Annotated in this window: 94 protein-coding genes (2 of these 94 cut by a window edge); 70 read left to right on the top strand and 24 right to left on the bottom strand. The window is 31.7% G+C overall.

Annotation, left to right across the window (positions count from 1 at the left end; all coding sequences use genetic code 11):
* Together Z053_RS0104385 and Z053_RS29810 are read left to right on the top strand one after the other, a co-directional pair.
* On the top strand, positions 1 to 1,319 hold the 3' portion of the coding sequence (locus Z053_RS0104385) for a DUF692 domain-containing protein (protein ID WP_025663823.1). The gene continues 136 nt to the left of window position 1, outside the view; only the last 1,319 of its 1,455 coding nucleotides appear in the window; the start codon falls outside the window, past its left edge; it ends in the stop codon at positions 1,317 to 1,319.
* Between the two features lie 220 nt (positions 1,320 to 1,539).
* The gene (locus Z053_RS29810) at positions 1,540 to 4,773 is read left to right on the top strand and encodes a M14 family zinc carboxypeptidase (protein ID WP_025663824.1); all 3,234 of its coding nucleotides are present in this window, start codon (positions 1,540 to 1,542) and stop codon (positions 4,771 to 4,773) included.
* A 72-nt stretch (positions 4,774 to 4,845) separates the two neighbouring features.
* Here the strand turns inward: Z053_RS29810 and Z053_RS0104395 are convergent, their stop codons facing one another.
* Positions 4,846 to 6,396 carry a hypothetical protein gene (locus tag Z053_RS0104395; RefSeq protein ID WP_025663825.1) on the bottom strand — a complete coding sequence of 517 codons (1,551 nt, stop codon included), beginning with the start codon at positions 6,394 to 6,396 and terminating at the stop codon, positions 4,846 to 4,848.
* A 12-nt stretch (positions 6,397 to 6,408) separates the two neighbouring features.
* Positions 6,409 to 7,269: an ABC transporter ATP-binding protein gene (locus tag Z053_RS0104400; RefSeq protein WP_025663826.1), complete on the bottom strand. Its 861-nt coding sequence runs from the start codon at positions 7,267 to 7,269 to the stop codon at positions 6,409 to 6,411.
* A gap of 351 nt (positions 7,270 to 7,620) precedes the next feature.
* On the opposite strand from Z053_RS0104400, the gene Z053_RS0104405 reads away from it, so the two are divergent.
* Positions 7,621 to 8,598, top strand: coding sequence for a sensor histidine kinase (locus Z053_RS0104405; protein ID WP_025663827.1), 978 nt, complete (start codon positions 7,621 to 7,623; stop codon positions 8,596 to 8,598).
* Positions 8,599 to 9,312, top strand: a complete 714-nt coding sequence (locus Z053_RS0104410; protein ID WP_025663828.1) for a LytR/AlgR family response regulator transcription factor — start codon at positions 8,599 to 8,601, stop codon at positions 9,310 to 9,312.
* Between the two features lie 5 nt (positions 9,313 to 9,317).
* Here Z053_RS0104410 and Z053_RS0104415 read toward each other — a convergent pair whose 3' ends face one another.
* Both Z053_RS0104415 and Z053_RS0104420 read right to left on the bottom strand, forming a co-directional pair.
* Complete coding sequence (locus tag Z053_RS0104415; protein WP_152538254.1) at positions 9,318 to 10,376, bottom strand: Ig-like domain-containing protein; 1,059 nt, start codon at positions 10,374 to 10,376, stop codon at positions 9,318 to 9,320.
* Positions 10,377 to 10,411: 35 nt separating this feature from the next.
* Positions 10,412 to 11,524, bottom strand: coding sequence for a hypothetical protein (locus Z053_RS0104420; protein ID WP_025663830.1), 1,113 nt, complete (start codon positions 11,522 to 11,524; stop codon positions 10,412 to 10,414).
* 183 nt (positions 11,525 to 11,707) lie between these two features.
* On the opposite strand from Z053_RS0104420, the gene Z053_RS0104425 reads away from it, so the two are divergent.
* Together Z053_RS0104425 and Z053_RS29815 are read left to right on the top strand one after the other, a co-directional pair.
* Positions 11,708 to 12,496, top strand: coding sequence for a helix-turn-helix domain-containing protein (locus tag Z053_RS0104425; RefSeq protein WP_025663831.1), 789 nt, complete (start codon positions 11,708 to 11,710; stop codon positions 12,494 to 12,496).
* Positions 12,497 to 12,601: 105 nt separating this feature from the next.
* The gene (locus Z053_RS29815; RefSeq protein WP_025663832.1) at positions 12,602 to 13,933 is read left to right on the top strand and encodes a S41 family peptidase; all 1,332 of its coding nucleotides are present in this window, start codon (positions 12,602 to 12,604) and stop codon (positions 13,931 to 13,933) included.
* A 183-nt stretch (positions 13,934 to 14,116) separates the two neighbouring features.
* On the opposite strand, the gene Z053_RS0104435 is transcribed toward Z053_RS29815, so the two are convergent.
* Positions 14,117 to 14,338: a hypothetical protein gene (locus Z053_RS0104435; RefSeq protein WP_025663833.1), complete on the bottom strand. Its 222-nt coding sequence runs from the start codon at positions 14,336 to 14,338 to the stop codon at positions 14,117 to 14,119.
* Positions 14,339 to 14,441: 103 nt separating this feature from the next.
* Here Z053_RS0104435 and Z053_RS0104440 point away from each other — a divergent pair, with 103 nt between their 5' ends.
* From Z053_RS0104440 to Z053_RS0104450, 3 genes are all read left to right on the top strand, one after another.
* Entirely contained in the window at positions 14,442 to 14,792 is a 351-nt protein-coding gene (locus Z053_RS0104440; protein ID WP_025663834.1) for a hypothetical protein, read from the top strand.
* A gap of 185 nt (positions 14,793 to 14,977) precedes the next feature.
* Positions 14,978 to 15,538 (top strand): TVP38/TMEM64 family protein, encoded by a 561-nt coding sequence (locus Z053_RS0104445; RefSeq protein ID WP_025663835.1) that lies wholly within the window; start codon positions 14,978 to 14,980, stop codon positions 15,536 to 15,538.
* Complete coding sequence (locus Z053_RS0104450) at positions 15,496 to 16,101, top strand: class I SAM-dependent methyltransferase (protein ID WP_025663836.1); 606 nt, start codon at positions 15,496 to 15,498, stop codon at positions 16,099 to 16,101. Before Z053_RS0104445 ends, Z053_RS0104450 begins: the two co-directional genes overlap by 43 nt.
* Before the next feature lie 66 nt (positions 16,102 to 16,167).
* Here the strand turns inward: Z053_RS0104450 and Z053_RS0104455 are convergent, their stop codons facing one another.
* Together Z053_RS0104455 and Z053_RS0104460 are read right to left on the bottom strand one after the other, a co-directional pair.
* A complete protein-coding gene (locus Z053_RS0104455; RefSeq protein ID WP_025663837.1) occupies positions 16,168 to 16,881 on the bottom strand; it encodes a LytR/AlgR family response regulator transcription factor in 714 nt (237 codons plus the stop codon).
* On the bottom strand, positions 16,878 to 18,005 hold the full coding sequence (locus Z053_RS0104460; protein WP_025663838.1) for a sensor histidine kinase: 1,128 nt from the start codon (positions 18,003 to 18,005) through the stop codon (positions 16,878 to 16,880). Before Z053_RS0104460 ends, Z053_RS0104455 begins: the two co-directional genes overlap by 4 nt.
* 211 nt (positions 18,006 to 18,216) lie before the next feature.
* On the opposite strand from Z053_RS0104460, the gene Z053_RS0104465 reads away from it, so the two are divergent.
* From Z053_RS0104465 to Z053_RS27880, 4 genes are all read left to right on the top strand, one after another.
* Entirely contained in the window at positions 18,217 to 19,104 is an 888-nt protein-coding gene (locus Z053_RS0104465; RefSeq protein ID WP_025663839.1) for an ABC transporter ATP-binding protein, read from the top strand.
* Positions 19,105 to 19,107: 3 nt separating this feature from the next.
* Positions 19,108 to 22,683, top strand: a complete 3,576-nt coding sequence (locus Z053_RS0104470; protein WP_025663840.1) for a M1 family aminopeptidase — start codon at positions 19,108 to 19,110, stop codon at positions 22,681 to 22,683.
* Positions 22,684 to 22,766: 83 nt separating this feature from the next.
* A complete protein-coding gene (locus Z053_RS0104475) occupies positions 22,767 to 23,336 on the top strand; it encodes a hypothetical protein (RefSeq protein WP_025663841.1) in 570 nt (189 codons plus the stop codon).
* Between the two features lie 26 nt (positions 23,337 to 23,362).
* Positions 23,363 to 23,773 carry an Lrp/AsnC family transcriptional regulator gene (locus tag Z053_RS27880; RefSeq protein ID WP_035094981.1) on the top strand — a complete coding sequence of 137 codons (411 nt, stop codon included), beginning with the start codon at positions 23,363 to 23,365 and terminating at the stop codon, positions 23,771 to 23,773.
* Here Z053_RS27880 and Z053_RS27885 read toward each other — a convergent pair.
* Together Z053_RS27885 and Z053_RS0104485 are read right to left on the bottom strand one after the other, a co-directional pair.
* A complete protein-coding gene (locus Z053_RS27885) occupies positions 23,770 to 24,096 on the bottom strand; it encodes a hypothetical protein (protein WP_035094984.1) in 327 nt (108 codons plus the stop codon). The two genes, Z053_RS27880 and Z053_RS27885, sit on opposite strands and share 4 nt — an antisense overlap.
* 114 nt (positions 24,097 to 24,210) lie before the next feature.
* Positions 24,211 to 25,482, bottom strand: coding sequence for a hypothetical protein (locus Z053_RS0104485; RefSeq protein WP_025663842.1), 1,272 nt, complete (start codon positions 25,480 to 25,482; stop codon positions 24,211 to 24,213).
* Positions 25,483 to 25,603: 121 nt separating this feature from the next.
* Here Z053_RS0104485 and Z053_RS0104490 point away from each other — a divergent pair, with 121 nt between their 5' ends.
* Complete coding sequence (locus Z053_RS0104490) at positions 25,604 to 26,710, top strand: LamG domain-containing protein (protein ID WP_025663843.1); 1,107 nt, start codon at positions 25,604 to 25,606, stop codon at positions 26,708 to 26,710.
* Between the two features lie 71 nt (positions 26,711 to 26,781).
* Here the strand turns inward: Z053_RS0104490 and Z053_RS0104495 are convergent, their stop codons facing one another.
* The 4 genes from Z053_RS0104495 to Z053_RS0104510 are packed head-to-tail and all read right to left on the bottom strand — an operon-like array spanning position 26,782 to position 32,926.
* Positions 26,782 to 27,471, bottom strand: a complete 690-nt coding sequence (locus Z053_RS0104495; RefSeq protein WP_025663844.1) for a LytR/AlgR family response regulator transcription factor — start codon at positions 27,469 to 27,471, stop codon at positions 26,782 to 26,784.
* The gene (locus Z053_RS27890; RefSeq protein WP_025663845.1) at positions 27,468 to 28,457 is read right to left on the bottom strand and encodes a sensor histidine kinase; all 990 of its coding nucleotides are present in this window, start codon (positions 28,455 to 28,457) and stop codon (positions 27,468 to 27,470) included. The genes Z053_RS0104495 and Z053_RS27890 overlap by 4 nt, the downstream gene beginning before the upstream one ends.
* Positions 28,458 to 28,469: 12 nt before the next feature.
* Complete coding sequence (locus Z053_RS0104505) at positions 28,470 to 32,039, bottom strand: ABC transporter permease/M1 family aminopeptidase (RefSeq protein ID WP_025663846.1); 3,570 nt, start codon at positions 32,037 to 32,039, stop codon at positions 28,470 to 28,472.
* Positions 32,040 to 32,041: 2 nt separating this feature from the next.
* The gene (locus tag Z053_RS0104510; RefSeq protein WP_025663847.1) at positions 32,042 to 32,926 is read right to left on the bottom strand and encodes an ABC transporter ATP-binding protein; all 885 of its coding nucleotides are present in this window, start codon (positions 32,924 to 32,926) and stop codon (positions 32,042 to 32,044) included.
* A gap of 302 nt (positions 32,927 to 33,228) precedes the next feature.
* Here Z053_RS0104510 and Z053_RS0104515 point away from each other — a divergent pair, with 302 nt between their 5' ends.
* From Z053_RS0104515 to Z053_RS0104585, 15 genes are all read left to right on the top strand, one after another.
* On the top strand, positions 33,229 to 33,729 hold the full coding sequence (locus Z053_RS0104515) for an RNA polymerase sigma factor (protein WP_025663848.1): 501 nt from the start codon (positions 33,229 to 33,231) through the stop codon (positions 33,727 to 33,729).
* 53 nt (positions 33,730 to 33,782) lie between these two features.
* Positions 33,783 to 34,763, top strand: a complete 981-nt coding sequence (locus Z053_RS0104520) for a FecR family protein (protein WP_025663849.1) — start codon at positions 33,783 to 33,785, stop codon at positions 34,761 to 34,763.
* 86 nt (positions 34,764 to 34,849) lie between these two features.
* On the top strand, positions 34,850 to 37,561 hold the full coding sequence (locus Z053_RS0104525; RefSeq protein WP_051475986.1) for a TonB-dependent receptor: 2,712 nt from the start codon (positions 34,850 to 34,852) through the stop codon (positions 37,559 to 37,561).
* 4 nt (positions 37,562 to 37,565) lie between these two features.
* Positions 37,566 to 38,399: a DUF4249 family protein gene (locus Z053_RS0104530; RefSeq protein ID WP_025663851.1), complete on the top strand. Its 834-nt coding sequence runs from the start codon at positions 37,566 to 37,568 to the stop codon at positions 38,397 to 38,399.
* Between the two features lie 223 nt (positions 38,400 to 38,622).
* Positions 38,623 to 40,923 (top strand): TonB-dependent receptor domain-containing protein, encoded by a 2,301-nt coding sequence (locus Z053_RS0104535; protein ID WP_025663852.1) that lies wholly within the window; start codon positions 38,623 to 38,625, stop codon positions 40,921 to 40,923.
* Positions 40,924 to 40,944: 21 nt separating this feature from the next.
* Positions 40,945 to 41,949, top strand: coding sequence for a sensor histidine kinase (locus Z053_RS0104540; protein WP_025663853.1), 1,005 nt, complete (start codon positions 40,945 to 40,947; stop codon positions 41,947 to 41,949).
* Complete coding sequence (locus Z053_RS0104545) at positions 41,946 to 42,623, top strand: LytR/AlgR family response regulator transcription factor (protein WP_025663854.1); 678 nt, start codon at positions 41,946 to 41,948, stop codon at positions 42,621 to 42,623. Before Z053_RS0104540 ends, Z053_RS0104545 begins: the two co-directional genes overlap by 4 nt.
* Before the next feature lie 185 nt (positions 42,624 to 42,808).
* Positions 42,809 to 43,225: an HYC_CC_PP family protein gene (locus Z053_RS0104550; protein WP_025663855.1), complete on the top strand. Its 417-nt coding sequence runs from the start codon at positions 42,809 to 42,811 to the stop codon at positions 43,223 to 43,225.
* Between the two features lie 107 nt (positions 43,226 to 43,332).
* On the top strand, positions 43,333 to 47,067 hold the full coding sequence (locus Z053_RS0104555; protein WP_025663856.1) for an efflux RND transporter permease subunit: 3,735 nt from the start codon (positions 43,333 to 43,335) through the stop codon (positions 47,065 to 47,067).
* A complete protein-coding gene (locus tag Z053_RS0104560) occupies positions 47,064 to 48,281 on the top strand; it encodes a TolC family protein (protein ID WP_025663857.1) in 1,218 nt (405 codons plus the stop codon). Before Z053_RS0104555 ends, Z053_RS0104560 begins: the two co-directional genes overlap by 4 nt.
* A 29-nt stretch (positions 48,282 to 48,310) precedes the next feature.
* On the top strand, positions 48,311 to 48,874 hold the full coding sequence (locus Z053_RS27895) for a DUF3347 domain-containing protein (protein ID WP_025663858.1): 564 nt from the start codon (positions 48,311 to 48,313) through the stop codon (positions 48,872 to 48,874).
* A gap of 46 nt (positions 48,875 to 48,920) precedes the next feature.
* Entirely contained in the window at positions 48,921 to 49,481 is a 561-nt protein-coding gene (locus tag Z053_RS0104570) for a helix-turn-helix domain-containing protein (protein ID WP_025663859.1), read from the top strand.
* A 77-nt stretch (positions 49,482 to 49,558) separates the two neighbouring features.
* Entirely contained in the window at positions 49,559 to 52,060 is a 2,502-nt protein-coding gene (locus tag Z053_RS0104575; RefSeq protein WP_025663860.1) for a heavy metal translocating P-type ATPase, read from the top strand.
* A gap of 2 nt (positions 52,061 to 52,062) precedes the next feature.
* Positions 52,063 to 52,776 (top strand): PepSY domain-containing protein, encoded by a 714-nt coding sequence (locus Z053_RS0104580; RefSeq protein WP_025663861.1) that lies wholly within the window; start codon positions 52,063 to 52,065, stop codon positions 52,774 to 52,776.
* Positions 52,769 to 54,490 carry an efflux RND transporter periplasmic adaptor subunit gene (locus Z053_RS0104585; RefSeq protein WP_025663862.1) on the top strand — a complete coding sequence of 574 codons (1,722 nt, stop codon included), beginning with the start codon at positions 52,769 to 52,771 and terminating at the stop codon, positions 54,488 to 54,490. The genes Z053_RS0104580 and Z053_RS0104585 overlap by 8 nt, the downstream gene beginning before the upstream one ends.
* Positions 54,491 to 54,527: 37 nt before the next feature.
* On the opposite strand, the gene Z053_RS0104590 is transcribed toward Z053_RS0104585, so the two are convergent.
* Positions 54,528 to 55,253 carry a LytR/AlgR family response regulator transcription factor gene (locus Z053_RS0104590; RefSeq protein ID WP_025663863.1) on the bottom strand — a complete coding sequence of 242 codons (726 nt, stop codon included), beginning with the start codon at positions 55,251 to 55,253 and terminating at the stop codon, positions 54,528 to 54,530.
* The gene (locus Z053_RS29820; protein ID WP_025663864.1) at positions 55,250 to 56,290 is read right to left on the bottom strand and encodes a sensor histidine kinase; all 1,041 of its coding nucleotides are present in this window, start codon (positions 56,288 to 56,290) and stop codon (positions 55,250 to 55,252) included. Before Z053_RS29820 ends, Z053_RS0104590 begins: the two co-directional genes overlap by 4 nt.
* Before the next feature lie 223 nt (positions 56,291 to 56,513).
* On the opposite strand from Z053_RS29820, the gene Z053_RS0104600 reads away from it, so the two are divergent.
* The 6 genes from Z053_RS0104600 to Z053_RS0104625 all read left to right on the top strand — a co-directional run bounded on the left by Z053_RS0104600 (position 56,514) and on the right by Z053_RS0104625 (position 65,930).
* Complete coding sequence (locus tag Z053_RS0104600) at positions 56,514 to 57,395, top strand: ABC transporter ATP-binding protein (protein ID WP_025663865.1); 882 nt, start codon at positions 56,514 to 56,516, stop codon at positions 57,393 to 57,395.
* Between the two features lie 32 nt (positions 57,396 to 57,427).
* Positions 57,428 to 61,021: a M1 family aminopeptidase gene (locus tag Z053_RS0104605; protein WP_025663866.1), complete on the top strand. Its 3,594-nt coding sequence runs from the start codon at positions 57,428 to 57,430 to the stop codon at positions 61,019 to 61,021.
* 252 nt (positions 61,022 to 61,273) lie between these two features.
* On the top strand, positions 61,274 to 62,614 hold the full coding sequence (locus Z053_RS0104610; RefSeq protein ID WP_025663867.1) for a DEAD/DEAH box helicase: 1,341 nt from the start codon (positions 61,274 to 61,276) through the stop codon (positions 62,612 to 62,614).
* Positions 62,615 to 62,619: 5 nt separating this feature from the next.
* Positions 62,620 to 63,930, top strand: a complete 1,311-nt coding sequence (locus Z053_RS0104615; RefSeq protein WP_025663868.1) for a DEAD/DEAH box helicase — start codon at positions 62,620 to 62,622, stop codon at positions 63,928 to 63,930.
* An 85-nt stretch (positions 63,931 to 64,015) separates the two neighbouring features.
* A complete protein-coding gene (locus Z053_RS0104620; RefSeq protein WP_025663869.1) occupies positions 64,016 to 64,207 on the top strand; it encodes a cold-shock protein in 192 nt (63 codons plus the stop codon).
* Positions 64,208 to 64,376: 169 nt separating this feature from the next.
* Positions 64,377 to 65,930: a DEAD/DEAH box helicase gene (locus Z053_RS0104625; RefSeq protein ID WP_025663870.1), complete on the top strand. Its 1,554-nt coding sequence runs from the start codon at positions 64,377 to 64,379 to the stop codon at positions 65,928 to 65,930.
* A gap of 3 nt (positions 65,931 to 65,933) precedes the next feature.
* Here Z053_RS0104625 and rlmF read toward each other — a convergent pair whose 3' ends face one another.
* Positions 65,934 to 66,788 carry a 23S rRNA (adenine(1618)-N(6))-methyltransferase RlmF gene (rlmF, locus tag Z053_RS0104630; RefSeq protein WP_025663871.1) on the bottom strand — a complete coding sequence of 285 codons (855 nt, stop codon included), beginning with the start codon at positions 66,786 to 66,788 and terminating at the stop codon, positions 65,934 to 65,936.
* Between the two features lie 11 nt (positions 66,789 to 66,799).
* Positions 66,800 to 67,369, bottom strand: coding sequence for a Crp/Fnr family transcriptional regulator (locus Z053_RS0104635; protein WP_025663872.1), 570 nt, complete (start codon positions 67,367 to 67,369; stop codon positions 66,800 to 66,802).
* A 92-nt stretch (positions 67,370 to 67,461) separates the two neighbouring features.
* Between Z053_RS0104635 and Z053_RS0104640 the strand changes: the two genes are divergently transcribed.
* Positions 67,462 to 68,049 carry an HD domain-containing protein gene (locus Z053_RS0104640; RefSeq protein ID WP_025663873.1) on the top strand — a complete coding sequence of 196 codons (588 nt, stop codon included), beginning with the start codon at positions 67,462 to 67,464 and terminating at the stop codon, positions 68,047 to 68,049.
* Positions 68,042 to 69,208 (top strand): MFS transporter, encoded by a 1,167-nt coding sequence (locus tag Z053_RS0104645; RefSeq protein ID WP_025663874.1) that lies wholly within the window; start codon positions 68,042 to 68,044, stop codon positions 69,206 to 69,208. Before Z053_RS0104640 ends, Z053_RS0104645 begins: the two co-directional genes overlap by 8 nt.
* Before the next feature lie 5 nt (positions 69,209 to 69,213).
* Here Z053_RS0104645 and Z053_RS0104650 read toward each other — a convergent pair whose 3' ends face one another.
* Together Z053_RS0104650 and Z053_RS0104655 are read right to left on the bottom strand one after the other, a co-directional pair.
* Entirely contained in the window at positions 69,214 to 69,912 is a 699-nt protein-coding gene (locus Z053_RS0104650) for a LytR/AlgR family response regulator transcription factor (protein ID WP_025663875.1), read from the bottom strand.
* 4 nt (positions 69,913 to 69,916) lie between these two features.
* Complete coding sequence (locus Z053_RS0104655; protein ID WP_025663876.1) at positions 69,917 to 71,596, bottom strand: histidine kinase; 1,680 nt, start codon at positions 71,594 to 71,596, stop codon at positions 69,917 to 69,919.
* Between the two features lie 240 nt (positions 71,597 to 71,836).
* On the opposite strand from Z053_RS0104655, the gene Z053_RS0104660 reads away from it, so the two are divergent.
* The 5 genes from Z053_RS0104660 to Z053_RS0104680 all read left to right on the top strand — a co-directional run bounded on the left by Z053_RS0104660 (position 71,837) and on the right by Z053_RS0104680 (position 78,100).
* The gene (locus Z053_RS0104660; protein ID WP_035094995.1) at positions 71,837 to 74,236 is read left to right on the top strand and encodes a TonB-dependent receptor domain-containing protein; all 2,400 of its coding nucleotides are present in this window, start codon (positions 71,837 to 71,839) and stop codon (positions 74,234 to 74,236) included.
* Between the two features lie 49 nt (positions 74,237 to 74,285).
* Positions 74,286 to 75,224: a PD40 domain-containing protein gene (locus tag Z053_RS0104665; RefSeq protein WP_035094998.1), complete on the top strand. Its 939-nt coding sequence runs from the start codon at positions 74,286 to 74,288 to the stop codon at positions 75,222 to 75,224.
* 435 nt (positions 75,225 to 75,659) lie between these two features.
* Positions 75,660 to 76,571 carry a helix-turn-helix domain-containing protein gene (locus tag Z053_RS0104670; RefSeq protein ID WP_025663879.1) on the top strand — a complete coding sequence of 304 codons (912 nt, stop codon included), beginning with the start codon at positions 75,660 to 75,662 and terminating at the stop codon, positions 76,569 to 76,571.
* Between the two features lie 133 nt (positions 76,572 to 76,704).
* Complete coding sequence (locus Z053_RS0104675; protein WP_025663880.1) at positions 76,705 to 77,559, top strand: DUF2911 domain-containing protein; 855 nt, start codon at positions 76,705 to 76,707, stop codon at positions 77,557 to 77,559.
* A 160-nt stretch (positions 77,560 to 77,719) separates the two neighbouring features.
* Positions 77,720 to 78,100, top strand: a complete 381-nt coding sequence (locus tag Z053_RS0104680) for a hypothetical protein (RefSeq protein ID WP_152538255.1) — start codon at positions 77,720 to 77,722, stop codon at positions 78,098 to 78,100.
* Positions 78,101 to 78,144: 44 nt separating this feature from the next.
* Here Z053_RS0104680 and Z053_RS0104685 read toward each other — a convergent pair whose 3' ends face one another.
* Together Z053_RS0104685 and Z053_RS27905 are read right to left on the bottom strand one after the other, a co-directional pair.
* Positions 78,145 to 78,846, bottom strand: coding sequence for a LytR/AlgR family response regulator transcription factor (locus tag Z053_RS0104685; RefSeq protein WP_025663882.1), 702 nt, complete (start codon positions 78,844 to 78,846; stop codon positions 78,145 to 78,147).
* Positions 78,843 to 79,922 (bottom strand): sensor histidine kinase, encoded by a 1,080-nt coding sequence (locus Z053_RS27905; protein WP_025663883.1) that lies wholly within the window; start codon positions 79,920 to 79,922, stop codon positions 78,843 to 78,845. The genes Z053_RS0104685 and Z053_RS27905 overlap by 4 nt, the downstream gene beginning before the upstream one ends.
* A gap of 335 nt (positions 79,923 to 80,257) precedes the next feature.
* Between Z053_RS27905 and Z053_RS29825 the strand changes: the two genes are divergently transcribed.
* The 3 genes from Z053_RS29825 (at position 80,258) to Z053_RS0104705 (ending at position 86,806) form a co-directional block, all read left to right on the top strand.
* Positions 80,258 to 82,165 carry an ankyrin repeat domain-containing protein gene (locus Z053_RS29825; RefSeq protein WP_025663884.1) on the top strand — a complete coding sequence of 636 codons (1,908 nt, stop codon included), beginning with the start codon at positions 80,258 to 80,260 and terminating at the stop codon, positions 82,163 to 82,165.
* A gap of 63 nt (positions 82,166 to 82,228) precedes the next feature.
* Positions 82,229 to 83,128 (top strand): ABC transporter ATP-binding protein, encoded by a 900-nt coding sequence (locus Z053_RS0104700; protein ID WP_025663885.1) that lies wholly within the window; start codon positions 82,229 to 82,231, stop codon positions 83,126 to 83,128.
* A gap of 45 nt (positions 83,129 to 83,173) precedes the next feature.
* Positions 83,174 to 86,806: an ABC transporter permease/M1 family aminopeptidase gene (locus tag Z053_RS0104705; protein ID WP_025663886.1), complete on the top strand. Its 3,633-nt coding sequence runs from the start codon at positions 83,174 to 83,176 to the stop codon at positions 86,804 to 86,806.
* Positions 86,807 to 86,900: 94 nt separating this feature from the next.
* Here the strand turns inward: Z053_RS0104705 and Z053_RS29830 are convergent, their stop codons facing one another.
* Positions 86,901 to 87,983 carry a M57 family metalloprotease gene (locus tag Z053_RS29830; RefSeq protein ID WP_025663887.1) on the bottom strand — a complete coding sequence of 361 codons (1,083 nt, stop codon included), beginning with the start codon at positions 87,981 to 87,983 and terminating at the stop codon, positions 86,901 to 86,903.
* A 253-nt stretch (positions 87,984 to 88,236) separates the two neighbouring features.
* Between Z053_RS29830 and Z053_RS31320 the strand changes: the two genes are divergently transcribed.
* The 12 genes from Z053_RS31320 (at position 88,237) to Z053_RS0104770 (ending at position 100,567) form a co-directional block, all read left to right on the top strand.
* On the top strand, positions 88,237 to 89,790 hold the full coding sequence (locus Z053_RS31320) for a patatin-like phospholipase family protein (protein WP_025663888.1): 1,554 nt from the start codon (positions 88,237 to 88,239) through the stop codon (positions 89,788 to 89,790).
* Positions 89,790 to 90,329 (top strand): hypothetical protein, encoded by a 540-nt coding sequence (locus tag Z053_RS0104720; protein WP_025663889.1) that lies wholly within the window; start codon positions 89,790 to 89,792, stop codon positions 90,327 to 90,329. The genes Z053_RS31320 and Z053_RS0104720 overlap by 1 nt, the downstream gene beginning before the upstream one ends.
* A 134-nt stretch (positions 90,330 to 90,463) precedes the next feature.
* Positions 90,464 to 90,814 (top strand): hypothetical protein, encoded by a 351-nt coding sequence (locus tag Z053_RS0104725; protein ID WP_025663890.1) that lies wholly within the window; start codon positions 90,464 to 90,466, stop codon positions 90,812 to 90,814.
* 4 nt (positions 90,815 to 90,818) lie between these two features.
* Positions 90,819 to 91,955: a hypothetical protein gene (locus Z053_RS0104730; RefSeq protein WP_025663891.1), complete on the top strand. Its 1,137-nt coding sequence runs from the start codon at positions 90,819 to 90,821 to the stop codon at positions 91,953 to 91,955.
* 66 nt (positions 91,956 to 92,021) lie between these two features.
* Positions 92,022 to 92,387, top strand: coding sequence for a hypothetical protein (locus Z053_RS0104735; protein ID WP_025663892.1), 366 nt, complete (start codon positions 92,022 to 92,024; stop codon positions 92,385 to 92,387).
* Positions 92,388 to 92,632: 245 nt separating this feature from the next.
* Complete coding sequence (locus tag Z053_RS0104740) at positions 92,633 to 94,759, top strand: S9 family peptidase (protein ID WP_051475992.1); 2,127 nt, start codon at positions 92,633 to 92,635, stop codon at positions 94,757 to 94,759.
* Between the two features lie 266 nt (positions 94,760 to 95,025).
* Entirely contained in the window at positions 95,026 to 95,400 is a 375-nt protein-coding gene (locus Z053_RS0104745; protein ID WP_025663894.1) for a hypothetical protein, read from the top strand.
* Between the two features lie 82 nt (positions 95,401 to 95,482).
* Entirely contained in the window at positions 95,483 to 96,190 is a 708-nt protein-coding gene (locus Z053_RS0104750) for a DUF2490 domain-containing protein (protein WP_035095004.1), read from the top strand.
* Between the two features lie 11 nt (positions 96,191 to 96,201).
* The gene (locus Z053_RS0104755; protein ID WP_025663896.1) at positions 96,202 to 97,032 is read left to right on the top strand and encodes a carbonic anhydrase; all 831 of its coding nucleotides are present in this window, start codon (positions 96,202 to 96,204) and stop codon (positions 97,030 to 97,032) included.
* A 324-nt stretch (positions 97,033 to 97,356) separates the two neighbouring features.
* A complete protein-coding gene (locus tag Z053_RS0104760) occupies positions 97,357 to 99,120 on the top strand; it encodes an alginate export family protein (protein ID WP_025663897.1) in 1,764 nt (587 codons plus the stop codon).
* Between the two features lie 50 nt (positions 99,121 to 99,170).
* Complete coding sequence (locus tag Z053_RS0104765; protein WP_025663898.1) at positions 99,171 to 100,196, top strand: SDR family NAD(P)-dependent oxidoreductase; 1,026 nt, start codon at positions 99,171 to 99,173, stop codon at positions 100,194 to 100,196.
* A 71-nt stretch (positions 100,197 to 100,267) separates the two neighbouring features.
* The gene (locus tag Z053_RS0104770) at positions 100,268 to 100,567 is read left to right on the top strand and encodes a hypothetical protein (protein WP_025663899.1); all 300 of its coding nucleotides are present in this window, start codon (positions 100,268 to 100,270) and stop codon (positions 100,565 to 100,567) included.
* Positions 100,568 to 100,574: 7 nt separating this feature from the next.
* Here the strand turns inward: Z053_RS0104770 and Z053_RS0104775 are convergent, their stop codons facing one another.
* On the bottom strand, positions 100,575 to 101,270 hold the full coding sequence (locus Z053_RS0104775; protein ID WP_035095011.1) for a LytR/AlgR family response regulator transcription factor: 696 nt from the start codon (positions 101,268 to 101,270) through the stop codon (positions 100,575 to 100,577).
* The gene (locus Z053_RS0104780) at positions 101,270 to 102,334 is read right to left on the bottom strand and encodes a sensor histidine kinase (RefSeq protein WP_025663901.1); all 1,065 of its coding nucleotides are present in this window, start codon (positions 102,332 to 102,334) and stop codon (positions 101,270 to 101,272) included. Before Z053_RS0104780 ends, Z053_RS0104775 begins: the two co-directional genes overlap by 1 nt.
* 200 nt (positions 102,335 to 102,534) lie before the next feature.
* Between Z053_RS0104780 and Z053_RS0104785 the strand changes: the two genes are divergently transcribed.
* The 13 genes from Z053_RS0104785 to Z053_RS0104845 all read left to right on the top strand — a co-directional run.
* A complete protein-coding gene (locus Z053_RS0104785; RefSeq protein ID WP_081748214.1) occupies positions 102,535 to 103,041 on the top strand; it encodes a nuclear transport factor 2 family protein in 507 nt (168 codons plus the stop codon).
* 17 nt (positions 103,042 to 103,058) lie between these two features.
* Complete coding sequence (locus Z053_RS0104790) at positions 103,059 to 105,221, top strand: DUF5916 domain-containing protein (RefSeq protein WP_025663903.1); 2,163 nt, start codon at positions 103,059 to 103,061, stop codon at positions 105,219 to 105,221.
* 136 nt (positions 105,222 to 105,357) lie between these two features.
* Complete coding sequence (locus tag Z053_RS0104795) at positions 105,358 to 106,464, top strand: serine hydrolase domain-containing protein (RefSeq protein WP_025663904.1); 1,107 nt, start codon at positions 105,358 to 105,360, stop codon at positions 106,462 to 106,464.
* Between the two features lie 9 nt (positions 106,465 to 106,473).
* Positions 106,474 to 106,803 (top strand): hypothetical protein, encoded by a 330-nt coding sequence (locus tag Z053_RS0104800; RefSeq protein WP_025663905.1) that lies wholly within the window; start codon positions 106,474 to 106,476, stop codon positions 106,801 to 106,803.
* Positions 106,793 to 107,365 (top strand): RNA polymerase sigma factor, encoded by a 573-nt coding sequence (locus Z053_RS0104805; RefSeq protein WP_025663906.1) that lies wholly within the window; start codon positions 106,793 to 106,795, stop codon positions 107,363 to 107,365. Before Z053_RS0104800 ends, Z053_RS0104805 begins: the two co-directional genes overlap by 11 nt.
* Entirely contained in the window at positions 107,362 to 107,715 is a 354-nt protein-coding gene (locus Z053_RS0104810) for a hypothetical protein (protein ID WP_025663907.1), read from the top strand. Before Z053_RS0104805 ends, Z053_RS0104810 begins: the two co-directional genes overlap by 4 nt.
* 220 nt (positions 107,716 to 107,935) lie before the next feature.
* Positions 107,936 to 108,829, top strand: coding sequence for a phospholipase A (locus tag Z053_RS0104815; protein WP_025663908.1), 894 nt, complete (start codon positions 107,936 to 107,938; stop codon positions 108,827 to 108,829).
* Positions 108,830 to 109,036: 207 nt separating this feature from the next.
* Positions 109,037 to 110,353: a cation:proton antiporter domain-containing protein gene (locus Z053_RS0104820; protein WP_025663909.1), complete on the top strand. Its 1,317-nt coding sequence runs from the start codon at positions 109,037 to 109,039 to the stop codon at positions 110,351 to 110,353.
* Positions 110,353 to 111,069 carry a helix-turn-helix transcriptional regulator gene (locus tag Z053_RS0104825; RefSeq protein WP_025663910.1) on the top strand — a complete coding sequence of 239 codons (717 nt, stop codon included), beginning with the start codon at positions 110,353 to 110,355 and terminating at the stop codon, positions 111,067 to 111,069. Before Z053_RS0104820 ends, Z053_RS0104825 begins: the two co-directional genes overlap by 1 nt.
* Positions 111,070 to 111,194: 125 nt before the next feature.
* A complete protein-coding gene (locus Z053_RS27920) occupies positions 111,195 to 111,509 on the top strand; it encodes a hypothetical protein (RefSeq protein WP_051475987.1) in 315 nt (104 codons plus the stop codon).
* A gap of 119 nt (positions 111,510 to 111,628) precedes the next feature.
* Positions 111,629 to 112,429 carry a DNA alkylation repair protein gene (locus Z053_RS0104835; protein WP_035095012.1) on the top strand — a complete coding sequence of 267 codons (801 nt, stop codon included), beginning with the start codon at positions 111,629 to 111,631 and terminating at the stop codon, positions 112,427 to 112,429.
* 275 nt (positions 112,430 to 112,704) lie between these two features.
* The gene (locus Z053_RS0104840; protein WP_025663913.1) at positions 112,705 to 114,114 is read left to right on the top strand and encodes a glycogen synthase; all 1,410 of its coding nucleotides are present in this window, start codon (positions 112,705 to 112,707) and stop codon (positions 114,112 to 114,114) included.
* A gap of 1 nt (position 114,115) precedes the next feature.
* Positions 114,116 to 115,343 carry the 5' portion of a glucose-1-phosphate adenylyltransferase gene (locus Z053_RS0104845; protein WP_025663914.1) on the top strand. Its footprint extends 44 nt past the window's final position, so 1,228 of the gene's 1,272 nt are visible here — the first part of the coding sequence; the start codon lies at positions 114,116 to 114,118; its stop codon lies off the right edge, out of view.

Raw genomic sequence — 115,343 nt, forward strand, 5'->3', positions numbered from 1 at the left:
TGTGCATCAGAGATGAAAATGACAATTTGAAGGTGCCAACAGAAGTTTTTGAAGAAATACATAAACTACCACATCATAAATTAGTACATAGTATAGGAGCGCCTGTAGGAGGAAGCTTACTGCCCAAAAATGATCAGTTAGCATTAATAAAATATGCTACAACTCTTTTTGAGAGTCCCTGGGTAACAGAGCATCTTAGTTTTAATGCCACTACCGAATTTAATACTGGTTTTTTTCTTCCACCTTGTCAAACAAAAAAAGGACTGAAATTAGCCATACGAAACATAAAGTATCTTCAAGATAAAATAGGAAAACCAATAGCAATTGAAACCGGGGTAAATTATCTAAAACCCAATAGTTATGAAATGAATGATGGAAGTTTTGTTGCAGAATTATGTAGAGAAACAGGATGTGGAATACTACTGGATATTCATAATATTTTTGCTAACCAATTAAATGGTCGTCAAAGTATTACAGACTTCTTAAAAGAAATACCACTAGAACATGTAGTAGAAATGCATATTGCAGGAGGAACCGAATTAAATAATTTATGGATGGATTCTCATTCTGGACCTATAGATAAAAGGTTACTTGCTATAACAAAAGAAATTTTACCAGACCTTACTAATTTAAAGGCTGTTACTTATGAAATATTTGATTCTTATATTCCTGTAGTTGGTGATGCCCTTATTATTTCTGAAATGGAAAAAGTAAGAGAGCTTTGGGAAAACAGAAAGGAGCTGTATCATATTTCTGAAGAAGAAAAATTGCCTAAGACGGTGTGTAATATTCAAAAACTTAGCCAGGAATTTGATCCTATCGCATGGGAAAATATGCTAGGTAATCATGTTATTGGTCGAGTAGATGAACATGATGTGCTAAAGAATGAAGATAGAATTAAAATATATCAAAAGCTAATAAAAGAATTTAGAGCTTCTATGGTAGCTCGAATTTTTAAGCTTACAACACGATATATGATGTTAGTGTTAGGGATGGAAGTATTTGCTGCTATTCTTAATGATTTTTGGAAACATTATCCTCCCGAACAACTAAGTCATAAAGAAGCTAAGAATTTTGCTGCTTATCTAATACATAAAGACTATAAGCTTCCTTGGTTAGATCGATTACTTAATTATGAAGTTGCTGTACTAGATACTCTAATGGATGAAACTCTTAGAGTAGTTACATTCGATGCCGATCCTACACCTATGTTTAATGCTCTTTCCCAAGGAAAGCTACCAGAAAAAATAGGAGATTTGGGAGATTACGAAGTCGAAATTACTCCCGAGACCTCTACAACGAACTGGATGGTGATGTAGTGAAAACAGAGGGGGTATATGGTGTATTTGTAGTAATTATTTTGTGTTGTTTTTTTATATTGTTTTCTACAAGAAAGAACTAATAGGGACTTTCTCCAATAACAAAGAAAAAAACGTTTCTACTTAATTCTCACGAATTTAGTACCTTTAGGTTTGATATTTATTACACGATATCATTAAAACCTAAATATTAACTCAATTTAAATTACTCTTAAAACCAATGAAAAAAAACATCATGTTAATGCTGTTGGTGTATTGCACCATGAGCATTTCTCTTTTTGCGCAAAAAAGTAATAAAGAGCTCGCCAATGAATATCTGAACCTAAAGGGTGAAGTAATTTTTAGCTTCACAATCAACAACAAAACAGAATTAAGTACTATTACCAAAGAATTAGCTATTGTTCATTTTGATGAAAATACCAATAGCGTTAAAGTAATGGCAAATAAAAGCCAGTTTTCTTCTTTCTTACAAAAGAATGTTCCTTTTACAGTCACTTCAGAAGATAATATCATAGGATATAGGACCATGACTTCTGATCTAGCGATAAAAGCTGCTACATTTCCACTTACTGCATACCCAACATATGCTGATTATGTAACAATGATGAATGATTTTGCCACTAATAATCCATCTTTATGTAAAGTAGAAAATATAGGAGCCACGGGAGAAGGCGATAAATCAATATTATTTGTGAAATTATCAGATAATGTAAACCAAAACGAGCAAGAACCTCGAGTAATGTATACTTCTTCTATGCATGGTGATGAGATCGCCGGATATCCTATGATGCTTAATCTTATTGATTATTTACTTGGAGCTTATAACAATACAAGTCATCCAAAACATGCCGAGATCAAAAACCTTTTAGATAATAATGAGGTATGGATTAATCCATTGGCAAATCCTGATGGTACATATCGCAATAGTGCAAATAACACATCTGTAGCTAATGCTACCCGAGGAAATGCCAATAATGTAGATTTAAATAGAAATTATCCTGATCCAGATGATGGGGCGCATCCAGATGGTAATAGTTATCAGACAGAAACCGTTGCTTTTATGAATTTTGCAGATACTAAACATTTTGTATTGTCTGCTAATTTTCATGGCGGAATAGAATTAATCAACTACCCGTGGGATACATACGCAGGAGCACATCCCGATGAGGATTACTTTATTTATGTATCTAAAGAATACAGAGATCACTGTCAGGCTAATAGCCCTTCGGGATATTTTACCGGACAAAATAACGGTATTACAAACGGGTATGCCTGGTATGAAGTACAAGGAGGTAGACAGGATTACCAAATATATAATCAGAAAGGAAGGGAGGTAACTGTTGAACTGTCAAACAATAAAACTCCTGCTGCTAGCCAATTAGTAAATTATTGGAACTATAATAGAGAAGCTCTTCTGGCATTTTTGAAACAAATAAATTATGGTATTCGCGGAGTAGTAACCGATGCAGCAACCAACCAGCCAATACAAGCCAAAGTAACCGTTGTAGGTCGTGAGAGTTATGATTCCTGGACACCCACAGAATTACCAGAAGGAGATTATTACAGACCAATAAAAGCAGGAACTTATGATCTTTTATACGAAGCAGAATGTTATGAATCACTTACTTTAACCGGGGTAACAGTAGCAGATTATGCTGCTGTGGTTAAAAATGTTCAATTAACGCCTATTGCTGGAGTAGCACCAACAGGATTAGCAGCATCAAATATACAACCTACAACAGCAACATTGAACTGGAATGCTAATTCTGGAGCTACATATGATGTAAGGTATCGTGCAACAGGGGGGTCGAATTGGACCACTTTGTCTTCCAATACAAATACAATTAACATAACCGGGTTAATTGCTTCAACTCAATATGAAGCTCAGGTAAGAAGTAATTGCGCAGGAGGAGCAAGTTCTCCTTATAGTACTTTAATAAACTTTACAACTACAGATACTCAGGCTTGTACAGGGATAAATAGTTTCCCATATACAGAAAGTTTTGAAACTGGTTTGGGCCTTTGGACTAATGCTACCGGAGATGATATTAATTGGACACGAGATTCTGGAGGAACTTCCTCATCGTCAACAGGACCTTCGTCGGCTCAAGATGGTACGTTTTATCTATATACCGAAGCATCTACAAATGTTACACCACCAGGAAGTCCAAATAAAACAGCACTTCTTAATAGTCCTTGTATTGATTTGGCAACTCTTTCTGGTATTTCTTTAGAATTTGGATATCATATGTACGGATCTAATATGGGAACTATGGAAGTCTTAGTGAGTACAGATGATGGAGCTAATTATACATCATTATGGACAAAGAGCGGGGATCTGGGCAATAGTTGGAACCAAGCTACAATCGATCTTACTGCTTACGCCGGATCGGTCATAAAACTACAATTTAAGGGCACTACAGGAACAAGTTTTAGAAGTGATATGGCAATAGATAATATTAGCATAAAATCTTCTGCTCCTGATACAGAAGCTCCTTCTGTACCAACTGGACTCTCAACATCGTCGGTTACTTCGACTACTATTGGGTTATCCTGGAATGCTTCGACAGATAATATAGGAGTATCGGGATATGAAGTATACCAAGGCGCTACTTTGATTACAACCGCGACAAGCACCAGTTATACTGTTACTGGATTGACTCCTAATACTAGCTATACTTTTTCTGTAAAGGCCAAAGATGCAGCAGGAAATATTTCTTCATCTAGTAATACAGCTAGTGCAACCACATCAGATGTTTCAATTACATACTGTGCTTCTAAAGGGAATAATGTAAGTTATGAGTATATCGATTATGTAGAATTAGGAGGTATTACAAATGCGACAGCTGCAAATGCGGGGTATGGAGATTTTACCAATTTAGTTGCAAATATTGGAACAGGAACAAATACAATTGTAGTAAGTGCTGGCTTTGCAAATACGGCATACAGAGAATATTGGAGTATATGGATTGATTATAATCAAAATGGGACTTTTGATGCTGCTGAGCAGATTGTATCAAATTTATCTAATAGTAGCGCTAATCAATCTTTTAATTTTGATGTTCCTACCACAGCTGTGGCAGGTAATACAAGAATGCGTGTGTCTATGAAATACAGTACAGCATCTGGACCATGTGATACCTTTACTTACGGAGAAGTAGAAGACTATACCGTAAATATTAGTACTACTTTACTTTCTAAAGGAAATGAACCTTCTTTGATAAATAATTTGGTATTGTATCCGAATCCAATAAAAGATGGAGTGTTATTTTTAAAAAATATAAATCAAAAAAATGTATCCTTTAGAATTGTCAATTATATGGGGCAAACGGTAATGCAAGATCAATTATCTGAAGAGAAAATCAATGTAACACGTTTACCTAATGGGATGTACTTTTTAGAGGTTAATACGGGTAACAAAACGATTACCAAAAAGTTTATTATAACTAAGTAATTTTATCTACATAATAAAAGCTTCTGGAAGTAAATTTTCCGGAAGCTTTTTTGATTGTAATATTGATTGTATTTATATTCTTTTCAACTCAATATTTCTAATACTATAGCTAATGGTTAGGGATATTACTACCAGAATAGCAATGCCAGCGAGATAGCTGTATTGGTGATGTAAGCCGCCAAAATAGTCTGTAAATGGTATTGCATTAATATTGGCATAGGTGATCATAAAGAATAAAATTTCAAACAATTTCTTTCCTTTGGTCAAAATCCCAGTTAGAACAGCGAGCGAAACAATAAAAACCCCACCTAATATAATAGAAGTAATATGCATAACATCAAGCTGTATCATATACCTTAATAGTAGTGGTAAAGCAAGTAAAAGAGCCAATAGAATCCCAGATAGTACTTGAGACAACAAGAGCCTTTTAAGAGGTTGATATGAAGCAAAAGTAAAGAAGTGTGTACTAAATATTCGCTCTTTGGTTACCAATGAAGACCATCTGCTTACTTGTAAGAACCAGAGTATGGGCAATATCATTTGATGAGCAATAGATAGAGGAGCAAAACATAATGCTAACATACCTGCAATATTTAATATCCATAACCATTTATGCCCACTTCGTACAAGTAATACAAATTCAGTTTTTATAAGAGGCAATATTTTAAATGAGAGAGAAACTTTTGGAAGCTTGGAAATATCAATATCATTATCAATTTTGGTTTGTAAGAGTGCTTTCTTATTTTTTGATTGAAAACGTTCTTTAACTTTAAACCTATGAAAAAACAGAGAGGCAAGGCCAAGTAAAAGAATTCCGAAAATGATCCACCCTATACGACTTAAAATATAACCTATGGGAAAATCTACTCCATCAAAAAGAAAATGATTAGCTTCAGATACATTCCCTAATACGAATCCAATGTTTAATCCACCTAAATCTTCATGAGTTGCAGTGTTTCTTACTGTTTCTTCCATTTGAGATGTGATTATCTTAGTGCCAAATGCATCCAAATAAAAATTCCTTGATGTATCGGTAGGATCATAAAGGGCCATTATCGAAAAAAGAAAGAAAAAGAGAACATTCTGAAGTATAGATTTTTGAATCAAAAAAACTTCAAATAGTACTGCCAGTACAGAAATAAAAAACAACGATGGAATGACAATGAGACTGTATGGAGTGATAAATTGAAGTATTTCAAAAGAAAATCCGTCATTGTATAAAAAGAATAATATAATGCTCATTATAAATATAATAAACGCTATAGTACATAAGACTAAAAAATTACTAATTGTTTTAGATAGTAGGTATCCAAAATTAGAAACTCTTGTAGTAGCTATGATCTGGCCTACTTTGCTATTGATATCATTTTTGATTGTTCCGTTAACCAGGTAAAAACCAATTAAAGAAAGAAAGATACTGGTCATAAGTGCTGTTACATAACCTATCCAGGAGGAGTTATAAAAACCTAGGTAATCTCCGATTCGAATAGTAGAATAACTAGCACCCGGAGCTGGGATAAATGAATATGCTACAGCAAGACTAATGCATAGTGTAATCAAAAAAGCGTAGCTACGAGTACGTTGTAAATAATCTGATTTTATTATCGTTATAAAATTTTTCATAAGTCGATTGTATTATTTTTTAGTAGTATACAGATAAGCATCCTCTAAGGTTGCTTCACATGGTGTTGCTGATTCTATTAAGGTGTCAGAGATGTATCGTACGATAACGGCCTCTTTTTTACGAATAGTATTTAATATAATATGATGATTTTTGAAGTTAGATACTTCCTCTTTGTTCATTGTTATTTCAAATACTCTATTTTTTACGGTGTCGATTATAGTTTTTTGATTTCCCTGGCATAATAGCTGACCTTCTTTCATTATAGCAACCTGATCGGCTATGGTATCAATATCAGAAACAATGTGCGAGGATAAAATAACAATACAATCATTGGCTAATTCTGAAATTAGATTGCGAAAACGTACACGTTCTTCTGGATCCAAACCAACGGTTGGTTCATCAAATAATAATATTTTTGGATGATTAAGTAATGCCTGGGCAATCCCGATACGTTGTTTCATTCCGCCAGAATAATTACCTATAGGTTTTTTGGCTACTTCGGTTAAGTTTAATCCTTCTAGAAGAAATGCGATTCTTTGTTTTAATTGTGTTCCTCCAATACCTTTTAGTGCGGCCATGTATTCTAAGAATTCATAAGCATTCAAGTTGGGATATACACCAAAATCTTGAGGTAGATATCCTAATTGTTTTCGCATATAATTTGGATCTTTTACAACATTGTTCTTGTTTAATAAAATACTTCCATTTGATGGTTTACTAATCGTTGCGATCATTTTTAATAGTGTAGATTTTCCTGCACCATTAGGACCAAGTAATCCCAAAATACCATTCTCGATATTTAAGGTATATTCTTTTAGACCATATTTATTGCTGTTGTATTTTTTGGATACGTTTTGTATATCTAGTTTCATTTTATTATCGTTTTAGTGGTTTTGATATATTTTTTATGATTCACCTTTTTAGATTGCAACAAAAGTTTTTATCATGCTAATAATAAATAGTACAATAAGAAGGCATAAGTTTACGATTGATTCCATGTTGATTGATTTTTGAATTAACACTTCAAAAGTGAGGGTAAGTCAATACATTAAAAAGAAAGAATGATCAATGTGCAGGATTTAATGATCAATAGTACAAAAGGTGTGTTTGTTCCCTTCATCAGCATATTGAAGATGTTTACAATCAAAAGAACTCCTTTGATCATTAATATCTGTGTTTTAGAAGCATTTTCTAGTATTTTTGAGAACATTTAAAGAAAAAATATGTCCAAATTAGATCAATGGATCGATAACCGTTTTGTGCAGAATCTTGTAGTATGGCTTTTTACTACATTAATTCTTGCAATGTCAATTCAGTCAGAAAACAGACTTCTTACTGCTGTATGGGTTACATTATATCTTATTGTCCCTGTGTATATAAACAACCTAAAAATACTACCACTATTTAACAGGAAAAATAAACTTTTGGGAATTGGACTTTTTTGTCTAAATGCTTTTTTGTTTAGTAGTATTGCTGTCTTTTTTATGAGTAAACAGTTTCAGAAATTCGAATGGTCGATGTTGTACAATCTTTTTTCTGTAATGGTTTTGGCCTTATTGTTTAGCTCTGCGATAAAGATTGCAAAAGATAGTTTTACTCGTAGGCAAGAAATAAAAGATGCAGAACTAAAACTATTAAAAGCACAGTTAAATCCACACTTTCTGTTTAATACATTAAATAACTTATACGGTTTATCTGTTGTGAATTCTGATAAATTACCAGATTTAATGTTAAAACTTTCAGACTTACTACGATATAGCTTATATGATACCAAAGAACAATTAGTGCCTTTGCAAAAGGAAATTCAATATTTACAAAATTATGTGTCTTTAGAACGCATACGCTTAGAAGATAAAACAGAGATAGTGTTAAGTACTTCTGGCGAAATGAGTACTTTAAATATTGCTCCAATGCTTCTGATTGTGTTTGTAGAAAATGCTTTTAAACATTTGGGAGTATCTAAAAAAGGAGAGAGTAGAGTAGTGATTACTATTCAGATAATCGAAAACGAATTATGGTTTAGTTGTGTAAACACAGCTGATTATAAAAGTCATAATGAATCTGATCTTGAAAAAGGGAAAAGTGGTATTGGTTTGCAAAATGCAAAAAAACGATTGACGCTGATACATCCAGACAGACATACCTTAAATATTAATAAAAAAGAAGAAGAGTTCGAAGTTCAATTAACCTTAAAACTATAAATGGAGATTTTAAAATGCATTATTGCCGATGATGAGCCTATTGCTCGTCAGATATTAGAAAATTATATTGAGCAAATCCCTAATTTAGAAGTATTAGCATCTTGCAAAGATGCTTTTGAGGTTATGAAAATTCTTCAAAATCAATCTGCCGATATTCTTTTTTTAGATATTAATATGCCAAAACTATCAGGTTTAAGTTTGTTAAAAACAATGCAGAAACGACCAGATGTGATTATTACAACTGCGTATCCGGAGTACGCTATTGAAGGATTTGAATTGTCGGTAACTGATTATTTATTAAAACCTTTTTCATTAGAACGTTTTATCCAGGCGGTTACAAAAATTCAGAAAAAAAATATAACAGATACTGTAGGAATACACCTTTCAGAAAAAGAAGAGATAATAACTTCGGTTTTTGTAAAAAGCGATAAGAAATTAATTAAGGTACTTTTTAAAGATATTCAATACATAGAAGCTTATGGTAACTATATTAAGATCTTTACAGATACTATGATTTTAACCCCCAATACGTTATCAGATTTTTTTGATAAACTTCCTAAAGAAGACTTTATAAGAATTCATAAATCGTATGTTATTAATTTTAATGAATTAAAACTAATAGAAGGGAACCAGTTAATACTTAATAATACTACTACTTTACCTATTGGTAAATCCTATCGAAAATTGGTTTTAGACAAAATAGATGGGATGTAGAATAATTATTTAATACTAAACTTTATTTTATGCGTTTTAGGTAAATGGTGAGATATCGTATCGGTAATTTCACTGTCGAATAACCTGTCTAAATTGTTTCCTGCCAAATCTTCAATATGATTGTCGAATAAAACATTGTAACTTCCTTTTTTCCAAGGGTATAATGGTGTAAAAGACAAGGTCGATTCATGATTAATAAGTTGCCAATTTCCATCAATTTTTTCCCCTTTTACATTTACAACGATAACACTGTTTTGCGTACTACCATAATCTAAAGACTCATGACATGAAATTAATACATGTGATTTAGAATTTACTTTTGGGGACTGTATTTTCCATAAGTTTACATCGAGTTTTACACGATCGTCATTAGTAATTTGAAATGAGTGTGTAAAATTGTCCTGCATGGATATTCCATTTTTGTCCTTCAACTTTTTTAAAACTACGAGTTTATATGCATTTTCATTTTTAAAAACCGGACCTAATTGCCTATTGGGGATTAAATCTCGTTTTTGACGCCCAGGTTCTATCCAAACAGTTAGCAGTTTTCCATGGTCACTAATGAGCGCATTCTCTAACGATAAAGCAGCTCTTGGTAACGTATCTCCTGTAGCATTTACAAATCGAATGTAGTCATAAATATGAGTTTCATTAATAGGATGAGAGAAATGAATATACCATTTTAAAAGGTTTGAAGGAAGAGTTTTTGCTGAAGGGTAAATCGACGTTACAGAAAGATATTTGTATTCTTCAGGAATATCAAGCGAAAAATATTCTACTGTATCACCATATACTAATGTATATTTTTGATTCCACCCAAAGGGTATTAACGGAGTAAAACGTAACGATGTTTTTTCCTCGATCAGTTTGCCTAACACGGGATTTACATTAGAAAGCTCGTCTTTAGAAATCTCACCTCTATAGATATATAAATTTCCCGATGTTTTTACATCTTTTTTTACAGTAATATATTCTTTATTAAAAGTAAATTCTGGAGATGTTTGAGAATAGATCTCCAGAACAGTAAAGAATATTATTAAAACGAAAAGTATAGGATTTTTCACTTTACTAACAAGTAATATAAATCTTATCGGGGCTATTATTTCTCGAGCCACCAGCTATTTCCTTTTTTTAGAGTGAGATTTCCACTAGATTCTCTTTGAACGATAAGAAAACCAGTGCCTCCAAATTTGTCTAACTGTTGTACATTAACATAAGGCAGGTTTACATAACTTACTCCTTCTGCAGCCCCTTTTTTAACGACCGGAGTAGTAAGAGAACCATTGTAGGACTCAAGGTCAGTAAATTCCATTTTCATAAGAGGTCTGTTATTATTGGCTATAAGTAAGTATCGTTGTCCACCATTTTTGATTTCTACCATATCTACAGGACTGTTACCACTTCCTAATTCTGCAACGGTTCTACCTTTATTATGTTCTCCGGGTTTAATGTTATTCATAGGAAAAATAACAAGAGGAGTACAGGTATAGCCAGCGATGATATGGGAGCTACCTTTTATTTTGGTGGGGATAAATGCTTTTATAGGAGCATGAGTTTCATATTGACCATGAGCGGCATGATAAATCTCTAAAGAACCATAATCTTGTTTATCTGTAAAAGGAAAATCAACCGATCTAAAAGTAGAAGCAAATTCTTTATTACTTAAACCAGAAAGCAATACTTTACCAGAAGTATATTTGATATCTGCAACTGCCCACTTACGAAGTTTTCGACCTCGTTTATCCTTCGCTTCTTTATTTACAGGATCGATTAATGAAGTTTTGGTATGAGATATATTATCTAGAGAAACTTTTTTTAATGTATTATGCTCTACACGAAACAATATCACATTACCCGAACTATGATGAACAGAGAGGTAAATATTATTATTTTCTGGATTAACCACCATATCTGTGATTTGTATTTGATCGATAGCAGAGCCCAGCATATCGGCAATTAACTTATCAAGAAAATCAATCTTCACAGCGCTATTATCAACTTTTGGATGAGTACTTAGGTCTATTGCAACAATTTGTGCAGATTTACTATCACCAATAAACAAAATACCTTCTGGTCCAAAGGTCATCGAATTGATAGAAGTAATACCGGGATCACCAGTTTTAAAATCTGCTTTTAAAGAAGAATTAGCTAGAATAGGATTTTCTAAAAAAGAAAGGATCAATAAAAGAACGAACGTTATTAATGTTTTCATAATGATTGATTTATAGAATGATCAAAGTTCCTAAATGTAGGAAAAAAGTACTATGCCTACAGTTAAAGAAATGCCAATATGAATTGTAATTTTTTAAACTATTTTAATGGCATTATTTTTGTTTTTATATAATTCATGAATTTGATCTTTTGGAAAGAAAGATTCTTTTTTTAGTGGTACATTATGATTGCATTAAAAACTAAAGAATTTTTAGGAACAACAACAGAACATTTTTCTTTTGGAAATTATGATATTTCTATGGTGAAATACCATAAACCGGTTTCAGAAGATTGGCATTCTCATGAAAAATATCACCTTTCTTTGGTTTTGCAAGGCGGTAACTTAGAATCTCGAAAGGGAAAGGATATTCAAATTTTTCCGGGAAGTATTGTGTTGTATGATAAGCTAGAGGTACATCGTAATAGGCATACGGCATTTCCGTCTGAGAATTTAAATATAGAAATCGATGATTCTTTTTTTATGAAAAATGAATTGCCAACTTCAGATTTTAGGACTTCGATTCTTAAAAATACTGCAGTTCAGTTTCAACTATTAAAAATATATAAGGAATTAAAGATCGATGATGCATCTTCTTCAGATTCGATTCATTCGTCATTACTTACGTTATTTTCGGGATATAATAAGATGACCGATTATAAACCTATATGGGTCGATACTATTCGAGAGTTGTTATGCGATAGATGGGATGAATTTATTACCCTAAAGGAGTTATCAGAAAAAGTACAGATACATCCGGTTACAATTTCTAGGTATTTTTCAAAATATTTTAATTGTACATTGGGAGAGTATATGCGTAGGATTAAAATAGAAAAAGCAATTTTGTTTTTAAAACATACAAACAAACCTCTTACCGAAATTACATTCCTCTGTGGCTTTTCTGACCAAAGCCACTTTTCTAAAACTTTTAAACTTTGTACAGGGTTCAAACCCAATGAATTTAGGCGAATATAGAGAAATGTGCTCTAGAGGTTAATTTCATCCTATTTTTCATGGATTTTTCTTTATTAATTTACACTAGGTAAAAATCACTTGCCAATAATTAATAATTCAACTTTCATGAAACAAACAGTATTACAGAAAAGTAAAATAGTAATCGCATTTCTTTTCATTACAACATCTTTTTTTGCTCAATCTAATAATGAAATCATCAAAGAAGCGCAAAAATTATTAGAAAAAAACTATATCTTCTTAGATAAAGCAAAAGAAACCAATGCTCATTTGGATGCATTGATGGAAAAAGGTTTTTTTGATAATCAATCTCCCAAAGATTTTGCCAAAACACTCACCCGGGAATTACGAAAAATTACAAAAGACAAGCATCTACGGTTTTTATCTCCCAGGCCGCCAGAACAATCAAAAAAAGATACAAAAGCTTCTTTCATACAGAACTTATCTAGATATAGACCTCCTATGCTAAGGGGATTTAAACTTATGAAATCTAATATCGGTTATATCGACCTTGCTTTTTTTGGTGGTTCTGAGGAACATTTGGCAAAAATAGATCAGGTAATGAATGATATGCTTGTTGCAGATGCTATAATTATAGATATGAGAAGAAATGGTGGCGGAAGCCCAACTACGGTAAATTATTTATCGAGTTACTTCTTTAATGAGAAGTTATTGTTAAACACTATTTATTCTCGCGCCAATGATCATACCGAAGAATTATGGGTGGCAGATGTGAAAGGGATAAAAAGACCTAAAGTACCTGTTTATATACTTACCAGTGATTATACATTTTCTGGTGCCGAAGATTTTTCATACACTATGCAAAGTAGAGGTAGAGCCACTGTAATAGGAGAAGTTACGGGAGGGGGAGCACACCCAACCAGAGGTTTCTCTCTACCAAATGGGTTTAGGATTGCAATCCCTTTTGCAAGAACAATAAATCCGGTTACTAAGACCAATTGGGAAGGTGTTGGGGTGCAACCTGATATAAAAATATCTGCAAGTAAAGCTTTAGAAAAAGCAAAAAAACTAGCATCAGTACAAGCTGTAATATATAAAGATTCATTTTTTGAACCCTTAGAAAAAACTCTTACAGTTATAGAGAAAAATAAGACAACAAGCCAAGAGTCTAAAAATGATATTTACAAACAACTTGTTTTATTAACCCAAACCGGTATGATAAATGAAAGTGAAATTAATGCAATGGGGTATTATTATTTACAAAACAATAATCCACAAACAGCTTTAATTATTTTTGAATCTAATACTCAGTTATTTCCAGATTCGGCAAATGCCTGGGATAGTCTTGCTGAAAGTTATTTGGGACTAGAAAACAAAGAAAAAGCAATTGAATATTATGAGAAAGCAATTGAAATGGATCCAAAAGGAGGAGTAGGAGAAAATGCAAGAGGAATGCTAAAAAGAATTAAGTCGCAATAGGTATATGAAATAATAGATATGTGATTTTAAAGTGAACTCTAAAATCACTAACAAAATGCCAAATAAGCTCTATTTTTTTAGAGCTTATTTGGCATTTTTTATATCTAAACCAGACGTTGCATTCAATACTTAATTAAATTTTAAGTATGGATTTACCAATATAGAAGAGGAGAAAAAATGAAATTAGTTCTCTTTATAGTCAATAATATCTTTTATTTCTACTCCCATATAATCGGCAATTTTCTTTAGCCGCTCAAAATCTTTTACCAGATCTTTTCGCTTAACCACATAATCTCCTGCCTGTGGACTAACTCCTAAAGCTTTAGATATACCGTATACCGTTTTGGCTCCTTTACTTTTTTTAAGGAGCCTTTTTAATTTCTTATTAATCATAATTACAAACATACATATAACATTTGATTAATCAAATAAATTTTTATTAAAAAAACATTTGATTATTAAAAATATGTTTGTATATTCGTAGCATACAAATTCAAATCATCGAACTATGAAACTTTTATTTGCAACAGTACTATTTTGCGTATCTATAGGAAATGCAACTCCTTCTAAAACAGAGCCTACTACTGATAAAAAAGAAAAAACAGAGCGTAAGAAAGAAGTTGATGAGAAGACATCAAAAAATAAAAATGTCCATTCTCTGAAAAAATGGAAAATGACGATTGAATATGTTAATGGTAATACAATATCGAAGACGATTGTGGTGAGTAAAAACTCACGCCTAAGTGCATTACAAACTGCTTTTGAAGAAGCAGATAAGCACCTAAAGAATATAAAAAATGTAAAAGATTATAGTATCTCTCCTGTAACGAGTTCTTATGTGCTCTTAGCAGGTGATTAAGAATTAATCAGTAACCCCTGAACTTACCTATTTTGATAAAAAAAGAAGCCACATTTTGTGGCTTCTTTTTTTTATGAACTCTACAGTATACCTGTATTTGCAACACGAAATAAGATTTTTTTATACATAAGCGATTTAATGTGTAACTATTTTTGAACATATTCGTCATATTTTAAACGACCAAAATGTCATCAAAACTTCAACACATAATAAAGTATACCTGGATAGGTCTCGTTGCCTTGTGTTTGTTGATATATTTTATTTATCCGACCCTGTTTACAAAAGAAAAAATTGCTTCTTTTGTAGGGCAGTTTCATAGATACGCTTGGATGGCTTATTTCCTAATACATGTGATAAGAGGTTTCATTTTGTTACCCAGTACACCTTTAATTTTTGCAGGTGTGTTATTGTTTCCTAATAATTTAGTTTGGGTACTCATTATTTCTTTAATAGGAATTCTTGCATCATCATTATTAATCTACTTTTTTTCGAATACATTAGGTTTTTCTAAGATATTTGAAAAAAATAATACCAAGTTTAATGTTATAGAGAATAAGTTATTGGGCAAAAATGGGTATTTATATATTATCCTTTGGTCTTTTATACCGGTAGTACCTACAGATTTAATTTGTTATCTATCTGGTGCAATTAAAATTAAAATCCCTGTATTTATAGCTTCTATTTTATTGGGAGAATTAGTTTTATGTTCAATTTATATCTTTGGAAGCGCATTCATCATCAATTAAAAATCAATCATAATCAAAAAATCATGTCAAACCTTTTCACAATTACTGCTTTAAAAAACCTAAAACAAACAGGGAGTTTATTTCGAAGTTCTAAAACATTAGCAAATAAACTTATTGAACCTTTGGATAGGAATAAAGATTTGGTAGTGATTGAGTTAGGTGCTGGAGATGGAATTATAACAAAACAAATTTTAAATAGAATAGGATTGAATTCTTATTTACATTCCTTTGAAATAAACCTTTCGTTTGTACCTATATTAAAGACTATAAATGATGAGCGCTTAACTATACATAATACATGTGTATCTAATTTAGCTACTATTTTTTCTGAAAACAAAGTGGATTTTGTAGTGTCTTGTTTGCCTTTAGCAAATATTGAACACACATTTAAAAAACAATTAATTGAAGATGTAAAATTTATACTTAAAGATAGCGGAAGCCTAATTCAGTATCAATATTCTAAAAAAGATTTAGAGTTCTTAAAAAATAATTTTACAGACACAAGCACAACACTTTGTATTAAAAATATTCCGCCAGCGTTTATTTATAATTGCAAAAACTAAATACCATTAGTTTTTTAGTGTAATACATATTATACTCTAATCATATTTCAAAAAAACAATACATTTCTATCCATTAGAACTATAGAGTTTATATATACTACTCTTATAGGTTTGACCTACAGGTATTTTGTGTGTATCGATCAAGATTCTATTTCCTTCGATAGTTTTTATTTTATCGATAGCAACAATAAAAGATTTATGAACTCTTATAAAATTGTCTTTTAACAAAAGCTCTTCTAAAGATGATATTTTTTCATGGCTCACAATCATATCATCATCATTAAGGTAGAGTTTGGTATAATTTCCATATGCTTCAATAAACAAAATTGTTTCTGTAGCTATTTGGTGGTATTTTTTATCGCCCTTAATAAAGAAACGACTTTGTTTTGCAATAGGGGATGGTGCCGTAGTGGTTGTATTATTTTTTACAACAGTATTAATCGTTTTATTAATAGCTTTTACAAACCGTTCAAAAGAAAAAGGCTTTAATAAATAATCTGTGATATCTAGTTCATATCCTTCGATAGCAAACTCTTTATATGCTGTTGTAACAATAATTTTAGGGGGATTAGATAGTGTTTTTAAGAACTCAAAACCCGATAATTTTGGCATATTAACATCCAAAAACATAAGATCTACTTGTTCTTTATTAAGCATTTGCATAGCCTCGAAAGCATCATAACAATTACCTGCTTTTTCTAAATGCGGTAAATTATTGCAATACCCCTCGATAATACGATGTGCAATAGGTTCGTCGTCTATAATAATATATCGTATCATTGTGTGTCTATCTCTAACGTTGTTTTGTAAATGGTTTTATTTTTTTTGATAAGTAGTTTATGTTTTTGAGGATAAATAAGTTTTAATCTGTCTTTTAAATTATCCAATCCAATCCCATGTTGACCGGTTTCTTTTGGTTCTTCATAATTATTTTCGATACAAAATTTAATGGTATCGTTTTCTGTTGTTAAATTAATATGAATATAAGCATCTTTTGTTAATCGTTCTACGCCATGCTTAAACGCATTTTCTAGCAAAATGATAAATAACAAAGGTGCAACCTTATCATCTTTATCATAAGTATAATCAAATGTTATAACCACTTTTTTTTGATACCGTATTTTATGTAATTCTATATAGTTCTCTAAATATTTGATTTCATCTTTTAATAATACAACATCTTGTTTACCTTCATAAATAGTATATCGCATCATATCGGATAGTTTTAGAACTACTTCTGGAGCACTATCAGATTTTTCGACTGTTAAGCCATATAAATTATTTAATGTATTAAAAAAGAAATGTGGATTTACCTGGCTTTTTAATAAAGCCAACTCGGCTTTCCCTTTTTCTGCTTTTAATGTCTTTAGCCATTTCCATTGTTCAAATAACCAAAGCATGATTAGAATGGGTATTGGTAATGTAAGAATAATGAATGCAATATCTTTTTCATCATTTAAATAAGTGTCTAAGTTTTTAGAAAACAAGCGAACATAAAAGAAATAGGATATTGCGATGGTATAGATTACTAGAATGAGCAGCTTATACTTTTTAAAAAATGAAGAAAATAACACATAAAAAACACCTAACCAGAACAATGTAATTAGAAATATAACAATAGGGTTATCTGGGATTTTCCAATAACTATCTACCGTAATGGCTACTATGAGTAAAAGTATTAGTCCAAGTATTTTATATACTACAATTTTATTTTTTTTGAAATACCTGAATTTATAAATAGGAAGTGAGGCAACAAGCCACCAAAATGTAAAAATAACAATAACTTCTATATGATTATCTTCTGGAATTTTGATGAACTCTATATGCTCTAAATACAGTATTGTAAAGAAGACCACAAAAAAACCAATTACAAAAGCTTTATATTTTTTTAGAAATGTAATCATATCTACAAAAATACAGATGTTATAGTGTCTTGACAATAAATTTGATGAACGATACTTTTTTTTGCATATACACCTTTCTTTTTTATATCAATCCTACTTTGTATCTATTATAGATGTTTGTATCGATTTTTTTAGTGTAGTGGTCATAAAAGTTGGTTAGTGATCTCATTTCCGAATAGGTTCGTATTAGAAATCATTAATTAATCAAACCATGAACAGATTACATATTCAAAATTTATCTAAAACGTATCCTAATGGAGTAAGAGCTCTGGATAATGTTTCTCTTACCATTACCAATGGTATGTTTGGCCTATTAGGGCCCAATGGAGCAGGAAAATCATCTTTAATGAGAACAATTGCTTCATTACAGGAACCTACATCGGGTAAAATAACCTTTAATGACAAAGATATTGTTAACCACCCTCAGGAAATTAGAAATCATTTAGGGTATTTACCTCAAGAGTTTGGAGTGTATCCTAAGATTAGTGCTCAAAATCTACTTCATCATATTGCTATTTTAAAAGGAATATCTAATAAAAACGAATGTAAAGATCAGGTAGAAGCGCTATTACAACAAACAAACTTATATCAACATCGTAAAAAAGCTGTACATACATTTTCTGGTGGTATGCGGCAACGTTTTGGAGTAGCTCAAGCGTTATTGGGTAATCCACAACTTATTATTGTAGACGAGCCTACTGCAGGATTAGACCCTGAGGAACGTAACCGATTTTTGAATTTATTAAGCGAGATAGGAGAGAATGTGATTGTTATTCTATCGACTCATATTGTAGAAGATGTTCGCGATTTATGTGCAAATATGGCTATTATGGGAGAAGGAAAAATTATAAAACAAGGCAATCCCATAGAGCTTACCAAAGCCTTGGCTGGAAATGTCTGGACAAAAACCATTACAAAGGAAGAACTTCAATTTTATAAAGAGCAGTTTAATATAATCTCCACACGACTAGTTTCGGGGAAAACACAGATTCAGGTTTTTGCCGAGACCATTCCCGAAAACGGATTTGAAACTATGCAACCAGATCTGGAAAGCGTGTACTTCTCTACATTATTTAATAATCAACCTATAAACAGCTAAGCTATGATATCTTCTTTATTACGTTTTGAAGCCAGCTACCAACTCAAACAAAAGGCATTTATTGGTTTCATCATTATTTTCCTTCTTTTTGGATTTATGTTGGGAAGTCAGGGTTCTTCTTTGGCTAAAGTAAATTTTAATTCTGGATACCAGATTAGTTATAACATTGCCGTATTATCACTTGGGTGTATGTTTGCAATTATGTTTTTTGCCATTAGTGGAATGCTAAGAGATAAGCAATATCGAATGGAAACTATAATCTATAGCACACCAATAAAGAAATCTCATTTTTTTCTTAGTCGATTTCTTGGAGTATTTGTATTTAGTTTGCTTGTTTTTTCGATGACTTTAGTCGGTTTTGCTTTGGGAACATTTATGCCTAACTTAGATCCAGAACGACTGGGATCTTTTCAGGTGACTCATTATTTGTCGACATGGTTGCTCATAGTTATACCTAATGTTTTTATTTGTACCGCATTTGTTTTTTCGGTTAGCGCATTTAGCAAAAATAATATCGCTACATATATTAGTGCAATTCTAATATATGCACTATACTGGATTTGCTCTATCTTTTTTAACTCCCCCTTGTTGGTCAATGCAACACCTGCTTCTCCAGAAAATTTGATTATAGCTGCATTAGCAGATCCGTTTGGACTTTCTGCCTTTTTTGAGCAAACTCAATACTGGACTCCTTTTGAAAAAAATACACGATTACTTTCTTTTTCTGGTAATTTTCTATGGAACAGAGTGCTCTGGATTTCAATATCACTACTAGTTTTAAAAATAACGTACACCTATTTTTCATTTAAGAAATTAAAACAAAAAAGTAAAAGAGTAGCAATTATAGAAGAAAAAGAAATAGTAAAAAAAGCATATTACCCCATTACTACTATAACAACTACGGTAAGAACACATATAGCAAGTTTTAAATCTTTATTAAGAATCGAACTTACCAATGTATTTAAGAGTTTACCCTTTATAGCTATTATACTAATTTGGATTGTTATTGTTGTTACCGAAATTTATACAAGAGTTAATCAAGGTGGGGCATATAATGATAGTTTATATCCAACAACAGATTTACTCATTTGGTTAATTAAAGATCCGTTACCATTTTTGGGGTTATTTCTAATTGTATTTTATAGTGGCGAATTAGTTTGGCGCGAACGTAGCTTGCAATTTGACGGTATAATTGATGCTACCCCAGCTTCGAATATGGTATTTTTTTTATCAAAAGCCATAACACTTATTCTATTGCCAATTATATTGATCACAATAAGTATTCTTATCGCTATTGGGATTCAAATTACAAAAGGCTATTATATTTTTGAAATTTGGCAATACCTCTCTATGTTTTATTACCTGGGGATGAGTTTTCTCTTTTACATTTTATTAGCCTTATTTATTCAAAGTTTATCTCCCAGTAAATATGCAGGTATAGCAATTACAGGATTGATTATTATCTTTTTTGGAAGCTCTATGGCTTCATTTATAGGAATTGAACATTCATTACTTCGAATAGGGAGTTTGCCTACTACAAAATATACAAATATGACAGGTTATGGGGATTATACTAAACCTTTTCATTATTATGCTGTTTATTGGACTGCATTAGGTTTAGTGCTCACAGTGTTATCTTTTAAATTATGGCAACGAGGTACAATACACAAGTTTCTTTTCAGATTAAAACAACTTCGATATCATTGGAAAAAATGGGAACTTACTACACTTGTCTTTTTTGGAATACTTTTTATGGCCTCAGGAGCAACTATTTATTATAATAAAAATGTGATAAATGAGTATATTACAGTAGGTGATACCTTAGATTTTTGCGAGGCATACGAAAAAAAATATAAAAAATATGATGTCCCCAGACAACTCGTTCCTGTAGCAATAAAAACCAAAATGGATATATATCCAGATGAGAACTTCTATACTATTAAAGCTGATTATATTCTCGAAAATAGAGGAAAAGATAGTTTACGAGAAATCTTTATTTCAGAGAGGGTTCCGGTTACTAATATGTCTATAGAAAATGCAATATTAGAAAAACACGATAGTGTTTATGATATTCGAATTTTTAAATTCGAAGAACCTCTGGCTCCAGGAGAACAAATAAAATATACCTATGAATTAACTTATCAAAAAAAAGGGTTTGAAACCAGTAATATTTTGGTCAATAACGGATCATTTATACAGCATAGTAATTTTGAACCAATTTTGGGGTACACTACGAGTTTTGAAATCACAGATTCGTTCGAAAGAGAAAAACGTGGGTTACCAAAACAAATAGAGGATGAAAACAATGCTAGCCATTTTAGTGCTGTTGATGTTTCACATGTTAAATTACCATATGAAACTGTTGTGTCTACACAAAAAGATCAGACCGCTATAGCAACAGGAGAATTAATAAAAACCTGGGAAGAAAACGATAGAAACTTTTACCATTATAAATCGTCTCATGATATTATTCCCTTTTTAGCTTACTATTCGGGAGCCTATAAGATCGAAAAAGAAAACTATAAGGGAGTAGAAATCGAACAATATTATCATCCTGGACATGAGTATAATATCAATACTATTTCAGAAAGTACTAAACAAACTTTAGACTATTGTCAAAAACACTTTACAGATTATAAGTTTGATCATATACGAATTGCAGAAATACCAGGGCATTGGCGATTTGGAGGACAAGCACAACCAGGAACTATTGCAATGGTAGAGAATCGATTATACCTTACAGATAATCGTAATACAGACAATTTTGATCTTGTAGCCAAACGAACTATTCATGAAGTTGCACACCAATGGTGGGGCCATATACTTACTCCTAAAAATGTAGATGGAGGAGGATTAATCACAGAAGGGTTAACCAAATATACCGAAGCAGTTATTATGGAAAAATACTATGGTAAAAAAGCAATTTGGCAATTAAGTAAATCTGCTAATACTAGATATTTTACCGGTCGTTCTTATGCTACCGATCCAGAACCTCCTTTATACATTGGAGAAGGACAGTCTTATTTGCTTTATGGAAAAAGCTATGTGTCTCTGTTAGCACTTAGAGATTTGATAGGAGAACAGAATATGAACGAAGCTCTTAGAAAGTTGGCAATCAAATATAAAGATGAAAAGGAATCTAAAGTTACATCAACAGAATTATTAAACGAGTTTTATGCGGTTACCCCAGAGAAGTACCATATTTTGATAGATGATTGGTTTAAACGTATTATTACATATGATTTACAAATTGAAAATGCAAAGGTTATTGTACTTGATACTGGTAAATACGAAGTTACTATAGAGGTTTTGGCAAAACGTTTTGAAACCAAAGAAAATGGAGAAGCGGTAGCAATTTCAATAGATGAACCTATTCAAATTGGGATGTTTTCAAAAGACCCAAGTACGATAGATCACCAGGATGCTATACTATATTTAAAGCCTCATCAGATCAATACAGATCAAATGCAGATTAAACTTATTGTAGATGAGATTCCACAATATATCTCAATTGATCCTTTTGGTACCCGTTTGGATGCAAATAATGTTGATAATACTAAGAAACCCATAGGTATTTAAATGATTAATTTATGATATGGTGAAAAATAATGGGAGTGTAAAAAAAGAATTCATAACTTTCAAAATTCTATTATATTGAATTTATGAAAAAAATACACTTCCTTATTTTTTTATTAGGTTGCTTTACAGCATCCTTCTCTCAGGATATAAATGAAGCTGATCAATTTTGGAACTCATTACAGAATTTATGCGGAAAATCATTTGAAGGCACTCTAGAACTACCCGTAGATGATAAGCAATTTGGCGGTAAACGATTAGTGATGCATGTGCGTTATTGTAGTGATAACGTTATTAAAATACCTTTTTTTGTTGGAGATGATAGATCCAGAACCTGGGTGTTAACGTATAAAAATGATCGTATTACTTTAAAACATGATCATAGACATGAGGATGGCTCTGAGGATAAAATAACACAATATGGTGGCAAGACAACAAATGTTGGGCAGCAAGGTATACAAGTGTTTCCTGCAGATGAAGAAACTAAAAAAATGATCCCGGCAGCTTCTACTAATATTTGGTGGATTACAATTGATGATACAACTTTTACCTATAACTTAAGACGTTTAGGAACTCCTCGTGTTTTTAAAGTTGTAATGGATATCACAAAACCAGTAAAAAACCCAGATGCTCCTTGGGGGTGGGAAGATAATTAATACATTCTTAAATATAGTATTGTATTATGTTGGACAGTGTTGATCATAAAATTATTGATAGACTTAAAGATAATTCGAGAGCATCTTATGTTGAAATTGGTCGACAAATAGGGCTTTCTCCATCTTCAGTTAGGGAGCGTATTCAAAAATTAGAAGACCTTGGCGTAATAAAGGGCTATAGACTAGAGTTGGATAATAAAAAACTAGGCTTTGGTATTGAAGTTCTTATAATGCTCAAATTGTTTAGCGGAAACCTGAATGTGTTTTGTAGCGAATTAGATAAATTTCCAGAAATTGTTGAAGCGCACCGTGTTACAGGTGCACACAATATTTCTATGAAAGTGAAATTAATTGATCAATTACACTTACAACAGTTTATTGATAAACTACTACGATATGGTGATCCTACAACGTATTTAATTTTATCTGATATTTAACTCATTTCACCTTCACCAACGGGTTCATTAGCAGTAGAAATCCTAGAATTATTGAATCCATTATCATTATTGAAATAAACATAGATTGGGCTTTCATTTCTTAGCATATCTATTAAATGTTGTAATTGATCATAATGATAATAAAAGCTATAATATGATCCAGAAACTGTTGCTACTGGTAATACAGCATTAGGATCTTCTCTAAACCAAACAGAACAGGTTTCCCCACCAGCTCCCTTTAAAATTAGATTGGTTTTTCCTAAGCTTCGGGATGACCAATTGTAATATGAATATGTTTTTACTTGAAAAGATGATTGTGCCATAACTTTATAAATTTATTATGACCAAATATACAATGGAAGGTTTTGAGATAAAAGAGTTAAAAGACTGATAGATAATAGTTAAAACCCTGTTTTTTTTAAAATGATACGCAAAATTTAATTTTTTGCATTGAAATCATGATTTATAATAGTTTTTTCATCAGGACTTTCAGTAATATTTAGATGATTAATTTCCCCTGCACCCAAAAACCGGTAACGAATACCTACAAATTTCCCTATGGATTTATTGTATTGTCTCGAGTAAATTTCCTTATCATCAACAAAAACAGTCAATTTTTTTTCTATAATATTGATATCGATAGCTTTGAAATCAGAAAAATCTACCCCAAAAGCAGAAAGATCATGTTCTTTACCTCTTAAGTACACATCATTAAGCATTACATTGATATCTGAAACACATCCCGGAATAGAAAATGGTACTATTAAAGCTCCATTGGTACCTAATATAACTATTCTGAATTTTTGACAAACCGCCCATTTTTCCCTATACAGGTTACGAACAGAAGTTTTGATCCTGATATTATCTCCAGACACAGCCCCAAAATCTTTTACCAAGTGAAAAGTAGAGACTACAGGTTCTGTAGTAGACTTAATTTCATTAATGATAGTATTTGAAAAAGATAATCTATCTCGAAACATATCTGTATTTGAGACATATTTTGGGATAGGCTTATAATCTATAGTGCCCATCCAATTATTTGAGGTAATAAACAAATCATGCTCTTTTATAATTTGCCCATCAACCAGAAGTTTGGCACCAAAATACCCTGGAAAATAATAAATACCAGTAGCTTTCTTTTGTCCTGGTTTTATTTTAATAGTTTTTGTAACATCCCAGAATTGTTGAATGTATATACTATCGGATTTAATCGTATTTAAATCAAAATCAAAGACTACAGAATTTGGTAATCCTCCGGTTATTGGTCTACTACTAAAAATGATTTTTGAGGAATCAATATTGGTTACTTCCTCTTTTTTAGCTCCAATCATAGAATAAAACGAAATAAACACAATAGTCATAATCGAGGCAGAAACCATAATAACGCCTAGATTCTGAGTTATTTTTTTCTCTACCCAAGACGGTTTTTTGACATCTTTTTTATTCTTGAAATCTCTCCAATTCGCATATCCAGCAAATTGTGAAAGTGTGTTTAATGTACTAATACTAGGAGCACTCTTATAATTTACTTTACCCCAAACACGTTTTAGAGTTGTTGGACTTAAGAGAATACCTGTGCTTTGCTGAATACTATCACTCAGTTCGATAAATACATCATTATGCCATTGATCAGAGTTTCCCCACTCGAGTTTCTCCTCGATTTCGAGCAAACACTTTTGTACTAATTTATGTTCTGGATACGTATTCATAATATCAAACAAAAGTCATCAAAAATTACGACTTGAACAACATTGAACCGATTTGCACCAACTTGTTTATACTTTATATACTATACATTAGAACTTTGAATGAAATCAAAAAACGAAACTCATGATTAGATATATTGTATTCTCTATAGTAAGTATTTTTTTTATTCAAAAAGGGAATTCTCAAAATATAATTCCTTTAGATACGATTCATTGGGAAATAAATGCCCAATCTTATGTTTTAGAAAATTATAAAGGAAAAGATGCAATTTATATTCAGCGTGGCTTAGCATTTTTAAAAGATACTAAATTCTTGAATGGTACTATTGAGTTTGATGTATATCTTACTAACCGACAAGGGTTCCCTGGTGTTCGTTTTAGAGCTTCTGATAGAAATAATATGGAATCTTTTTACCTGCGAGCCCATCTTTCGGGTAAACCCGATGCCAATCAAGCTGCTCCTGTTATTAATGGTATAACACCGTGGCAACTTTATTTTGGACCTAAATATTCTTTTGCATATGACTATAATTATGATGATTGGACCCATGTAAAAATAGTAGTGAATGGTCGTAGAGCACAGATATACCTGGACTATTCTGAAACTCCAAACCTATCATGGAATCTGGTTCATGATCCCAAAGAAGGACAGATTGCAATAGGAGGCGGGGGTCCCGCGGCCATGCATTATGCGAATTTCAAAATTGATAAAAGTAAATATGAAATAGTAGATTTTAAGCCTATAAAAAGAAAACCTATTGAAGGATTAATTTCAGAATGGCAAGTGTCTGATATGTTTGAAGAAAAATTAGTAAATAATCCATTGAAGCTAAATGAAGTAATTCAATCTAGAAAATGGGGAAAAACAATCCAGGTAGAAGAAGGTACTGCTGCAAACATTGCGAGAGAAGTAGTTTTGGTTGACGGAACTCCCGGAAATACTGTTTTTGCAAAAATTAAAATTACATCAAACAAAGATCAAATAAAGCTTTTTGAATTTGGATACAGCGATAGAGTAGTAGCTATTTTAAACGGCAAGCCTATTTATAAAGGAACAAATAGGTGGCGTTCTAGAGATTATAGATATTTGGGTACTGTAGGATTGTTTGATGCAATATATCTAAATCTTAAAAAAGGAGAAAACACACTTCTATTGGCCGTTTCTGAAGATTTTGGAGGCTGGTTAGTAACAGGGAAATTTCCCGATCAAAATGGGATTAAAATACAATAAAGCAATCTAGTTATGAAAATTATAATTGTGAATCTTTGATAGAGATGATGTGACCGGATAATAATTAAAATTTAGCTAAGTAAGTTATTAATGTTTGGCTTATATATTTTCCCCACAGGAATTTTATGATCCTTAATTGTTATTCGGTTGCCTTCAATTAATTCTATTTTATTCTTTGCAATAATAAATGATTTGTGCACCTTTATGAAATCTTTTTTAGAAAGTATCTCTTCAAAAGAAGATAAGGTTTGATGCGTAATGATCATTTGATGTTCTAAATATACCTTTACATAATTTCCATAAGCTTCTAAGAATAAAAGATCTTTTAATTTTACCTGATAATGCTTTTTGTTGTCTTTTAAAAAAATACTGGAATCATCGATGTTTTTTACGTTTTGCGAATGTAATGACAATGTTCCCTGCACTTTTTGTATTGCTGTAACAAATCGCTGAAAACTAAATGGTTTTAGTAAATAATCATCAATATTAAGTTCATAACCTTCTAATGCAAACTCTTTATAAGCAGTAGTTACAATAATCTTAGGAGGATTAGATAATGTTTTTAAAAAATCAAAACCTGTAAGTTTAGGCATATTAATATCTAAAAATACTAAATCTACCTGATGCTGATTTAGGTATTCTATAGCCTCAAAAGCATTATAACAATGCTTTTGAAGCGATAAATAGGGTAAATTACTGCTATAATCTTCAATAATATCGTGTGAAGCGGTTTCGTCGTCTATTATTATGTAAGTGATCATGATTTGTATAATTCTAATTCTACAAAATATACTTGATTTTGATTGCTAATCGTCAATTTATGTTTACCGTTTGGGTAAAGTAAATTAAGGCGATCTTGTAAATTTTCTAAACCAATACCTTTGGACTTTACATGTGTTTCGGGATCATAATTATTTTTGATAGTAAATAGTATTTGACTGTCGTTTTCTAGTAGCTCAATGTGTATAAAAGATTGATTTACAAGTTTTTCTACCCCATGTTTAAAGGAATTCTCTAACAAGATAATAAACAATAACGGAGGGATAGGGTAGTCCTTATTAATAATGCTATGTTTAAAATCAATATCGATTGCTTTATGATACCTGGCTGTTTGTAGCTCAATAAAATTGGTTAAATATTTAATTTCTTCTTCAAGATGAACAGCTTCTTCTTTTCCATCATAAATAGTAAATCGCATCATATCTGATAGTTTAAGCACATATTCTTGTGCGGTATCAGGGTCTTTTTTAATTAATGAGTATAAATTATTAAGTGTATTAAAGAAAAAATGAGGGTTTATTTGAGTTTTTAAAAGTTCTAATTCTGCTTTGACTTTATCATTTTTAAGGGTCTGTATTTTTGCCCGCTGTTCAAATGCCCATGAAAAAATGGTATAAAAAATCAATAGTGCTAGTAATATCCCAAATAGATCTGTAAGCCATATATTATGATTAACTACCCAAAAACTTTCTTGATCATCATCTATTCTATTGGCCATATTCATTCCGAAAATCAACAGCCCGATTATAGCTATATATATAATTATTTTTATAGTAGAATTAGGCCAATTTGTTTTTAATTTACCTGTTTTGAATAGATAAAATAATATCATATAAGAAATCACTAAACCGGTAAGAAAGTTTAAAAAAATATGTAATTCACTATTACTATCTTTAAAGATTAAGCTTAATGTAGCCAGAATTACTGCAAGAATGGTTGTAATATAAAATCTCTTTTTTAATGTCATTATTCAAATATATTAAAGATTCACAGAAATTATATTATCAGCCATATTTCTATCTAATCTGGTGTAATATGGATCGATACCGATATAGACTGGTATTTCTTTGGTAATAATTTTAAAAACCATTTCTTTTTTATTGATCTGGTGAGGTTCTAAATAGAGGATATCTTTATCATTATTGACGGCTTCAGGATGTTTTTTAAATATTCCAATTTTAATAGGTTCGTTAATATTGATTGTGATTTCTTTTCCAGTAGTATCCGTTTCAAAGCGTTGCGCTTTTATATCTATGGTAATTTCGTAAGTACCATTATTAAGTTTTTTATAAGAAGTACTCTTAATCCCCAAATCATACGTGATTACACGTTTCATCCAATCATCTATTAAAGTATGATACTCTTTTGGAGTGACTGAATATAACTCTTGAAGAAAATCAGGTGTTGTTGCAATGGGCTTATGGCTGTATTTGTGTATCATATTTTGTAGCGCAATGTTTAGATTGGATTCTCCTATAAGATCTTTTATCGCAGACATAACAGTAGCACCTTTGCTATATCCCAGATATTGTTGTAACTGACTTATGTATAATGGTGGTTCTGTTTCGGTGGTACGAGAACGACCACTAAAATACCTTTTTACTGTATGCTCTGATAGTTGTCTAACCATAGCTTTATCGTATAATTTTTCCATAATTACAGTTTCAGAATATTTGGCTAGAGATTCTGATAGTACCATGAATCCATCAATTCGCTTTGGTGTAAGTAGCCCTCCCCACCATTGATGAGCTATTTCATGAATGATTACTCTAGCAATTACATTAAAGTCTTTTGGATTTGAAACATCTCTTTTAAAAACTTTTTCATTAATACTAATTACACCCGGCATTGCCTGGCCATTGGCTCCACCACCTCCGAATATTAACATTTCACCGATACGAAGATGTTTATGAGGATATTTTCCAAAATTATCGGTTGCATAATCAATAGTTGCTTTAGCCACTTTTATCATTTCTGCTATGTTTCTGTAATGCTCTGGGAGGTAATATAATTCAATTTGGATGCCCTTGTGGTTTGTTTTTTCAATTTTGTAGCGAGCTGAATGATACGCCACCATACTGTTAATTTTACCTTTAGATTTATAATGATAATAATTTCTATTATCCGATTTCCAGTGTCTTATTAAATCACCAGAGCATAGTACAGATTGATCGTTTGATGTAGAGACTACGGCTTCAAAATCTATATTTTCAAAATTAAATTTCCCTCCGATTTGCAAATAATTGTCATTAACTACTGGTTTTTCTTTTACAGGTAATCCTCGTTTCTCCCGTTCATAAACATGATTAATCTCGTATTCGCTTACATAACCCAAATGAGGACTAAATTGGTGACTTTTAATATAAGATCCATTATTTGTAATACTATTATCGATATTAAACCCAGAAGAACTTTTGGTTAAATTATATTTCATTTTTAGGATCGAACCCTGTTGCAATGGAGTATGAAGTTTAAATAAGTAGGTCCCTATGATGGAATCATGAAAAACTTGTGTGCTATTTTCTATAGATAGTTTTTTTAATGGTATCGGTGCAGTAATAAAGATTTCTTTTATCGGTTGAGTATTTGTATTCGTTATCAAACAGGAAGCTTTTACTTCATATTTATGTTTATTTGGAAAAATATCTACTGCTGTTTGTACTGAAACTAATTTTGGTACTACCAGATGATCATATTTTTTATAAGCACGTTCATATTTCTCATTAAAATCATATGCCTCATCTGCTATTTCATATTCATTGATGATGTTGGTATTATAGTAGATATAGCTACCGATAGTTACGAATAGAAAGACAAAGCTTATCAATAGTACTCTTTCTTTTTTATTCCATATCGTTTTAGTGTATGTTTTGATAGTAGAAATGGTTCCTCTTTTCCATAATTTAAAACCGAATAGGGCCGTTACTCCTGCAAAAGTGATCCAATACAAGGATAACCAGTTAAATTTTACAACATATTGTCCGTATCCATTAAAATCAGAATATGCTCTGGCCATACTGGGTAGGTTGTTGAAAAGAACCAAAGGATGTTCTAATCCTATGCTATTGCTTAAGGGACCAAATAATAACATAATACCTCCTGAAATTACCATTCCTAAATACTTGTTAGAAACTATATTTTGAATTAATAATGCAAAAATTGTGTATAATAAAACCTGAAGCCCTCCGAAGTACAACATCGAAAAATAATGAGTTAATCCTAAATCGTAATAACCATTTGAAAGCTGAAATGTTATTGCAACAAATATTGATATTAAAATAAGTAGTATGGGGATTATAGCTATTGTAATATACTTAGAAATAAAAAATGTACTATTTTTTATAGGTGTTGCCTCAATAATCTCATGAAACTTGTTAGATCTTGATTTCCATACCACCTCACCAGTATAAAAAACAATGAGTAGCAATCCCATTATTGGTAAGATTTCATGAATCAAACCTATAAACAGGTCTGTAGTAGGGTAACGATTTCCGTAAATTCCAAAACTGCGTACGCTATTATTAAATGCCAGTACAATCATAGCAATCCATAATAGCATAATGACAAGAAAAGGAATTCCTGTAATTATCATTTTTGTATCTAATACTACAATCGATCTAATGCGTGCTATTCTAGCTGCTAATGTATCTGAAACAGTAGTTACAGGTGTGTAAGTAGAATTACTAGTTGTACCTTCTATAGATATAGCTTGTTTTTTTATTTTTTGATCTAGTTTCCTGAAATGAAATAACCGATATGATATTAGTATAGATGCAAGGCCAAAAAACATCCAAATAATTCTGTTCCATACAAGATGCCCTGATAGTGAAATAAGAGTTTCGTTTTTTTCTATTGGTGTTAAGAACTGAGTTTGTTCAAAAAAAGCACTTAATCCTATTGGATCTACTAAAGACGCAATTTCTAAAACCTCTGGATCAGAAAGTATAGAGCCACCAACAAGAGGAGAATTAATATAGAATCCTGAAATCCAATGAATAATAATAAGCAGGAGTCCGGTGATATACGTCACTATTGCTTTTTGAGATAGAAGCGTCGCCGAGAATAGAAAAGCAGTACAGATAAAAGCATTAGGCACTATAATTGTTAACCAGGGCCATAGATAATGACTTATGTCAAAATGGTGTAATGCCTCTGGATTTAGATTGGCAATGTTTGTTCCAATAAAGACCCCTAATAACGCACTGCTACCAATGAGAAGAGATATCAAAAAGAGGCCTAGAAAACGATTGATTAAAAAGCTATGTTTTTGTATTCCGGTACTAAAAATTATTTCTTTGGTATGAAAAGTTGTATCCCGAAGTAATCCATTTACACAAAAAAATATACTGGCAAATACAACACCTATACTAATAATACCTGATAGAAAACTTAGGTTATAAGCATCGTTATACATGTTGCTAAATTCTAAATATTGAAAAGCTTGTGTAATGGCAAGAACACCATATCCTATAAACAATACTAGAAATAGTATGAAGGAAGTTTGGCGAGTATGATATCGCCATTCGAATTGAAGTAATTTCGTAGTCATGATTAGTATAGTATTGATTGTTTATTAATTGTAGAAAAATAGACATCTTCTAAATCTGGTTTAGAAGCTTTAAATCCTTGTTCTGGCCGATCATTTGCTAATACGCGAAGTTCTATTTTACCACCAAATAATCGAGTTGATAAGACATTAAAGGCATTTTTGAAAGCCAAAACATTTTCTTTGGCGACAACCTTATGCCATATTTTACCTTCTAAGTGAGTAATAAGCTCTGAAGGAATGCCTTGTTTTAGTATCTTCCCTTCTCCCATAATTGCCATATGAGCGCATAGATTTTTAATATCTTCAACAATGTGGGTAGAAAGAATGATAATTCTATGTTCTCCTATTTCACTTAGTAAATTATGAAAACGATTACGTTCCTCTGGATCTAAACCTGCAGTGGGTTCGTCTACAATAATAAGTTTGGGATTGCCTAGCAATGCTTGTGCGATACCAAATCGCTGACGCATACCTCCGGAGAAGGTCTTTACAGACTTTTTACGTGCCGTATATAGATTCGTTTGATGTAATAACCCTTCTATCTGTTCTTTACGTTCTTTGCTATTCAATATGCCTTTTAATATGGCTATATGATCTAATAGTTGAATTGCTGACAATTTGGGATATACCCCAAATTCTTGAGGTAGATATCCTAATTGGTTTCGAATAATTTGTGGTTCTTTACTACTATGTGTATCATTAAATAATATGCTTCCATGAGTAGGCTCTTGTAGTGTAGCTAAAGTACGTATTAGTGAAGATTTTCCTGCCCCATTAGGACCTAATAACCCGAACATACCATTGGTAATCGTTAGGTTGATATCCTGTAATGCTTTTACTCCGTTGGAATAAGTTTTAGATAGATTTTCAATTTTTAAAATATTCATAGGATTCGTTTTAATTGATGGTACGAACCTACTTATAGCATCCATATCTTGCTATTTATTTTGATGAACGTCCTTTAAGTGTTGATGAAAAATCAATATAAAGAGACATCGTTTTATGATTACATGATATTGTATTGTTTTGAAATAAAGATGTTTAATGATATAAAGCATTCAATTAAAAATGAATATAGGTAAGTAATAGGGTATTATTTATATATTAGCCACTATCTATCAAAGTGTAGTTTTTTGATACTGAAGATGTATATTATTAACGATCTAAATACTAGGAGGAAGATAAATTAATGAGATCATCAAAGAAAAAGAGGTTTTCAATTTTATTTGATAAACATTACAAAAAACTCTTCAATTATTCTTTTAAGGTGGTTAAAGAAAGAGATCTTTCTCAAGAATTAGTACAAGAAACATTTATTAAGCTTTGGGAAAAAATAGAGCAAGTTCAATCAAATGATCGTTCGATAGAATCATTTCTTATTGTCACTTTGAAGAATAAGATAATTGATCATAGCAGAAAGCATAAAACCCGGGAAAAACATACCAATTTATATTCACTAAACCGGGATATACAAGAAAACATAGATAATAAATGGGAGCTGTCACAAAAAATAGATAGTATTTATGCTTCACTTCCTCCCAAAACGATAGAAATATTTAGATTATCAAGAGACCAGGGATTTACTTATCAGGAGATTGCTCTACAAAAAAATATTTCTGTAAAAACAGTAGAGCTTCATATTTCCAAGGCTTTAACAGCATTTAGACAAGGGTTACAAGATTATTTATAATTTTTGATAGGGTGTAACTATGCGACCAACGTCTTATAGTAAAATACCTTATTATGGAACAGGATCAAATAACAGAAGTAGACATTTGGGGATATATCTCGAAAAGTGCAGATATAGCTACAAATGAAAGGGTAGAAGAGTGGATGAATTCTGATGATTTCAATGAAAATCTATTTAATAAAATACAGAATATTTACAATGCCACTGGCGAAAAAATCCCAAAGCATAGTGATTTAGAAACAAATGTTGCCAAACAAAAGTTTTTTAATTCAATAGAAAATAAAGAAAGGAAAAACTCTAGTTGGAAAAAGATCATAAAATATGCAGCTATGGCAGCGATTTTGGTATCAACTGCCGTGTATACCTATCAAATAATAATAGCAAATGATATTATAAGCATTGAGACTGCGTATAGTGATCATGAACAAATACATCTTCCTGATGGTTCTGTAGTTTGGTTAAATTCTTCAAGTAAGCTGTCTTACAATCCAAAATCTCCAAGAACACTATTTTTAGATGGTGAAGCTTTTTTTGAGGTAGCAAAAGACAAAGAACACCCCTTTACTGTAGAGACGCCAGATCATATTATCGTAAAAGCTTTGGGAACAAGTTTTAATGTAAAATCGTATGCAAAAAATACATTTACAGAAACCGTATTATTAACCGGTAAAGTCGAAATGAGCTCTAAGGAGTATTTAAAAAACAGCATCATAATGCTTCCAAATGATAAAGTGAAGATTTTTAAGAATGATGGACGCGTACTTGCTTCAAAATCCAGTAATGCTATTAGTAGTATTGCCTGGAGAGAGGGTAAAATACAATTCAATAATAAACCATTTTTAGAAATAGCTAATGATTTAAAAATTCAACATAATGTTAATATACGTTTTGAAAATGAACAAATATCACATTCAAAATTTACCGGATCCTTTGATCAGGATTTACCAATTAATGACATTCTGGAAGTATTGAAAGCTTCAAAAAATTTTAAATATGAATATAATACAAAAACAAATGAGTGGGTAATAAAATAAAAAAGTGGGAAAACTGCCATTTTCCCACCGATGTGTCAATAGTATTCTAATCGCGAAATCAGTAATAATTAACAACATTCAAATTTATGAAAATAAAACAGTTCGTTCTGTCTTGGCAGGTAAAAAACCCTGGCAAAAAAAGTATTTTATTAATGAAATTATCCTTTTCTCTTTATTTACTAGGTTGTTTACAACTCATGGCTATCAATGGCTTTTCTCAGGATAAGGTTACATTAAATCTCGAGAATACTCAATTAGAAACCATATTAAAACAAATAGAGAAACAAACTTCATATAGTTTTATTTATAATAATGATGAAATTAACGTATCACAAAAACTTGATATTGAAGTAATTGATAAAGATGTTACTAAAACACTTAATGAATTATTGCAAACTACCTCGATCAAATATTTGGTGAAGAATAGTTTTATTATACTTTCTAATCGCTCTCAACAAAAAAATAAGTATACCCTAAGTGGAACTGTTAAAGATGCTGCAACAGGCGAAACGTTACCTGGAGCCAGTGTCTATATAAAAGATAGCGACAAAGGGGTTTCTACAAATGAATATGGCTTTTATTCTATAACCTTTCCCGAAGGTAATTATAGTTTCCAAATTTCATATTTGGGATATACTCTAAAAGAGATAAACCTAGAATTAACCAAGAATACAAAACTCGATATTCAGCTAGAACCATCTTCGAATGAATTAGATGAAGTAACGATTACTGCTAATAATGAAAATAAAAGCCAGGTAAATACAATTGCATCTGGTATCTCTACGCTAAAAGGTTCAGAAATTAAACGATTACCAGCTTTTTTGGGAGAACCAGATATCATGAGAGCATTATTAACCCTTCCTGGTGTAAATACGATTGGAGAAGGCGCTTCGGGAATTAATGTTAGAGGAGGTAATATAGATCAAAATCTAGTGCTATTAGATGAGGCACCAATTTATAATCCAACTCATGTATTTGGATTGTTTTCGGGATTTAATACAGATGCGATTAAAGAAATGAAATTATATAAAGGGGGGATTCCTGCACGTTTTGGAGGGAGAGCATCTTCTGTTTTAGAGATTAGACAACGGGATGGAAATACTAAAACTTTTAAAGGAGAAGGAGGACTAGGGCTATTGTTTTCGAGGCTTACGCTAGAAGGGCCAATAAAAAAGGAAAAACTAAGCTTTTTGGTCTCTGGTCGTAGATCTTATTTTGATGCGTTTTTTCCAATTATAGGAGGAGAAGTAAAAGATCAAAAAGTTTTCTTTTATGATCTGAGTTCTAAACTTAGCTGGAAAATTAATAAAAATAATACATTGTTTCTATCAGGTTATTTTGGGGCCGATGTCATGAAACTACTTTTTGAAGGAGAAGTTATTCCAGAAGGTAAAGAGCCGGATGACAAAACAGATTTTAGCTGGAAAAATGCTACAGCTACATTACGTTGGAATCACATATTCTCTAACAAACTATTTATGAATGTTTCTGGAATATATAGTCAGTACAATTATAAATTAAAAAGTACAGATGGAGGGCCTTTAGAGACCAATAGTAGTATAAAATGGAAATCTTCTATTGAAAATTTTATCGTAAAACCAGATTTTACTTATTATCTCAATCCTAGTACGAAAATGAGATTTGGAATAAATGGTACACTATATCGTTTTACTCCGGCAAAGGCTACCAGTGACGATATTGGTATCAACACTATAAATCTCGAAACAGAAAAAGGGGTAGAAGTTGCACCATATATAGAATATGAAAAAAAATGGAAAAAATTTTCATTTAGTACCGGATTACGGTATTCCTGGTTTGGTAATTTTGGATATAACAAAGTTGCGGTGTACAGCCCCGGGGTTCCGCAAAATGTAACTACCATTATAGATACTCGTGAGTATAAAAAAGGAAAGCTTATTAAAAGCTATACTGGTTTTGAACCTCGAATTTCGTTAAAATATAATTTAAAAAATAATAAAGCATTAAAATTAGGGTACAACAGGATGTTTCAATACATTCATTATATATCAAATACAACGGCAGCTTTTCCTTTCGATGTATGGAAACTATCGGGAGTACATATAAAACCTTTAGAAGTAAATCAGATTTCTGCCGGATATGCATATGATACACAAAATAAACACTATAATTTTACTGTCGAAGGGTATTATAAAACCTTCAAAAACATAGTAGAGTATAAAAATGGTGCAAACTTATTATTAAATGAAAATATAGAAACACAGTTGTTACCCGCAAAAGGGTATTCTTACGGAACAGAATTTGGAATTTATAAAAATACAGGAAAATTAAGAGGAAGTATTAATTATACCTATTCTGTTACCAAAAGAAAAACGACCAGTATTTTTTCTTCAGATAATATTAATGATAGTAGATATTACCCATCAAATTATGATCGACCACATGTTTTTAATATTACTACCGATTATACAATAGGGTCAAAGTGGAATGTTGGACTATTTTTTACATATCAATCAGGAAGACCTATAACAAAACCTACAGGGCGATTTATTTTTGATAACAATCCGTATTTAACCTATTCAGATAGAAATGCATATAGGTTGCCCAGTACGCATAGAATGGATATTTCATTTACATATACTCCAAAAAAACCTAATAAAAAGTGGAAAGGTAGTTGGTCTTTTGGGCTCTATAATCTGTATGCACGTAAAAATGCTTTTTCATCTTTTTCGATATTTAAAAATAATCGATTAAGATCCTATGATTTTTATCTAATTGGTGCACCTGTACCCTTTATCACGTACAATTTTAAATTTTAAGACTATGAAATCATTATATCGAATTATAGTAATCATCCTTTGTTTTATCCCTATATTAAGTTGCCTTAAAGAAACACCGCTAGATGCAGAGTTTGAACCACAGGTTTTTATCTATGGATATCTTATCAATAATACAGATAACATAAAAATCACCATTCAAAAAACAGTTCCGGTTAATAATACCGCCCTGGATCCTATTAATGATGCCTCTGTATTTCTATATACCGAAGATTCTGACGGTACTGTTAGACTTGTTACTGATGATTTTCAGGTGTCGGAAGGAGTATATTTAAGTACTGATGCAGTGATTGGTCTTATTGGAAACAAGTATTGGATTGAAGTTATACTTGCCGACGGAACTACGTATGAGTCTGTTCACGAGCCATTAAAAGAACCAGTACAAATCAAAACTATAAGTAAAGTAAATGGTTATCCGAGAGTAATTTTTAGTGATCCGGGAAATGAAACCAATTTTTATCAGGTTCACTTTTCCTTTTATAATAATGGAAGCCTTATTTCCGAAGTATTCGAATTATCTAATGATGTTCTTTTTAATGGAAATGAAAATGCATTTATAGAAACTCTAACTAGTGGAGGAGATATTTTAACGGTGAGTCTTTTAAATTTAAATTTTCACACCTACGAGTATTATGTGGCTGCCCATGAACAATACGAAAATCAAGTAGATTTTGGAGACCCAGAAACCACAGAACCTTTTTTAATATTTTCAAAACCTCCTATAAATTTAATAGGGAATATTAGAAATACAACAACAGATAGAAAAGCATTAGGTTTTTTTGGAGTGTTTAGTTTTAGCTATCAAGAGATATCATTTTAGTTAATCTATATAAATGAAGCCAACTAGAATGATGGTTTGCTTGAAATCATTCTAATATCTAAATTTTATAATGCGGGAGGAACGTACAATTCTCCCGTATTTTAATTTTAAAAATGAATATTCTCTAAATGACATTCATAGATAAACTAAAGCCATTCATAGATATTAATTACTAGTGCTAGTATCTGGTTGTAGTTTTGAGCCATATCAAAAACAAAAAGTAATGGCTCGATTAATTACAATCATTATTATTCTATTATTGTCTTTTCTCAACTCTTTCTCTCAATCTTTGAAAGGTGAAATTATTGATATAGATACCAATAAACCAATACCTTATGTAACTGTAATTTTAAAAAACCAAGAAGGAGAGTTTTTAGAAGGTGTAACAACTAATGATAATGGTATTTATAATATTGATTATCAAGATGGTAAATATACTGTAGAAGCAAGTTTTATAGGATACGAAACGTATGTATCCTCTGTAGTAATCGATAAAAACACCACTTTGGATATTACGATGAGAACAGAAGCAACAACGCTGGATGAAGTAACACTTGTCGCAGAAGAAACCACCGTAAAACAATTAATCGATAAAAAAGTAGTACATGTAGGAAAAGATTTATTATCTGGCGGGGGGGATGCAGCAACAGTATTGAGTCAATTATCCGAAGTACAGGCAGATCAAAATGGAAATATTAGTCTAAGAGGAAGTCAAAATGTAAATGTATTAGTTAATGGGAAACCTTCGCCATTAAGTACAACAGAACTATTGCAACAAATTCCTTCTGATGAAATCAATAAAATTGAAATAATAACATCACCATCTGCAAAATATCAAGCTAATGGCCTTACCGGAATTATTAATATCATTACCCATAAAAAAGTACGTAAAGGGATTGTCATAACCACAAGTTTAAATGGTAATTCCTTGGGAAGCCACGGTGCAAATGGTGCAATTAATTATGGAAGATCTAAAACTAGTTATAGATTTGGTGGTTCTTACAAGAAGAATATCTTTGAAAATGAAAATACCCAAAATCGATCAGGAACTCAACCATTTACACAGTTAAGCGATTTTAAATTTGATGGAGATGTGTATAAAGTTAATGGAGGTATTGACTGGTTTCCTAATGATGATAATGAGTTTTCTTTAGGTTTAGATTATACTGATAACGGACATATATTGGATAATAAGGCTAATATAATTCAGAATGATGTCACTACTTTTCAAAATATTTTAGGGAGTCATTCTCATAAGACATTTAATGCCAATGGTAATTATAGGCGTTATTTTAAGGAGAGAGAAAATTTTCTTGAAATAGATATTCAGTTATCTGATAATGCAAATATTCTAAAAAGTGATTTTAGACCAAATCTGGGAATCACAGATAATGCTACCGATAACGACGTTTTTATCACAAGTATGGCAATGGATTATTCGGGAGTCCTAAGTGAGAAGTTCAAGATTGAAGCTGGAACATTTTGGAATCGACAAAACCTTGATAATTCACGTTCTTTTTTTAATGAAGACAATATTACTATATCACAAGAAAGTTTTGAAAATACACAATCAACGTATGCAGCATACTCCTTACTAAAATATAATCTAAAAGGAATAAACATTCAGGCAGGAGTGAGGGGAGAGTTATTTGTGAGAAAAGCAAATCTTAAAACAGATAACACCAGTATAGAAAGTGATTTTACGAACTTATTTCCCTCTTTGCATTTAAGTTATACAGTACAAGAAGATCAAACATTTATTTTTGGATACAATAGAAGAACATCCAGACCTACCTTAAGCCAAGTAAACCCTATAGCTTTTCAGATTAATGAGTTTTCAATTAGTCAGGGAAATCCAGCTTTGGAGCCAGAGTTTTCAAATAATTTTGATGTTTCTTATCAATTCAAAAAGAAAAGTCTAAAAATAACACCAGCTTTTGCCTATCGTCTTAAAGAGAATGTTATTACAACCAATAATTATGTAAATGATGATGGTATTAATGTATATACTTCTGTAAATAATGGCGCAACGAATGCTTATGGAGTAGAAATGGCGATACACATAAAACCCTATAATTGGTTAAATACTGATTTAAACTTTAATTGGAATTATGAAGAATTTAAAAATGATCAAATTGGCTTTACCCGTAATTTTAACAGAAGCTATAACCTAACTCTAAAAAATCAATTCAAAATATCTCAAAAAACGAACATGGTGGTATCCTGGCGTTATAATGGTCCTTCAAAAGGATTTTTTTATACCCAGGAGACTACCCAAAAAATAGATTTAGGAATCAGGCATAAAATCTTAAAAAATATGGGAAGTCTAAATTTACGGGTAACAGACCTTTTTAATACGCAACGTTTTGAAGGTATCAATTCTGGCACTGGGTTTTTACAAGACTATGCATATAAACCTATTTCCAGGGTTGTACATTTGGCGTTTTCTTATCGCATAGATGGGGGAACTGTGAAACAGCGAAATAAAAAATCAAGACGCTACAATAGTGGTCTCATTGATTAATATTAAATTTACGAGAAGCGTATGAAAAAAGTGTTTGAAATAAAATATTTTGAAATAGGATTACATATCCTATTTTGGATATTATACTTTACCTATCCTATCATTAAGTTTGGTGATCGTAACAGGTTTTCTTTTGATTTCACAGAAGCAGTCTTGAATACTGTTTTTATTGGAGTTTCTGTATATATTGCTCATTTTTTCTTGGTAAAAAATTACAAAGACATAAAAGCGTTGATCGTATTTTTAATAATCTTTCTTTGTATAGTATATTTAAACTGTTACCTAAATGGTAAAACTTGTCAATGCAATTTTAGGCTTTGTTTTATTAATAAAACAGTAGAATACTTATTGATAAATGCTTTTTTTCTGGCCATATTTACGATTAAGAAAAATATCATAAGTAGCCAAATATTAGAAAGAACAGAACAAGAACGAGTTCAGGCAGAATTAAAGAGTCTTAAAGCACAGCTAAACCCTCATTTTTTATTTAATACCTTAAATATGTTGTATTCTAATGCAATTCTTAAAGATGAAGTGTTGGCAGATAAAATTCTAAAACTCTCTGATAGCTTACATTATTTAATGCATGAAGGAGAAAAACCAAATGTGCCCTTACTACAAGAAATAGAATTTATTAATGGATATATAGAATTGCAAAAAGCCCGACTAGGAAAAAAAATAGATATTAAATTTTCTAATACTCTGGATAATCCAAAACAGGATATACCGCCATTGTTAATGATTCCTTTTATTGAAAATGCATTTAAGTATTCAAGTATGGTAGAAGGGAAGAAAATACCGCTTTGTATTGATGTAAAACTAGCAAATGATGTACTCAATTTATGGGTAGAAAATCGATATGATCCCAGATATTCTTCAAAACAATCAGAAGTATGGAAGGATAGTGGGATTGGTATCGAAAATGTAAAAAAGAGATTAGCTTTATTGTATCCAAATAAACATACGCTTACAATCGAGTCATTAGAAGGTACTTTTAAAGTGAATTTAAAAATTGATCTAAAATGAGATGTATCATTATAGAAGATGAACTGCCCGCACAGCAATTATTGATCAAATATATAGAGCAGTCTTCAGATATCGAATGCATTGGTGTTTTTGAGTCAGTTTCAGAATTACCTTTATATGTTCTTAACGAAGTAGATTTCATATTATTAGATATACAATTGCCAGGAGCTAATGGTTTAGATTTCTTAAAAAGTTTAGAAATAAAACCAAAAGTTATTATTACAACTGCCTATAGAGATTATGCAATTGATGCTTTTGAAGAAGCCGTAGAAGACTACCTACTCAAACCTTTTTCTTATCATAGATTTTTAAAATCTGTAATGCGAATACAAAATACCCTTACAGATAAAAATACGATTCATAATGAAAAAGAACTATTTGTATATACAGATAAAACCTTTTATAAAATAATTAAAACCGATATTAATTATATTAAATCAGAAGCCGATTACGTATATATACACTATAGTGAAAAGAAATTGCTAGTTCAGGATAGTTTGAGCAACTGGGAATATAAACTTAAAGAAGATGGTTTTATAAGGATTCATAGATCATACCTTATTAATTTTAGAAAAATTGATAGAATAGAAGGGAACCTTGTGCACATAGAAAAAGAAGCCGTTCCTATAGGAAAAACATATAGAACATCTTTCTTTAATATTATTAAAAAATAAGAAGGCCATTCAGGAATTAAAAAATACAGTTACAAAGTAATAAAAGGGAGAATAATCGACCTTAATTATTACAGAAAAGTCTTTTGATATGTTAAATATTTAAAGCGTAATTTTTTTAAACTAAAAGATTAAACTTCTGTTAAACAAAATTCGTTAGATCTATTTTTTGTAGATTTGCTATATAAATGAAAAAGTTAATCCATAAAATATTATCTGTTTTAATGGCGATGGTAGTACTTGTATCTACTATATCGTTTACTGTAGATATGCATTATTGTGGAAACACTTTAGTAGATGTTGCTTTGTTTAAAGAGGCAAAAACTTGTGGAATGGACCAACAAGTTTCTAATTCCATCGCATGTTCGATAATGGCCAAAAAAAGCTGTTGTACAGATAAGCAACTTACTTTTGATGGACAGGATGAGCTTCAAAATTCATTGGATAAAATCACTTTAGAGCAACAGGCTTTTGTTGCTATCTTTTATTATTCATATATAAACCTTTTCGAAGGACTTGAGAATAATATCATCCCTTTTAAAGAGTATCCGCCTCCTTTCTTAGTCAAGGATATTCATGTGCTTAACGAAACCTTTCTTATTTGATACATTAGAGTATTAAAATTATGCCCGATGATGATCCATTTGGGCTAGAACTGTTGTTTGTACTTTACAGATAACTTCTTCTTCTAATTATCAAATAATCAAAGTATATGCTAAACAAAAGCATCAAATTTCTTATCGAGAATAAATTGGTTGCAGTCCTTATGGTAGCTCTCTTTGTAGGGTGGGGCGTAGTAAATGCACCATTTGGGTGGCAAACCGGAATATTACCTAGCGACCCTGTAGCGGTTGATGCCATACCAGATATTGGCGAAAACCAGCAAATTGTATTTACAAAATGGCAAGGACGGTCACCGCAAGATATCGAGAATCAGATTACATATCCCTTAACTACTTCACTTTTAGGAGTTCCTGGAGTAAAGACCATTCGTAGCTCTTCGATGTTTGGATTTTCTAGTATTTATATCATTTTTGAAGAAGATGTAGAATTCTATTGGAGTAGGAGTCGTATTCTGGAAAAACTAAACTCACTACCATCAGGGTTATTGCCAAATGGAGTAAGCCCTGGTTTGGGGCCCGATGCAACTGGATTAGGTCAGATTTTTTGGTATACTTTAGAAGGACGGGACGAAAACGGTAATGTAACTGGTGGTTGGGATTTACAAGAACTAAGAAGTATCCAGGATTATTATGTAAAATATGCATTATCATCTGCAGGCGGAGTATCAGAGGTAGCTTCTATTGGTGGGTACGTACAAGAATATCAAGTAGATGTGCATCCAGAGTTAATGCGCCAGTATAACATTAGTTTACAGCAAATTGTTAATGCAGTTAAACAATCAAATCGGGATATTGGTGCGCAGACCTTAGAAATTAATCAAGCAGAATACCTTATTCGTGGTTTAGGATACATAAAATCTATAGGCGATATAGAAAATGCCGTAGTGACGTCAGAAGAATTTACCGCAATACGTATTAAAGATATTGCCAGCGTTAGTTTAGGGCCAGAAGCAAGAAGGGGTATTCTAGATAAAGAAGGTGCAGAAGTAGTAGGAGGCGTTGTTGTTGCACGTTATGGAGCAAACCCATTAGAGGTTATCAATAATGTGAAAGATAAAATTAGCGAACTCAGTACCGGATTACCATCTAAACAATTAAAAGATGGTCGTACCTCACAATTAACCATAGTTCCTTTTTATGATCGAACCGAACTTATTCATGAAACAATAGGTACACTTAATGACGCTCTTACCTTAGAGATTTTGATAACCTTTCTTGTTGTCATTATTATGGTATTTAATCTTAGAGCTTCAATTCTTATTTCAGGACTCTTACCAGTAGCCATTTTAATGGTTTTTATAGCAATGAAATTGTTTGGCGTTGATGCCAATATCGTTGCTTTATCCGGTATTGCCATTGCTATTGGTACTATGGTAGATATGGGAGTGATACTTTCAGAAAACATTATAAGGCATTTGGATGAAAATAAAAATCATTTACCAGTGAATACAGTAGTGTATAATGCTACTGCAGAAATTTCTGGAGCGATATTAACAGCAGTACTAACCACCATAATCAGTTTTATTCCTGTATTTACGATGATTGGTGCAGAAGGAAAACTATTTAGACCATTAGCATTTACCAAAACAATGGCACTTACAGCATCAATCATAGTAGCCTTGTTCCTCATCCCTCCATTTGCTGCTTTTCTATTCAAAAAGAAAAATATAAAAACTTCAATAAGTTATATCATCAATGGTGTTTTAATTGTATTAGGAGGTATAGTAATTTTTAATGGTATATGGTTAGGTATCATTTTGATAGCTTTCGCAATAACTGCTATTCTTGGCTTAAGAGGTGTAGCTTCACAAAAGCATATTGATTTGACAAATATTAGTATAGCGGTAATAACTATAGTGTTTTTACTATCAGAGTATTGGAGACCTCTTGGAGTTGATAAAAGTATGTTTGTTAACCTCATTTTTGTAGGAATCATTTGCTTTGGGTTGTTAGGTACTTTTACGCTGTTTAGAAAATACTATACCAGAATATTACGATGGGCGTTGAACAATAAATTACTATTCCTATCTCTACCCACCATTATCGTTGTTTTTGGTTTTTTAATCATGAAAAATATTGGGAAAGAATTTATGCCTTCATTAAATGAGGGATCTTTCCTATTGATGCCGACCACATTATCACATGCTGGAGTGGCAGAAAATAAAAGGATATTACAGCAATTGGATATGGCAGTAGCAAGTATTCCTGAAATTAAAACTGTTGTTGGTAAAGCCGGAAGAACAGAATCTTCTCTTGATCCTGCTCCATTATCAATGTATGAGAACATTATTTTGTATAAGCCCGAGTATATGCTTAATGAAAATGGTAAGAGACAACGATATAAGGTTAATGAGGACGGCTTATTTATAAGTAAAGATGGTAATTTGATTGACAATAAAAACTATGATGTTAATCTTGATAAAACCAGTAAAGTATCAAAAAAGAAATATTTCTCGATTAATAGAGAAAGTCTTATTCCTGATAATAACGGTGAATTCTACCGCAACTGGAGACCAGAAATCAAGAGTCCAGATGATATTTGGAGTGAAATCATAAACGTCACAAAATTACCTGGAGTAACTTCTGCTCCAAAATTACAACCGATAGAAACCCGATTGATAATGCTACAAACGGGAATGCGTGCACCAATGGGTATTAAAGTAAAAGGGCAAAACTTAAAACAAATTGAAGCTTTTGGAATCCAATTAGAAGAGATACTGAAAGAGGTAGATGGTGTAAAAGATGAAGCTGTTTTTGCCGACCGTATTGTTGGGAAACCTTATCTACTTATTGACATTGATCGAGAACAATTAGTACGTTATGGAGTATCTGTTGAACAGGTTCAGCAAATTCTGGAAGTCGCAGTAGGAGGGATCTCCCTTACACAAACAGTTGAAGGCAGAGAACGTTATGGAGTTCGAGTACGCTATCCACGAGAGCTTCGGGCTAATCCAACAGATCTTGCAACTATTTACGTTCCCATAAAAAAAGGAAGTTCGATACCGTTAAGCGAATTGGTAGATATTCGTTATGAACAAGGACCGCAAGTGATAAAAAGCGAGGATACATTTCTTGTAGGCTATGTTTTATTTGATAAGAAAGATGGTTTTGCAGAAGTAAATGTCGTTAAGAATGCGCAACATCTGATAAAAACTAAGATTGATAATAATGAACTGATTGTTCCAAAAGGAATCACCTATCAATTTACAGGTACTTATGAAAATCAACTTAGGGCAGAAAAGACATTGTCTATAGTAGTACCTCTAGCTTTGGCCATTATCTTTTTGATTCTCTATTTTCAGTTTCGCTCAATAACTACTTCTTTCATAGTATTTACAGGTATTGCAGTAGCTTTTTCTGGCGGGTTTTTAATGATCTGGCTATATGGTCAGGATTGGTTTTTAAACATTAGTTTCTTTGGCGAAAACTTGCGAGATCTGTTTCAGGTTCATACAATCAACCTCAGTGTTGCCGTATGGGTTGGTTTCATAGCACTTTTTGGTATTGCTACAGATGATGGAGTAGTAATGGCTACTTATCTTAAACAGACGTTTGATAAAAATAAACCAAAATCCCTTGATGATATTAGAACATCTGTGATCGAAGCAGGAGAGCAAAGAATTCGTCCATGCCTCATGACCACCGCAACTACAATTCTTGCACTATTACCAATATTAACATCTACCGGTCGTGGGAGTGATATTATGATACCTATGGCAATTCCTTCCTTTGGAGGGATGGGGATTGCACTTATAACACTATTTGTAGTACCTGTATTATTTGGCTGGAAAAAAGAAGTTCAACTTAAACAAATGAATAAATGAAACATTTAAATATCATAATAGGATTTCTTTTCATTTCAGTTTTTACACATGCTCAACAACTTGAATCATATATTCAAGAAGGATGGCTTAATAGTGCTAAAATTCAGTCTTTTGAGTTGCGTTATGCTGTTGCAAAAGAAAAAATAAAAGAAGTAAACGCGATACCTAATACACAGTTTGGTGTAGGGTATTTTGTAAGCGAACCTGAAACACGTACAGGAGCGCAGCGTGCAAAATTTTCGATCCAACAAAAGCTACCTTGGTTTGGAACAATCACAGCAAGAGAGAATTATTCTACTGCTATGGCAGAGGCAGAATATGTAGATATTGTAATTATGAAAAGAAAATTAGCACTTTCAATTTCTCAATCGTATTATAAATTGTTTGCTATACAAAACAAACAAAAAATCCTCGAAGATAATATTCTACTATTGCAAACATATGAGAAGCTGGCATTAACATCTGTAGAAGTTGGTAAAGCCTCTGCAGTTGATGTACTAAGGCTACAAATCCGTCAAAATGAATTAAAACAGCATAAAGGAGTACTTAAAGAAAGTTTTCTGGCAGAACAAATAGTTTTTAATGCTTTACTCAATCGAGATTCTGATATTGATATAATTGTTCCCAATGAAATGAACATACCACTAGAAGATCCTATTACCAATAATGAAAATTTACAACTTAATCCAGAATTACTTAAATACGATAAAATATATGAAAGCATAAAACAATCAGAATTACTTAATCGAAAAGAAAAGGCACCACAAATTGGCTTTGGACTTGACTACATACCAGTATCAGAGAGAAATGATGTTATTATAAGTGATAATGGTAAGGATATTATAATGCCTATGGTATCTTTTTCTATACCAATATTTAGTAAACGTCATGATTCCCGAACTCGTCAAAACGAATTACGTCAGCAAGAAATTACAGCGCAAAAAGAAGAACGATTAAATCGTATGGAAACGATTTTAGGAAAGGCTATTTCGAATAGAAATACTGCAAGAATCAAATACAATACCCAGAAAGAAAATTTAAAACAGGCAAAAAATGCAGAAGAAATATTAATAAAAAGCTATGAAACAGGGACTATAGATTTTAATGATGTGTTAGACATCCAGGAACTACAGCTTAAATTTCAGCTCAATCAAATAGAGAGCATACAGTTATACTATATAGAAGCTGCAATAATCAATTACTTAACAAATTAAAAACAATAATATTTAAAAAAAATAAACAAATGAGAAACTTAAAAATTTATGATATTAGAATAATTTTGGGAGCAATACTAGCATTAACAATACTATCTTGCAAAGAGAATGATACATCTAAAACAGAAGAGAAACAAGATCATCATTCTGAGGTGGAGCATAACGAAGATCATAGTAGTCATGATGTAGAACAAACAACAGAGGTTCAGTTTACAGATGCTAAGACAGCAGAAGCTTTTCAGCATTATATCCATATTAAGACTGCTTTGGTAAACACAGATGTTAATGAAGCAAAAACAGGAGCTCAAATGCTTGCCAAAATGACAGAGAATGAAGTGTTTAAATTGGCGGCTGAGTCAATATTCAATACAGATGACATCGAGGCACAAAGAAAAGCGTTTACAGAAGTTACTACTCAAATGGAAACCTTACTTAACGGAGCATTATCATCGGGAGAAGTTTATAAGCAATATTGCCCAATGGCATTTGATAATACAGGGGCATATTGGTTGTCTAAAGAAAAAGAAATTAGAAACCCATATTTTGGAGATCGTATGTTAAAATGTGGTAGTGTTGCCAAAACTATAAAATAAGTATACTGGCTATTCCATCTGATCTCTAAAACAATAATATTAACAGATGAAGAAAATTTTAATTAAAAATATGGTCTGCAATCGGTGTAAAACTGTACTACAACAGGAGTTTGAAAATGCCAAAATTCCTGTTGAAACAATAGAATTGGGAGAGATAGTCTTTAGCAGTATTGATAGCTCGATTTTTAAAAAAGTAAATGAGATCATTACCCGTAATGGTTTCGAGATCATAAATGATGAAGTAGATCTTATTGTAGAACAAGTGAAATCCTATTTGATTAGCGAATTGTCAAAAGAAAACATATTAAATGAAAATCTATCTGACCTTATTTCAAAATATATGCATAGGGACTATTCTGTGATAAGTAAATTGTTTAGTAGTAATGAAAGTTTGACTATAGAAAAATATTTTATTCGTCTTAAAATTGAAAAAGCGAAGGAATATATTCAAATGGGAAATTTAAGTTTTTCTGAAATAGCATATACATTGAATTATAAAAGCGGAAGCCATCTGGCAAAACAGTTTAAAACAATTACCGGGATGTCTATGAGTAACTTTAAAAACCTACAATTGTGGGATCGCCAACCGCTAGACCAAATTGTATAAGAAGAAACCATAATTATCAAATAAAAAGAGATGTGAACTCAATAATTTTGAAGATCAAACAACAATAAATATAGCAGATGAAACACATATATAAAATATCTGGAATGACTTGTAATGGTTGTAGAGGTCATGTAGAGCACATCCTTGATACTATGGATGGTGTGATCAGTGCGTCTGTTGATCTTGAAAAAGCAGAAGCAATTATTGAGACAGAAGAACACATTTCTTTAACTGTTTTTCAAGAAAGATTAGCAAGAGAAGGAGGACGTTATGAAATTCACCTTCCTGGGATGCAAAATCACGATGATAAACCAAAACAGGCTAAACCTAAAGGAAAAGGTGCGGGTGTTTTTTATTGTCCTATGTATTGCGAAGAAGATAAAACATACAATACATTACAGGATTGCCCCGTGTGTGGGATGGATTTGGTTGAAGAAGTAACTATACATACCATTACTAAAGAACAATATGGTTGTCCGATGCACCCAGAAGTAATTAAAGATGCTCCGGGGTCCTGTTCTATTTGTGGTATGGATTTAGTGCTATTACAACCAGATATTTCTGAAGAAGAGAAGAATTATAAAAAACTACTAAAGAAATTCTGGATAGCTGTACTATTTACGGTCCCTATTTTTATAATAGCGATGTCAGATATGTTTTCGAGTAATCCACTTAATGATATTTTAGACTTAAAATACTGGAACTGGATTCAGTTTGTACTTTCTGTTCCTGTAGTGTTTTATGCTACCTGGATGTTTTTTGAACGTGCCGTACGTTCTATAAAAATCTGGAACCTCAATATGTTTACTCTTATTGGTGTTGGGGCAGGTGTTGCATGGTTGTTTAGTGTTTTAGCTATACTTTTCCCTGATTTTTTTCCAGATCAGTTTAAAACAGAATCAGGAACAGTACATGTTTATTTTGAAGCGACCACTGTTATCTTAACGCTCGTGCTTATGGGACAAGTATTAGAATCGCGAGCACATAGCAAAACAAATTCTGCAATTAAGGAGTTATTAAAGCTTGTACCTAACAAAGCAATACGTGTTGTAAAAGGGATAGAAGAAGAAATTTCTATAGACCAGATCGAATTGAGTGATATCTTACGTGTAAAACCTGGAGATAAAATACCCGTGGATGGATCAATCTTTCAGGGGCAAACATCTGTAGACGAATCAATGATTACAGGTGAACCAATACCAGTAGATAAGACTGAAGGCGATCAGGTAAGTAGCGGTACAATTAATGGAAATCATTCTTTTTTATTGAAAGCAGAAAAAGTGGGATCCGAAACGCTTTTGTCAAAGATTATACAAATGGTAAATGATGCAAGTCGTAGTCGTGCACCTATTCAAAAACTGGCAGATATTGTTTCGGGATATTTTGTTCCTATAGTGGTTGTTATAGCGCTAATTACATTTGCCGTTTGGGCATTTTATGGTCCCAATCCTGCTTATGTTTATGCATTTGTAAATGCGATTGCTGTACTCATTATTGCCTGTCCGTGTGCCTTAGGATTGGCTACACCTATGTCTGTAATGGTCGGAGTTGGAAAAGGAGCTCAAAATGGTGTGCTTATTAAAAAGGCAGAAGCACTCGAAATCATGAACAAGGTTGATACCCTTATTGTAGACAAAACAGGAACCATAACTGAAGGAAAACCTACTGTTGAAAACGTAGTACCTGTTGGAGATCGATTTGGTAAAGAAGAAATTCTTCAATACATCATTTCTCTTAATAATTTAAGCGAACATCCATTAGCTCAGGCAACTGTGAAATATGGAAAAGAACAGCATATTAAATTGTTAGATGTAAGCGAATTTAAAGCAGTAATAGGAAAAGGAGTAGAAGGGAGTATTGCAAACCTAAAAGTGATATTGGGTAATGAAAAACTGCTAGAATATGCCAATGTGTCTATTTCAGATGAATTTAAAAAACAAGCTGAATCTTATCAGAAAAAAGGAAAAACTGTGTCGTATTTATCTATTGACCAAGATATAGCAGGTTATATCGTTATAGGAGATAAAATCAAAGAAACTAGTAGTAAAGCTATTAAACAATTACAGGATAGAGGAATTGAAATTATTATGCTTACTGGGGATAATTATAATACAGCCCATGCAGTAGCTAATGAACTTCATCTCACAAATTTTAAAGCAGAGATGTTACCAGAAGATAAACTCGGTGAGGTCGAAAAATTACAACATAGTGGTAGGGTAGTTGCGATGGCTGGGGATGGTATTAACGATGCTCCTGCTCTTGCAAAAAGTGATGTTGGTATTGCAATGGGTACAGGTACTGATGTAGCAATAGAGAGTGCAACTATTACTTTGGTAAAAGGAGATTTACAAGGTATTGTGAAAGCAAAAAAATTGAGTGATAAAGTAATGAAGAATATCAAACAAAACCTTTTCTTCGCACTTATTTACAACGCATTAGGGGTACCTATAGCTGCCGGAGTACTTTTTCCTTTTTTCGGAATTCTGTTATCTCCTATGATTGCAGCTCTGGCAATGAGTTTTAGTTCTGTATCCGTAATAACTAATGCTTTACGATTAAAAACAATACATATTAATTAGATATGGTTAAAAGACAAACAGCAATAAAAATTAGAAAAGTACATAGGTACTTAGGCCTCTTTTTAGGAATTCAGTTTTTGCTATGGACGGTTAGTGGTTTATATTTTAGCTGGACAGATATTGATGATATTCATGGAGATCAATTTAAAAATGAAAATATTGATGTTATATCCTTTAACGACTTGATAAAACCTTCTCAAATAGAAACAAAGGAAGCTATCCAATCATTAGAGCTTAGAGAAATAGCGGGGCAACCATATTATTGGATAAATAAGAAGCAACTTTTTAACGCAAGAACCGGAGTATCAAAACCTGAAATTACTGCTTCTGAAGCTTTAAAAATTGCAGAAAAGAATATGTCATCAGAATTAGAAGTAATAGGTATAGAAAAAATAGAAAAAGTAGGTAATCATCATGAATATCGTGAAAGACCACTTCCTGCTTATGTTGTTTCTTATGAACATTCTCAAAACATAAAAGCATACATCTCGATAAAAGATGGAAGTTTCCAAAGAGTGAGACATCGATCGTGGCGTTGGTTTGATTTTCTTTGGATGACTCATACCATGGATTATGAAGGAAGAGATAATTTTAATACAATCATTCTTAGAGCTTTCTCTCTATTAGGATTAATAACGGTATTAAGTGGATTTACATTATGGTTTGTATCCTCGCCAACCATTAGAAAAATAAAAAAAAATAAACGTCATGAATAGGAACATCATTTATATAGGTATAGCAGTTCTTGTGGGACTATTAGGAGGTTACTTTATTTTTGGTAGTAACGATTCTACACAACATAATCACAATAATCATCAGGAAGAAGCTACAACGGATCAAATGTGGACTTGCTCGATGCACCCACAAATCATGCAGACAGAACCTGGTGATTGTCCAATATGTGGTATGGATCTAATTCCGGCAGGAACCAAAATAGATGGTCTATCTGCTGATCAATTTAAAATGACCGAGAATGCTATGGCATTAGCAAATATCCAAACTACTAATATTGGGGACTTAACAACAAGCGATAAAAACGGGATTACGTTATCTGGGAAAATAATGGAAAATGAAGAGGCAAATGCAGTACAAGCCAGTTATTTTGATGGTAGAATCGAACGGTTAAACATTAATTATAAAGGACAAGAAGTTAGAAAAGGACAAAAATTAGCAACTATATATGCCCCTGATCTTATCGCAGCACAGCAAGAACTTATTACTGCAGTATCACTTAAAGAATCTCAACCAATACTATATAAAGCTGTTCGTAATAAATTAAAGTTATGGAAACTTTCAGACAATCAAATCAAAGCAATAGAATCTTCTGGTAAAGTTCAGGAAAACTTTCCCGTTTATGCAACCGTTTCAGGTACTGTTTTAGAAGTAATGAGTGCAGAAGGTGATTATATAAAACAAGGGCAGCCTATTTTAAAAGTGAGTAATCTTAGTACAGTATGGGCAGAATTTGATGTATACGAAAACCAAATTGCACAATTTGAAAAAGGGCAGCAAATCAATATTACTACCACAGCCTATCCCGACAAAAAATTTAAAGGCACAATTTCTTTTATAGATCCGACTTTAAATGCTAAAACAAGAACCGTTAGAATAAGAACTAATCTTAATAATAGTGATCATCTTTTTAAACCAGAAATGTTCGTGACTGGTAGTGTAGCAAGTAAAACCGAAATGACAACGCAGCCCCTTGTTGTTCCGGCAAGTGCTGTATTATGGACAGGTGAACGTTCTGTAGTGTACGTAAAAACAAGTGCTACCGAACCTATTTTTGAAATGAGAGAAGTAGTATTGGGAAGTGCTACAGGAAATACATATACAATTCTAAATGGACTTGATAATGATGATGAGATTGTAACTAACGGAGCATTTACTGTTGATGCAACTGCACAATTACAAGGTAAAAAATCAATGATGAATAAAGAAGGAGGAAAAGCTATGACTGGCCATGAAGGACATATAGAAATGCAAATGGAGGTGTCAAAATCGTTTCAGAAAGACTTTTTACCAGCCTTTATACCATACTTACAAATGAAAGATGCATTTGTAGATTCTAATGCTTCTCAGGTTTCTACTTTTGCTAAAGTGACAAATAAAATCTTAAAAGCAATTAAAACTTCAAATCTGAGTACCGTAGAAAAAACTCATCTTACAAATAGTATTAACACGTTAGATCATCTTGCAAATACTGAAGAATTAGAAAAACAAAGAACCTATTTTGTTTCATTGAATGAGAATATAGTAGCGTTAGTATCCAACTTTACTGAATTAAACACAGCAATATATGTACAAAAATGCCCGATGGCTAATACTAATAAAGGAGCTATTTGGATAAGTAAAGAAAAAGAAATTCGTAATCCTTATTTTGGTGATGCAATGCTAACTTGCGGTAGTGTTATTAACACAATTAAATAGAGATAGGAAAAAGAAATATCATCTTTTAATACTAATACTATTTTTTAATAGCATTGGTTAAGTTATGTTTATACACATTACCAATGGGAATATCAATTCCTGTTATTTTTAAGCGATTACCTTCAATCGTTTGTATTTTTTTAAGAGCAATTATATAGGAACGATGTATTCTTAAAAATTGATTTTCTGGTAAAGTGTTTTCAAAATTGGTTAACCTGTCTAATGATGTAATGGTCTCATTCTCGAGATGTATTTTGACATAACTTCCTAAACTTTCTAGATATAAAATACTATCTAATTGAATTTGATGCATTTTTTTGTCTCCTTTTACAAATATGCTATCATTTTGGTTTACATTTTTAGTGTTTGATAAAACTTGGTTTTGCGTTCCTTTTTGCATGCTATCCATCATTTTCTTTTGACTTTGAGCTTTATTTATAGCCTTCAAAAACCGTTCGAAACTAAATGGTTTTAAGAGATAATCCAGAATATTTAATTCATAACCTTCAATAGCATATTCCTGATATGCTGTAGTTACAATAATTAGAGGAGGATCACTTAACGTACGTAAGAAATCTAATCCTTTAAGTTTTGGCATATTGATATCTAAAAAAATTAAATCTACCTGATTGTCATTCAAATAATTCATAGCGTCAAATGCCGAATAACATTCTTTAACAACATTTAAAAATGAAAGATTGGTACAATAGTTTTTTATCACTTTATGTGCCAAAGGTTCGTCATCTATAGTTATGCAGTTCATTCTAGATTTAATTTTAAATCAACAGTAAAAACAGTATCTTTTTTACTAATTTTTAGTTCATGTGCATTTGGGTAAATTAAAGATAATCTTCTTTTTACATTTTCAAGACCAATTCCACCATCATTTCCATTTTCTGTATCACTAAAATTATTTTCAATATACAGATGTGCTAATTTTTCTGTTGCTTGTAGTTTAAAATTTATAAATGCATTTTTTTCCATGAGATCAAAACCGTGTTTAAATGCATTTTCTAAAAATACAATTAAGATCATGGGGGCGATTTGTTTTGCCTCATTATCTATCTTGTTTTCGAAAGTAATAATTCCACGATTATGATGCCGCATTTTTTGCAATTCAATAAAATTTTCTAAATATGTTACTTCTCCTCCAATAGAAACTTTGGGTTCTTTGCAATCATAAATTGTATAACGCATTATTTCAGACAATTTCAAAATTAACGATGCTGTTTTATCAGATTTTTCAAGTGAAAGCGCATACAAGTTATTTAATGTATTAAAGAAGAAATGCGGATTGATTTGATTTTTTAGTAATGACAATTCTAAATGAAGACGATCATTTTCGATTTGGTTTATTTTAGAGAGTTGAATAAACCATCGATAAGATAGGTTTAATAATGTAGAAATCAGTATAATAACAATCATGCCAGTGATACCTTTTTCTGGTTCCATTTCCTGGTATGGTTGATTAAACCAATAGTGATCCATTAAGGGTTCGCCATATCCTATTATATACCCCCAACCAATGATTACGATAAGAAGTAATATAACATAAATGAAGTATCGTTTTTTTACTAAATACCTGGGGATAATCCAATAAATATTGAAATAAACAGGAGGGGCTATTAACAAAAGAATGCTTGTAGTAGCTTGAAGAAAATAATTAGTTAAAGATGATAGTGTAAATGCGTTTTTATCTGAAATAACAAAACCAAATACAACTATCAAAATGATACTAAATAGCACCAAAACATTAATAAAAATGTTTTTTTTCCTAGCATCTAATGTTTGAATTTTCATAGTAATGTATTCTTGAAAATAAAAATATTAAAACTATTGGAGTTTGACTATTCTAATTAATGAATACCATATTTTCATCAATGAAACTATGTTTTTTATCAACGAACAGCATTCATTAATAATAATATACTTTTTAGCTATTTATATAAAGGAGTTGGTTAAAAAAAATTGATTTCTTCTTGCTCTTACCTTCTTTTTGTTCCTGATTTTAAAACAATAATTTATGGAATTAGTAATCAAAAATTTATGCAAGACATATTCGAATGGAGTAAAAGCATTAGATAGCCTTTCCCTAGAAATTTCTAACGGAATGTTTGGTTTGTTGGGACCTAATGGAGCTGGGAAATCATCGCTAATGAGAACGTTAGCCACCTTACAGGAGGCCGATAGTGGTACAATATATTTGAATGATATCAATATTCTCGAAAACCCAATTGAATTGCGAAAAATATTAGGGTATTTACCACAAGAATTTGGAGTATACCCAAAAATTACAGCAAAGCAATTACTAGATCATTTAGCAATATTAAAGGGAATAACCAATAACAAGGAAAGAATAGAATTAGTAAATTTTTTATTGCAAAAAGTAAATCTGTATGAAAAAAGAAACAAAAGTGTAAAAGGTTTTTCTGGTGGGATGAAACAAAGAATTGGTATTGCTCAAGCCTTAATTGGCAATCCTAAACTAATTATTGTTGATGAGCCTACTGCAGGATTAGATCCCGGGGAAAGAAATAGATTTCATAACCTTCTCGCAGATGTAGCAGAAGATGTTATTATTATTCTTTCTACACATATTGTAGAAGATGTGAGAGAACTATGCCAAAATATGGCGATTATGAATCAGGGAAAACTAATCTGTAAGGGTAGACCACAACATGTAATTGATGAATTAAACGATAAAGTATGGCAGAAGCTAATTGGGCGAAATGAACTTGAAGAGTATAGTAATGAACATATGATTATCTCGAATAAAATGGTTGGGGGTAAACCTTTAATTCATGTTTTAAGTGACATAAAACCGGGAGTAGGATTTACTCTTGTTCCACCAACTCTGGAAGATGTGTTTTTCTCTAAAATTAATACGACCAGAGAAGTAGTCTAAATACTGTATTCATCAACTAAAAACGTAACACTATGTTTAAAACATTCTTTTTGAAAGAGATTTCTATGGGTATAAAAAGACCCATGACATATATATTCTTTTCCATATTTACAATAATTGCGACTATAGGGGTTGTCAATGAAAATATAGTATTTGGAGGAGCAGTAGGAAACGTCTTAAAAAATGCACCACATATTATCACCATTTATGTAGCGAATATGTCAATTTTTGGATTGCTAATCGCTACAGCATATTTTAATAATGCGGCTTTGAGAGATTATCAAAATCATTTTGATGAAATTATTTTTAGTACACCCATTCATAAAGCTGGCTACTTTTTTGGTCGTTTTTTTGGAGCGCTTTTTCTGTCTACAATCCCATTGTTAGGTGTGTTTCTTGGGTTTTTAATTGGATCAAATATGGGACCCGAAGAAGGAATGATGAATGCCAATAGAGTAGGAGACCTGCAATTGAACGTTTTTGTAAATAACTATTTTTTATATGTCTTACCAAATATGTTTGTTTCGGGAGCTATTATTTATGCCATAGCTCTAAAATGGAAAAGTACTATTATATCTTTTATCGCTACAGTTATCATTATTATTGGATATCTGGTCACGGGAACATTTTTAACCGATATAAACACCGAATACTTAGCTGCAATCACAGATATGTTAGGAGTTAGAGCATATCAAATAGATTCTAAATACTTTACAAGTGTTGAAAAAAACACAAATGTTATTTCTGTTAATGGTTGGTTATTTATCAATAGAATTATATGGGTAATCATAGCACTTGTTATTATCGTTAGTTCATATATATCTTTTTCATTTATTCAGAAGAATAAAAAAGCAGAAAAAGAAAAGAAAGCCAGTAAAAAGGATCAAACTATCAAAATTTATAGCCTTCCAAGAGTGCAAAGTAGTTTTAATTTCATGACTTCAATAAAGCAGTTTATTAGTTTTTTTAAAATAAACTTTTACACCATTTTAAAAAGTAACACTTTTAAAATAATGCTTATTGTCGGGGCTCTAATTTTGATTAATAAATTACTAAATGGTTTTGATTTTTATGGAGTTAAGTCTTATCATGTTACTTATAAAATGTTGGATTTCAATCGACCTATATGTACGATTGTTGGAATGATCATGTTAGTTTTTTTTAGCGGAGAATTAGTTTGGAAAGAACGATCAAGTAATATTAACGGAGTTATAGATGGATCACCGCACAGTTCAATCGTTTTGCTTCTTGCCAAAATTACTTCATTAATAGTAATTAATGTTGTATTTGATGTATTTCTTATTTTGATTTCTATAAGTTATCAATTATTAAGTGGATACACTAGTCCAGATATCCATGTATATGTATTAGATTTTATCTACTCTGGATTATTAATGTATATAGCTTGGTCTTGTATTTTGGTCTTCATACAAATTATTATAAACCATAAATATATAAGCTATTTTATTTCAATAGTATTACTGTTCTTGTTTGAATTTGTTATTGTGGATGCCTTAGGAATAGAGTCATTTATGTTAAATCTTGGTTTTACACCAAACTATCAATATTCTGACATGAACGGTTTTAGTGAAGCTCTGATTTCAAAAAACTGGTTTAGTTTATATTGGATATTGTTTGGTTTATTACTTATTACTATAGGAAGTCTTTTATGGATAAGAGGTTCTTTAAAAAGAATAAAAGATAGAATTAAGTCTGCCAAGAAGCATTTTACAAAGAAATATGCATTGATTCTAATTACAATTGTTCATTTATTTTTCTTAACAACCAGCTTTGTTTATTACAATACACAAATAATAAATCCCTATAAATCTGTCAATGAAATAGAAGTCATGCAGGTTTCTTACGAAAAGAAATATAAAAAATATGAAAATACCCCACAACCTAAGTTTGGTGATGTTACTTATAAAGTTGATATCTATCCCAAGGAACGTAATTTATTGGCCAAAACTCATATTAGTTTATTAAACAAGACAAATGCGACAATAGATTCTTTGCATTACTCTATTTCACGATACTATGCAAAAGAGAAATGGGATATTGTTTTAAAGATTCCGAATGCAAAATTAGTTCTTGATGATAAAGAATTAGGGTATCAAATATATAAATTAGATACTCCGTTACAACCAGGCTCTAAAATTGATATTGTTATAGATGCTGTATATAAAAGTCAGGGGTTCGAAAACACTGTTTCAAATTTACGTGTAGCAAAAAATGGAACTTTTATCGAGTGTAGCTATATATTACCTACAATTGGATATGATAAAAATAATGAGCTCATGGATCAAAATGACAGAAAGAAATATAATTTCCCTTCCAGAAAACGAATGGCTACTTTAAATGCTAATGATGATATTAACACTAAACAAAATTATTTTACCGAAGGAGAATCTGATTGGGTAAATGTTGAAACGATTATTTCAACATCAAGTAATCAAATTGCTATTGCTCCTGGAACATTAATAAAAGAATGGAGAGCTAATGGGCGTTCATATTTTAAGTATAAAAATGATCACAGCTCTTTAAATTTTGTCAATTTTATGTCTGCAGAGTATAAGGTATCTCGCAAAAAGTGGAATGGTATAGATCTCGAAGTATATTATCATAAAGATCATGATTATAATATTGATATGATGCTGGATGCTATAGAAGAATCATTGAAATATTATACCAAAAACTTTGGGCCTTATGTCCATAACCAAGCCAGAATCATTGAGATTCCGAGGTATTATAACTTTGCACAAGCGTTTCCGGGTACGATGCCTTATACCGAGGGTGGTGGATTTACAACAGACCTGTCAAACAAAAATGATAACAATGTTATTGAAGCCATCATAGCACATGAGATGGCGCACCAATATTGGGCACACCAGATAGTAGGAGCAAATATGCAAGGAGCTACTATGTTATCTGAAAGTTTTTCAGAGTATGCCGCATTGATGGTAATGAAAAACAGGATAAAGGATGATAGTAAAATGAAACAATATCTAAATTATGATTTTGAAAAATATCTAAAAGGCAGAAGTGCTGAAACCGAAAAAGAATTGCCTTTGTACAAAGTAGAAAATCAAGGATATATTCATTATGGTAAAGGAAGTGTTGTCTTGTATGCTTTACAAGATTATATAGGAGAAAAGAAAATGAATACTGCTTTAAAAACCTTTTTGGATGAATATAAATATAAAGAATCACCCTATCCAACAACTCATGATTTTTTAAGACATTTAAAACCACAAGTTCCCGATTCATTAAATTACTTGATAACCGATTGGATAAAAGAAATCACTTTATATGATTATCGTTTAAATAATGCTGATTATAAAAGAAAAGGAAACGGAAAATATGAAGTTTCTATGGATATTGAAGCGTATAAAATAAAAGTTGATAGTTTGGGTACAGAAACTAAAGTAAAACAACACGATTGGGTAGATATAGGAGTATATAGAGATACAGATAAAAAGCACTTGATTTACTCAAAAAGGGTTCTTTTTACCGATGAGAAGATGAATTTTTCTTTTGAGGTTGATACCATTCCTGCAAAAGCTGTAATCGATCCAAAACGATTATTAATAGAACGGGTAATCGATGATAATAGTAAAGAATTTTGAGATAGGTCTAATCTTTTATAGATATTCAGCAAAATAGCATAAGAGTAGGGTAAAGCAAAAAAATGATTAATACTTCTAATTTTAGTTTCTTACTCTTATGCCATGGCTGAAGGCAAAATATTATAGGCCTCACAACTGTTGGACAAAATCGTGATGAATATGATACGCCATGTAAAGCCATTTATTCGCCAGCTTTTTTAAAACTGTACAGAATACTCTATTTATACTTCTATCTTTACCAAAAATTATTTTATGTCAAGACAGTTTTCTGATTTAGGAGTTTTAGTTCCATTACAAAAAAGTTTAGTAGATCTAAACTTTTCTACACCAACCGATATTCAGGAAAAATCAATTCCTATTTTATTACAGAAGAAGGATGATTTTGTTGGTTTGTCCAAAACCGGAACAGGAAAAACAGCTGCATTCGGATTGCCGTTGTTGCAAATGATTGATGCAAGTAATCCAAGTATTCAGGCGGTAATATTAGCTCCGACCAGAGAATTAGGGCATCAGATTCATAGCGATTTAACATCTTTTATTAAATACTTACCTGATATTTCTATTGTTTCTGTGTGTGGAGGAATTCCTATCAAACCTCAAATAGAACGTTTAACTGATACAACCCATATAATTATTGCAACTCCTGGTCGTTTAATTGATTTACTTAATCGTAATGCTATTAATATTAAAAATGCTAACTATTTGGTTCTAGATGAGGCAGATGAAATGGTAAAATCTTTAAAAGAAGATTTGGATAAAATAGTTACGGCGCTACCAAAAAAGAGAAGAACCATTCTGTTTACTGCTACAATGCCTGGAACCATAAAACAGATGATACAAAATTATATGTCTAAGCACATTATTCAAGTAAGTGCTGATATGGAAACCGTTGGACATCAAGGTATAGATCACAAATATGTTGTTGTTGAGCCTATAGAAAAATTAGAAGTACTAATGCATTTTCTTAGTTCAAAAGAAGGAGAGCGAGGTATTATTTTTTGCAAAACGAAAGCAGCCGTAAATAAGCTGGCAAAGAATCTGGCGATTAATAAATTTTCTTCTGGAGCACTACATGGTAGCTTATCACAACCGATTCGTGATAGAATTATGGGGCAATTTAGAGAAGGACATATAGATATTCTTGTTGCTACAGACTTGGCTGCTAGAGGAATTGATATTAAAGAAATATCATATGTAGTCAATTATCATTTACCAGATGTTTATGATACTTATGTACATCGAAGTGGAAGAACGGCAAGAGCAGGGGCAAAGGGACTATCTTTAACGATATTACAACAAGAAGAAGTAGAAGATATAGCAGAATTTGAATCTGTTTTAGGTATAGCTTTTAAAGAATTTAAAAAAGCTAATGAACAAAGTATAGAAGAGAATAATGGACTTTTATGGGCAAAGAAAATATTTAAAACCAAACCCAACCATACAGTATCTACTGAGTTTAAAGACAAAATCAAAACGGTTTTTCATCACCTTACTAAAGAGGAGTTGATAGAAAAAATGTTAGCAAATTACCTTGCACAACATAAAAATTCTATCATTACAAAAACAGAAATACCTAAGAAGAAAAAGAAGTAAAACGTATGGCAAATATCATTAAAAAGCAACAGCATATTCTTGATAAATTAAATATTAAGTGTTTGAACTCAATGCAGGAAGATGCTCTTGTTGCCATTGAAGAAACCGAAAATACAATTATACTTTCTCCTACTGGAACAGGTAAAACTCTGGCATTTTTATTGCCGATTATTGCTAATTTGGATCCAGAATGTAAAGAGATACAAGCTTTAGTTTTGGTACCTTCAAGAGAATTAGCTATTCAAATAGAACAAGTAGTTAGAGAAATGGGATCAGGATATAAAGTAAATGCAGTATATGGTGGTCGCTCTATCTCCAAAGATAAAATAGAACTAAAACATACTCCGGCAATTCTTATTGGCACCCCAGGTAGAATTGCAGATCATTTTAGTAGAGAACGTTTTTCTAAAGAAAGTATAAAAACATTAGTTCTAGATGAATTTGACAAGTCATTAGAAGTAGGTTTTGAATATGAAATGAGAGGTATTATAAATGAGCTGCAAGGAATAAATAAACGAATATTAACCTCTGCTACACAAGAAATAGATATTCCAGATTTTGTGAGATTAGAAAACCCGACTATTATTGATTACTTAGGAGATGGTGTTTCTAATTTAACAATAAAAACAGTAGTATCCCCTTCAAAAAACAAATTAAATACTCTTGTTGCGTTATTAAATCAGTTAGGTAATCAACCCGGAATTATATTTTGTAATCTAAAAGACACTATAAGTGAAGTGAGTAACTTCTTGAATAAGAATAATATCAGTCACGGTTGTTTTTATGGAGGAATGGAACAAAAAGATAGAGAACGTTCTTTAATCAAATTTAGAAACGGAACCCACCAGATCATTATTGCCACCGATTTGGCTGCAAGAGGAATAGATATCCCAGAGATAAAATATATTGTTCATTATCAGCTTCCTCTAAAAGTCGAAGAATTTACACATCGAAACGGTAGAACAGCCAGAGTAAATGCTAAAGGAACTGCTTATGTTTTGAAATGGGAAAAGGAAAGTTTACCAGATTTTATTGAGAACGCAGAAATAGAAACAATTACCAAAGAATCTATACGAAAACCGCAATATTGGCAAACTTTATTTATTTCTGGAGGTAGAAAGGATAAAATCTCTAAAGGAGATATCGCTGGGTTATTCTTTAAACAAGGTAAAATTAATAAAGATCAATTAGGAGTTATAGAGTTAAAACAAGATTGTACGTTTGTTGCTGTTCCTGTTTCTATAGCCGATGAATTAGTTGCAACATTGAATAATAGTAGATTAAAGAAGAAAAAAATAAGAGTAACCAGTATCTAGAAAGAAACACAGTTTCATTGCTTATAAATTCATGGCATCATATTTGAAATGCATACTATAATTATTAAAATTAAATTATATTACAATGAGTAAAGGAACAGTAAAATTCTTCAACGATGCCAAAGGTTTCGGTTTTATTAAAGAAGAAGGTTCAAACAAAGAGCATTTTGTTCACATTTCAGGATTAGTAGATGAAATTCGTGAGGGTGATGAAGTTGAATATGACCTTAAAGAAGGTAAAAAAGGATTGAATGCAGTAAACGTAAAAGTTATCTAAACATATACGCTTAAATTTTGTAATAAAGAGGCCTATCATTATTGATAGGTCTCTTTCTTTATAACACGCTGAAAGAACATTTCTTATAAAGTTTATTATTTTTTAAGATAAAATCCTTTCAAAACTCCCGAAAGACATTAATTTTACAGCCCTAAAAAAACAGAAAGTTATGTCTGAGATGACTACAGAGTCAGAAGAAAGAAAAACCGGAAAAGAATTATACAGTTACCAAAAAGGAGCAATCAATAAGATTTTTAAAAGCTTTGAAGATGCACCCGAAGACTATCACTTGTTATATCAACTACCAACCGGTGGTGGTAAGACAGTGATTTTTTCTGAAATAGTAAGACAATACCTTAAACATCATAACAAAAAAGTATTGGTGATGACACATCGTATAGAGTTGTGTAAACAAACATCTAAAATGCTTACTGGATTTGGGGTAATAAATAAAGTAGTTGATAGTAAGGCAAACCTGGATGATCAAGAGGAGTATAGCTGTTTTGTAGCTATGGTCGAAACTTTAAATAATAGACTAAATGAAGATAAACTTGATATCTCAGACATAGGTTTAGTTATTATTGATGAAGCACATTATAACTCTTTTACCAAATTATTTAAGTTTTTCGAAAAATCTTTTATTTTAGGAGTTACAGCTACACCGTTAAGTTCGAATATGAAATTGCCGATGAAGGATAACTATAACGAACTGATTGTTGGCGAAACAATAGAATCTTTAATTGAAAATGAATTTCTTGCCCGAGCAGAAGTCTTCGCTTATAATATGGGGTTAACCTCTTTAGAAGTTGGATCTAATGGGGATTATACTGTAAAATCATCAGAAGACCTGTACACAAATCAGGATATGCTGGGTAAATTACTAGATGCATATAAAAAACATTCTCTAGGTAAGAAAACGCTAATTTTTAATAATGGAATCAATACTTCATTACATGTTTTTGATACATTTAGAGCAGCAGGGTTTCCTATTGCACACTTAGATAATACTGCTACAAAAAAGCAAAGAAATCAAATCCTAAAATGGTTTAAAGAAACACCTAATGCGATTTTAACATCGGTAAGTATCTTAACTACCGGATTTGACGAACCTACGGTAGATACTATTATCTTGAATAGAGCTACTAAATCTTTGACTTTGTATTATCAAATGATTGGTCGTGGTTCTCGTATCCTAAAAAATAAATCTAAATTTTCTGTAATTGATCTGGGGAATAACCTATATCGTTTTGGACCTTGGGGTGCAGATTTGGATTGGCAAAAAATATTTAATTCTCCAAATTACTATATGGACAAACTCCTTAATGATGAGGAGATTGAAAGTAAATTTAAACATGAGATGCCAGAGGAGTTAAGAGCAGAGTTTGCTAATTCTGAAGAAGTATATTTTGATATCAAAGATACATATATACAATCTGTAAAAAATGGCCAATCATCTAAGGTTGTATTAGAGCAATCGATAGCTCAACATGCCAAGATATGTATCGAAAATAGTGAAGATATTTATGATGCATTAGGATTAGCTAAAATGCTGGGGGAAGATATTAATTATAGAATTCAAGCCTATGCCAAATGTATTAGTAAGAGTACTCATAATTTTTTAACCTGGTTAAAAGATGATTACCGAAAGAAACTGAATACATATTTACGCGATAATTTTGATACTTTATTTGAAGAAATTCATGGTAGACCGCCAGAAGATTAGTATCTAAAATTTCCAAATAATAAAACGGCTTTTTTTATTACCCTGCTCCATTGCAATGGTAGTATGTGTTGCTTTCAGTTTATCTAATTGTTTCTCTAATTTCGGTAAGTGTTCTTTTTTAGAAACGAGACTTGTAAAAAAACCTACTTGTCTGGCAAAAGCAACGCTTTGTTTGATCATTCGTTTTAAAAATAAGGCTTCACCACCATTACACCAGAGTTCATTGGCCTGCCCTCCAAAATTAAGCTCATTATGTTCTGTAATACCTAAATTCTTTAACTTTCTAAGTGTTCCCCTAGAAGCTTCTTTTTGCGAAGCATGAAATGGAGGATTGCACATCGTAAAATCAAAGAATTCCTCGTTTTTTATAATTCCTTCAAATATATTCGCATTGTTAGTCTGGTGCCTTATTTCAATAGTATCAGTCAGCTGTTGATTTATTTTAATATTATTTTTTGCAGATATCACCGCGTTTTCATCAATATCTGCTCCTACCATATGCCAATTATATACTTGTGCGCCCAAAATAGGGTAAATGCAATTAGCACCCATGCCAATATCTAAACCCTTTATTTGGGTAGTACCTCCTTCTTTTGCCAGCATATCAGCTAAATGATGTATGTAATCCACTCTCCCCGGAATAGGAGGGCAGAGATAACCTTCTGGTATACTCCAATCCTTTAATCCGTAATGATGTTTTAAAAGAGCTTTATTTAGTTCTAAAACTGCTTTTTGGTTAGAGAAATCTATGGTGCTGTTTCCAAATGTATTGATAAATACAAAATTTTCTAATGCATTGTGTGTGGTAGTGAGTGTCTCAAAATCATATGGTTTGTTATGAATATTATTAGGATGCACGCTTACTTAATTTATTGTTTTTTCTCGTTTAATTTCATCAATACCCTGTTTAAACTTCTTAAAGTAATCCCCATATAATTAGCGATATCTTTTTTAGAAATCACTTCGGTAAGCTCTGGAAAAGCTTCTTTAAGCTTTAAAATATTATTTTCTATGGTATAGGATTGCTGGTAAGAGTGTCTTGGAGCTTTATACCCAATTTTAATCGCCATTGCTTTCATAACTAACCGGTTAAATCTTTTATCATGCTCTAATAAGTAATTAAAATGAGTATAAGAGATTTTATAAACTTCCAACCTCGTGATGGCTTCAATACTACAAAAACTTAGTTTACCACTAAAAACTTCTAATTCTCCAAACTTCATTCCTTTACCAAGGAATTCCTGAATAAAATCTTTTCCATTCTCATCAGATAAATAACATTTTGCAATACCTTCCTTAATAATAAAAACCGAAGCGTATCTTTTTTCTTGCTCTATTATTTTTTGTTTAGGCAGAAACCTTTCTTCAAAAAAATAATTAATATCCAAACGACAAAGAATATCTATATAATCCAATAATTCCTGGTCTGTTCTTATCATTTTTTGTTCTAGGACATTTGTCCTTTTTATTTAACATTACAAATTATTTCTTTGAACCCAGTAAAATTATACAATAAAAAAGGGATAAAATAATGCAAATGGAAAGATTATTAAAACAAATAGAATTTATTAAAGAAATCGATAAAATAAAATATATACAACGCCAAACCAAATTATTTAACAGTGATAGACGCGAAAATGATGCAGAACACAGCTGGCATTTGGCAATGATGGCACTTATTTTAGGAGAGCATTCTAACGCACCTATCGATATTCTCAAAGTTTTAAAAATGGTATTGATTCATGATATTGTTGAAATTGATACAGGGGATATTTTTATCTATGATACGGTAAAAAATCATACGAATACCGAAGAAGAACTAAAATCTGCCAAACGAATATTCGGAATACTTCCAGAGGAACAATCAAAGGAACTTATTGAAATTTGGTTAGAGTTTGAAGAAGGAAAAACTAATGAGGCAAAATTTGCTAAAACATTAGATAGATTCGAGCCTACTCTTCAAAATGACTCTAATAATGGTGGTACATGGCGTGATTTTGATGTTGAATACGAGAAAGTATATGAAAAGACAAAGACCATAAATAAAGGTTCTAATAGCTTGTGGGAATATTCTGAATTATTAGTTAATAAATATTATAAAGTCGTATTGGATGATTAATCAGAAACATTCTATTTATACGATTAATTTTGCATTGATTTGCTTAAGTTCCTTATTCTTTTCAGCGAGCTATAATATGTTAATCCCAGAATTACCTGCATATTTAAGTAATCTTGGTGGGGCAGAGTATAAAGGGTTAATCATTTCTTTATTTACACTTACAGCAGGGTTATCAAGGCCTTTTAGTGGTAAAATTACAGATACAATCGGGCGCAAACCAGTAATGACTATTGGTATAATTGTATGCTTAATATGTGGTTTTTTATACCCTGTATTGACTACTATTTCTGGTTTTCTTTTTTTAAGACTATTACATGGTTTCTCTACGGGTTTCAGTCCGACAGCAATTTCTGCGTACATAGCAGATATTGTTCCCAAAGAACGTTGGGGAGAAGCTTTCGGAATACAAGGTTTATGTTTTGGAACAGGCTTGGCTTTGGGGCCAGCTCTGGGGAGCTTTATTAAAATGCACTATTCTTTTGACGTACTATTCTATAGCTCTTCGCTAGTTGCTTTCATAGCCTTCGCGTTAATAGTTAATGCAAAAGAAACGCTAAAAAACAAACAGCACTTTAATAAATCTATTCTCAGGATTTCGAAAAATGACATCATTGCTATAGAAGTTCTGCCGTCGGCGATTGTAACGTTTTTATGTTATATCGCTTTTGGAGTTATTTTGACCTTAATTCCTGATTGGAGTGATCATTTAGGAATCATGAATAAAGGAACATTCTTTATTGTTTTTACTATTTCTTCTTTGTGTATTCGATTCGTTACAAGAAAAATATCAGACAATTATGGAAGAAAAATTATCATTATTATAAGTCTTATCGTTTTGTTTTTGGCATTAATTCTCATAGGACTTCTAGATACGACTAATGGATTACTTATTGCAGCAGTTTTCTACGGATTAGCAATGGGAGTACTGTCTCCGACATTAAACGCCTGGACCGTAGATATGAGCGACCCTAATCATAGAGGGAAAGCAATGGCTACAATGTACATTGCGCTAGAAGCCGGTATTGGTTTGGGAGCTTTCTTTTCTGGATGGTATTATCAAGATGTAATTTCTAAAATTCCACTCATTATGTATGCGTGCGCATTTATGGTTTTTATAGCATTTATTTATATGATATATAAACTTAAAGAGAAGTCATAAAAATATTAAAGCCATTTTGCTTTTATATCCTTATATTTTGTTCTTCCGATAGGAATAAGCTCTCCATTTTTTAATTCTGCAATATACTTACTACCCGATTTTACAATAATTTCTTTTATCTCTGATATTTTTATCAAATATGATTTATGAATACGTTCAAAAGTATCTGGTAATAATTGTTGAAGTTTTTCAAGAGATTTATCATGCAATTCTTTTTTTCCGTTAGTAAGGAATAGTTCTGTATATGCACCTGCACCTTTTATAAACAATATATCTTCGATAGGGATCAATTGTATTCTCCCTTTTTTCTTAACAGCCAATAGTTTGACCTTATGGGTTTCTGTTTTTTCTTTTGATAAAACTCTGTTAAAGGCTTGCTCTAATCTACCTTTGCTAAATGGCTTAGGTACAAAGTCTAATACTCCATACTCAAAAGCTGATATTGCTCGTTCACTATTTGCAGAAATGATAACAGTATGAAATGATTCTGAAACTGCTGTGCCAAGGATGTCAAAACCATTTTCTCCATTAAGGTTTAAATCCAAAAGTACTAGATCGAGCGAATTACTTTTAATAAACTCCAGTGCTTCAGGTAGTGCTTCTACACGGTGCAACGAGCCTAGTGTGTTTGTAAAGAATTCTCTGGTCATTCTTTCGATTCTCTTGGCTATTCTGGCTTCATCTTCAACTATTAAGATATTCATAGGGCTAGTGGTCTATTTTTATACTGTTTTTCCAACCATTTGGTATAGCTTCAGAAGAAAAACTCCATTTCGAAGCATAGCTTTCTGTTAGTCTTGCTTTTATATATTTAATTCCGGTACCTTCTATTACCTTTTTTTCTGCATCTCTCACTTTGGCAATCGTTAAAAATGTATAGGTTTTATAAGTATCACCGGTTTCAAAAATTAATTTGAATGTTATACTATTATTATCATTAGGAAGGCTATGAGTTATTCCATTTTCTAATAAGGTATGTAGTATTGCCGGAGGTATTTTTTGATCAGCATCTATATTTTCTTCTTCCCAATGATATTTTATTTCTTTTCGATACTCCATAATATTAAGATGTGTACGGCATAGTTCTATTTCCTGACCAATAGGAATTAAGGTTTGATTTTCTATTTGATTAAAAAGTTTAAATTCCTGAGCCAGTGCTTCTATAAAAGCAACTCCTTTTTGTGGTGATTCTTCAACCCAATCTATCAATGAAGTTAGTGTATTCATTAAAAAATGTGGTTGAATATTCTTTTTTAGTAATTCTAGCCGAAGGCGAGTAGATTGTACCAAAGATTCTTCATAAGCGAGTCGTTGCTCTTTTGTTCTCACAGAGAGGATATAAAACATTCCTAGAAGGATAATACCAAAACCTGCAAAAAGACTGATATCATAATAAGTAATAGCATTTATGAGGGCACATATGAGCAATGCCAATAGTACTATGACAGCTCCTTTCATTCTTTTGTAGATCCCAAAAACCACTATTCCAAAAGAAAAAAACCACATGGTCATAGCCATGTTATAAGCAGTATAATCATGATTTTCATGTTGTATGGAAAATACAAATATCAGAACACCAATATATATGTATAAAATCATCTTTTGTCTAGGGAATGGAAATTGCAAAGAAAAATATAGTGGTGTCAAAATTGCAATAATAAAAGTTAGAACTCCTATAATTTCCAATCGAATATGATGTTGACTATAATGAATAGGAATATAGAATTTAACATATTCCATCATAATTAAAGCAAAAAAGAGAAAACAGTTAATGCTAAAGATTAGGATTGGATATCCTTTGTTTTCGCTTAAAAAAAGGAAAAAGAAATATAGCGAAGCTAATAAGAATGCACCCGCAAAAATATGCATAAAAGCTGTATTGATAAGCTCGGATCTTACCAAGTGATCATAATCATCTACATATACATAAAGTTTTCTCGAATGATCAGGATAATAATATAGACTAGTTCGTAATGCCAGTACGTGAGATCCTTTTGTTGCTAAAGTGTCAGGGATGCCAAAAGTCGCCCATAGCTGACCAGACGGATCATGAGTAGTTTCTTGTCCCGGGTTTCCATTTTCACCAATGAGTACCCCGTCCCAAAAGACATCGTATTCTCCAAAAGTATTTATAAATACTCCATAATGCTGAAATGATTCGGGGGACTTTGTAATTTCAACCTCGGTTCTGGACCAAAAAACTTCTCCTTCCGTTACATCTGCTTTATTTTTCCATTGCTGGTCATTCCAGTTTTTGGTAGCCCATTCTGGGCGATCTCCTATTTTATATCGAGAATCGTTGGTTTTAGAAACACGATCTCTAGAACAAGAACTTACTAGCAGAACAGTGAATACTAAAAGGAAATAGTGTAATAATTTAAAATTCATGTATTGTAAAATAGTATCAAGTAAAATTAACTTAAAAACAGGACTTCTTAGAGTTGTTCAATCATATATAGAGCAGTTGATGAAAAATACCTTGAAAAGATACAGACTAAAACCGAGTTTTACTCTATCAATTAAAAATCGACAGTATGTGATATACCATGACCTATTAGATTAAAATGAAAATCTAAATGAATATTGGTAATTCCATCTGATAACTAAAAAAACAAGTACGTAAAACAGATGAGACAAAATTTAAAAGCCTTAATACTAGTTTGGTTTTCAATAACCTGTACTATGGCACAACAATCAAAAACAGGAAAAGCAGAAGTTACCGGAAAAGTAATTGAGAACGTGACAAATGAATCGTTACCATTTGCATCAGTAGTTTTAAAAGATGCAACACAACAATTAGTTGAAGGTGTAATCACCAACGAAGAAGGAGTATATACCATTTTGGATATTCCTGTCGGAAATTACAATTTAGAGGTAACATATACCGGGTTTAAAGGACATTCACAACCATTAGAAATCAAAGAAAATCGTCAGAAAATAAATCTAAAACCAATCCTGTTATTAGAAGAAACAGTTTCGCTTGATGAAGTAAAAATTACTACCGAGGTATCACAAGTTTCTTTACGTTTAGACAAAAAGGTATTTAAAGTGGGTAAAGATATATTATCACAAAGTGGTTCGGTTACAGATGTATTAGGTAATGTACCATCGGTTGCAGTAGATCCATCAGGAACGGTACAATTAAGAGGTAATGCTAATGTTACTATTTTGATTAATGGCAGACGTTCTGGTTTAACATCTGCACAGGCATTAGAACAAATCCCTTCTGATAATGTAGATCGGGTAGAGGTCATCACTACTCCTTCTGCAAGGTACGATGCGTCTGGATCGGCAGGGATCATCAATATTATTCTTAAGAAGAATACTAAAGGAGGGCTAACAGGGCAATTAAGAGGTGTTGTGGGAACCCCAGATGATTATAGATTATATGGTAGTTTTAGCTATAAAGCAGAAAAGTTTAATTTTTTTGCTAATGCCGGAATTCGATATACAGATTATGAAGGAGAGTATACCAAACAACAAAGATCGATTAGAAATAACACCACTGTATATTTAGACCAACGCGAGGATCAGGACAGACATGATGATGGAAAACTAATTTATGTTGGAGCAGATTACTATCTAAATAAAAATAATTCGATCACAGCTGCTTTTTTTAGAAATCAAACAGAAGATACAGATGAAACGAAACTTACTTATGGGTATACTTCAGCTACGACAGCAATCGATAGTATATTAACTACGCTAGGAAACTCTAAAGAAAAAAGATCCTATAACCAACTTGAAATGAATTATACCAAAACCTTTGCAAAAGAAGGAAGGAAATTAACTTTTGACCTACAGTATGATTTTTGGGATAGTACAAAAAAATGGAATGTTCGTACTCAAAAAGAGACTCCTATAATGACCCCAATATCAAATTTGAGAACAAAATCTACAAACAAAAATAATGATATTGTTTTACAATCTGACTTCGTAACTCCTTTTGGAGAAAAAACAAAATTGGAAATCGGAGCCAAATTTGAAAACAGGCATGTAACCGATGGATTTATTGCCGAAGAACTTGTAAATGATAATTATCAATTATTAGATAATCTGGATAATGAGATAGCATATGATGAACGAATTATTGGAGGGTACGTTCAATACGGAAGTAAGATTGGTAAGTTCAGCTATTTACTGGGGCTACGAATCGAAGATACTAATATTAAGATCAAAGATGAGGAGGGTAGTTTTAATAATACTAATACGTTTACTAATTTGTTTCCTACATTAAACTTAGGATATGCTATTGGTGAAAACACAAATTTTCAGTTAAGCTATAGTAAAAGAATAAACAGACCATCACTATGGCAGTTAAATCCATTTTCTGAGCTTGAAGATTTTAACGCTCGATTTTTTGGTAATCCAACATTAAAATCTGCATTTACAGATGCTGTAGAGCTATCGCTTTTGCAAAAAGGAACCAAGTTCACCATAAACCCAAGTATTTACTATTCCTATACCACAGATGACACACAATGGTATACTACTCAGAATGATGATGGTGTTTTTGTAAGTACTATTATCAATTTAGATTTAGAAAAACGATATGGTTTTGAACTTTCGGCGTCGTACAATCCTTTAAAATGGCTCAGTTTTAATGGAGATTTTAATGCCTATCGCTTTGACCAGGAAGGTATAGCTGGCACACAAAAACTTGACTTTTCTGACGAAACATGGCAGACTTCTTTAAGTACTAGAATAAAACTTAAACATGGGATTTCAATTCAAAGTAGATTTAATCACCAGGGAGAAAGAGGTAATGCTCAATCCAAAAGAAAATCAATTTCTTATTTAAATCTTGGGGCAAGTAAAAAACTATTTAAAAATCGTGGAAACTTAATTTTTAATGTTAGTAATGTTTTTGATAGTCGTAAAACCCGAGAGGAGATAACTGGAACAGATTTTTTTGTAAACCAGATGAGAAGTCGTAATGGTGCGAGATGGTCATTGAGTTTTGTATATAAGTTTAATGGTAAATCCGGACACAAAACCAGACGAGTACAGCGAAGTAATAGAAATTAATCGGATACATAACTATATTATTGTTTATGTAGTACAAAACATTATAATAATGAGAAATTACAACTTTATATTTTTAACACTTGTATTTGCACTATTTTTAAATGCTTGTAATACTAAAAATCATAAACCAAAAGGTGATGATTTACTAACTACAGAAGTATCTTATTTTGGTCAAAAACCTCCAGGCTTAATTCCTGAAATTTTTGCTCCTGGAATTATTTCAATAAATGGAAGATATGAACATGGTATTTCGTTTTCTCCTGATTTGGATGAAGTATATTTTTCAGCTAATAAAAAAGACGAAGATCCAAGTATATATTTTTCAAAATTCGAAGACAAAAAATGGACAAGTCCTAAAAAAGCAAACTTTACAAAAGGTAAAAAAGTTGGCGAAATGCATCCATTTGTTAGTCCCAATGGTAAAAAGATTCATTTTGCAGCTCATGACTCTTTTACATCGCCTCACCATAAAGAATCAGTTAAAACTTGGTATGTAAACCGTTTTGAGAATTCCTGGAGTGATGCTATACAGCTTGATTCGCCTATAAATGAAGATTTTGTTTTTTATTCGAATGAAGCGAAAAATGGAGATCTTTTTTATACCAATGTATCAAAACGAAAAATGTATTATGCGCCTAATAAAAATGGCAAATTTCCTCAAGTACACGAAGTTGGAATTGAATCTGGTTTTCATGGTTTTATTTCCCCGTCTCAAGATTTTTTAGTGGTAAATGCTAGAAACAAAGAAGATGATCAAAGAAAAAGCGATATATATGTCTATTTTAAGAAGAAAGACGGAACATGGACAAAACCAATTAACCTTGGAAATGAAGTAAATTCTAATTTTGCTGAAACATGCCCTAGTATTACTCCAGATGGTAAATTTTTATTTTTTGGCAGATATAACGAAGAAGGAGGATTATCAAACTTTTATTGGGTAAGTACAGAGGTTATTGATAAAGTACGACCAGTTGATTTTAAGAAATAATCATGAATTTAGTACATATACTTTGGATACTCTAATAATTGTACATGCATTTTTGGTAACTATGTGTAAGAAGTAGAAGCAGTAAAAAAGCATTATGAATTTGATAAGTATAAAGAATGAGTAATGCAAATAAAATAAAAATGGTGTTCATGTTCTATATTTTTTAGGTAGAATAATATGATATATTTTTAATTACTATATTTTAAAATCATTTTATTAGTAAGTTTGTTTTTTATCTACTATAAAAATGGAGTTCTATATTTATTTCCTATTATTTAGTGCTTTACATGGTTTTGTGTTGGCTTTGATGTTGTTTTTAAGAAAAATAGAAGTAAGGCTAACGTAATATTTGGAACCCTTGTAGTATTATTTTCTCTATACTTACTTGAAGTTTTTTCTCTATATACAGGATTTATACAACAGTTTCCACAATTGATGCTCGTTACATATCCAACTCTATTTTTCATTGGACCATTCATTCACTTATATCAAAGAGCAATATTTGGTCATAAATATTCATTGTTTAGAAAATGGTTTATTTTAGGAATTCCCATACTAATATACCTTCTTTTTATCCCTTACTATCTGTTAGATAGTACTATCAAAACAACTTGGAGTCCTTTTGGAGGTAGTGAAGAATACAAGTGGCTTGCAAGTTATTTAAAAATATTTTTAGACTGGAAATTCTTTCTTGGATTTACAATTGTTTATACTGTCAAAACATACTATGATGCTTATAATAGTACTTTATCAGATATAGGTAACTCTGCTACTATGCAGAAAAAGTATAAGTGGTTCAAATTATCTTTGCTTGCCTTTATAATAATAGTATGCACAAATCTTATTTTTATAATTTTTGACTATGGATATTCAACTGTTTTTACTTTATTTTTAGCAATTTCTATTCATATAATTGCATATGGGGCAATCATTTATTCTAATGTATTTGATCATAAAGATCCAAAAGACAATATTAAATATAAAACCTCACCATTAACTGAAGTACAGATTATAGGAATCAAAAATAGATTTAATGATTTTTTGGTAAATGAAAAACCATATTTAGATGACTCATTTAGCTTAGAATCTGCCACAAAACTTCTTAATATACCTAAACATCATTTATCCCAAGTAATCAATCAAGAGTTTGAATCTACCTTTTCCAAAATTATTAAAGATTATAGAGTAGAAGAAGCGTGTAAACTTTTAGAGTTAGATGCTCAAAATGAAAAAAAAATAGCTACGATCGCCTATGAATCAGGATTTGCAGATGTATCCACTTTTTATAGAGCTTTCAAAGAATTAAAAAAAATGTCTCCAAGTAATTATAGAGAATCTTTATTTTAAATATATAGCATAATCGTATTGCAATTGATTAATTGCAACTTTTTTCACTTCTCGTTTTACTTTATTTGACTCATAATTTATCAATTACTATAAATAAATAATTATGATCAAGTATGTTTTTTCCCTAGTAGTTATGTTCTATTTTTTAAATACCCATGGGCAAGTAGATCCTGTTCAAAATGATTACTACCGGTTTAACAGACCCACAACAAGCCTGCGTGCAGAAGTATCACAAAAAATTGGATTGAATTATATTAGGGTTAATTATGGCCGTCCAAATGTAAAAGGGCGTAAGATATTTGATGGTCTGTTACAATACGGAAAAATATGGCGTTTGGGTGCAGATTATGCTACCATATTAGATTTACAAAATGAATATATTATTGCAAACGATACGGTTTCTAAAGGTAAATATGCATTGTATGCAATACCTCATAAAGATCATTGGCAGATTATTCTTAATAAAGATACCGAAGGATGGGGGCAATATACCTATGATAATACACTTAATGCGTATGAATTTAGAGCTCCTTTAGAAAAAGCTCCCGAGTTTACAGAAACACTCACAATTGGTTTCATGAATACATCTTTAAATCATGGTGAAATTTATTTTCAATGGGAAAATATCAGGACAATATTACCTATAAAAGTAAGTATAAAACATAAAGAAATGATAGAACGAGATATCAATATTGCCCTAGGTTTGGATACAGTTAATGTAGCTTATAAGTACTACCTTGCTTCAGAATATTACTTCTTGGAAAAGAAAGATTATCCTAAAGCATTGGAATATATTCGAAAAGCAATTGAAGGAGATATTAAATGGTTTTATTCATATTTTCTTGAAGGAGAAATTCTGGCAGCGATGGGTAAATATAAAGAAGCCGTTGAAGCAGCAAAAAAAGGGCTTGGTCCGTCTAAAGAAAATAACCCAGAATGGCATTGGAAACTTAATAAGGCTATTAAGGAATGGGGAGAAAAAAAATAACATTCTAATTACAAAATGGTTTCATAGATATTTTAATATAATCAAAAAAACAGCACAAACTTGTTAAAACTCGATTCAATCTTGTCGTTTATCACAAAGCATCGAGAGCAACCGCTTCTGTTATTAAATTTGAAGAGATATAAATACAAATTTTACAATCATGAGAATGCCTTTTTCAGAATTTATTACTAGTGGAGATTTAAAGTTCGTTGTTGCTTTTTGCATATGTACTGCTATAGCTGGGTATCATTTTTTCAAAAAACTAAAAACTAAAAAGGATGAGAAAAACCAGGAATTGATAAAGCATCACAATCTAAAAATTGGGGCTGTTGCTTTTTGGGTACTTATCCTAAGTGTTTTGTCTTTATTATTGGGGCTGATGCACAGTTTCTATTTTATTGGAAAAACGGGAGGAATTGCACCAGGATTAATCTTTCAAGGGATATCTAATACATTAATTACTCCTGTGTTAGGGATTTGTCTATATATGGTTTGTAGAATTTTGCATGGAATGAGTAATTCTAATCTATCAACATCCTAATTGCTCTTATGAAACACATAATTTTGTTTAACCTGTAGCGATTATTACTTCAATAACTGAATAATATTTGTTTTATAGATTTTCCCAATAGGAATAACATCATTACCAATAGATATCCTATTTCCTTCAATACTTTTAATGTGCTTTACAGCTACAGCAAATGATTTATGGACCTGTAAAAAATAATCTTTGGGCAATGATTCTAGCAGATCAGAAATTTTCTCTCTAACGGTTATAGTTTGGGTTGTGGTGATTACTTTGGTATAATTTCCTGCAGCTTCCATATATTGAATAGTATCAATAACTACTTGTATATACTTTTTGTTACTATGAAGAAAAATTGTTTCTGCTGTAGTACTATTTCCAGCTACTTCGGTTAGAGGTTGCACTCTAGTAGTGGTGCTTACCGCCTTGTTTACTGCTTTTAGAAATCGCTCGAAACCAAAAGGTTTTAGCAGATAATCAGAGATGTTGAGCTCATAACCTTCTAAAGCATATTCCTTATATGCTGTAGTTACAATAACTTTGGGAGGGGAAGGTAATGTTTTTAAGAACTCGAAACCTTTTAATTTTGGCATGTTGAGATCCAGAAAAATTAAATCTACCTGATTTTTGTTTAAGTATTCGAATGCTTCTAATGCATCATAGCAATTCTTCATCAATTTCATATTGGGTAATAAATCACAATACCCTTTAATAATATCATGAGCTATATGTTCATCATCAACAATTAAGTATTTGATCATAATTGATTTAGTATTAGTTGCGCTTTATAAACATCTTCAGTTACGGTATACGATATAGAATGTTTCTTAGGATACACAAGTTCAAGTCTTCGTTCCAAATTATTTAAACCAATTCCTGGTTGTTCAGTATTTTCTGATGGATCAAAATTATTCTCAACTTCAAAATGTATTTCATTTTCTTTGGCAATCATATTAACATCTACATAAGCATTCTCTCTTAAATTTTCTACACCATGCTTGAAAGCATTTTCTAAAAGTATAATAAATAGTAAAGGCATCACTTTATATCCTTCATTTTCAATCTGGAGATTAAAATTAACTTTTATTGCTTTATGATAACGCATCTTATGCAATTCTATATAATTTTTTAGATATGATACTTCTTCTTCCAGGGTAACCACATCTTTTTGGCCATCATAAATACTATATCGCATCATATCAGACAGCTTAAGAATCAATTCTTTTGCTTTTTTTGAATCTTTATCTACCCAACCGTATAAGTTATTAAGCATATTAAAAAAGAAATGTGGGTTGACCTGGCTTTTTAAATGCAATAGTTCGGTTTTTGCTTTTTCATTTTTTAAAGTTAAAATCGATTTTATTTGTTTGAAAACCCATCGAATTGTTAAAAAAATGATTAGTGGAAAATAGATGAAGACTATAATAACCAATACATCATTGTTCTCATATTCTTCGAGTAATATCAAAATCCTTCCTCCACCAATTACAAAAGACCAAAAGACTATTTTTTTTATAACCGATTTAGAAATAGTGGGAGCTCCTTTTTTCTGGAGGTAGTAATTCCTGATAAGTATTATTCCAAAAATTAAAATATAAATAAATAGTAAAGTAAAAACAGTAGTAAATACGGGTTGATTTGGGTGAGATTCAAATATTCCGATAAAGCATGTTAATCCCGTTAGGAATGTGGTGATTCTAATTTCATTTTTTGACCATAGTCGAGAGGAATTTCTTTGTTTTTTTCTATTGAATAACCAGGAGAGCAGTAAATATCCAATACTACTAACTGCCAAAAAAACGAATAAGGTACCTGTAAGCTCGATACCCGAAGCCATACAGATTATTCCTATAAACCATAAAAAAATGGATATCCCAAGGGAGAATATCGTTCGTCTATATTTTCTAAATAATAACATCATATACCCAAAACTAGGGTAATAAAATGGTACAACCAAAGAAGTTGATAAACATACCTTATACAGGTTTCAACTTCGAGAAAAGTGTGATGAAGTCACTTAATACCTGTCAAAAGCCTTTGTGTCCCTAATCAAACCAAGCTTATCACATTTATCATAATACTACTTGGTTTGACTATTATGTTTGATCAAATAATTCAATCAAAATGAACAGTCTTACAAATACTAACCATTATAAATTTCATTCATACATTATGAGAACACACGTATTTAACTTTGTTTATTCTTTCATACTACTACTAATATTTAGTACGGTCACCACAGCTCAAGAGCAAATTCCCAGTGACAGTATCCTAGGAAACTGGGATGGTAATATCGTTATTAATGAAAATAAATCAATTGGTATTATCTGGCGTTTCGAAAAATCAGATCAAGGTAAACTAATTGGTTTTATGGGACCAGCTTCTAAAGGAGTTGCAACATTACCAATGCAGCATATTGTTATTACCGATACAACACTCGGTTTTGAAATACATTCTGAAGGAAGCTATTCTGGTCAAATTTCAGAAAAAGGAATTACAGGTATCTGGAGTTCTAAAAGTGGAAAACAACTTACTTTAAATATGACTCGGGAATTGACCGAGGAACAGATTAGGAAACGATTCAATACAACCAAAACGGTTAAAAACTCAAATGATATCCATCAAAATATTAAACTCGGTAATGTAGAAGCTGTTAACATTTTTTTAGATAAAGGTAATGACATTAATGAGAGGTATGATAAAGGATATACGTTGCTTTTGTATGCTATAAAAAACGATAGAACTCATAAGATCGCCAAGTATTTATTGAATCGTGGTGCGAACCCAAATTTAGTTTCTGATGGTATTACACCATTAATGTATGCGGTAGCATATAGAAACTATACAATTATTAATGAACTCATCGATCATAAAGCAGAAATCAATTATGTGAGCAGTAAAAAACAAACTGCACTGGCAATTGCCATTAAAAGCAGAGATAAAGAAGCGGTTAAAGTGCTACTAAATCATGGAGCAGATCCCAGTATTAAAATCAATAATGAATACACAGCTATCGATTTAGCAAAAGAAGATAATATCAGAGACATTTTAGAAGTATTGAAAGTACCTTATAAAGAGCCTTCTGATGGCCCTTACGTAACCGAATCTGAAACAGAACGTATTGCTGTTTGGATAAGTGAAGGAAAAAAACACACCAAAAAAATCAGCAATAAAACTCCTCATGTTATTGAATACAATGGGATGAAAGCAACTTTATGGGATAGTAATCCTGCCGAAGTAGAAAAACTAGAGTACAATGGTAAATTTAAAATTGCTGCTATTAGTGATATTCATGGGCAATACGATGTATTTATACAATTATTACAACGTAATGGTATTATCGATAAGAATCAAAAATGGAACTTTGGTAATGGTCATGTTGTCGTTACTGGGGATATTTTTGATCGAGGATCTCATGTGACCGAAGTACTATGGTTTTTGTATGACTTAGAAAAACAAGCAGAAAAAAGAGGAGGAAAACTACATGTATTATTAGGAAATCATGATGTAATGGTTCTTAATGGAAATTTACGCTCTGTGCATCCTAAATACAAGGACATTGCAAACATACTAGGTAAACCTTTAGCATCTCTTTTTGCTAAAGGCAGTGTTCTGGGAGATTGGTTAAGAACACGACCTGTTTTGGTTAAAATAAATAATCTTCTATTTACCCATGGCGGATTTCATCCGGATCTCGTATCAAAAGGGGTTTCAATCGATCAAATCAATAAAGAATTTAAACAACAGTTGGTAGTTAGTGAATTGCCCGAAGCACGTAATGATCTCGGCACTTTTCTACATAGAAATAATGGTCCTATCTATTATAGAGGGTATTTTCAGGGAGAACTGGCTACTACAAAACAAATTGATCAATTACTACAACATTTTGCGGTAACACATATCATTGTTGGCCATACTACACATAGACAGATTGAAACACGTTACCAGGGAAAAGTAATTGTGATTGATGCAAATATGAAAAGTGGAAAAATGGGTGAAATTCTATTGTGGCAATCTGGTGAATTTACTCGTGGAACCCTTTCTGGTGAAAAACTCCCTATGATATCTGAAGAAAATTAATAGCTAAAAATAACATAGCACTGTATATCTCATTTAACAACTTCAATCAAAAAACGAACAATTATGGAATTAGTCATAAAAAACTTAACAAAGACATATAAAAACGGAGTAAAAGCCATTAACAACCTAAGCCTCGAAATAGGTACGGGAATGTTTGGATTATTAGGACCTAATGGTGCAGGGAAATCTACACTAATGCGAACTATTGCCACACTTCAGGAAGCAGATGAAGGTACAATCACTTTTGGGGATTTGGACGTATTAACTCAAAAAAATGAATTGAGAAAAGTATTAGGGTATTTACCACAAGAGTTTGGAGTATATCCTAAGGTATCTGCAGAAGTATTACTGAATCATTTGGCGGTACTTAAAGGATTGATAAATACTAAGGAAAGAAGAGAAGTGGTTAAGGCACTTTTATATAAAACGAATTTGTACGAACATAGAAAGAAGAATATGGGTGGTTTCTCTGGAGGAATGAAACAACGTTTTGGTATTGCGCAAGCATTACTTTCTAATCCAAAACTTATCATCGTAGATGAACCTACTGCTGGTCTTGACCCTGCAGAAAGAAACCGATTCTATAATTTACTAAGTGAGTTAGGCGAAAATACGGTTGTCATCCTTTCTACTCATATCGTTGATGATGTTAAAGAATTGTGTACAGATATGGCTATTGTTAATCGGGGAGAGGTGCTTCTGAAAGGAAATCCTGTACATGCTATCGAGCAATTAAAAGGCAGGGTATATAAAAAGATAATTGAGAAAAATGAATTAGAGAGTTACAAACAGCATCATGTGGTAATTGCAGAAAAATTCTTGTTAGGTAAACCCATCATTCATGTCCTTAGTGATAACGATCCGAGAGATGGATTTATACCTATTCAAGCAGATTTAGAAGATGTGTATTTCTCACAGATTTTTGGTGGAGATCAACATCAAAATGCATTACCATTATTATAAAAACAGATCTAATATTTTTCATTTCAATCTAATTTCAATAACATTATGTGGTACGAAATACTAAAATTCGAAATAAAGTACAGAGCCAAACGCCCTGATACCTATATATACTTTGCGATTGTGTTTTTATTTTCAATTGTAGCGGCGGATGTTCTTATGGATAAGAATTCTAGCTCCTTAGGTACAAACTCTCCTCTGGATATAGCAAGAATAATGGCAATTGTCTCAGCTTTTTTTACAATGATCACTTCTATGATTATGGGAGTAGCTGCTTTAAGAGATTTTGATCATAATATGGAGTCTCTGATGTTTATAAATCCAATCAAAAAACGAGATTATCTAATCGGGCGTTTTATTGGGTCATTTATTATATTATTATGTATTTTCAGTGGCTTGCTTTTTGGACTTATGCTAGGTCAATTTATGCCATGGCGAGACGCAGATATTATGTTACCTTTTAATTTCTGGCATTACTTACAACCCTTCTTATATCTGGTTATACCTAATATATTCTTTTGCGGGGCAGTTTTCTATGTTGGAGGCGCTTTAAGTCGAAAATTAATGGTTGTGTATATTCAGGGGGTATTTTTGTTAATGGCGTATATCGTAACGCTTACATTATTACAAAACCCAGATCATCGTTTTTTTGCAGCTCTTCTCGACCCATTTTCTTTTCAAACTATTAGTATAGTAACTCAATTCTGGACCAAAGCAGAAAAAAGTACATTAATGCTTCCTGTAGAAGGAGTACTGTTATATAACAGGTTGTTATGGATAGCAATAGGGATAATTACTTTGGCAATAGGATATTATAAGTTTAATTTCAATTTGATTAGAGGTAAAGCTTCAAAAAAGAAATTAATTGCTATTTCTGAGGAAGAAAATAAAACTATTGTAAGCAATACGAATAGTCTGGTTCCAAAGGCTGACCTATACTTTGGTACCAAAGCCAGTATATTTCAATTTTGGAAGCACGTTTTATTTAATTTTAAATCAATTCTCAAAGAAACTTCTTTCTGGGCCATTGTTTTATGTGGGGTGAGTATAATATTTATCAATTCTATTAATTTAGGAACCTCTTATGGTGTTAATAGTTATCCTGCCACATATATCATAGTAGAAGAACTTCAGGAACTATCGATATATTTCTTCTTAATGATTCTTTTATTTTATTCTGGAGAACTTGTCTGGAAAGAGAGGGACACGAAATTAAGTGGTATTTATGATGCTATCCCAATGTCTGATTTTATCAATTTGGCTGGTAAATTTATTGGACTTATGCTCATATATGTAGTGTTAATGGTAACTCTAATACTTTCAGGTATTGTTTTTCAAACTCTTAGTGGGTATTACAACTATGAATTGGATGTATATTTTATAGGATTTTTTATTGAAATTTTCCCTTTTCTTATTCTTTTAACATTTGTTTCCTTTTTCTTCCAGGTGCTAACAAACCATAAATTCCTAGGACATATTATGGTTGTTATCTTCTTCTTTGTTGCTTTTATTTTATTAGAAGTATTAGAATTAGATCATGGATTATACACTTTTGGTGCGGGTGATTTAGGAACATATTCAGATATGAATGGTTACGGACATTATCTATGGCCCTATATAAGTTTCAAAATATATTGGATATTATTTTCTATTATTCTGTTTATTGTTGCTGTCATCTTTTCGGTGCGGGGAACAGAAACACAAATGAAAAAACGTTGGAAACTAAGTAAACAACGATTGACAAAACCTTTGATAAAGCTAGGAACCGTTACTATTTTAATCTTTATCTTATTAGGAAGTTACATTTTTTATAATACTAATATTCTTAATGAATATTCATTTCCGAAGGAAGAGAACATGTATAGAGTAAATTATGAGAAAAAACTTAAGCATTTTGAGTATTTGCCACAACCAAAAATTGTAGATGTAAACCTAAAAGTAGATCTTTTTCCATCTGATAGAGATTATACGGCAGAAGGGTATTATGTATTGACTAATACTCATGATACAGCTATTAATGAGGTTCATATTCAAAAACTACCAAATTATCAGGTAGCAATCGAATATATCAAATTTGAAAAAGGAGCTACCATAAATAATGATAATGAAGAGTATAGTTATTATATCTATACATTAAATGAACCTCTGAAACCTGGAGATTCTCTTAAAATGGAGTTTAAACAAACATTTACCACAAATGGTTTTGTTGAGAAATCAGGCACAAGAATCATTTATAACGGAACATTTTTCGACAATTTTCATTTTCCAACATTGGGATACAATAGAAGCCATGAATTACGTGATGATGATGAGCGTAAGAAACATGGCTTGAAACCCAGAGATAGAAGAGCCAAAATAGATGATCCATATGCAATTAAAGAAGGGTTGTCTAAAGGTGATGGAGAAGAAATTAATTTTGAAATAGTTATAGGTACTGATAATGATCAAATCGCTATTGCTCCCGGGTATTTACAGAAAAAATGGAAAGAAAATAATCGTAGTTATTTTCATTATAAAATGGATAAACCCATGTCTAATTTTTATTCTATTGTTTCTGCCAGGTACGAAGTATTAAAAGATAAGTGGATGCCTACTCATGATAGTTTGGGTAATGCCGTTGATCTTGAAATTTATTATCACAAAGGACATGAGTATAATTTGAAAAGAATGATGAAAGGAATGAAAATGTCTTTTGATTATTTTAGTGAGCATTTCGGACCATATCAATATAAGCAAATGCGAATATTAGAGTTTCCTCGTTATCAGACCTTTGCCCAATCTTTTCCAAACACAGTACCTTTTTCTGAAGGGATCGGATTCTTGTTGAAGATTGACGATAAAGATGATGTAGATATGGCTTTTTATGTAACTGCACACGAACTGGCACACCAATGGTGGGGCCACCAGGTAAATCCTGCATCTGTGCAAGGAAAATCAATGATATCTGAAGCTTTGGCACAATATTCTGCCATTATGGTACTAAAAGAGGCTTATCCCGAAGAGAAAGTAAGGCGATTTATTCGAACACAAATGAACCGCTATCTAATCGGAAGGGCAGGAGAGCAAATAAGTGAAACGCCTTTGTCGTTAGTAGAATCTGGGCAAGAATATATTCATTATGGTAAAGGATTGGTTAATCTATATGCATTGCAGGATTATATCGGAGAAGATAGAGTAAATCTCGCCTTAAGAAATTTTATTAGAGATTGGAACAGCTACGATGGCCTATTAAAAACAAAGACAGAAAGATATCCAACTACAAGAGATTTACTTCGTTATTTTAGAGAAGTCACACCAGATAATCTACAATATATTATTGTTGATTTATTCGAAACAGTGACACTATATGAAAATAAAACAACCATGGGAGTATATGAAGAGCTTTCAAAAAATGAATATGAAGTAAACTTAACAGTAGATGTTACAAAATACCGTATTGATAATAAGGGAATAGAAAAATCTATATCGACACAAGATTGGATTGATATTGGTATCTATGGAGAAGGATCTGATGGAAAAGAAGAGTTGATCTATTTAGAGAAACACAAAATTACAGACCAGATAACACAATTAGAGATTCTTGTAAATAAAAAACCTGTCAAAGCAGGTATTGACCCGTTGAGTAAACTAATCGACAGAAAAATTGAAAACAATCTACAAATGCTTACAAAGGCGAAGTAAAATAACAAGATCGTTTGATTATAAAAACAATTAAATTAACCTCTGCAGTATCTAACTGTAGAGGTTAACTTTCTTAGAATTTCAGATTAATAAATTAAAATCCGATTCCACCACCGCCATTACACTGTATTGCAGTAACATATATTGTTGCATAACTACTACCATATTGATTGGTAGTTTTGAGTGTAATCGTATAATTACCGGCTTGATTAGCAATCATAGTTATTATGTGTCCCGGGCTAACATTGGTATCTACATAAAGATTGGGTGAATTAGAAGTGAGTTCATAAGTATCTGCTCCTGGGGATACAGGTAGCATATATGGATCTTGCTGAACAAAAACATTTGTACATATTGTTGGATCAGGAAATCTGGTATATGCTTTTGGTAATCCTACCCAGGCAACTGGATATAAGTATTCTATAGCAGTGATATCACCAGTACTAAAATTGTTTATAGTACAGGCTTGTCCTCCATTCATTACAGATTGTGCATCTGTTCCTGGTGTTCCCGGGATCAAACTTCCAAAAGCCTGATTGGTGTGAGTAATACCCAGATTATGCCCTAATTCATGTTGTACATTAGAGATTCTCATATTTTGGGTTATAGGTCCACCACAAAAGACATTAGATGCAAAATCAGGATTTATCCATATTCTTACCCCCGGCAAGCCGTTAGCTGTAGGAAATTCTCCTCTTCCAAAAACATTGTTAGCCAAAGTAACACTAGGATCTTGAGAATCATACATAATTCGAATGTGTGCATTAGCTGTAGATGCTGTAATATTTAAATTGAGGCTAGAATTAAGAGCATTCCAACGATTAATAGCAGCTGTAGATGCATTTCTCCAAGCCAAATTCATTCCCGGATTTATATATACATTAATATTACTAATCGTTACAGAGTTAGGATGTCGTCTTTGTTTAGTTACAGGGTCTATTGATGGAGAATGGTATTTTTTGTTTTTGTAAAAAACAATATCTCCATCAACCAAATAATAGCTCCCTTGATCTTCAATAACGTTTTCTGAAAACCCTAAGTTAACTATGGTTTTAAAGACAGAATCGTTTCCATTTTCTACCAAATTTTCGTTGTCTGGTAAGCTATCTTTTGAACATCCAAAGAGAAGGATGAAAAGGTAGCTTAAAATTAATAGGTTTTTTAATGAGTTTTTCATTTTAAGAGTATTTTGGTTATGCCTTACTTTGTTTTTAGGAGTGTTCAGGTCAAATTATTCTCCTTTTTCATAAAAATACTTACTAATATTTATTTTATTTCGATTAAGTATCCCAAATACTTTTATACTTCTAAAAAAATAGGGGGATTTACCTCTTTTTTTAGAAGTAGATTTTTATTAAATTTAAATACTTCAATCGTCTTGTAATATCACCCTGATTTTATAGTAACAGCAATAAAAAGTAATTTCTAAAATGAGTATACAAAAACAAATCATGGGGGGATTTTCTACTACATCTAATATTTCCCTACATGATGAAGAAAATATAAAAAGAACAACTCGTTTTTTTACTACAGCAAATGAAATTTTAGAAAACGCAATCAATGACCCGCAACGCAAATTAAAGAATAAATTTACTGCTGATGGTCTTATAAAAAAAGAGCTCATATCTGATGCTACTGTTCATGATAATTATGCAGGAAAACCTATAGAAAGACCAGTTGTCGATTTGGTTCAACAGGGTGGTGGAATGTATGGGATTGCATTATTAGGGTATACTTATATTATGGAAAAAATAGGTATTCGTTTTTATAGTCATGGAGGAACAAGTGCTGGAGCAATCAATGCTTTATTTTTGGCATCTATTCCTAATGCTATATATGACGAAGATTCAAAATTTCAATATAATGATAAACCACATCAAGCTACTAAGTCTGAAATCCTTACACATATCATTGCAAATACAGATTTTAGTAAGTTCATGGAGAAAAATGGAATAATAGGGTGGTTACAGCAAAAATTACTTAGAAACTACAAGTCTATTATTTTAAAACTTTTTTTAGGTGTTTTTTCTATTGGGTTTCTTGTAGGGATATATGGCCTTTTTGGTATTGTTTTTAATATTGCAAACGGAGTCTCGGGAACAGAACTTCGACTTTTTGATTTTATAATAGGAACGCTAAATGTAGCTGCGCTTTTGCTATTTATTTATATCCTTTTTGTAAAAATATTAGACAAGGATTTTGGTATTAACACTGGGGAAAGATTTTATAGTTGGGCAGAAAATCTTCTATTATCTATAGAAATAGAAACTAAAAATGATCTTACAAAAAGAATGGAACAGGTGCAATTGGTTAAAGCTAAAAAAGGTGATAAACCGCGATTAGTACTAATTACTTCTAATTTAACTCATAATCGTATTGTAAAATTTCCTGAGAGAGCAGATGATTACTGGACTACTCCTGGAAATATAAAACCTGCAGCATTTTTAAGAGCAACGATGTCGATTCCTTTTATTTATAAAAATTTTACTCCGGGTAAAAAGCACTACAAAAATGAAAAGAATGTAGAAAATTTAGTAAAACTTAATGCAAGGTTTGTAGATGGAGGGATGCTCTCTAATTTTCCTATTCGCGAATTTCATAGAAAAGACAATGTTGTGCCAAGATTTCCAACCTTTGGTGTTCTTCTTAGTGAGAGAATAGTGGGTGATCAAAAAGAAAATAAAGATCCAGCAAAAAACATAAAACCACTAGAAGATATTACTTTAATTGGATATGTCACATCTTTCATAAGTACATTCAGAAATTTTTATGATAATGATTTTCTATTTAATAATAGAGAAATCGAGAAAAGGGTAGTGACAGTAGATACAAAAGATCATAATTGGTTAGACTTTTGGATGGATGATGTAGAAAAAGCAAAGCTATTTAATAAAGGTGTTGATGCTGCAATTAGGCAAATTGAACAATTTGACTGGAAAACCTATAAAGATATACGTGAAGAAAAAATTAAAAACCTGAATTAATGAAAAAGCTAAAATTTTATAGTAACCTATGGAAAATCAGTGTAGTACTAGTTGTGATATTAGGTGTCTTGTTTGCGTATATTCCATCAATACAAGTAGAGAATCTTATCAATATTCAATTTTCTAATTCTTTAATAGAGTTTAATGAATTAGTAAAAAAACCACTGTATTTCGAGAATAATACATATTATGATTTTGTTTTTATTATAGCATATTCATTTCTTTTCTATTATTCGTTGCGAGTTTTTGAGAACACTTTAAGCTTAACACTTAGCCCTTGGTTTTTTATTATTTGTTTTATCCCTGGGATATTTGATAGTATAGAAAATATATCTGGTTTGTATTTAGTGGATTTGATTGGTAATAGCACTAGTAAAAATACATCCAATATTTTTTCTGTTTTTTATTGGTTTGTTAGGCTGAAATGGGTTTTTGTGATCTTCTTTATATTAATGACAGTAACGATTTCACTTTATTATTTTGTATTAACTATGGAAAGATGGATCGAGATTCTTTTTTTTACTAAAAAAGCAAAGTGATTAAATATCTTTTGTCTACAAATATTAACACCGAATCTCATATCAAAAATACCTTTTTATTGGTATTTTTGATGTAATACACTGAAAACAGTCTATTAAATTAAGAACCAACTACAAAATATAAATATATAACCATGAAAACATTTAAAATGAGTACTAATTCTGAGGTAAAACTTAATGTAAAAATTAGTACCGAAGCCTTGGTAGGTACCAATGTTAAATTAGATAGTAAGATCCTAAAAAAGAGTAGCACATACAACTTCTCTACCAACTTAGGTAATAGTACTGATATCATAAATAAAAAACTTAATGTAGTAACAAATTGCTTTGTAACCGATGAAAATATTGATCCAATCTTAGAAAATACTGTTTTTAAGATTACTCTAAAAGATGATGGCAATGAACAAAGTTATGAAGGTAAAAAACTGAAAATTGATGATGAGTTTTTCATTGTTTTTATTGTTGTTGAACTAGTAAAAAATTAAAACAATGAACCACAAATCTATCTTATATATAATTCTATGTGTATGTCTATCATTTTCTGGTTGGACACAAGAAGGCAAAACGGATCAAAACCTGAGCGATTTTACAATGAGTAATCCAAGTTCTCCTGCGTTTTTATTAGTAGGAGAATCTCCAACAGAAATTTATACACCTACTAATCTTAAAGCATTAGCACTACACGTATTCAATAACTTTGGAGAAAGCTTTTCTATAGAAGTAGCTCCTTACTTTTTTATCAATCGAAAGAGTAAGAACAGAACATACTATAAATATATTGGTATAGAAGAGGATCAAACCACAGGAGAGGTAAAGCAAAAACCTTTTAGAGGATTAAACACAACAACTTTATCTTTTGCTTATGTTGATAAAGAATTTGAAGGTATTGTAGGTAAAAGAAAAACTTATGCGGTAGGATTACGTACAACTTTGTTACGTTTTTATGATAAGGACAAAATATACGAAGAAGCAAAAAAAGTTGGTGATATTCTTAAAAATCTTGATAATCCTCCTGTTGATGTATTAGCAGATGCTAGCGGAGATGATCCTGTAAAACGAGCAATAGCAGAGAAAGCCATTATCGAGCATTATAAAAAAGAAAAAGAGAGAATACGCCCAAAATTAAAAGAGTTTAAAAAGACAGTTAAACCCTATGTTAGTGTAGATGGCGCTATTGGATATAGCGCATTGTTTAAGGGAGATAAAATAGATTCTGGTACTGCTAATCGTCTTGGGAGCTGGATTACAGGACAAGGAAGTTTGGTTCTAAATGAAGGATCAGATAGTGAACGAAATAACTATCTAAATGTACTAGTAACTGCCAGGTATATTGAGGATGAATTTAATATTGATGCAAATGACCAATTCTTTAAAACGTTTTATCGGGATCTGGGAGCAAAAGTAGAACTTGAAATAGATCGATTTTCACTGGCATACGAATATATTTCTCGTAGCGGAAGCATAAATAGTGAACGTTCTGTAGGGACTTTAAAATACACGCTTTCGAAAGATATTACATTGATTGGTGGCTTTGGAAAAGATTTCCCTGTAGATGATAATTTGGTTACTGTATTTGGAATAAATTGGGGAGTAAATTTTGGAGGTAAAGTTGCTATGAAAGAATAATGATTATAATAACTACTACAAATCGCAAGTAATCAATTTTTTTAATAAAAAAAGAAGTAAAACCCTATGAATACTGTACACCAGTTAATTCAAACTATTGATTCTGCAATTGCCAGTATCCAAAATCGTGATGATTATAAAGTTATAAAGTTTAATGCAGAGGGAAATGAATTAACAGCCTCAGAAGTTGTTAATTACTTTAATCAACTTAAACAAGCTGCTTTGGTATCACAAGAAACCCCAAAAAACATATCGAATACTCAATTACAAGAGGCTTCTATAATTACAACTACCATTATCAAAAGTAACAAGTTAATAATATCTGATGGGCAACTAGATCTTAATCGTACAATTTCTCCAAGCTCTGCAATAGAAGAAAATGTAACCTTACAAGCTATGCTTACTGCTATTCTAGACTATAAAAATGTATAACCTTAAGTTTCTACATATAATTTTTAGTACTACTCATTCATAGAGATAAAAGGTAATGTGAAATGTGTTGTTTTAGAACAATAAATGAGTCTGGAAACTAATAATTATATTTTTTTTATACATTTTTCACATTTTATAATCTAAATTGTGGCAACAATTTTAAAAGAGGCTTATTAAAAACTAATTTTAAATACTTTATGAAAACTAAATTCATTTATTCACTTCTAATTTTTACAATGTTTTTTATGGCATGTAATACAGAAAAAAAACCTGATTTAGAACCCTATGAATCCATTGAAGCTCCTGTAGCCAAAAAGGTTGCCGAAGAGTTAAAAGCGCACGGAGATACACGTATTGATAATTACTTTTGGATGCGTCTAAGTGATAAGCAAAAAAATGCTGAAACATCCGATGCGCAGACTCAGGATGTACTGGATTATCTTAATGCAGAGAACCATTACAAGGATGAGGCAATGAAACATACAGAAGGTTTGCAGAAAAAACTGTATGATGAAATTGTAGGGCGTATTAAAAAAGACGACTCTTCTGTTCCTTATAATGATAATGGTTACTCGTATTATACTCGATATGAAAAAGGCATGGATTATGCTTTATACTGTCGTAAGAAATTAGAAGACAATGGTAAAGAAGAAATTATGCTTAATGGACCAGAACTGGCAAAAGATCATGCTTACTATGCTATAGGAGGTCGATCTGTAAGTCCGGATAATAAACTTTTGGCCTATAGTGTAGATACCGTTTCACGACGTCGTTATGTAGTTTATTTTAAGAACTTAGAGTCAGGAGAAATACTTTCTGATGAACTTAAAAATACAGGAGGAGGAGCTGTGTGGGCAAATGATAATAAAACTGTTTTTTATGCTTCTAAAGACCCTGTAACACTTAGACAAGATAAAATATATAAACATGTATTAGGAACAGATCAATCTGAAGATGAGTTAGTTTTTCATGAAAAAGATGAAACTTTTAGCTGTTTTATATTTAAATCTAGATCCGATAAATATCTTATGATTGGTAGTAATCAGACGCTATCTACAGAGTATCAATATTTAGATGCCAATACTCCTAATGATGAATGGAAGATCATTCAGCCTAGAGAAAGAGATTTAGAATATGGTGTTGATCATTATGATGGTCATTTTTATATAAGAACGAATCTTGATGCTAAGAATTTTCGTTTAGTAAAAACACCCGTAACAGCTACTACTAAGGAAAACTGGGTAGATGTTATTCCACATCGCGAAGATATTCTACTACAAGGCTTTGTGCTTTTTAAAGAACATTTGGTTTTACAAGAACGTGTTAATGGATTACGTACTATTCGTATTATGAAATGGAATGGAGATAATGATCATTATATCGAGTTTAATGATCCGGCATATGTGTCATATCCTACTACTAATCTAGATTTTGATACCAATATTTTACGATATGGATACACCTCTTTAACGACTCCTAATAGTACTATCGAGTATAATATGGATACTAAGGAACGAAAAGTATTAAAAGAAGAAGAAGTAGTAGACCCAAATTTTTCTAAAGACAACTATGTATCAGAACGTCTTTATGCAACAGCAAGAGATGGTGTAAAAGTTCCTATTTCTTTAGTATATAAAAAGGGGGTACAAAGAAATGCTAATACTCCTTTGTTACTCTACTCTTATGGCTCATACGGAAGCAGTACTGAGCCATTTTTTAGATCTAACAGACTTAGTTTATTAGATAGAGGTTTTGTATATGCCATGGCGCATATTAGAGGAGGACAGGAAATGGGAAGGCATTGGTATGAAGATGGAAAGCTACTTAAAAAGAAAAATACATTTACCGATTTTATTGATTGTGGAGAATTTTTGGTAAAAGAAGGTTTTACAAGTGCAGAACATATGTATGCAATGGGTGGTAGTGCCGGTGGTTTATTGATGGGAGCTGTGTTAAATATGAAACCCGAACTATGGAACGGTGTTGTAGCAGCTGTACCATTTGTTGATGTAGTCTCTACTATGATGGACGAAACTATACCGCTAACCACTTTTGAATTTGATGAGTGGGGAAATCCTAAGAATAAAGAATATTATGAGTATATGAAATCGTACTCTCCGTATGATAATGTTGAAGCAAAAGCATATCCAAATATGTTGATCACAACAGGATATTGGGATAGCCAGGTACAATATTGGGAACCTGCAAAGTGGATTGCTAAATTGCGTGAATTGAAAACCGATGATAATCTCCTTATCATGGATTGTGATATGGAAACAGGTCACGGAGGTGCTTCAGGACGTTTTCAACGTTACAAACGTACTGCTCTTTCTTATGCCTTTATGATGGATCTTGAAGGAATGAAGGAATAAATATTATAGTAAATAAAAACAAAAGCCAGTAAGAACACATTCTTACTGGCTTTTGTTTTCATCTTTATTTTATAATTATAAAGAAACCAAAAGATTATCTATATGATATAAATACCGTTATAGAATATACTCTAACATTAATAAAAAAATGTAATGTGCATCACATAAAAAATATGGTGTAAGAGAAAAAAGGTGTTAAAGTTTGTGTTAAAAACAACTGTGCTGCAGATAACGTATTACTCTAAATAGATACTTTTGTTCATACAATGAATCTTTCCTTAGTTAAATATTATTCATTTAGAGTATTAATAACTCTGGTATCTGCACTTTTTTTAGGTAATAAAGCTAATGCAGATACTATTTCTCATGACAATTTAGTAATCGAATCTTTTTCTATACATAGTATAGATAATGAAACAGACTATGAGCATGATGGTCAAACGTTTATCGATAGCCTGGACTTAAATGAACTTGAAGACAGGGAAGAGGAAGAAGAATATGGGAAAAGCGCTTTTTGTGCATTTCAAGACAAAAAGATTATTACTAAAAACAATGATAATTTTAATCAAAAAAAATATCAATTTCCCACTGCAAAAGGCAAATACTATATTCTGTACTGCTGCCTAAAAGTATATTCATAAAGTTATTATTTATAAGTCTTAAATGTTAGGAATTAACTTTTGTTAGTTCCCGATTTTGATATTTAATTTTAATAATAATATTGTGAAATATATAAAAATCATACTGTTTATTATTCCAATAACAGTATTTAGTCAAAACCCGACTACAGAAAAAAGCTATAGTTCCTGGAGTTCTCTAATTATCGATTATACTATAAACAATAAGGTATATATAAAAAATGAAGCTCATTTTAGGCGAACAGACTTTTTAAAAAATTGGCAACAAATATTAATTAGACCATCTATACATTATAAATTCAATACAACTCTGGATTTTGGAATTGGCTATAGTTTTGCTAAGAATTATAGGGCTACGCATAATTTTAATGAAAACAATGTTTGGGAACAGGTAACATTATCTCATACATCAGGAAATTCCAATTTCAAACATCGATTTAGATTTGAACAACGTTTCATTGAACAGTTTGTAGAAGTAACTCCTAATGTTTTCAAAGCAAATGAAACAGATTATAAAATGCGATATAGATATCGTTTTACATTTCAGATTCCTTTGTTTACAGTATATAATAATACAAAAATAAAAGCAGCTGTTTTTGATGAAATATGGTTGAATACAGATTCGGGGATTGTTCCTAAATCTTTAAATCAAAACTGGTTTTATGTTGGAATATCCTATCCAATATTAAAAAACACATCTATAGGGCTAGGCTATATGAATGATTATATACCAACAGCAGATCATTTTAGAAGTAACCAGATTTTACAAACAACACTTAAGTTTCACATTTAAAGATAAAAGAAATGAAAACCACTAATAATACAGTATTTATAGCTGTAATTACGGCTATAATAGTATCCTCTTGTACGAATACAAAAGAAAAAATTAAAAGAGAGCATTCTATAGAAGTTGTTAAAGGAAAAACTACTTCGACAACTAATCACGTAAAAAAACATTGGAGTTATGTAGGGGAAACAAGTCCAGAACATTGGGCAGAAATTGAAAAGAATTCAGAATGTGGAGGAAAGTATCAATCTCCTATAAATATTGTGAGTTTAGATGCAATCGTCGATACTAATTTAAAGCCTTTAGCTATTCATTATGTATCAAATACCAAAATACATGATGTAGTTAATAATGGTCACTCCATTCAATATAATTTTGAAGAAGGAGATTATCTTATATATCACAATGAAAAATATGATTTGAAACAAATTCATTTTCACGAATCTTCAGAACATACCATAAATGGTATTAGATATCCGATAGTGATACATATGGTACATACCAATTCTAAAGGCGAATACTTAGTGCTTGCTGTAATGGCAAAAGAAGGTCAAACCAGCGCTCCTTTTAGGTTTTTAGAAAGCTATTTGCCTCTTAGAAAAGGAGAAACTAAAACTATAGGAAAACCATTTAATCTTAGTTATAATCTTCCTAAAAATAAAGGATATTATACCTATATAGGATCATTAACCACACCACCATGTACTCAAGGTGTAAACTGGGTCATTTTTAAAGAACCCATCACAATATCTTTAGAACAAGTAAATATCTTAAGAGATCTGATGCCTTTAAATAATTATAGAAATGAACAACCATTAAATGGAAGAGAAGTGAAAATGACAAAATAATCGGGTCGAAATATAAAACAGAAAGGGACTTGTTATTATAGTAATGAATGAGGCCAGAATCCATTTTTAGTAATATGCAAAATTGATGGATTCTGGCCTCATTCATACTAAAAGCTATAAATGAAGGTTATGAAATATATCATGTACATATCGAGTGTAAAGCATTGAAAATTAAGTTTTTTATAAGAGTTGTATGTATAAAAACATGCTTTGTTTTTTGTATATTTATAAGTGGTTCATTTCATTTCGTACTAATTAAGATTGTTTTTTTGATATAGATTAGATTGTCAGAAATATAATAGAATATTACAATGACCTTCGGATATGACTACTCTTATAAAACCAAACCTATTAAACTGTCTCAGTAAACAATTAGATTTATTAAGAATTACAGTTTTTATTTTCACATTTTCATTTGGCACCACCATTGCGCAGGGTGTCGGCGATGTTGATCCTTACCATAATAAAAGAATTGAAGAAGTTAAAATCATAATTACTAACCCATCAAATGATTCTATACTCAATAATCGGATTCGTGACAAAATACGTCAAGATTTAAAGACTTTTCCTGATAATCGATTTTTAAGAAATCATATCGAATTTTCTTTATCTCGATCACGTCAAGATCCTAAGATTGCTACAACCAAAATAGAAGTAGGGTTTGGGGCAATTGGGGGAATTATACTTACCATTAATGTAACCTTAGGAAATCAAGTTGGCGAATCGACAAAAACTGGATTTGTAACATCAGGAAAAATTAATGACCTTCCAAAGCTATACAATTTTGGATCTACATTTATTCGCTTAAAACTTGAAGCGCTTGCAATTCATTATAGTAATACGAATGCATGGTACGGTAGACCCGACGCACTTCTTGATGGCAACCCATTAGTATCGGGGATACCCTCGGGAGATGGATATGACGATTGGGTCGAAGGATTTACTCATTTGGGAACTTATGGAATTACTCCATTACATAATAATCTTCATATATATGCCGGTCTTAGTGCAATAGTAAGTGGTTCTAAAGGACAAGAGCTATTCACAAACAAGACAAGAGGTTATATAGGTGTTGAGGATGCATATATTGGTTTAATTACAGGAAAAACCTGGGAAAATGGTAATCGACTTGTAGTAAATGCCTCTATTGGTCGACAACGCTTTACCCTTGGAGATGGGTTTCTTATCATAAATACCTCGGCAAATGGTAGTAAAAGAGCAGCATTACAATCTAACCCTCGTTGGGCAGCAGATATGGTGGCTCGTGGTAGTGTAAAATACAACAACACATTATTAGAATTATTCTATCTCGATCCAGATGAACTACCGGTAGTAGATTCTAAAACAAGGATCGCAGGAATTAATGTAGAAGCACAACCTGCAAAAGGACTCTCTGTAGGAGCGAGCTTATTGTATGTACCAAAGTCTGATTTTGGTTATTTTACGCCAACAGAAGTTCTTAGTCGAGAAGGCCTACAACTTGTAGATGCACGTTTTCGTTGGCAACCCAAACCGCCAGGTAATTCAGGTTTTTTTATTGCCGGAGAAGGTGGGTTGCAAAGAAATAAAAATTTTCCAATGCGTGCTTACGGCTACTTTGGTGAGTTTGGCTGGAGTTTTTCAAAACTTCCCTGGACACCAACTTTAAGCTATCGCCACGCTCGTTTTTCTGGTGATGATTTAAGCACCGATCGATTTGAGCGATGGGATCCTCTATTATCTGGTGGAAACGGAGAACAATGGGTACAAGGAATAAATCATTTTAAAGTAGTTCAGATTTCAAATGTAGTTGCACACAGGTTTCAATTACGCGTACGCCCCATTCCAAAACTTGAACTGGTGCCCCAATTTTGGTTATTTAAAGCAGATAACTTAACAAATTTAGGAGGAAACCCAGCACTCTCATTTTTAGAATCCAAAGATTATGGAGTAGAGGGTAATCTAACTTTCAAAGTGTTTTGGTCTCGTAAGATTTATATCCAGGGACATTTGGCAGTTACATTTCCCGGTGAAGCTGTAAACAAAGCCTTGACAGAAGAGCCATCGAATTGGTGGAGTACTATGCTATTTATACGATACGCACTGTAATTAGTTAGATGTAACAAACATATTCTAGTAACTCAATAAAACAAAAAATCATGAATCGAAGAAACATGTTAAAAAACACAACGCTCGCTACTATAGGTGCTAGCACTGGTATGGCTTGTGCTAACGACTCTAAAGGATCTGAAACTGCTTCTGCATTATTAGCCTCAGAAAATACCGTAGGAAAAAAAGATGTTAGTCCGGTTAATCCAACATATTTCATACCTAATCGTTTTAAAGACAAAACAATTATTATTACCGGATGCGCAAGAGGAATGGGGAAAGCAGCAATAAAAAGGGCAGCTCTAGAAGGTGCAAACGTTGTTGGTATAGATTGGCTTAAAGAGGAAGGAAATACTGTTGTAAATGAAATTGTTAAAGATGGTGGTTCTGCAAAATTCGTTTATGGTGATGTTTCTACTAATGAGACCTGTAAAGAAATGGTTAAAACAGCAGTAGATTCTTATGGTAAATTAGATTACGCCATAAACAATGCAGGTGTAATGGATGCAATCTTTCCCGGAGACCCTATAAACTATGAAAAACAAAAACACCTTACATTTAGTCGATGTCATGAAGCAACAGATGAGTATTGGGATGTAGTAATGCGAGTAAATACAACAGGAGTATTTAAATGCATGCGTGAAGAATTAAAACAAATGGTAGCACAAAATCAAGGTGGTGCAATCGTTAATGTCGCGTCGGTTGCAGGGTTACGAGGTTTTTCGGGAACTCCCTCATATGTCGCAAGCAAACATGCAGTTAATGGACTAACAAAAAATGCAGCGATAGATTATGCAGAATATGGTATACGAATCAATTCTGTGTGTATGGCCAATACTGCGACGCCTATGGTAGAGCGAGCTTATCAACTTGTTATGGCTAAAGTAAAAGCTAGTGGAGGTAATGCTGGTATGGGAAACATTAAGACCAAAAGCCTTCTGCAGTATACAGATTCTAACCATAGAGATGCAACACCCGAAGAACAGGTAGCAATTATGTTATTTTTATTGTCTGAAGAAGCATCTAATATCACTGGAGCAAATTATGCTACCGATGGTGGGTTTACTGCGTATTAAAGTAGTTGTACTTATGTATACAATCGATAACTACGAATAAAAACTAATATTAATTTTTAAATCATTATATAATGGAAACATTAACTATTACAGAATCAATTCTTGAAGATTTATGTAGAGGAATTAGTTCTAGATTAGAAAAGGAAACTAATCGAGAGAAAGCTGCAGATTCTTTTATAGAAATACTTGTAAAAGACTTAAAAGAATTACAAGAAGATCATGCTATCTCTTTATCTGTTCAAAAAAGAAGCGCGGGAGAATATGTTAACGAAAGGCGTTATCATAGTGTGCGAAAGGGTTCTGATGGGAAACCACTATATTGTGCAGTTCTCAATACTCATTTCAATTTTCAAATAGCACTTTTAGAATAACAAAAAACTACAAATCAGATATATTCATTTTGTAATTTTCCCCAATGGGAATTTCAATAGTATTAATTTCAATATCCTGTTTTGTATATGCTGTAATTTTATCCCGATTTACGATATAAGAACGATGTGTTCTTATAAATCGTTCATCTAATCTATCTTCAAATGCTGTTAAACTATATTTTATAAGTCGGGTTTTATTAGACAAATGAATCTTAATATAATCTTTTACGCTTTCTATATATAGAATATCATCATAGAAGACTTTTACTTGTTTTCGATCCTCGCGTATAAAAATAAAATCATCCTTTTTTGGGATAATCTTTTCAATTTCGGTAGAGGCTGATCGCGTATTTTGTAACGAAATGAATTTTTCGGTTGCCATAAAAAACCTACTAAAAGTTATAGGTTTTAAAAGATAATCCACAGCATTCAATTCAAATCCATCAAGAGCATAATCTCTATACGCTGTTGTAAATATTACATGAGGCTTAACAATAAGGTTTTTAAAAAAATCTGTGCCTTTTAATACAGGCATTTCTATGTCAAGAAAAAGTAAATCAATTGATTGTTGCTGTAATATTTTACTAGCTTCTATAGCACTATTACAAGATGCCACTAATTCAAAACCATCTAACTGTTTCAAATGCGTTTCTATTAGCTCTCTGGCTAATTCTTCATCATCTACTATTAAACACGTATACATTATTTAGCTTCCAAAATTAAACGAACACAATATTTATCACTTTCTTCCTTAATATCCAAAGAATAATCATCTCCATACAGTAAATCTAATTGTTTTTGAACATTACTCAATCCTATACACCTCTGATTTTTATTTTCAACAGATATCGTTGATTTAGAATTTTCTATATTAAAAATAATATGATTGCTATCCGAACTAATTATAATTGAAATAAAAGCTTCCTTTAGTTCCTGAGTCACACCATGTTTAAAAGCATTTTCTATAAAAGTTAATAGCAGTAAAGGAGCTATTTTTGAATCCTCTGTGCTATTATTTTTAAAAGAAATACGAACTCTGTTTCCATACCGTATTTTTTCTAAAGCAATATAATTCTCGATCAACTCAATTTCTTTTTGGATGGATACAAATTTACTATTACAGCGATACAACATATAATCCAAAATATCAGATAGTTTTTCAATCACTTCTGGTGCATGATCTGATTTTTTTATGGCCAGAGCATACAAATTATTTAATGTATTGAATAAAAAATGCGGATTTAATTGATTCTTCAAAGCAGTCAATTCAGCTATTTTTTTTTGCTCATTTAGTTTTAAATAATTCTGCTGGTTTTTATAAAACCTAAACATTAAAAGTAGGGCAGTAGGGGTTAAAAATTTTATACTCTTACTCAAAAAAACAGAAAAACTTAAAAGTCTTTCCCAAAAAGATTGCTTTGCATAATGTTGAACTATTGGACTATAGTAGTCAAAATACCTTACATCATAATAGTATATTCTATAATATATATACATGGCGTACATAACAAACAATAGAATAATCAACCATAGAACAAACCAACCTGTTTTTCCTTTATTCAAAAAATTTGGTACCAAATAGTATAGACAAGTGTATGCTATTAGTATTTGTATGGCAATGAAGATGATATAAGATTCAAATAGTTGTAGATAGCTACCATTATAATTATCAATATTAGCAGATAATGTGAAATACAAGAATATACCTATCCAGAACAATACGTGTCGTATTTCTGTTTTGTCAAAGTATGTTTTTAAAGACTTCATAAAGAAAATAACAAATATAGTTTATACTAGTCGTATAATGATTATTTATCTACCAAGCTAGTATTTAAGGCTATAAATAGGTGAAAAATAACTACAAAAACCTAAAAAGGTCTTAATAGACTGAACTTCCTCTTCGGTCTACTTTTAAAAAAACATAAGAGTATCAACCATAGTTTTGATTAAACTTAAAATATAAATCTATGAAACGTCTATTTTTTACTACGTTCCCTTTTTGTTTTTTACTTGTTTTATCACAATACAAGATGATGAACCATGATAAAACTATTATAAACAACGATACACTTCTTTATAAGAGTACAAACGAAATAGTCAAAACAAACCATTCATTTTCAGAAAAGGAAATGATTGAAAAAACGCTTAATAATTATATTCAAGGGAGTTCTTATAATGAATTAGAAAAACTAGAAAGTGCTTTTGCTGCAGATGCATCTTTATACCTTACAGTAAAAGGTACCTTTAAAAGATTAACTCCAGTAGATTATCTCAATTATTTTAAGAATAAGAAAAAAGGAGTCTATAACGGACGAACAGGAAATATTCTATCAATCGAGATATATCGAGATATAGCCACAGCCAAAGTCGAAATTTTTATTCCGGAGAGAAAAACAAAACTAATGGATCTTTTTCTATTAAAAAAGCTAAAAGGTGATTGGAAAATAATTACTAAAACAGCTACAAAGCTATAGGTTTCTAAATTTTATATATGAAAAAAATATTTTTGATAGCACTTTGTTTTTTATCTGCTTTGCATACTCAGGCACAAACAAAAACCATTCAATTTAAGAAGGCTACAATTACAATAGATGGCCAGTTAAATGAATCTATTTGGAAAGAACTTCCTGAGTATTCTGGTTTTTATAATTATATGCCAATAGATGAAGGTTTAGCAGAAAATCAAACATCGGTACAACTATTTCATAATGGAGAATATTTATATGTAAGCTTAATTTATAATGATACTACTCCAAAAACACAGGTTAGTTCTTTAAAAAGAGATGTTCCTATTGGATTAAGCGATGGATTTGCCATGGTTTTAGATACACAAAATCAACAACAAAATGCGTATTATTTTTCGGTAAATAGCTACAGTACACAAATAGACGGCATTGTAGAACGCATTAATGAAGGATACGATTTTAGCACAAGTTGGAATACGATATGGAAAGCTAAAGCCTTTATGAACGGTAAGCAAAAACAATATGAAATAGCTATTCCCTTAAAAGCATTAAACTTTGATACGAATAATGCTGTTTTCGGAGTTCAGTTTTATGTTAGGGATATTAAAAATAATTCCTGGACTATTTTAAAAAATGTAAAACGTAATTATCGCCTTTTTGATTTACGGTTTACCGAAAAAATGACCGTTGAAGCTTTACCCAATACATCAAATTCTCGTTTTACAACAACACCGTCTATTACTGCAAACTATCAGAATGATGTTGTAGAGGATGATACAGAAACTACAGTTAAACCAAGCTTGGATGTGCAATACAATGTAACCTCTTCTCTTCGATTAGATGCCACAATAAACCCTGATTTTTCACAAATCGACATTGATCAACAAGTAACAAACTTAACCCGATTCTCGGTTTTTTTCCCAGAAAGGCGTAATTTTTTTCTCGAAAACTCTGACCTATTTTCAAATCTGGGTGTTGATGGTGTGAATCCTTTTTACTCAAGACGTATAGGAGCAAAATCAGATATTCAATTCGGGTTAAAATTATCAGGAAATGTATCTCCAAAAACCAGAATCGGAATTCTAAACGTACAAACTGATAAAGAAAATGAAATCGCTTCAGAAAATTTTGGAGCTCTTGTTACCGAACAACAACTATCAAAAAACTTTACCACAACTGGTTTTTTTATCAATCGACAACAAACCGATAAATTTGAATTCACAAATGACTATAATCGAGTAGCAGGTATCAATCTAAATTATAAATCTGATGATAATAAATGGCTTGGCCTAGCAAATTTTGGAAAAAGTTTCAATAATGGAATTTCTAAAGACAATAACTTTTATAATGCAGGAATTTGGTTTAATAAAAGAGGATTAGAATGGAATGCTGCAATCAAAAATGTAGGTAAAAACTATATAACCGATGTTGGTTTTACACCAAGATTGTATAATTATGATGCTATTAATGATGTTGTGGTAAGAGAAGGGTATACCCAAACTACAGTAGGAATAGAATACCAGAAATTTTATGAAAAATCTAAAACAGTAAACTCTATTCGTTATTTAAATTATAGCAATGATACCTATTTAGACGAACATGGTAAATTGAGCCAGTCATCACATTTCTTAAACTCTGCTATATTTTTTAAAAATCTATCAGCTTTATATTATGTATTTAGATATGAGTATGTTGATTTAAAGTATGGTTTTGATCCATTAGGAAATGGTAATTCATTAATTCCAGATGAGTACCGCTTTGGGATTTTAAGAATAGGGTACAACTCAGCCAACAATCAAAAATTTAGATATCGTTTTAATCTTCGAACTGGAAATTATTATAGCGGAAAAAGGATAGCTGCAGGAACGTATCTAAATTATCAGTTATTACCTTTTGCGAATTTAGAACTAAGATATGATATTAATAAAATTGATTTAAATCTACTAGGGAAAGAAACTTTTCATTTAGCTCGTTTTACAGGGCAAATTTTCTTTTCTAATCGATTAAACTGGACTACCTATGTGCAATACAATACACAGCGAGATAATTTTAACATCAATAGTAGGTTACAATGGGAATACAAACCTTTATCATATGTATATTTGGTTGTTTCTGACAATTATAATAAAAACATTACCCGTACAAACTGGGGAATCGCCTTTAAAATGAATTATCGCTTTGATTTTTAATCAAAAGAAAAAGAATAGGAAAATGTATATAAAAGGTTACAAGTTAAAATCTAATTTGTAACCTTTTTTTTAATCGTCTTGTCAAATACATGTGAATTCGCAATACCATAGTTACTCACATTTAAAATTTGATAAAATGAATCAATTAAAACAAATTTCTATAGCATATATATTGTTATTCATAACAATGTCAGGAATATCTTTTGGACAAACTAATTCTGAATTTATAAGAGTTCCTGACGGCAGAAATATTAACGTCTTTAAACTTAACCAACATTTAGAAAAAGCAATGGACTCTATAGGAGTGCCGGGCCTTTCTATTGCCATAGTAAATAATAACAAAATTGTATATCATAATACATTTGGAGTTGTGAATAATAAGACACAGGAGCCTGTAACCAAGCAAACTATCTTTGAAGCAGCCTCTCTCTCTAAACCATTGTTTGCATATTTTATAATGAAAATGGCAGAAATGGGTAAGATTGATATAGATAAACCAATTTATCCATATCTTAAAGCTATATTTCCTGCAGGAGTTATTGCTAAAGAATCTTTTGAAGCGTATAAGACTTTAACTCCTCGCATTATAATGTCTCATGGTACAGGAATTCCTAATTGGGTCAAAGGGCCTATCAAAATAGCTTTCAAACCCGGAACAGATTTTTCTTATTCTGGTGAAGCGTATCAACATTTAGGAGCCGCTTTGGGGACAAAATTAGATATTGGATGGGGCAGTGCACTAGACTCTCTTTTTCTTAAAGAAGCAGCACGTCCCATCGGTATGGATAGAAGTTTTTATACTTGGAATGATATATTAGAAAACCATGCAGCTAAGGGACATATGAAAGGTAAAGTAAACCTGGAAATGCATAGAGATAAAAAAGTAGGGCCTGGATATAGTTTGCAGTCTGATGCCCGGGATTATGCTTTGTTTTTGATAGAAATGATGAATCCCAGGAATATAAAAAAACAGACTCGAGATGAAATGCTTAAAGAGCATAATCATTTTAAATCAGATAACAAACTTTTAAAAGAAACAGGACAGACAGGTTGGGGGCTCGGTTTTGCTCAGAAACCTACACCATATGGAATGATGCATTTACATACAGGAAACAATCAAGACTTTCAGGCATATACCATGTTTATTCCAAATCAGGAATACGGGTTTGTAATGTTTGGGAATTCGGATAATTTGTTTCCTTTACTAGAAACAATAGAACAACTTTTAGGAGAACATTTTTAAGATAATCATATGAACAATTTAAATGAATTTTTAGGATTTATTACCATTATTATAGCAGCAATACTTCTTGTTTTTATAATTGCCAGATATAACTACCTCATTAAAAAAGCAATGATAGAGAAAGGGATGTACCTGGATCAAAAAACTAATAAATTCAAATACCTTGATATTGGGTGTATTGTATTTGGATTAGGAATAGGGTTATTGGTTTCATCTCTGTTTACTACAATGAACTTATTAGAAGACACTGCAGATTTATTGGTTTGGGGTACGATTTTAATTTTTGCTGCTGGTGGATTAGTAGTTGCTCATTTTATAAGAAAGAAACTTGAGAAATAATCCTACACAACAGGATTACGAACTAATTCGTAAGATAAACAAAGGTGATACATCTGCTTTTAGACAACTTGTCTATATACATAAAGATGTATCACTTTCTTTGGCTTCTTCTATTATAAAAGATTCAAGTATTGCAGAGGATGTAGTGCAAGATGTATTTATTAAAGTGTATCATAAATTAGATACGTTTAGCTTCAAATCTTCATTTGCTACCTGGTTGTATAGAATTGTTGTTAATACATGTTACAATCAATTAAAAAAACAAAAGCAAAATGTATCCCTAAGTGTTATTGAGGATGCAGCTATTATCATTTCAGAAGAAAAAAGCATACTAAGTGAAGCCGACCAAAAGAAATACATCAATCTGGCATTACAAAAATTACGCCCGGATGAGTCTTTATTATTGCGGCTTTTTTATCTCTGTGAGTTAAGTATTAAAGAAATAGAAGAGATTACCGGCTTTAAACCTTCAAAAATCAAAGTCGATTTACATAGAGGTAGAGAAAATATACATTTTCAATTAAAACGATTACTAGGAAACGATTTAAAACATTTGCTATGAAAGAAGAAGAATTAAAAAAAATCATGAGTAAGAGTACCATAGAAACCTCAGATGATTTTATAAATACACTCATGAATACTATTGAAGTAGATCAAAAAAATAAAGAAACGTCTTTTTGGTGGTCATTTAAGCCTATTTTGATTACATGTTCAATTTTAATACTAACCATAACATTCATTCTTTTTAAATTTTTAAACTATAGCAATATTTCTTTAAGTGTACTAACCAAAATTCCTAAAACACCCGTGTTTGTTGTTGTTACATTAGTACTCTTATTTTATATAAATTCTATTATAAGATTAAACGAGTATCGCGGTACAAAAAACAGATTTGATAATAAATTTAAATAATGTCAAATTTAGATCAATAGCTAATGAATAATAAATGTGCATAAAAGGGGATCATTCGTCTTTGGTGTACAAATAATTACTATATTTCTTAAATAATTACTTGTTAAAAGTATGTATATTTATCCCATCCTACATTTTTAAAATTACAATATACCTCATTTAGAATATTTAGGAATCATTTTCGATATAGTTAAGTATTAAGAATAAGAAAATTGCACTGGTGAAAGTATTTATTTCTCTAACTTTATTGGTTTTTACCTATTCTTTTAGTTTAGGACAAACCATAATTCACGATCCGGGAGGAAATTTGTCTCAACGCTGGCAAATCAATAATGATACTATTAAACTTTTTAAAATAGTGCCATACAAACCCGTTTATTTTTTACTGGCCAATTATACTAGCGATATAAATAATCAACCCGTAAGCGATAATCCAATAAATTCTGTAGATGAACCTTCTGATTTTACTAATACCGAATTAAAATTTCAACTTAGTTTTAAAACCAAGGCTATACGAAATATATTTGGTAAAAAGATTGGTGGGGATTTATGGGTTGCCTATACCCAGTCCTCACGCTGGCAACTTTACAGTGCACATATTTCAAGACCTTTTAGAGAAACCAATTACGAGCCAGAATTCATGTTAACTTTTCCTACAACTTATAAAATATGGGGATTAAATGGGGTCTTTGCAGGTATTGGTATTAATCATCAAAGTAATGGAAGATCAAATCCCTTATCCAGAAGTTGGAACAGGGTTGTTTTACAGGTTGGGTGGGAGACTCCTTCTTTGAGCATCGTATTGAAACCTTGGTGGCGTGTACAAGAAACTCCCATAGAAGACAACAACCCGGGAATAGAGAATTATATAGGACGTGTTGAACTTTTATCTGCATTCTCAAAAGGAAGACATGATATTAGTATAACAGCAAGACATTCTCTAAGAGGGGGAAGTAGAAATCGAGGTAGTATTAGATTGGATTACGCAATTAAAGTATTAGACCTATTACAAATTCATGCTCAAGTATTTCATGGGTACGGAGAAAGCCTTATTGATTATAACCATAAACAAACTACTGTTGGGGTAGGACTATCCCTTTTGCAATGGAGGTAATATTTTTTGAAACAATGTAAATAGTTGTTTAGCTAGTACAATTGATTGTTATAAAAATTGTCTGATTTTTTTGATAAAAACCTCTTTCTCTGGTGTATACTTATATGAAACTATAAAGTAGTTGATAGGAGCTCTTTTACTTTAAAATAATTTACTATCTTTTCATACGTTTATAGATCATCTAATATAATCAACCAAGACCTCTCTATGGAAATTTTCTCTTCTTACAATGTTATTATAGGAATTTCGCTTATTATTATTTTATCTTTTATTTTTAATGGAGTTGCTAAAAAAACTAATGTTCCTGCGGTACTATTATTAATCATTCTGGGGATTATCATACAGTATATTCTTAAAGCTTTTGGTGGGGACACGATTGATTTTTTTCCAATGCTCGAAGTATTGGGTATTGTCGGGTTGATTATGATCGTTCTCGAGGCTGCCTTAGAATTAGAGTTAAAAAGCGATAAACTTATGCCCATTCTCAAATCAATGGCAATTGCATTAATAGGATTGGTCGCTTCTACATTTATAGCAGCTGTAATTTTAAAAGCATTAGTAAAAGGAATGACAATGCAATCCGCATGGTTATACGCAACACCATTATCGATATTATCCAGTGCAATTATTATACCCAGCGTATCATCACTACCTATTGCAAAAAAAGAATTTCATATCTATGAAAGTACATTTTCTGATATTCTGGGAATTATGTTGTTTTATTTCCTTACCGGAAGACTAAACCCGGCAGAAGACTCGGGAGTAGGCGGTTTTTTTCTTAACCTAATACTTACGATTGTGATTTCATTAGTAGCTAGTTATGCTATTATTCTCATATTTCAGAAAATCAAAAGCCAGGTAAAACTGTTTTTACTTATTGCTGTACTACTGTTATTGTATGCTTTAGGAAAAAAAATGCATTTATCATCATTAATAATCATTCTGATTTTTGGATTAGTAATTGCCAATATGAAATTATTTTTTCAAGGAAAACTTAGAGGATATCTTCATCTCGAAAAAGCAAAATCTATTTATCATGAATTACATGTAATTACTGCCGAAACGGCCTTTGTAGTGCGTACATTATTCTTTGTGATTTTTGGGATAACCATTGTGCTTTCTTCTTTATTAAGTCTAAAAGTTACTCTGATTAGTCTTTTGATATTAATCTCTATTTATGTTATACGATATGGATTGCTACGTCTTTTTATGGGGAAAGATATTTCACCCCAATTGTTTATTGCACCAAGAGGATTGATCACAGTACTTTTATTTTATGCTATTCCTGCAGAAGCCGTAATTGAAGGATTTGAACCGGGCATATTATTATTTGTGATTATAGGTACCAGTTTAATCATGACCGGAGGTATGATAAGAGATAAAAAAATGAACCCAAATCAAGAATTGGAAACAACAGAACCCAAAGAAAGTATAGAAGAAACCGAATACTTTATTAATAATACAACAGATCTAAGTGAAATTGATGATGCTTTGCCATCATCTGATGAACATGAAACCGAATAATGAAACGTTTACATCGATTAACTGCCATATTAGTAAAATTACAATCCAAAAAAGTTGTTCAGGCAGCAGAATTAGCGAATAAGTTTGAGGTAAGTTTACGTACCATATATAGGGATATGCAAGCGCTCACCGATGCTGGAGTACCGATTGGAGCAGAAGCAGGAACAGGATACTATCTGGTAGATGGATATTCCCTGCCACCCGTTATGTTTACAGAAAAAGAGGCAAATGCATTACTTACCGCTTCCAAGATCATAAAAACAAACAATGATCAATCTTTGATTAATGAATATCAAGAAGCTATAGATAAGGTAATTGCAGTACTTAAAACTACACAAAAAGAAAAACTTAAAATTCTTGAAGAACGTGTTTTTACGTATAACAATACTGTAATTCGTACAAGTACTTCTTTATCGGTTATTCAACAAGCAATTACAGATTTTAGAGTGCTCGAAATCCAATATACCAAAGCATCTGGAGAGTATAGTAAAAGATTAATCGAACCGCTTGGAGTATATTTTACTAACAATACCTGGATCATGATTGCGCATTGCAGATTAAGAAAAGACTATCGCGAATTTAGAACAGATCGTATTCTTAATCTTATTGAAACTCAGGAGCTTTTTTCTCCAAAACATTTTAGCCTCGAGGACTATTACAAAAAAAGAGCCGAGGAGTGTGATTTTTCGACTTTTCCAAAAGAAAAATACTACTGACATAGGGTTGTCACAGGTGTGATTTAGTTTTGATGAAAATCATAAATCATAAACAATTAATCCTAATCATTATGATAAGCCTATTGTTTAATTGTACAACAAAACCAAATCAAAACCCTGTATTAATGAAAACCAGAAGTAAAGTAGTAGAAGTCGTATTGTTTGAAGTCAATCCCGGATACTCACAGCAAGAAGCTGAAAAAGCATTAGCTTCTCTAAATGATGTATTAAAATTATATTACGGATTTATAGAAAGAACCACAGCAAAAAATGGAGATGGAAAATATATCGATATTGTATATTGGAGCGATATGAAATCTGCTAAAGATGCAGCTACAGGTATTATGAAAAACGATATAGCAACTTCTGCTTTTAGTATCATTAAACAAGAATCTGTTCAAATGCATCACTTTGATACATTTAATCACTTTGAAGAGTAATTCTTCTTTTTAATTACCAAAAAACCCTCTTTTAATGAAGGGGGTTAAGCAATCTCATGCTTCTATCTTAAATACTATTTTGCTACATTTGAAAAGTATCTCACTCACATATCATTATTATGATCCCAGAACATATTCTCAATAGAAAAGGTGCCAGAAGTTTTAAAGACCTTGATGATGAAGTTATATCTTATTTAAATAAAGGATTGATCCAAACAGCAAATCTTATGGAGTGGCTTACCGTAGACCAGTTGACACTCTTAAAAAAAATCCTCGATGATATAAAAAAACCAGATTGGTATGATAATTTTTATGAAGCAGTATCTGCCCAAAAAAAACCTTCTGCTAATGCTAATACCAAAGTTATAGGAACGACGTTTCTAGAACTAACCAATGATCAAAGTATTGTTGATTACCTTTCTAATCATATTTCTGATGTTCCCAGATGTTGGGCTACCTATTGGGTAGGTCTTAGAGAAAGTAAAATCGATAAAAAACTCGAAGCCATTGCTCCTTATGCAGCAGATTTACACTTTGGAGTTAGGGAAGTAGCTATATTTTCCTGTAAAGAAGGTATTATAGAACATCTTGATATGGCTATTAATATTTTATCAGAATGGACTTCTAGCAATGATGAAAATATTAGACGATATGCAGTAGAAGCTACACGCCCTATAGGAGTGTGGACAAAAAAAATAGATGAACTAAAAGAACACCCAGAAAAAGGAATCTCACTATTAGATCCTCTTAAATCTGATCCTTCTAAATATGTTAGGGATTCTGTTGCCAATTGGCTCAATGACGCCAGTAAATCCAGACCAGAATGGGTGAAAAATGTATGTTCAAGATGGGCAAAAGAATCCACGACCAAAGAAACACAGTATATTCTAAAAAAAGCATTACGAACTATTAATAAGTAAAGTTCTTTATTACAATAAATGTAGTTGTTTTTACTTTTTTTGCATGACCAAGTTTTGAATTATCAGTAGTTAGAAAATGATATCATCTAATCCATTCTATTGCGAATTCTTCATTGAATGTTGATAATGAAATTTTTTGGTTATTTTTTTATTAAATAATCATTAACACTGCTTGTTTTTGAGATAACTTCAGCCGGTATCTATTGGGTTTTTCATAGTTTTAAATGATTTTTAAATCAATAAAAACAGATTAAAAAAATAGGTTCGTTTTATTCATGAATATTTTTCATATAAGTTTTGAATGTTATCCCATTGCCAAAGTTGGCGGGCTTGCAGATGTTGTAGGTGCTTTGCCAAAATATCAAAACAAAATGGAGCTTGCAACTAGCGTAATAACTCCGTTTTATGATAACCAGTTTGTCAAAGATTCGAAACAAAAAACTATATATAAGAGTACAATACAGTTAGGAGAAATTACTTATCCATATAGTATAGAAAAAGTACAATCTCCTGATATTGGATTCAATGCATATTTGGTATATATCAAGGATATATTAGATAGACCTAATGTGTATAATTATGAAGATGATGCAGAACGATGTATTACTTTTCAATTAGCGGTTCTAGACTGGATAATAACTCTAGAAAAGATGCCCGATATAGTTCACTGTCACGATCACCATACTGCATTGATTCCATTTTTGATGACTCATGCAAACCCATATACAAATCTTCGGGAAATACCTACGATTTTGACCATTCATAATGCACAATATCAAGGGCAGTTATCGTACGATAAACTACATTATTTACCTGCTTTCAATAGAGAAAAAATAGGGCTGCTAGATTGGGATAACTGTATTAATCCCCTAGCTTCAGGAATAAAATGTGCTTGGAGAGTGACTACGGTTTCCCCAAGTTATATGGAAGAACTGCAAGAAAATGCAAATGGTCTGGAAGGGCTTTTAAGACATGAAAGAAAAAAATGTATAGGAATCCTCAATGGAATTGATACCCATACCTGGGATCCCGAGACAGACCCAATGCTAATAAGTAACTTCCAAAGAACTAATGTGGTTTCTGGTAGAAAGGAAAATAAAAAATGGATTTGTAATCATTTTGATCTAGATATAGACAAACCTCTTTTTGGTTTCATAGGACGATTAGTAGGAGAAAAAGGAGCAGATCTATTACCAGATATCATTAAAGAATCACTACATACTACCGATATAAACATTATGATTTTGGGCTCAGGAAATTCTGAAACCGAAGAACAATTGCAGGTACTACAAGAAAAATTTGCTGGTAGATATAATACATACATTGGGTATGACGAAAAATTATCTCATATCATTTATGCAGGTGTAGACTTTTTATTAATGCCATCTCGTGTAGAACCTTGTGGCCTTAATCAGATGTATGCATTACGATATGGGGCCATTCCTATAGTTAGAAGAATAGGAGGGCTTAAGGACACAGTTATAGATATAGGTGAAGAAGGTTTTGGGATATGTCATGATAATGCTTCTGTACAAGATGTTTGCTATGCAATAGAACGTGCGGTAGTTCTATATAAGGATCAAGAAAAATATAAAGAAATACAAAAACAGATTATGAAAATCGATCACTCATGGGATCGATCTGCTCATCAATATATCGCCATATATGAATCACTAATACCATAAAATGATCAACAAAAAAGTTCTTGCCATTATTTTAGGAGGAGGCCAGGGAACCCGATTATCCCCTCTTACAGATCAACGATCTAAACCTGCAGTATCTATAGCTGGAAAGTACCGATTAGTAGATATTCCTATTTCTAATTGTATACATTGTGATATAAAAAGAATGTTTGTGCTTACCCAGTTTAACTCTGCATCCTTAAATAGGCATATTAAGAATACTTATATTTTTAGCAATTTTAGCGATGCTTTTGTTGATATTCTGGCAGCAGAACAGACTCCGGATAATAAAACATGGTATCAAGGTACTGCAGATGCAGTACGCCAATCGATGTATCAACTATTAAATCATGAGTTTGAATATGCATTGATCTTATCTGGTGATCAGCTATATCAAATGGATTTTAATGAGATGCTGGATGCTCATGTAGATAAAGGAGCCGACATATCAATTGCAACTATACCTGTTAAATCGAAGGAAGCTACCCAGTTTGGAATCCTAAAAACCGATGAGAATAGTTTTATCTCTTCTTTTGTAGAAAAACCAGAGCTGAAAGAACTTTCTGGATGGGAGTCTGAAGTTAGTAATGAAATGAAAAATGAAAACAGGCACTATCTGGCATCTATGGGGATTTATATATTTAATAAACAACTCTTGGTTGATATTTTATCTAATCCTGATACTATTGACTTTGGAAAAGAAATTATTCCCGAGGCAATTTCAAAAAATAAAGTATTGGCATATCAATATGAAGGATATTGGACAGATATAGGGAATGTACCCGCTTTTTTCGAAGCAAATATTAACTTAACCGATGATATTCCTCAATTCGATTTATTTAACAAAGAACATTCGGTTTTAACCAGGCCACGCATACTTCCTCCTTCAAAAATTTCGGGTACCCGATTAAACAAATCCATGATTGCAGAAGGTTGTATTATTAATGCTAAAGAAATAGAACGTTCTGTGATTGGTATTCGTTCTAGAATAGGAAACGATACAATGATCAAAAATACTTATATGATAGGAAGTAACACCTATCAGAATATAAATGAATTAGAAAATGATCGAGACAATGGGATTCCGCCGATAGGTGTAGGAGATCGATGTTCTATTACCAATACCATTATCGATAAGGATGCCAGGATAGGAAATGATGTTGTTATTAATGGAGGTATGCATCTTGAAGATATTGAACAAGATTCGTATGTGATAAGAGAAGGTGTTGTTG

It is taken from the genome of Aquimarina megaterium XH134, assembly GCF_000520975.1.
GTDB lineage: Bacteria > Bacteroidota > Bacteroidia > Flavobacteriales > Flavobacteriaceae > Aquimarina > Aquimarina megaterium.

What these genes read in the sequence shown, in the direction of transcription:
- Z053_RS29810 (WP_025663824.1), top strand. Translation starts at nt 1,540, where the DNA reads ATGAAAAAAAACATCATGTTAATGCTGTTGGTGTATTGCACCATGAGC.
- Z053_RS0104395 (WP_025663825.1), bottom strand. Translation starts at nt 6,396, where the DNA reads ATGAAAAATTTTATAACGATAATAAAATCAGATTATTTACAACGTACT.
- Z053_RS0104400 (WP_025663826.1), bottom strand. Translation starts at nt 7,269, where the DNA reads ATGAAACTAGATATACAAAACGTATCCAAAAAATACAACAGCAATAAA.
- Z053_RS0104405 (WP_025663827.1), top strand. Translation starts at nt 7,621, where the DNA reads ATGTCCAAATTAGATCAATGGATCGATAACCGTTTTGTGCAGAATCTT.
- Z053_RS0104410 (WP_025663828.1), top strand. Translation starts at nt 8,599, where the DNA reads ATGGAGATTTTAAAATGCATTATTGCCGATGATGAGCCTATTGCTCGT.
- Z053_RS0104420 (WP_025663830.1), bottom strand. Translation starts at nt 11,524, where the DNA reads ATGAAAACATTAATAACGTTCGTTCTTTTATTGATCCTTTCTTTTTTA.
- Z053_RS0104425 (WP_025663831.1), top strand. Translation starts at nt 11,708, where the DNA reads ATGATTGCATTAAAAACTAAAGAATTTTTAGGAACAACAACAGAACAT.
- Z053_RS29815 (WP_025663832.1), top strand. Translation starts at nt 12,602, where the DNA reads ATGAAACAAACAGTATTACAGAAAAGTAAAATAGTAATCGCATTTCTT.
- Z053_RS0104435 (WP_025663833.1), bottom strand. Translation starts at nt 14,338, where the DNA reads ATGTTTGTAATTATGATTAATAAGAAATTAAAAAGGCTCCTTAAAAAA.
- Z053_RS0104440 (WP_025663834.1), top strand. Translation starts at nt 14,442, where the DNA reads ATGAAACTTTTATTTGCAACAGTACTATTTTGCGTATCTATAGGAAAT.
- Z053_RS0104445 (WP_025663835.1), top strand. Translation starts at nt 14,978, where the DNA reads ATGTCATCAAAACTTCAACACATAATAAAGTATACCTGGATAGGTCTC.
- Z053_RS0104450 (WP_025663836.1), top strand. Translation starts at nt 15,496, where the DNA reads ATGTTCAATTTATATCTTTGGAAGCGCATTCATCATCAATTAAAAATC.
- Z053_RS0104455 (WP_025663837.1), bottom strand. Translation starts at nt 16,881, where the DNA reads ATGATACGATATATTATTATAGACGACGAACCTATTGCACATCGTATT.
- Z053_RS0104460 (WP_025663838.1), bottom strand. Translation starts at nt 18,005, where the DNA reads ATGATTACATTTCTAAAAAAATATAAAGCTTTTGTAATTGGTTTTTTT.
- Z053_RS0104465 (WP_025663839.1), top strand. Translation starts at nt 18,217, where the DNA reads ATGAACAGATTACATATTCAAAATTTATCTAAAACGTATCCTAATGGA.
- Z053_RS0104470 (WP_025663840.1), top strand. Translation starts at nt 19,108, where the DNA reads ATGATATCTTCTTTATTACGTTTTGAAGCCAGCTACCAACTCAAACAA.
- Z053_RS0104475 (WP_025663841.1), top strand. Translation starts at nt 22,767, where the DNA reads ATGAAAAAAATACACTTCCTTATTTTTTTATTAGGTTGCTTTACAGCA.
- Z053_RS27880 (WP_035094981.1), top strand. Translation starts at nt 23,363, where the DNA reads ATGTTGGACAGTGTTGATCATAAAATTATTGATAGACTTAAAGATAAT.
- Z053_RS27885 (WP_035094984.1), bottom strand. Translation starts at nt 24,096, where the DNA reads ATGGCACAATCATCTTTTCAAGTAAAAACATATTCATATTACAATTGG.
- Z053_RS0104485 (WP_025663842.1), bottom strand. Translation starts at nt 25,482, where the DNA reads ATGAATACGTATCCAGAACATAAATTAGTACAAAAGTGTTTGCTCGAA.
- Z053_RS0104490 (WP_025663843.1), top strand. Translation starts at nt 25,604, where the DNA reads ATGATTAGATATATTGTATTCTCTATAGTAAGTATTTTTTTTATTCAA.
- Z053_RS0104495 (WP_025663844.1), bottom strand. Translation starts at nt 27,471, where the DNA reads ATGATCACTTACATAATAATAGACGACGAAACCGCTTCACACGATATT.
- Z053_RS27890 (WP_025663845.1), bottom strand. Translation starts at nt 28,457, where the DNA reads ATGACATTAAAAAAGAGATTTTATATTACAACCATTCTTGCAGTAATT.
- Z053_RS0104505 (WP_025663846.1), bottom strand. Translation starts at nt 32,039, where the DNA reads ATGACTACGAAATTACTTCAATTCGAATGGCGATATCATACTCGCCAA.
- Z053_RS0104510 (WP_025663847.1), bottom strand. Translation starts at nt 32,926, where the DNA reads ATGAATATTTTAAAAATTGAAAATCTATCTAAAACTTATTCCAACGGA.
- Z053_RS0104515 (WP_025663848.1), top strand. Translation starts at nt 33,229, where the DNA reads ATGAGATCATCAAAGAAAAAGAGGTTTTCAATTTTATTTGATAAACAT.
- Z053_RS0104520 (WP_025663849.1), top strand. Translation starts at nt 33,783, where the DNA reads ATGGAACAGGATCAAATAACAGAAGTAGACATTTGGGGATATATCTCG.
- Z053_RS0104525 (WP_051475986.1), top strand. Translation starts at nt 34,850, where the DNA reads ATGAAAATAAAACAGTTCGTTCTGTCTTGGCAGGTAAAAAACCCTGGC.
- Z053_RS0104530 (WP_025663851.1), top strand. Translation starts at nt 37,566, where the DNA reads ATGAAATCATTATATCGAATTATAGTAATCATCCTTTGTTTTATCCCT.
- Z053_RS0104535 (WP_025663852.1), top strand. Translation starts at nt 38,623, where the DNA reads ATGGCTCGATTAATTACAATCATTATTATTCTATTATTGTCTTTTCTC.
- Z053_RS0104540 (WP_025663853.1), top strand. Translation starts at nt 40,945, where the DNA reads ATGAAAAAAGTGTTTGAAATAAAATATTTTGAAATAGGATTACATATC.
- Z053_RS0104545 (WP_025663854.1), top strand. Translation starts at nt 41,946, where the DNA reads ATGAGATGTATCATTATAGAAGATGAACTGCCCGCACAGCAATTATTG.
- Z053_RS0104550 (WP_025663855.1), top strand. Translation starts at nt 42,809, where the DNA reads ATGAAAAAGTTAATCCATAAAATATTATCTGTTTTAATGGCGATGGTA.
- Z053_RS0104555 (WP_025663856.1), top strand. Translation starts at nt 43,333, where the DNA reads ATGCTAAACAAAAGCATCAAATTTCTTATCGAGAATAAATTGGTTGCA.
- Z053_RS0104560 (WP_025663857.1), top strand. Translation starts at nt 47,064, where the DNA reads ATGAAACATTTAAATATCATAATAGGATTTCTTTTCATTTCAGTTTTT.
- Z053_RS27895 (WP_025663858.1), top strand. Translation starts at nt 48,311, where the DNA reads ATGAGAAACTTAAAAATTTATGATATTAGAATAATTTTGGGAGCAATA.
- Z053_RS0104570 (WP_025663859.1), top strand. Translation starts at nt 48,921, where the DNA reads ATGAAGAAAATTTTAATTAAAAATATGGTCTGCAATCGGTGTAAAACT.
- Z053_RS0104575 (WP_025663860.1), top strand. Translation starts at nt 49,559, where the DNA reads ATGAAACACATATATAAAATATCTGGAATGACTTGTAATGGTTGTAGA.
- Z053_RS0104580 (WP_025663861.1), top strand. Translation starts at nt 52,063, where the DNA reads ATGGTTAAAAGACAAACAGCAATAAAAATTAGAAAAGTACATAGGTAC.
- Z053_RS0104585 (WP_025663862.1), top strand. Translation starts at nt 52,769, where the DNA reads ATGAATAGGAACATCATTTATATAGGTATAGCAGTTCTTGTGGGACTA.
- Z053_RS0104590 (WP_025663863.1), bottom strand. Translation starts at nt 55,253, where the DNA reads ATGAACTGCATAACTATAGATGACGAACCTTTGGCACATAAAGTGATA.
- Z053_RS29820 (WP_025663864.1), bottom strand. Translation starts at nt 56,290, where the DNA reads ATGAAAATTCAAACATTAGATGCTAGGAAAAAAAACATTTTTATTAAT.
- Z053_RS0104600 (WP_025663865.1), top strand. Translation starts at nt 56,514, where the DNA reads ATGGAATTAGTAATCAAAAATTTATGCAAGACATATTCGAATGGAGTA.
- Z053_RS0104605 (WP_025663866.1), top strand. Translation starts at nt 57,428, where the DNA reads ATGTTTAAAACATTCTTTTTGAAAGAGATTTCTATGGGTATAAAAAGA.
- Z053_RS0104610 (WP_025663867.1), top strand. Translation starts at nt 61,274, where the DNA reads ATGTCAAGACAGTTTTCTGATTTAGGAGTTTTAGTTCCATTACAAAAA.
- Z053_RS0104615 (WP_025663868.1), top strand. Translation starts at nt 62,620, where the DNA reads ATGGCAAATATCATTAAAAAGCAACAGCATATTCTTGATAAATTAAAT.
- Z053_RS0104620 (WP_025663869.1), top strand. Translation starts at nt 64,016, where the DNA reads ATGAGTAAAGGAACAGTAAAATTCTTCAACGATGCCAAAGGTTTCGGT.
- Z053_RS0104625 (WP_025663870.1), top strand. Translation starts at nt 64,377, where the DNA reads ATGTCTGAGATGACTACAGAGTCAGAAGAAAGAAAAACCGGAAAAGAA.
- Z053_RS0104635 (WP_025663872.1), bottom strand. Translation starts at nt 67,369, where the DNA reads ATGATAAGAACAGACCAGGAATTATTGGATTATATAGATATTCTTTGT.
- Z053_RS0104640 (WP_025663873.1), top strand. Translation starts at nt 67,462, where the DNA reads ATGCAAATGGAAAGATTATTAAAACAAATAGAATTTATTAAAGAAATC.
- Z053_RS0104645 (WP_025663874.1), top strand. Translation starts at nt 68,042, where the DNA reads ATGATTAATCAGAAACATTCTATTTATACGATTAATTTTGCATTGATT.
- Z053_RS0104650 (WP_025663875.1), bottom strand. Translation starts at nt 69,912, where the DNA reads ATGAATATCTTAATAGTTGAAGATGAAGCCAGAATAGCCAAGAGAATC.
- Z053_RS0104655 (WP_025663876.1), bottom strand. Translation starts at nt 71,596, where the DNA reads ATGAATTTTAAATTATTACACTATTTCCTTTTAGTATTCACTGTTCTG.
- Z053_RS0104660 (WP_035094995.1), top strand. Translation starts at nt 71,837, where the DNA reads ATGAGACAAAATTTAAAAGCCTTAATACTAGTTTGGTTTTCAATAACC.
- Z053_RS0104665 (WP_035094998.1), top strand. Translation starts at nt 74,286, where the DNA reads ATGAGAAATTACAACTTTATATTTTTAACACTTGTATTTGCACTATTT.
- Z053_RS0104670 (WP_025663879.1), top strand. Translation starts at nt 75,660, where the DNA reads ATGCTCGTTACATATCCAACTCTATTTTTCATTGGACCATTCATTCAC.
- Z053_RS0104675 (WP_025663880.1), top strand. Translation starts at nt 76,705, where the DNA reads ATGTTCTATTTTTTAAATACCCATGGGCAAGTAGATCCTGTTCAAAAT.
- Z053_RS0104680 (WP_152538255.1), top strand. Translation starts at nt 77,720, where the DNA reads ATGAGAATGCCTTTTTCAGAATTTATTACTAGTGGAGATTTAAAGTTC.
- Z053_RS0104685 (WP_025663882.1), bottom strand. Translation starts at nt 78,846, where the DNA reads ATGATCAAATACTTAATTGTTGATGATGAACATATAGCTCATGATATT.
- Z053_RS27905 (WP_025663883.1), bottom strand. Translation starts at nt 79,922, where the DNA reads ATGGCTTCGGGTATCGAGCTTACAGGTACCTTATTCGTTTTTTTGGCA.
- Z053_RS29825 (WP_025663884.1), top strand. Translation starts at nt 80,258, where the DNA reads ATGAGAACACACGTATTTAACTTTGTTTATTCTTTCATACTACTACTA.
- Z053_RS0104700 (WP_025663885.1), top strand. Translation starts at nt 82,229, where the DNA reads ATGGAATTAGTCATAAAAAACTTAACAAAGACATATAAAAACGGAGTA.
- Z053_RS0104705 (WP_025663886.1), top strand. Translation starts at nt 83,174, where the DNA reads ATGTGGTACGAAATACTAAAATTCGAAATAAAGTACAGAGCCAAACGC.
- Z053_RS29830 (WP_025663887.1), bottom strand. Translation starts at nt 87,983, where the DNA reads ATGAAAAACTCATTAAAAAACCTATTAATTTTAAGCTACCTTTTCATC.
- Z053_RS31320 (WP_025663888.1), top strand. Translation starts at nt 88,237, where the DNA reads ATGAGTATACAAAAACAAATCATGGGGGGATTTTCTACTACATCTAAT.
- Z053_RS0104720 (WP_025663889.1), top strand. Translation starts at nt 89,790, where the DNA reads ATGAAAAAGCTAAAATTTTATAGTAACCTATGGAAAATCAGTGTAGTA.
- Z053_RS0104725 (WP_025663890.1), top strand. Translation starts at nt 90,464, where the DNA reads ATGAAAACATTTAAAATGAGTACTAATTCTGAGGTAAAACTTAATGTA.
- Z053_RS0104730 (WP_025663891.1), top strand. Translation starts at nt 90,819, where the DNA reads ATGAACCACAAATCTATCTTATATATAATTCTATGTGTATGTCTATCA.
- Z053_RS0104735 (WP_025663892.1), top strand. Translation starts at nt 92,022, where the DNA reads ATGAATACTGTACACCAGTTAATTCAAACTATTGATTCTGCAATTGCC.
- Z053_RS0104740 (WP_051475992.1), top strand. Translation starts at nt 92,633, where the DNA reads ATGGCATGTAATACAGAAAAAAAACCTGATTTAGAACCCTATGAATCC.
- Z053_RS0104745 (WP_025663894.1), top strand. Translation starts at nt 95,026, where the DNA reads ATGAATCTTTCCTTAGTTAAATATTATTCATTTAGAGTATTAATAACT.
- Z053_RS0104755 (WP_025663896.1), top strand. Translation starts at nt 96,202, where the DNA reads ATGAAAACCACTAATAATACAGTATTTATAGCTGTAATTACGGCTATA.
- Z053_RS0104760 (WP_025663897.1), top strand. Translation starts at nt 97,357, where the DNA reads ATGACTACTCTTATAAAACCAAACCTATTAAACTGTCTCAGTAAACAA.
- Z053_RS0104765 (WP_025663898.1), top strand. Translation starts at nt 99,171, where the DNA reads ATGAATCGAAGAAACATGTTAAAAAACACAACGCTCGCTACTATAGGT.
- Z053_RS0104770 (WP_025663899.1), top strand. Translation starts at nt 100,268, where the DNA reads ATGGAAACATTAACTATTACAGAATCAATTCTTGAAGATTTATGTAGA.
- Z053_RS0104775 (WP_035095011.1), bottom strand. Translation starts at nt 101,270, where the DNA reads ATGTATACGTGTTTAATAGTAGATGATGAAGAATTAGCCAGAGAGCTA.
- Z053_RS0104780 (WP_025663901.1), bottom strand. Translation starts at nt 102,334, where the DNA reads ATGAAGTCTTTAAAAACATACTTTGACAAAACAGAAATACGACACGTA.
- Z053_RS0104785 (WP_081748214.1), top strand. Translation starts at nt 102,535, where the DNA reads ATGAAACGTCTATTTTTTACTACGTTCCCTTTTTGTTTTTTACTTGTT.
- Z053_RS0104790 (WP_025663903.1), top strand. Translation starts at nt 103,059, where the DNA reads ATGAAAAAAATATTTTTGATAGCACTTTGTTTTTTATCTGCTTTGCAT.
- Z053_RS0104795 (WP_025663904.1), top strand. Translation starts at nt 105,358, where the DNA reads ATGAATCAATTAAAACAAATTTCTATAGCATATATATTGTTATTCATA.
- Z053_RS0104800 (WP_025663905.1), top strand. Translation starts at nt 106,474, where the DNA reads ATGAACAATTTAAATGAATTTTTAGGATTTATTACCATTATTATAGCA.
- Z053_RS0104810 (WP_025663907.1), top strand. Translation starts at nt 107,362, where the DNA reads ATGAAAGAAGAAGAATTAAAAAAAATCATGAGTAAGAGTACCATAGAA.
- Z053_RS0104820 (WP_025663909.1), top strand. Translation starts at nt 109,037, where the DNA reads ATGGAAATTTTCTCTTCTTACAATGTTATTATAGGAATTTCGCTTATT.
- Z053_RS0104825 (WP_025663910.1), top strand. Translation starts at nt 110,353, where the DNA reads ATGAAACGTTTACATCGATTAACTGCCATATTAGTAAAATTACAATCC.
- Z053_RS27920 (WP_051475987.1), top strand. Translation starts at nt 111,195, where the DNA reads ATGAAAACCAGAAGTAAAGTAGTAGAAGTCGTATTGTTTGAAGTCAAT.
- Z053_RS0104835 (WP_035095012.1), top strand. Translation starts at nt 111,629, where the DNA reads ATGATCCCAGAACATATTCTCAATAGAAAAGGTGCCAGAAGTTTTAAA.
- Z053_RS0104840 (WP_025663913.1), top strand. Translation starts at nt 112,705, where the DNA reads ATGAATATTTTTCATATAAGTTTTGAATGTTATCCCATTGCCAAAGTT.